The sequence below is a fragment of the Curtobacterium sp. RM9 genome, assembly GCF_054956955.1.
In genome coordinates, this window is sequence record NZ_CM143271.1 from 1866975 (window position 1) to 1982317 (window position 115343).

Here is a 115343-nt window from a genome sequence, read left to right on the forward strand (position 1 = left end):
TCTCCTCGAGCGAGGCGCTCGTGATCGGCTCGATGTACGTCGCGTCGGCGAAGTCCGGGTCGGTCATGATCGTCGCCGGGTTCGGGTTGACGAGGATGACGCGGACGCCCTCGGAGCGGAGGACGCGGCACGCCTGGGTGCCGGAGTAGTCGAACTCGGCGGCCTGCCCGATGACGATCGGGCCGGAGCCGATGACGAGGACGGAGTTGATGTCTGCGCGCTTGGGCATCAGTTCGCTTCCTTGGTGATGTCTGCTGCGGGGGTCGTCGCGTCGGCGGTGGCCGCGTCGAGCGGCTCCCCGTCACGGCGCGACCGGACCAGGTCCGCGAACCGGTCGAACAGGTACATGGAGTCGTGCGGACCGGCGGCGGCCTCGGGGTGGTACTGCACGCTGAACGCGGGGACGTCGAGCGCGCGGAGGCCCTCGACGACCTGGTCGTTGAGTGAGTAGTGCGACACCTCGACCCGGCCGAAGCCGGCGGGCGACTCGAGGACCTCGCCGAGGGGCGCGTCGACCGCGAAGCCGTGGTTCTGGCTCGTGATCTCCACCTTGCCGGTCGTGGTGTCGAGCACCGGCTGGTTGATGCCGCGGTGGCCGAACGGCAGCTTGTACGTGCCGAAGCCGAGCGCACGGCCGAGCAGCTGGTTGCCGAAGCAGATGCCGAAGAACGGCCGGCCGGTCCTGAGCGACTCCTGCAGCAGCGACACCTGGTCGTCGCTCGCGGCCGGGTCACCGGGTCCGTTCGAGTAGAAGAGCGCGTCCGGGTCCAGCGCGGCCAGCTCGGCGGCGGTGATGTCCTGCGGCACGACGTGCACCTCGAACCCGCGCTCGGCGAGGTAGCGGGTGGTCGACGCCTTCACACCGAGGTCGAGCACGGCGAGCCGGCCGATCTGCTCGCCGACGGCCGGCACCACGTAGGTCTCCGGCGTCGACACGATCGACGAGAAGCTCGCGCCCGCCATCGCCGACTGCTCGCGGACGAGCAGCAGCTGCTCCTCGGGGTCGAGCGCCGCGTCCTCGCCGCTGAACACACCGCCCTTCATCGCACCCGCGTCGCGGATCCGACGGGTCAGCGCGCGGGTGTCGATGCCCGAGATGCCGACGATGCCGTCGCGCACCAGGTGGTCGTCGAGGGTCGCGTTCGCCCGGTGGTTCGACACCACGCGGCTGGGGTCGCGCACGACGTAGCCGGCGACCCAGATGCGACGGGACTCCGGGTCCTCGTCGTTCACCCCGGTGTTGCCGATGTGCGGCGCGGTCTGCACCACGATCTGCCCGGCGTAGGACGGGTCGGTGAGCGTCTCCTGGTACCCGGTCATGCCGGTGGCGAAGACGACCTCTCCCAGGGTGCGGCCTCGGGCGCCGTACGCCCGTCCGTCGTAGCGGGTGCCGTCCTCGAGGACCAGTACGGCCCGTTCGCGTGTCATCAGTTCGTCCCTTCGCCCGCTCGGTGCGGGTGCTCGTGCGTCGTCATCAGTCCCTGCAGGGCGTCGAGCGCTGCTCGGTCGCCCTCCGGGAACCGGAAGTAGGTGTCGAGGTCCGTCGCACCTGCGGCGCCGGTCGCCGTCCATCGCAGACGGACCAGTCCCCCGGGTTCGACCACCCGGTCGATGGCCGCGGTCGCCCGGTCGGCGCCGCGGACCTCGGTCGCGGCGATCCACCGGTCGGCGGCACCGGCGTGGTGCAGGACCACCCCGGCGTCGTACACGGTCACGCCGCCGCGGCCCCGGAAGCCGAGTCCACCCGCCGTGATCCGTTCGAGGGGCTCGTCGGCCCGGGTCGTCGCGACGGTGAAGCCGTCCCACGACCCGGCCGGCGGTCCCGGGTCGGCGGGCACCGGCACGGGAGGCACGGATTCCGCCTGGCGCCTGGCCCGCGTCCGCCAGGTGCGCGCCATCGCGACGAACAGCGCAGCCACCAGGACGAGGACCACTCCCCCGGTCAGCCAGCGCAGCACGTCACCGCTCATGCGGTCGCCGCCGTCCGTGCCGCGGCCGCGACCGTCTCGGCGTCGACGAGGGCGCCGTCCTGGAGCGTCGGGTACCCGTGGTGGAAGGTCGCGACGACCCGGCCGGGCAGCCGCATGCCGAGGTACGGCGAGTTCTGCGACTGGCCGTGGAGGTCGTCGACCGAGAACTCGCGCACCGCCGCCGGGTCGTACAGCGTGAGCTCGGCCGGGGCCCCCTCGACGACGCCCCGCCCGTGGCCCTCGACCTGCCCGATCCGCGCCGGCGCCTCGGACAGCACCCGGGCGACGTCAGCCCAGCCGAGCTGCCCGCTCTCGACCACGGCCGCGTGCACGACGCTCAGCGCGGACTCGAGCCCGACCATGCCGTTCGCGGCGGCGGGCCACTCGCAGCACTTCGCCTCGGCGGTGTGCGGCGCGTGGTCGGTGGCGACGATGTCGATCGTGCCGTCGGCGAGGGCGGCGCGCAGGGCGTCGACGTCCTCGCGGGAGCGCAGCGGCGGGTTCACCTTGTACCGGGCGTCGTACCCGGGCGCACCGTCGACCCCGGCGATGAGGTCCTCGGTCAGCACCAGGTGGTGCGGCGTGACCTCGGCGGTGACGTCGATGCCGCGGGACTTCGCCCACCGGATCACCTCGACGCTGCCGGCGGTCGAGACGTGGCAGACGTGCAGCCGGGCACCGACGTGGTCGGCGAGCAGGACGTCGCGGGCGATGATCGCCTCTTCCGCGACGGCGGGCCAGCCCGCGAGCCCGAGCTCCGACGACAGCCGGCCCTCGTTCATCTGCGCGCCGATCGTCAGGCGGGGCTCCTGCGCGTGCTGTGCGAGCACCCCGCCGAAGCCCTTGATGTACTCGAGCGCCCGTCGCATGAGCAGCGGGTCTGCGACGCACGAGCCGTCGTCCGAGAAGACCCGGACCTTCGCGCGGCTCGTCGCCATCGCCCCGATCTCGGAGAGGTGCGTGCCCTGCAGACCCTGCGAGACGGCGCCGATCGGCCGCACCGTGACGTACCCGGCGTCGTCCCCGAGCGCCTGGACCTGCTCGACCACGCCAGCGGTGTCGGCGACCGGTGACGAGTTCGCCATCGCGTTCACGGCGGTGAACCCGCCTGCGGCCGCGGCACGCGAGCCGGTGAGCACCGTCTCCGACTCCTCGGCGCCCGGCTCGCGCAGGTGGGTGTGGAGGTCCACGAGACCGGGGAGGGCGATGAGACCGTCCGCGTCGACGACCGTGGCGCCGGCCGCGTCGAGACCGGACCCGACCGCGGCGATGCGCCGTCCCTCCAGGCGGATGTCGGCACGCGTGCCGTCGACCAGCTGCGCGCCGCGGATGAGGTGGGCGGTCATGCGACGGACTCCTTCGGTTCGTGGTCACCGGTCAGGGCGAGGTAGAGGACGGCCATCCGGACGCTCACGCCGTTCGCGACCTGTTCGACGACCGTCGAGCGGGGGTCGTCGGCGGCGACGCCGGCGATCTCGAGCCCACGGTTCATCGGGCCGGGGTGCATGATCAGCGTGCGCTCGGCCAGCGCCGCCGCACGGGACGCCGTGAGCCCGAAGTGCCGCGTGTACTCGCGGGGGTTCGGGAAGAAGGCGTCGTTCATCCGCTCCTGCTGGATGCGGAGGAGCATCACGACGTCCGGGTCCTCGGCGAGGGCGACGTCGAGGTCGTGGTGCACGGCGGCACCGAACGGACGCTCGACCGCGGGCAGCAGGGTCGGCGGTGCCGCGAACGTGACCTCGGCGCCGAGGGTGCGGAGCAACCAGGCGTTGCTCCGGGCGACCCGGCTGTGCAGGACGTCGCCGACGATCGTCACGCGGACGCCGTCGAGGGCCTTCCCGCGGCTCGCGCTGCCGTGCAGCCGGCGGCGCATCGTGAAGGCGTCGAGGAGGGCCTGCGTCGGGTGCTCGTGCGTCCCGTCGCCGGCGTTCACCACGGGGACGTCGATCCAGTCCGCCTCGGCGAGGACGCGCGGGGCGCCCGAAGCCGGGTGGCGCATCACGATGCCGTCGATGCCCATCGCGCCGAGGGTCTGCACGGTGTCCTTGAGGGACTCGCCCTTGGACACGCTCGACCCCTTCGCGGCGAAGTTGATGACGTCCGCGGAGAGGCGCTTGGCGGCGGCCTCGAAGGAGATCCGGGTGCGGGTCGAGTCCTCGAAGAACAGGTTCACGACGGTCTTGCCGCGGAGGGCGGGGAGCTTCCGGACCTCGCGGGTGGCGACCTCGGCCATCTCCTCGGCGACGTCGAGCACGTGGACGGCCTCGTCGCGGGAGAGGTCCGCGGTGGAGAGGAGGTGCTTCACGCGTCCACCCCCGGTGCGGGCTGCTCGGACCGCGCGGACTGTTCGGGCTGCCCGGACTGTCCGGACTGCCCGGAGTGCTCGGGCTGCTCGGGCTGCTCGGGCTGCTCGATGACGACCTCGTCGGTGCCGTCGGTCTCGGTCAGGCGCAGCGTGACCCGCTCGTCGGACGCCGTCGGCAGGTTCTTGCCGACGTGGTCCGCGCGGATCGGCAGCTCGCGGTGCCCGCGGTCGACCAGGACCGCGAGCCGGACCGCCCGGGGCCGCCCGATGCCCTGCAGGGCGTCGAGCGCTGCCCGGACGGTACGACCGGAGTAGAGGACGTCGTCGACGAGCACCACGACCTTGCCGTCGATGCCGCTCGCGGGGATCGTCGTCCGGTGCGGAGCGCGACCGATGCCGTGCCCGAGGTCGTCCCGGTGCATCGTGACGTCGAGCGTGCCGACGCGTTCGCCGCCGGCCGTCCACCCGGGTTCGATGTCGGCCAGGACGCGGTCGAGCCGCTCCGCCAGGACGGCGCCACGTGTCGGGATGCCCAGGAGCACGAGGTCCGAGGCGCCGTGGTTGGCCTCGAGGATCTCGTGCGCGATGCGTGTCAGAGCACGCGTGATGTCGGTGTGTTGCAGGACCGTTCTGGTGCCCACGCCGACCTCCTTCCCCGCCTCACCGGACGGACTTAAAGGATGCTGACGTGGTCAACCCTACCGGGACTCCTGGTCTCCTGCGACCGTCCGACCGGACGGTGCACGGCCGCCCGCGACCGCGCCCAGGACGCCGTTCACGAAGCTCGCCGAGTCGTCGGTGGACAGCGACTGCGCCAGCTCGACGGCCTCGGCGATCGCCACGGCGTCGGGCACCTCCGGGTTGTACCGGAGCTCCCAGATCGCCATCCGCAGGATGCAGCGGTCGAGCACCGGCATGCGGGCGATGGACCACCCCTGCGCGTGCTCGACGATCGCCTCGTCGATGTCAGCGCGGTCGTCCTCCACGCCCGTGACGATCTGGCGCGCGTAGTCCCAGCTCGAGGCGCGCTCGGGCTGGTCGAGGTGACGGACGGTCTCGGTGGCGAGGACGTCCGCGATCGGCAGCTCGCGGACCTCCGCCACGTACAGCATGTCGAGGGCGCGCTTGCGGGCCTTCGATCGGGCACTCATACAGCGGCGCCCTAGGAGTTGACGCGGCCGAGGAAGCTGCCGTCACGCGTGTCGATCTTCACCGTGGTGCCGCTCTCGAGGTACAGCGGGACCTGGATCCGGTGACCGGTCGCGATGATGGTCGCGTCCTTGGTGCCGCCGGAGGAGCGGTCGCCCTGCAGGCCGGGCTCGGTCTCGACCTCGGTCACGATCGACGTCGGAAGCTCGATGTAGAGCGGGTTGCCCTCGTTCATGGCGATGGTGACCATGGCCGACTCGAGCAGGTAGTTCTTGGCGTCGCCGACGACGGTCTCGGAGACCGGGACCTGGTCGTAGGTGTCGGTGTCCATGAACACGTAGGACTCGCCGTCCTGGTACAGGTACTGGTAGTCACGACGGTCCACGGTCGCGGTGTCGATCTTCGCGCCGGCGTTGAAGGTGCGGTCGACGACCTTGCCCGAGACGACGTTCTTGAGCTTGGTGCGGACGAACGCGCCGCCCTTGCCCGGCTTGACGTGCTGGAACTCGACGACCGACCAGAGCTGCCCGTCGATGATGAGGACGGCGCCGTTCTTGATGTCCGTGGTACTGGCCATGAGGTTCGATGTCCCGTTCGTGTTGATGTGTGAAGGTCTCGCGGGGCGCTGGACCCCGGACGAGTGTAGCCGACGGGCTACTCCCGCCGTCGCGCAGCGGCCGCGTCGATCGCCGCCCAGACCAGCAGCACCACCGCCGTCCCGCCGAGCAGCCCGCCGGCCACCGCGGTCGAGATGACCGCGGTGGGTCGGGCCGGCATCGCCAGGTACACGACCGCGAGCACCCCGGCACCCGCCCCGAGCAACACGAGCAGCACGCGGCGGATCACGCCCGCGAGCGTCCGGCGGTCGCGCCGGTCCGAGAACAGCCGGATGTTGACCGTCAGCTTGCCGGTCTCCACGGCCTCGCCGATACGGTCCACCCGGCGCGGCAGACGACGGACCGTCGAGACGAGCCCGAACAGCTCACGCACCGCGAGGTCGCGCACAGCCCGTGGTCGGAGCTGGTCACGGATCTGCTGCCGGGCGAGCCCGCGGGACTCCTCGAGCAGGTCGAACGACGGTGCCAGCGTGCGCAGCGTCCCCTCGAAGATCGCGAGGGCCCGCGCAGCGGCGACGAAGTCCGGCGGCGGCTTCAGGCGGTACCGGCCGAACACCGCGACCGCGTCGTCGACGGTCTCCACGCCGATCCGCGCCCCCGGTCCGAGTTCGTCCGCGACGAACGCGGCGATGTCCCGGCGGAAGTCCGGCTCGTCCTCCGGAGCCCGCACCGGTGCCATCCGCAGCACGGCGTCCGCGATCCGTGCCGTGTCGTCCTGGATGTACCCGGCGAGGAGCTCCTGCACGAGCTCGCGCAGGCCGGGGTCGAGCCGGCCGACCGAACCGAAGTCGATGAGCGCCGGCCGGCCGTCGGCGAGGAGCACGACGTTCCCCGGATGCAGGTCCGCGTGGTAGATCCCGTCGAAGACGACCTGCCGGAGGAAGGCGTTCAGGACCGCCCGCATCGGGGTGTCGAGGTCGCGGTCGCTCCGGGCGGCGCGGAGCGCGCTGAGCGTGTCGCCCTCCAGGTACTCCATCACGAGCACGCGGCGTCCGGACAGGTCGCGGTACGGCTCCGGGAACACGACCTCGTCGGGCCGGGCGCTGCGGGCCTGCGCCGACCGGAGGGCCGCGAGGTTCCGCATCTCGGAGGTGAAGTCGACCTGCCGCACGAGGTCGTCGGCGTACTGCTGCGCGACGTCCGAGACGCCGACCTGCCGCGCCTCGAGGCTCGTCCGTGCCAGGAACCGCACGACGCGGAGCGCGATGTCCACGTCCCGACGGACGGCCGCGTCGATGCCCGGACGCTGCACCTTCACCGCGACGGACGTCCCGTCCTGCAGTGTCGCGCGGTGCACCTGGGCGATCGAGGCCGCGGCGACCGGCACCGGGTCGAAGGTCCGGAACACCTGGTCGACGGGTGCCCCGAGCTCCTCCTCGAGCATGACCGCGACGGCGTCGGCCGGAGCCGGGGCCACGCTGCGCTGCAGGTGTGCGAGCTGTTCGGTCCACTCCTCGGGGAGCAGGTCGTCCCGCGTCGAGAGCAGCTGCCCCATCTTCACGAACCCGCCGCCGGCCTCCTCGAGTGCCAGCCGGAGGTGATCGGCCTGGCGTGCACGGAGCGCCGAGGTGGCCGGGTCGTGCGTGAAGTCGAGCCGACGGAACGGCAGCAGCTCGTGCCGGCGGGCGATGCGGAGCAGTTCGGCGAAGCGGCGACCGCGGGAGCGGAGGGTCCCGGCGTCCGTCGGCGCGGAGCCGGCGAGGTCGCTCAGACGAGGCGGGGTGGGCACCGGGTCAGTCTGCTCCCCCGCCCTGGGACCCTGCGGGCGCCGGTACTCCTGCACCGACCGGGAGGCACGGCGCACCATCCACAGGTCGGGACGCGCACCGCCTCCGCTCGCCTCCACCGCGTCACGCTCGTGCCATGGAGACAGCAGTGATCGACGCCCTCATCGCCGCCCTCGCCGCGGTGTTCGCCGCGGTCATGAGCTGGACCGCCGCGCGTCGGGCGCGGCAGTCGAGCGACCGGACGCACGCCTGGACCCGGATCACCTGGGCCGTGGGTGTCGCGATTCAGGACCCTGCATACGACATCTCGAGAGCTGTGCTGCAGACGATGCGCGACCTACGGTGGGCGCCGGAGGACGATCGGGAGCTCGCCGGTCTGATCGCGCAGAACGACGCACGGGGAACGGAGGCACGATCGTGTTGAGACGCGGGCCCATCGAGGTTCCGGACGATCCGGATGCTCGGGTCGCGTTCCGGAACGGCGCGACGCTGACGGAGTGGTCGGAGTTCCGCCGCACCAACATCATCACGGTGTCGATGCACGTGAAGTGGTGGTGGCGCCGGACCTGGCGCGTCCTGCGCTGACCGGCGTCAGGCGGAGAGCAGATCGGCGAGCAACCTCCGGACGCGCGCCCGCACGTCGTCCCGGATCGCCCGGACCTCGTCGATCGGCTGCCCGGCCGGGTCCCGCAGCGCCCAGTCCTCGTACCGCTTCCCGGGGAACACCGGGCAGGCGTCCCCGCACCCCATCGTGACGACGGCGTCCGACGCACGGACGTCCTCGGTCAGCAGGAGCTGCGGGGTGGCGCCCGTGATGTCGATCCCGTCCTCGGCCATCACCGCGACCGCCGCCGGGTTGATCGCATCGCCGGGCTCGCTGCCGCCGGACAGCACCCGCACCCGGTCGCCGCCGATCGCCCGCGCGTAACCGGCAGCCATCTGCGACCGCCCGGCGTTGTGCACGCAGACGAACAGGATCGTCGTGACCTCAGACATCGGTTGGACCACCTAGACGCCGACCTCCTGGTAGGCGGTGAACAGCAGGTGGTCCTCCGGCCCCTCCAACGTGACCGGCTTGCCGACCCCGTCGAGGATGATGAACCGGAGCATGCCGGCGCGGGCCTTCTTGTCGCGCCGCATCGTCGCGAGCAGCCCCTCCCAGCGACCGATGCCGTAGGTCGTCGGCAACTCGAGTGAATCGAGGATCGACCGGTGCCGGTCGACCGTGGCGTCGTCGAGGTGTCCGGTCAGGCGAGCGAGTTCGGCGGCGAACACCATGCCGACCGCGACCGCCGCCCCGTGCCGCCACTGGTACCGCTCGGCGTGCTCGATGGCGTGCCCGAGCGTGTGGCCGTAGTTCAGGATCTCGCGACGGCCCTGCTCGGTGAAGTCGTCCGACACGACCTGGGCCTTGAGCTCGATCGCGAGTTCGACGACCCGGCGGAACTCCGGCGTCGTCGGGTCGGTCACGCGGGCGACGTCCGCCTCGACGATGTCCAGGATCTCGGGCACGGCGATGAAGCCGGCCTTCACGATCTCGGCGAAGCCGGTGAGGATCTCGTTGCGCGGGAGCGTCCGGACGAGGTCGAGGTCGGCGACCACGGCGCGGGGCGGGTAGAACGCCCCGACGAGGTTCTTGCCCTCGTTCGTGTTGATCCCGGTCTTCCCGCCGACGCTCGCGTCGACCATGCCGAGCACGCTCGTCGGGATCGCGAGGTACGGCACGCCGCGCAGCCACGTCGCGGCGACGAACCCGGCGAGGTCGGTCACGGCACCCCCGCCGAGGCCGATGACGGCGTCGGTGCGGGTGAAGTCGGACTGGCCCATGATCTGCCAGCAGAACGCGGCGACCTCGACGCGCTTGGCCCCCTCGGCGTCGGGGACCTCCGCGATGAGGGCCTCGAGCCCAGCGTCGACGAGCAGGGCGCGCAGCTCGTTCGCCCGCGCGCCGAGGGTCGGGGCGTGCACGACGAGCACCTTCGCGACGCGCGGTCCGAGCAACCCGGGCACGGCGCCGAGCAGGTCGTTGCCGACGGCCACGACGTACCCGTCGTCGCCGCCCACGCGGATCTCGGTGGTGCCGGCGGGCAGGGTCGTCTCGGTCACGGTGCTCCTTCAGTGGGGGTGTCCTGCTCGCCGCGGACCCAGGCGACGACCTCGTCGACGACGCGGGACATCGGACGGCGGGACGTGTCGAAGACGGCGTGCGCGAGTTCCGCGTAGGTGGCGGCACGCTCGTCGAGGATGGTCTGCCAGGCGTCGATCCCGCCGTCCGCGAGCAGGGGTCGGTCGCTCCCGGCGATGCGGTCGGCGACGGCCTCGGGCGAGACGGTCAGCAGGACGATCCGCGCCCCGGTCAGCGCGTCGCGGGTGTCCGCGTGCGTGACGGCGCCGCCGCCGACCGCGACGACGCCCCCGGTGGCCACGGCATCGCGGACCGCGCGAGCTTCGAGTGCACGGAAGGCGGGCTCGCCGCGCTCGGCGAAGATGCCGGGGATCGGACCGTGCTCGCGCGCGATCACCCGGTCGGTGTCGGTGAACGGCACGCCGAGGGCCTTGGCCACGCGCTTGCCGACGCTCGACTTGCCGGCACCCATCGGCCCGATGACGACGACTGGCGCGCTCACCACGCGGTGGAGTGCTCGGCGGCCTCGGTGCGGCGGGTGCGCAGGGTCTCCGGGATGGACGCGAGGTAGGCGTCGAGGTTGCGCTTCGTCTCGACGACGTTGTCGCCGCCGAACTTCTCGAGCACCGCGTCGGCGAGCACGAGCGCGACCATCGCCTCGGCGACGACGCCGGCAGCCGGCACCGCGCAGACGTCGGAGCGCTGGTGGTGCGCCGAGGCGTCCTCGCCCGTCGTCACGTCGATGGTGTGCAGCGCGTGCGGGACGGTCGCGATGGGCTTCATGCCCGCCCGGACGCGCAGCACGGTGCCGGTGGACATGCCGCCCTCGGTACCGCCGGCGCGGTCCGTCGAACGGACGATCTCGCCGTCCTCGCGGAACAGCTCGTCGTGCGCCTCGGAGCCCCGGCGAGCTGCAGTGGCGAAGCCGTCGCCGACCTCGACGCCCTTGATCGCCTGGATGCCCATGATCGCCGCCGCGAGACGGGCGTCGAGACGGCGGTCCCACTGCACGTGGGAGCCGAGCCCCGGCGGGACGCCGTAGAAGAGGACCTCGACGACGCCGCCGAGCGTGTCGCCGTCCTTCTTCGCGGCCTCGACCTCGGTGACCATGCGGGCGGAGGTCTCGGCGTCGAAGCAGCGGAGCTGGTCGTCGTCGAGGCGGTCGACGTCCTCGGGCACCGGCAGCGCGGTGCCGTCCGGCACGCGCACGGTGCCGACCTGCAGCGTGTGGGCGACCGAGCGGATGCCGAGTTCGGCGAGGAACGACTTCGCGACGGCGCCGAGCGCGACGCGGGCCGCGGTCTCGCGTGCGGATGCACGCTCGAGGATCGGACGCGCCTCGTCGAAGCCGTACTTCTGCATGCCGACCAGGTCGGCGTGCCCCGGACGCGGACGGGTGAGCGGCGCCGAACGGCCGCGGGACATCTCGGTCGCCTCGACGGGCTCCGGGCTCATCACCTCGACCCACTTCGGCCACTCCGTGTTGCCGATGCGGATCGCGATCGGGCTGCCGAGCGAGTACCCGTGCCGGACTCCGCCGGACACGTGCAGCTCGTCCTGCTCGAACTTCATCCGGGAACCCCGGCCGTAGCCGAGCTTGCGGCGGGCGAGGTCGGCGCGGATGGCCTCGAACGACACCGGCACGCCCGCGGGCAGACCCTCGAGCATCGCGATCAGTTCGGGGCCGTGGGACTCACCAGCGGTCAACCAACGAAGCATGGGCCCATCCTCCCACAGCCCCACGGCGTGCGACGTCTACTGGTAGTCGGGGTGCGCCCGCAGCCACGCCTGGAACTGGTCGACCGCGACGAGGTGCTGCTGGTACGTGTCGGAGAACACCGTCTCCCCCGTCTCCAGGTCCACGGTCACGAAGTACAGCCACTTGCCCGTCGCCTCGTGCGTGACCGCGTTGATCGCGATGTCGCCCGGGTTCGAGATCGGTGCCGGGGGCAGGCCCTTGTGCACGTAGGTGTTGTACTTGTTCCCCGCGTCGTTGCGTTCGGAGTCGGTGGTCGTCACCCGGTGGGTGTTGCCCGTCCCGTACGCCACGGTCGCGTCGGACTGCAGCGGCATGCCGATGTCGAGCCGGTTCTGGAACACCCGTGCGACCTTCGGGTAGTCGGCAGCGAGACCGGCCTCCTTCTGCACGAGCGAGGCGAACACGATGACCCGCTCCTGGTCGGCCTCGGCGACGCCGGCGGCCTGCAGGTGCTGCTTCATGGTGTCGACCATCGACTGGAAGTACTGCTTCGCGGTCCAGTCCGGGTTGATCGGGTACGTCGCCGGGAACAACCAGCCCTCGAGCGTCGTGACGCCGGCCGGCAGCCCGTACGCCGACACGTCCTGAGCGGCAGCCGACACCTCGGCCTGGGTGAGTCCGGCCTTCGAGACCATCCCGGCCTCGATGTCCTGCAGCGCCGTGCCCTCGGGAATCACGATCGACGCCTGCACACGGTTCGCCGGGTCCTGCAGCGCCTCGAGGGCCGCCTTCGACGACATCTTCTTCTTCAGGGCGTACGACCCGGGCTGGAACTGCAGGTCCGGCGACGCGAGCAGCAGCTTGTAGAAGACCTTCGAGTCCTTGACCACGCCGCTGCGCTGCATCGTCTTGGCGACGTCCTCGCCGATGTCCCCCTGCTTGATCGTGATGGTCACCTTCGAGGTGCCGTCGCCGGTGTAGTCGTCCGGCTCCTTCGCCCCGCTGAACATCCCGACGAGCTGCTGGACCTTCGGCGCCGCGAAGGCGTAGGCCGAGACACCGCCGACGAGCACGAGCGCCACGATGACGATCCCCGCGATCAGCGGTCCGCGACGTCGCTTCGGTCGCGGCTCGCGTGGCGGCCTGGAGGAACGCCCACCGCCGCCGCGACCCCCGCGTCCGTCGCCTCCCGCCCCCGCGGCACCGTCGTCGCCCCCGCCGGTCGTGGTCGCCGCCGCCTCGCCGGGCTGCTCGCGCAGCCCGGCACGGTCGGCGTCGTTGAGCTGGACCTCGCCGGTGAGGAGCGCGCGGACCTCGGGGTGGAGTTCGTCGGCGCTCGTCGCGACCGGGGCGTCAGCCGGAGAGACCGGGCGGGCACCGTCGTCCGACACGGGCCGGGGCTGTTCCCGATCCTGTTCCTGTCCACGAGCGGCGGCGGCGTCACGGGCCTGGCGTGCTTCGCGCCGCGACATCGGCCGCTCCGGCTCGGGGACGCGCTCCGTCGGGGCATCACCGTCGCGGTCCCCCGGAGGGTCCACAGGGTCGGTGGTCCGCCGGCGCTCGGCGTCGTTGCCGGGCGCGATGATCGCGTTCCAGTCCAGGTCGTCTGCCAACGGGTCCTCTGGTCTCTCAGATGGGACTCCGCCTGCGGCCGTCGCGTGGGCGACGGTGCCGGGCGGCCGCTCGGGGGCGGGCCGGTTCAGGGGAGCGTGGCCCCGGGAGGGGCACTGGACGCACGCTCGTGGTCGAGCGCGTGTTGCAGAATGATAACAGCGGCCGCTTGGTCGATCACGGCCCGGGACTTCTTCGTGTTCCGGCCGGCCTGGTGGAGCCCGCGCTGGGCCGTCACCGTGGACAGCCGCTCGTCGACCATCCGGACCGGGCGGTGCTCGGCGATCCGTGCCGCGAACGTCCGGGCGTCCTCGGTCGACGGGGTGTCCCCGCCGGACATCGACAGCGGGAGCCCGACGACGACCTCGAGTGCGTCGTACTCGTCCGCGAGCTCGACGATGCGTCGCAGGTCGGTGTCGTCGTCACGGCGGACGGTCTCGACCGGGGTGGCCAGCAGGCCGTCACGGTCGGAGACCGCGACGCCGATCCGAGCGCGCCCGACATCGATGCCGAGCCGGCGCCCGGACCGCATCCCCACGGTCAGCCCGCGAGCCGGTCGGTCACGGCGCGCAGTGCGGCCGGGAGCGCCGAGGCGTCCGTGCCACCGCCCTGGGCGAGGTCCGGCTTGCCGCCACCCCCACCACCGAGGACCGCTGCGGCCTCCTTCGCCAGCGGACCCGCCTGCACGCCGGCGGCCCGCGCGGCGTCGTTGGTCGCGACGATGACGACCGGCTTGTCCGCCACGACCGCGCCGAGGACGACCACGGCAGCGTCGTCACCGAGCTGGCCGCGGACGCCGGTCGCGAGCGCGCGGAGGTCGTCGCCGGACTGCAGCCCCTGGACGGTCTCCGCGACCACGGTCGTCGAACCGACGGTCCGCGCCTGGCGCGCGATCGTCGGGACGCGCTGCTGCAGGTTCGCGGACTCGAACTCGGCGATGCGCTTCTGCGCCGTGCGGAGGTCCTCCATCAGGGACTGCACGCGCGTCGGGAGGTCCTGGCGCGGGGCCTTCAGGGCGCTGGAGAGCTGCGACACGATCGTCCGCTCGACGGCGAGGTCACGGAAGCCCTCGAGTCCGACGAGTGCCTCGACGCGGCGGTTGGTCGAACCGACGCTCGACTCCCCCACCAGGTTGACGAGGCCGACCTGCGCGCTGGAGGCGACGTGGGTGCCACCGCAGAGCTCGCGGGACCACGGGCCGCCGATGTCGACCATGCGGACCTCGGCGCCGTACTTCTCGCCGAACAGCGCCTGCGCCCCGAGCGACTTCGCCTCGTCGAGCGGGAGCACGCGGGTCGAGACCTCGAGGTCGGAGCGGATCGCGGTGTTCACGACCTCCTCGATCTCGGAGCGGGTCTCGACGGACACGGGCTGCGACCACGAGAAGTCGAGTCGCATGTAGCCCGACTTGTTGTACGAACCGGCCTGCAGCGCCTCGGGGCCGAGGATGTCGCGGAGGGCGGCGTTCACGAGGTGCGTCGCCGAGTGCGCCTGGGTCGCGCCGCGCCGGTACTCGGCGTCGACGACGGTGGTCGCGGGTGCGCCGACCCCGACCTCGCCGCTGCGCACCTGCACGGTGTGGCTCCAGAGACCGGCGACCGGACGCTGGACGTCGAGCACCTCGAGGTCGAAGCCGTTGCCGACGATCGAGCCCTGGTCGGCGTCCTGGCCGCCGGACTCCGCGTACAGCGAGGTCTCGCCGAGGATCACCTCGGCGATGTCGCCGGCCACTGCCCGGTCGACGCTCACGCCGCCGACGATGATCCCGAGCACGTCGGTCTCGGCCTCGAGCGCGTCGTAGCCGAGGAAGACCGTCTCGCCCTTCGCGCGGAAGGCGCTGTAGACGCTGAGGTCGGCGAGGGCCGTCTTCTTGCTCTTGGCGTCCGCCTTCGCACGCGCACGCTGCTCGGACATGAGCGTCTCGAACGCGGAGCGGTCGACGTGCACGCCGGCCTCCTCCGCCATCTCCATCGTCAGGTCGATCGGGAAGCCGAACGTGTCGTGCAGGAGGAACGCGGTGTCGCCGCCGATGGCCGCGGCACCGTCCTGCTTGGCGCGCTCGACGGCGACGTCGAGGATCGTCGTGCCCTGCGCGAGCGTGCGGAGGAAGGTCTCCTCCTCCGCGTAGGCGATGCGCGCGATGCGGTCGTAGTCGCTCGCCACCTCCGGGTAGGCCTCGCGCATGGCGTCACGGGACGCCGGGAAGAGCTGCGGGAAGGTCGCGCCCTCGACGCCGAGCAGGCGCATCGCCCGGACGGTGCGGCGGAGCAGACGACGCAGGATGTAGCCGCGGCCCTCGTTCGACGGGCTGACACCGTCGGCGATGAGCATCAGCGAGGAGCGCACGTGGTCCGCGATGACACGCATCCGGACGTCGTCCTCGTGCACCGCGCCGTACTGCCGGCCCGAGATCACAGCGGCCTGGTCGAGGACGGGGCGCACCTGGTCGATCTCGTACATGTTGTCGACGCCCTGCTTGATGAAGGCGACGCGCTCGAGCCCCATGCCGGTGTCGATGTTCTTGTTCGGCAGCTCGCCGGTGATCTCGAAGTCGTACTTCGAGCGGACGTCGGCGATCTGGTACTGCATGAACACGAGGTTCCAGATCTCGACGTAGCGGTCGTCGTCGGTGGCGGGTCCGCCGTCGATGCCGTACTCCGGACCGCGGTCGAAGAAGATCTCCGAGCAGGGGCCGGCCGGACCGGGCTGGCCGGTCGACCAGTAGTTCGTGTCCTTGCCGAGCCGCTGGATGCGCTCGTCCGGCAGCGAGGAGTGCTGCTTCCAATAGGCGATCGCCTCGTCGTCGTCCTCGTAGACGGTCACCCAGAGGTCGTCCGCGGCGAAGCCGAGGCCGCCGTCGGCCTCGTCGCTCGTCAGGAACTCCCAGGCGTACCGGATCGCCTGCTCCTTGAAGTAGTCGCCGAACGAGAAGTTGCCGTTCATCTGGAAGAACGTGCCGTGTCGAGGGGTCTTGCCGACCTCCTCGATGTCGTTCGTGCGGATGCACTTCTGCACACTCGTCGCCCGGGGGTACGGCGCGGGGATCAGCCCCGTGAGGTACGGGATGAACGGCACCATGCCGGCCACCGTGAACAGGAGCGACGGGTCGTCCGAGACGAGCGAGGCGGACGGGACGACGGTGTGTCCACGGTCGCCGAAGAACTGGAGCCAACGGCGGCGGATCTCTGCGGTCTGCATGGTGCTTCCTGGTTTCGGTGTTCGGCGGGAGGGACGGGTCCGACCGACGTCAGGCGTCGGTGCGGAGCTCGGCCTCGCGGGAGCGGTAACCGTCGGCGACGGCACCGGTGAAGGCCTTCGTGCGGGCGTCCACGTCGGCGAAGAAGCGTGCTCCGCCGGGGGTGTCTGCGACCCGGTGCGCCACGGCGAACCCGATGACGACGCCGACGGCGACGAAGAACAGCTGCTTCACGGTGCCCCTCCCTCTGCGCACGCGAGCGGTGCGTGCCGGGACGATCTTACCGACGGCGCTGGGCGGGAACGCCGAACGGCGGGCCGTCCCTGAGAGGACGACCCGCCGTTCGTGGTGATCGCTGGATCAGCGAGCTGCGTAGTACTCGACGACGAGCTGCACTTCACAGGTCACGGGGACCTCGGCGCGCTTCGGGCGACGGACCAGGCGGGCCTGGAGCTTCTCGATCTCGACCTCGAGGTAGCCCGGGACCTTCGGCAGCACCTCGAGGTGACCACCGGCGGCGGCGACCTGGAGGGGCTCGAGCGACTCGGAGCGCTGCTTGACGTGGATCATCTGGCCCTCCTTGACGCGGAAGGAGGGGCGGTCGACGAGCTTGCCGTCGACGAGGATGTGGCGGTGCACGATCAGCTGACGCGCCTGCGCCGTGGTGCGGGCGAAGCCGGCACGGAGCACGAGGGCGTCGAGGCGCTGCTCGAGGAGCTCGACCAGGTTCTCACCGGTCAGGCCCTTCGTCTTGCGGGCCTCTTCGAAGACGATGCGGAGCTGCTTCTCGCGGATGCCGTACTGGGCGCGCAGACGCTGCTTCTCACGGAGGCGGACGGCGTAGTCGCTGTCCGCGCGACGGCGGGTGCGGCCGTGCTCACCGGGGCCGTAGGGGCGCTTCTCGAGGTAGCGGGCCGCCTTCGGCGTCAGCGGGATGCCGAGCGCGCGCGAGAGGCGGGTCTTGCTGCGGGTGCGTGACTTGGTAGACACAGGGTCCTTTTCTCTGTCTGAACTGAATGACTCGACGGGCACCGTTCGTCCGCGGGCACGAGGCACACGGGCGGGATCGGACCCGTCGACGGGATCCAGAGGGATGAGCCTGTGGGATCGGACGGCTACAGTCCGAACCTCTGTCCCCGTCCCGCCGGAGCGGGACTCTGTCCTCGGCGCAGCCGCACGCGAGGACCAGGACGTAGGCTCGGCAATGTTAGCAGGATCCGTGGCCCGGGTGAAGCACTACTCGCCGCGTGTGATCTTCCGGAGTCGCTCGAGCCGCGGCCCGACCTCGCGCTCGTACCCGTTGCCGGTCGGCGTGTAGTACTCGGTGCCCTCGAGGGCGTCCGGCAGGTACTGCTGCTGGGCGACCCCGTGCTCGGCGTCGTGCGAGTAGACGTAGCCCTTGCCGTGCCCGAGCCGCTTCGCCCCCGGGTAGTGCGCGTCACGCAGGTGCATCGGCACGACGCCCATCCGCCCGGCCTTGACGTCCGCCATCGCCGCGTTCACGCCGTTGTACGCCGCGTTCGACTTCGGCGCCGTGGCGAGGTAGACGACGGCCTCGGCCAGCGGGATGCGCCCCTCCGGCATGCCGATGAGCTGCACGGCCTGTGCCGCCGCGACCGCGATCGGCAGTGCCTGCGGATCGGCCATGCCGATGTCCTCGGACGCGGAGATGATGACGCGTCGTGCGATGAAGCGAGGGTCCTCACCGGCCTCGATCATGCGCGCCAGGTAGTGCAGCGCGGCGTCGACGTCGCTCCCCCGCACGGACTTGATGAAGGCACTGATGACGTCGTAGTGCTCGTCGCCCTGCCGGTCGTACCGGAGCAGGGCCCGGTCGACGGCCGCGGCGACGACGTCGGCGTCGACGAGCGGGACGGTGTCGACGCCGTCCAGCGGCGCGTCCTCGTCGGCGGCGTCGTCGCCCCGGGCGGCGATGGCGGAGGCGGCAGCCGCCTCGAGCGCGGTGAGGGCGCGACGTGCATCGCCCGAGGACAGCCGGACGATGGCGGAGCGGGCGTCGTCGCCGAGCACGACCGAGCCGCCGAGCCCGCGCGGGTCCTCGACCGCACGGTCGACGAGCATGCCGAGGTCCTCGTCGGTGAGGGGCTTGAGCGTCAGGAGGAGGGAGCGGGACAGCAGCGGCGAGATGACCGAGAACGAGGGGTTCTCGGTGGTCGCTGCGATGAGGATCACCCAGCCGTTCTCGACACCGGGGAGCAGGGCGTCCTGCTGCGCCTTGCTGAAGCGGTGGATCTCGTCGAGGAACAGGACGGTGGTGGAGCCGTAGAGGTCGCGGTGCGTGAGCGCCTTCTCCATGACCTCGCGCACGTCCTTGACGCCCGCCGTCACCGCGGAGAGCTCGACGAACTCGCGGCCGGACTGGCGGGCGATGGCCTGCGCGAGGGTGGTCTTGCCGGTGCCGGGCGGACCCCAGAGGATGACCGAGACCCCGCCCGGGTTCTCGCGTGTGCCGGTGGCGAGCTGCACGAGCGGGCTGCCCCGGCCGAGCAGGTGCTGCTGACCGGCGACCTCGTCGAGGCTGGTGGGCCGCATCCGGACCGCCAGCGGGACGGAGCCCTGCGCGAGCCCGGCGCGACCACCCGTGGTGGGTGCGCGCATGCCCGAACGGTCCGCTGCCATGCACCCAACTGTAGGCCGCTCCACCGACGTCGCCGCGCCTCCAGGCTGGACACCGCACCCCGTCGGATACGCTCGTCGCACACTCGACGAGAGGTCCGACCAGCACCGTGGCACCGAAGAACCAGGCCCGCGACAACCGCGAGGCACGTGAGCGTCTCCGTCTCTACCAGGCCCGCCAGGGCCTGCACGACCGGCAACGACGTCGGCGCGTGCGTGACAACGTGGTCGGTGTCGGCGTGCTCGTGGTGGTCGCCGCGCTGGCGACCGGCTCGCAGCTCGCGTTCGCGGGGGCCCACCGTGCAGCGGACCCGGATCCGAGCTCCACTGCGTCGCCGTCGACGAGCGCGACGCCGACCGCGGAAGCGACCGGCAACACGGGGAAGGTGCCGAGCAGGTCCATCGCCGACGGCGCGACGTGGACGGGCACGCTGACCCTGAACAAGGACGTCGACCTCGGCATCGAGCTCGACGGGGCGAAGGCGCCGCAGGCGGCCAGCGTCGAGATCCAGCTCATCCGCGACCAGTTCTACAACGGCACGACCTGCCACCGCCTCGCCGACAGCGACGGCTTCCGCTTCCTGCAGTGCGGGTCGGCGAACGGCGACGGCACCGGCGACGCCGGGTTCGAGTACGGCCCGCTCGAGAACGTGCCGAGCGACGGCGAGTACGAGGAGGGCACGATCGCGATCGCCCGCGGGTCGTCTCCGTCGTCGCAGAGCACGCAGTTCTTCATCGTCTACGGCGACACCACCCTCGACGGCTCGACGGGCGGCTACACGGTCGTCGGCAAGGTGACGAGCGGGCTCGACCGACTCGAGTCGCAGATCACCTCGAAGGGCATCGCCTCCCCCGGCTCCGACGGCACCGGGGAGCCCAAGGTGGCGACGACCATCACCGGCGCGACGATCGCGAGGGCGCAGTAGTCCACAGCGCGTCCGGTCAGACTGACCCGGGGCGCTCCCGTGCAATAGGCTGACGACCTGACCATGCCGACGGTGACGTCGGCGATGCACGACCACGATCGAGGCGAGACCTGTGGGATCTGACGAAGCAACGACCTGGGGGCGGGTCGACGAGAACGGGACGGTCTACGTCCGGTACGAGGACACCGAGCGGACCGTCGGTGAGTACCCGGACGCGACGCCGGACGAGGCACTCGCCTACTTCGCGCGGAAGTACGCCGACCTCGAGGGCCAGGTGAAGATCGCCGAGCAGCGCGTCCAGCGCGGGGCCTCGGCGAACGACGTCGCCCGGACCGTCGAGCACCTCCGCGCCCAGGTGACCGAGGCGCGGGTCGTCGGCGACCTCAAGTCGCTCGAGACCCGGGTGGACGCGCTCTCCGAGCAGGTCGGCTCGCTCACCAAGGAACAGGCGGAGCAGGCACAGCAGGCGTTGCAGGACGCGCTCGCGCACCGCACCGCCCTGGTCGAGGAGGCCGAGGCACTGGCCGCCGTCGACCCGGCGCGCGCGCAGTGGAAGCAGATCACCGCGCAGCTCGACGACGTCTTCGCCCGTTGGCAGCAGCACCAGCACGACGGCCCCCGCATCCCGAAGAACGACGCGAACGACCTCTGGAAGCGGTTCCGTGCGGCCCGCTCCACGGTCGACCAGCACCGTCGGGCCTTCTACTCGGAGCTCGACGCCCAGCACCGCGACGCCCGCACCCGCAAGCAGGAGCTCGTGCAGCGCGCCGAGGCCCTGGCGTCCCGCGGCTCCGACGCGATCCCGGCCTACCGCGAGCTCCTCGACGACTGGAAGCAGGCCGGTCGCGCCGGCAAGCGCCACGACGACGCACTCTGGGCACGGTTCAAGGCCGCCGGTGACGTGCTGTTCGAGCAGCGGCACGCCGACATGGCCGCCGAGAACGAGGAGTACGTCGGCAACCTCGAGGCGAAGCAGGCGCTCCTCACCGAGGCCGAGCCGCTGCTGCAGGCGACCGACCGGGTCTCGGCCCGCAGGACCCTGACCGGCATCCAGCGCCGCTGGGACGAGATCGGCAAGGTCCCCCGCGGTGACGTCCGTCGCATCGAGGACCGTCTCCGCGCGATCGAGGACCACGTCCGCAGCCTCGAGGACCAGCACTGGAAGGCGTCCGACCCGGAGCGCAAGGCGCGGCAGACCGGTCTCGCGAGCCAGCTCGAGGACGCCATCGGCAAGCTCGAGGCCGAGCTGACCGAGGCGCAGGCCTCCGGCGACGCCCGGAAGATCAAGGACGCGCAGGAAGCGCTCGACGCACGGCGCATCTGGCTCGACGCCCTCGGCAGCTGACCCGGGCGGTCCGGCAGCGGCGGCGACCGCTGCGGCACCGCCACCACGACGACGCCCCCCGGACCTGGTCCAGGGGGCGTCGTCGTGCACGGAGGTCGTCAGGAGCGGGCGTCGTCGTGCGCGAGGGCAGCGGGTCAGACCGGCGCGGGCAGCCCGAGCAGCAGTCGGATGTCGAGGTCGTCCTGCCGCATCTGGGTGGCGAGGTCGTCCATCGACGAGAACTTCACCATCCCCCGCACGTACGACACGAAGAGCACCGAGATGGTGTCACCGTAGAGGTCGATGTCGACGTCGAGCAGGTGCGCCTCGATCTGCTTCGCCGGCACGCCCTCGAAGGTCGGGTTGTTCCCCACCGACACGGCGGCTGGGTAGACCGTTCCCTCGTGCAGGACCCGCGCTGCGTACACGCCGTCGGCCGGGACGAAGCCCTCGCAGGACGGATCGAGGTTCGCCGTGGGGTACCCCATCGCCCGACCGCGCTGGTTACCGTGGACGACGGTGCTGCGCACCGCGTGCTCGCGACCGAGCAGTCGTGCCGCCTCGGCCACCCGGCCGACGCCGAGGAGCTCACGGATCCAGGTCGAAGAAACGCGTCGTTCGCCGTCGGGACGCACGTCGTCGATCAGGTCGACGTCGTCGATGAGCTCGACGGTGAAGCCGTGCTGCTCCCCCAGGGCGCGGAGCAGCGTCACGTCGCCCGCGCCCTTGGCGCCGAACCGGAAGTCACTGCCGACGAACACGAGCCGGGCGTGCAACGTGTCGACGAGGATCTCGGACACGAAGGCCTCGGGTGCCTTGGACTGCAGGTCCTGGTCGAACCGGAGCAGCAGCGTGGCGTCGACCCCCGCTGCGTCGAGGAGTTCCCGACGCTGCGCGGTGCTCGTCAGCGCCGGCGGGACGCGTTCGGGGTCGATGACGCTGAGCGGGTGCCGGTCGAACGTGACGACGGTCGACACGAGGCCCTGCTCACGCGCGGCGCGTTCGAGGTGCGCGATGACCGCGCGGTGGCCGACGTGCACGCCGTCGAACTTGCCGATCGTGACCGCGCTCGGGCCGAAGCCCTGCGCGACGTCGGCGACGTCGTCGTAGAACTGCACGGCTACGCCCCCTGGTCGGTCGCGGTGACGGACCGTGCGGGAGCGGCACCGGCGGCGACGCGGTGGTGCTTGCGGAGCCACCAGAGGCCGGCGATCGGCAGCACGAGCGGCGCGAAGGCGTACCCGAGGCCGTAGTACGACCAGATGGTGTCGTCTGGGAAGAGCTGGCGGTCGACGAGGGAGAGCGTGCCGATGACGAGCACGCCGGCCGTCTCGAAGCCGATGGTCACGCAGGCGACGCGGTACCAGGCACGGCCGGGGACGATCAGCGCGATCATCGCGACGATGTAGACGACGGCGGCGACGGCGCTCAGCGTGTAGGCGAACGGCGCGAAGGAGAACTTCTCGATGATCTGCACCACGCTGCGACCGGTCGCCGCCAGGGCGAGGATGCCGTAGACCGCGATGAGGACGCGGCCGATGCCGGTCGCGAGGGAGGATCTGTTCGCCATTGCAGAGAGTCTACCGACGCCCGGTGACGCCAGAGGACGGGTCAGTTCAGCGTGAACCAGATCTGGTACATGCGGTAGACCATCACCGCGACGGTGAACGCGCCGGTGCCGAGGACGACCGTGCTCCAGCGTGTGCGGTCGATGAGCGCCCAGACGATCGTCGCCGGGGGCACGAGCAACACCGACACCGCGTACACGCCGAACTCGAGCGCGTTGCCCTCGGGCGGGCTGCCCACTGCCGGCAGCACGAGCGAGACGACGCCCTGTGCGAGCAGGAGCACCTCGATGAGGGCGAGCGCCCCGACGGTGTAGTCGTTCGGCTTCCAGCCGATGAACCCGACGACCACGGCGAACAGCCCCACGAAGACGGCGAGGACCAGCTGCACCCACATGAACCACTCGATCACGAGCGCGCCCCCGTCTCGGCGGTCGGGAAGTTCGTGATCACCCGGAGCTGACCGCGTCGCACCGAGACGAGCCCGACCAACCGGTCGTCCGCGGCCGCGACGGCGGCGACGGGCCCGTCGGTGTCGGGGTGGTCGGCGGCGACGCGTTTGCCGTCCGAGAGGTCCTTCGCCGCGGCCGCATCGAGCGGGACCGACGGGAACAGCCGTCGGGCGACGTCCGCCGGTCGGAGCAGCGCCGCCCGGACGTCGACCGTGTCGTCCTCGAGGTCGATCGCATCGGCGACGTCGAAGGGGCCGACGTCGGTCCGGCGGAGCGCGGTGAGGTGCGCGCCGGTGCCCAGCGCGGCGCCGACGTCACGCGCGAGGGCACGGACGTAGGTGCCGGAGGAGCACGTCACGACGACGTCGAGGTCGACCACGGCGACGTCCGTGCCGTCGACCCCGACCGTGCGGTCGTTGCGGCCGGTGACGTCGAAGCGGGACACGGTCACCGTGCGGGACTTCAGGACGACCTCCTCGCCCTTGCGTGCGAGGTCGTAGGCGCGACGACCGTCGACCTTGATCGCGCTGACCGTCGAGGGCACCTGGTCGATCGTGCCGCGCTGTGCGGCGACGGCGGTCTCGACGGCGGCGTCGGACACGTCCGCTCCACCGGTCCCCGTCGCGGCGGTCGGTGTGCCGTCGGCGTCGTCGGAGTCGGTGGAGACCCCGAGACGGATGGTCGCGGTGTACGTCTTGCCGAGCCCGACGAGGTGTGTGAGCAGTCGCGTGGACGGGCCGACGCCGAGGAGCAGCAGCCCCGTCGCCATGGGATCGAGCGTACCGGCGTGCCCGACCTTCTTCAGGCCGAGGCGACGACGGGCGATCGAGACGACCCGGTGGCTGGAGATGCCCTGCGGCTTGTCGACGAGGAGGATGCCGTCGGGCGCGGTTTCGAGCACCAGAGGAGGCTACCAGCGCTCACCGTGGTCGGCGGGCACGAGTCGGCGGGCACGGGTCAGCAGGCGTCGTTCCACTCCCGGCGGGGGTGGTCGGGGTCGGTCACGTCCAGGATCGCCGACGCCGCGATCTTGACGTCAGCACGGCGCTCGAGCCGCCCGGCGTCCTGCTCCACCCACAGCGACCAGCGCCACAGGCCACGCGCTCCCGGCGCGAGGGTGCCGTGGCCGTGCACGACGAGCACGCCGTCGCCCGCCCCGGTCGTGCGGAACGGCGTCACGAGCCCGGAACGCAGCTCGTCCGCGTCCGCCGAGGGCGCTGCCGCGGCCATCGCCGAGACGCCGTGCTGTTCGAAGCCGGAGACCAGGCCCTGCGCGACGCGCTCGAGGTCGACGCCGTCCTGCCCGTCGACGCCCACGACCGTGCGGTTCGTCCCGACCTGGGCGATCACCTCCTGCGCGATCGCAGCCATCGTGTCGGTCTCCTGGGGTGCCCACCGTGTCATGCACCCACCGTAGGCTGTCGTGGTGAACGCGAGCGGAGCCTCCCGACCGTCTGTGGAGAACCCGACGGACGTGCGCCGTCCCGACATCGCGACCCCGCTGGTGGCCTGGTTCCGTTGCGAGGCACGCGACCTGCCGTGGCGCCGCCCCGGCTTCCCCGCCTGGGGCACGCTCGTCAGCGAGATCATGCTGCAGCAGACGCAGGTCGCGCGGGTGGTCCCCCGTCTGGAGGCATGGCTCACCCGGTGGCCGACCCCCGCGGACCTCGCCGCCTCGCCCCCGGCCGAGGCGGTGCGTGCCTGGGACCGGCTCGGCTACCCGAGACGCGCGCTCGCGCTGCACGCGGCGGCGACGGCCATCGCCGAGCAGCACGACAACGTCGTGCCGCGCGACGTCGACGCGCTGCTCGCCCTGCCCGGCATCGGCGACTACACGGCCCGGGCCGTCGCGGTGTTCGCGTACGGCGACCGCCACCCGGTCGTCGACGTCAACGTCCGCCGGGTCCTGGCGCGCGCGCTCCTCGGGCAGGGCGAGCCGGGACCGGCGAAGGCGAAGCAGGACCTCCCCCTGATGGAGTCCGTGCTCCCCGCGGACCGGACCGACGCCGCGGCGACGAACGCCGCGGTGATGGAGCTCGGCGCGCTCGTCTGCGTCGCGCGGGCACCGGCGTGCGACGCCTGCCCGATCGCGGACCGCTGCGCGTGGCGCGCCGCCGGGTACCCCGAGCACGACGGACCGCGTGCGCCGAAGCAGGCGCGGTTCGCGGGAAGCGACCGGCAGGTGCGCGGCCTGATCATGGCCGAGCTGCGGTCGAGCGACGTGCCGGTGCTGCAGAGCGAGATCGACCTCGTCTGGCCGGACGACGCACAGCGGGAGCGTGCCCTCGCCTCGCTCCTCCGCGACGGACTGGCCGTCGGCGACGAGGCGGGCGGGTACACGCTCCCGACCGCGTGACGACTACTCCTCGTCGTCCTCGTCGTCGTGCTTGTACGGGTCGGCCTCGCCCGCGTACTGGGCGCCGGCCGAGGCCGCACGCACCTGCGCGTCACGGACCTGCGCCTGGGCGAGCAGGTCCTCCATGTGGGCGGAGGTCTCCGGCAGGGCGTCGGCGATGAACTCGAGCGACGGGGTGAGCCGCGCCGTGATGTTCTTGCCGACCTCGCTGCGGAGCATGCCGGTCGCGGCCTTGAGCGCCGCAGCCGAGTCAGCGCGCTCCTCGTCGGAGCCGTAGACGGTGTAGAACACCGACGCGTGCTGCAGGTCGCCCGTGACACGGACGTCGGTGATCGTCACGAAGCCGAGACGGGGGTCGCGCAGACCCTTGTCGAGTCGACGGGCGACGACTTCCTTGATGCGGTCCGCCATCTTGCGCGCGCGCTGCGGATCGGCCATTGAGTGCCTCCTGGGGCAGGGGTTCTTCTGGTGGAACGGGACGGACCCCGCCCCTCCCGAGGGAGGAGCGGGGTCCAGACTAGCCGGGCGTCAGTCGCGCGGCTTCTCGACGAGCTCGGTGGTCTCGATCTCGTCACCGATCTGGATGTCGTTGTACTTGCCCAGACCGATACCGGCCTCGAAGTCCGTGCGGACCTCGGTGACGTCGTCCTTGAAGCGACGCAGCGACTCGATCGCCAGGCCGTCGGCGAGCACGACACCGTCACGGATGACGCGCGCCTTGGCGTTGCGCGTGATCGTGCCGGAGCGGACGATGACACCCGCGATGTTGCCGAACTTGGAGGATCGGAACACCTCGCGGATCTCGGCGACACCCGACTGGACCTCTTCGTACTCGGGCTTGAGCATGCCCTTGAGGGACTGCTCGATGTCCTCGAGTGCGTTGTAGATGACCGAGTAGAAGCGCACGTCGATGCCTTCGCGCGCCGCACGCTCACGGGCCTTGACGTCCGGACGGACGTTGAAGCCGATGACGATGGCGTTGTCGATCGTGGCCAGGTCGATGTCCGACTCCGTGATCGCACCCACACCGCGGTGCAGGATGCGGAGCTGGACGCTGTCGTCGACCTCGATGTCCAGGAGCGACTGCTCGAGTGCCTCGACGGCACCGGAGACGTCACCCTTGATGATGAGGTTGAGCGAGTCGACCTTGCCCTCTTCGAGCGCACGGGTGAAGTCCTCGAGCGAGATGCGCTTGCGGGCCTTGGCCAGCTGGGCGTTGCGCTCGGCGGCTTCACGCTTCTCGGCGATCTGACGGGCCGTACGGTCCTCCTCGGTGACGAGGAACGTGTCACCGGCGCGCGGCACCGACGACAGACCCTGCACCTGGACCGGACGGCTGGGCGTCGCCGCCTTGACCGCGACACCGTTCTCGTCCGTCATCGCACGGACGCGGCCGTAGGCCGTCCCCGCGACGATCGCGTCGCCGACGTGCAGCGTGCCGGACTGGATGAGCACGGTCGCGACCGCACCACGACCCTTGTCGAGTCGCGCTTCGATCGCCACGCCGCGGGCGTCCTTGTCGGGGTTCGCACGCAGGTCGAGCCCGGCGTCCGCCGTCAGCAGCACGGCGTCCAGGAGGTCCTGGATACCGATGTTCTGACGAGCCGACACGTCGACGAACATGACGTCGCCGCCGTACTCCTCGGCCACCAGGTTGTACTCGGTGAGCTGCTGGCGGACCTTGGCGGGGTTCGCGCCTTCCTTGTCGATCTTGTTCACCGCGACCACGATCGGCACACCGGCCGACTGGGCGTGGTTCAGCGCCTCGATCGTCTGGGGCATGATGCCGTCGTCCGCCGCGACCACGAGGATCGCGATGTCCGTCACCTGGGCACCACGGGCACGCATGGCGGTGAACGCCTCGTGACCCGGGGTGTCGATGAAGGTGATCGGGCGGTCGATGCCCTCGTGCTGCGCGACGATCTGGTACGCACCGATGTGCTGGGTGATGCCACCGGCCTCGCCCTCGACGACCTTCGAGTTGCGGATCGCGTCGAGGAGGCGGGTCTTGCCGTGGTCGACGTGACCCATGACGGTGACCACCGGGGGCCGCTGCTGCAGCACCGAGTCGTCCTCGTCCTCGAGCTCGGCATCGAGGTCGATGTCGAAGCCCTCGAGGAGCTCACGGTCCTCGTCCTCCGGCGAGACGATCTGGATCTTGTAGCCCAGCTCCTCGCCGAGGACCTCGAACGTGGCCTCGTCCAGCGACTCCGTCGCGGTCGCCATCTCACCGAGGTGGAACAGCACCGTCACGAGGTTGCCGGGGCTCGCGTCGATCTTGTCCGCGAAGTCCGAGATGCTCGCGCCACGACGCAGACGGACGACCGTGTTGCCGTCGCCGCGCGGGACCTGCACACCGCCGAGCGACGGCGCCTGCCGCATCTCGTACTCGGCGCGCTTCGTCCGCTTCGACTTGCGGGCACGGCTCTTGCCGCCGCCGCGACCGAACGCACCAGCGGTGCCACCACCGGGGCCACGACCGCGGCCACCGCCACCGGCGGGACGCGGGCCGCTGAAGGCCGGACGGGGGAAGCCGCCACCGGCACCCGGGGCACCGCCGGGACGACCACCGGGGCCACCACGACCGCCGCCCTGGCCCGGGCGCTGCCCGAAGCCGTTGGGTCGGTTCGCCTGACCGGGTCCACCCGGACGCGGCGCACCGGGACGCGGGACGCCCGGACGCGGCGGAGCCGGACGCGGGATCCCGTTGCCGCCACCGGCACCGCCGGCGGGGCGCTGACCCATGCCCTGGTTGGACGAGTACGGGTTGTTGCCCGGACGCGGCGGGCGCGAGCCCATGCCCTGGCTCGACGCGTAGGGGTTGTTGCCGGGACGTGCGCCCGGCTTCGGGCCACCCGGCTTCGGACCGGCAGCGGCACCCGGCTTCGGGGCGCCACCGGGCTTGACGGCGTCGCCCTTCGGCGCGGCGGACTCACCGGAGTCGCCGGTGGCCTTCTCGGCCTCGGCTGCCTTGCGAGCGGCCTCGGCCTCGGCCTGGCGCTGCGCGACGGACTTCGGGGCGGCCGGGGCCGGCACGTCGGCAGCGGGCGCTGCCTGGACCTCGGGCTCCGGCTGGGGTGCCGGTGCGGGACGCGCCGGACCCGGGCGGGGGCCGCCGGGCTTCGGGGCGCCCGACTTCGGGGCGCCGGTCTTGGCGGGCGCGCTGGGCGCCGCGCTCGCAGCGGGCTTCGCGGACGCCGAGGCGCCGTCAGCCTGCAGCGCAGCGCGGAGCTTGCGCGCGACGGGGGGTTCCACACTGGAACTCGGGCCCTTGACGAACTCGCCGAGCTCCTTGAGCTTCTCCATTGCGGTCTTGCTGTCGACACCGAGTTCGGATGCGATCTCGTGTACGCGTGGTTTTGCCACTGTTCTCCTTCACGGGTCCCACCCCGCGAAGGGGGCAGGACTCACTGGATGACGGGTCTCATTTCGAGCCGCTCATCAGTTGTCCATAAGCCGTTCAGCCTGTTCTGTCGTGTCCTGGTGTCCGCCCGACTGCTCGGCTGCGAGGCCGTGCAGGTGGTCGAGCACTGCGGACGTGTCGGGTTCGCGATCCAGCCGGAGCGCCCGGCGGAAGGCCCGGCGCTTGACGGCCAGTTCGTAGGCATCGACCGTCGGGGTGAGCCACGCTCCCCTGCCCGGCATGACTGCCTTCGGATCCGCCACGACACGGCCATCGCTCAGGGCGACGACACGGAGGAGGGAGGACCGGGGAGCACGGCGACGACTGCCGATGCACGTTCTGACGGGAACCACCTTACTCCTCACCTCCGACGACCGCGATCCGGCGCGCCCGTTCCGGCCACGCCACGGGCGAAAACATGCCGGGCGACGACGATCGCCCGGCTGCGACCACTACTCGTCGCCGTCGAGGATCGAGTCCGGCTGGATGTCGATGCGCGCCCCGGTCAGCTTCGCGGCGAGGCGGGCGTTCTGCCCCTCCTTGCCGATCGCGAGCGAGAGCTGGTAGTCCGGCACGAGTGCGCGGACGGCCTTCGTCGAGGCGTCGAGCACGAACGCGCTCGTCACCTTCGCGGGCGACAGCGCGCTCGCGACGAACGAGGCCAGGTCCGGCGACCAGTCGACGATGTCGACCTTCTCGGCGCCGAGCTCCGTCGTGACGGCCCGGACGCGCGCGCCCAGCTCGCCGATGCAGGCACCCTTGGCGTTCACGCCCGGCTCGTTGGCCTTCACCGCGAGCTTCGTGCGGTGCCCGGCCTCGCGGGCGATCGAGGTGATCTCGACGACGCCGGACGCGATCTCCGGGACCTCGAGCGCGAAGAGCTTCCGGACCAGGCCCGGATGCGTGCGCGAGACGGTGATCTGCGGGCCCTTGGCCCCGCGACCGACGCTCGTGACGTAGACGCGGATGCGGTTGCCGTGCTTGTACTCCTCGCCCGGCACCTGCTCCTCGGGCGGGAGGATCGCCTCGACGGCACCGAGGTCGACGTGCACCATCTTCGGGTTCGGACCCTGCTGGATCACGCCCGCGACGATGTCGCCCTCCTTGCCGCGGAACTGGCCGAGGATCTTGTCGTCGCCGATGTCGCGCAGGCGCTGGTTGATGACCTGCTTCGCGGCGAAGGCGGCGATGCGGCCGAAGTCGCTGGGCTGGTCGACGGACTCCCCCACGACGTTGTCGTCATCGTCGCGCTCCGGCACGTACACGGAGACCTCGCCCGACTTGCGGTCGAGCTCCACGCGCGCCTGCGGGTCGACGTGCTCCTCGTTCTCCGCGCGGTGCTTCTGGTACGCGGTCAGGATGGCCTGTTCGATGATCTGGACGAGTTCGTCGAACGGGATCTCCCGCTCGCGCTCCATGAGTCGCAGGACTGCGAGATCGATCTTCACCGAGGTGCCTCCGTATTCAGCTGAGTCGCTCCCGCGGATGGATCTGCGCGGAAGTCGGCGACCAGCGTACCCCAGAACGGACGGGAGGCACGTGGCGGGTCCGCCACGTGCCTCCCGTCCGGAAGAGGGTCGCGATCAGATCGCGCGGACCGCCTCGAGCAGCTCGGCGACCGGCACGTCGCGCCGCTCACCCGAGCGGCGGTCCCACAGCTCGACGATGCCGTCCGCGGCGTTCCGTCCGGCGACGACCACCACGGGCACACCGAGCAGCTCGGCGTCGCGCAGCTTCACGCCCGGCGAGACCTTCGGCCGGTCGTCGTAGACGACGTCGTACCGCTCGCCCTCGAGCGTGTCGATGAGCGACGACGCGAGGTCGTACGCGACCTGGTCCTTGCCGGTGGCGACCACGTGCACGTCGAACGGCGCGATCTCCTTCGGCCAGGCGAGGCCCTTCTCGTCGTTGTGGGCCTCGGCGAGGATGGCCATGATGCGCGTCACGCCGATGCCGTACGAACCCATCGTGACCGTGGCGAGCTTGCCGTTCTCGTCCTGCACCTTGAGGTCGAGGGCCTCGGCGTACTTGCGGCCGAGCTGGAACACGTGCCCGATCTCCATGCCGCGCGCGGTCTCCAGCGGGCCGGAGCCGTCCGGTGCGGGGTCGCCCGCGCGGACGTCGGCCACGTCGGCGACGCCGTCCGCGGTGAAGTCACGGCCCGCCACCAGACCGGAGACGTGCACGCCGCGCTCGTTCGCGCCGGTGACCCAGGCGGTGCCGTCGACGATCCGGGGGTCGACGAGGTAGCGGATGCCCGACGCGCTCTCCGCGCCGAGGACCTGCGGGCCGATGTAGCCCTTCACGAACACACCGGGGTGCTGCTTGAAGTCGTCGTCGCCGGCGGCCTCGACCTCGGCGGGAGCGAAGGCGACCTCCGCACGCTTGAGGTCGACGTCGCGGTCGCCGGGCAGTCCGACGACGACGACCTCGCGGGTGCCGTCGAGGTGCGTCAGTGCGAGCACCACGTTCTTGAGCGTGTCCGCTGCGGTCCACGCACGGTCGTCACGTGGGGCGGCCTCGTTCGCGTGGGCGACCAGCGTGTCAATGGTGGGGGTGTCCGCCGCGGGCAGGCGCACGGGCTCCGGCTGTCCGTCGATCGGCAGCGCGTCGGGGGCCGGCGTGACGTACGCCTCGACGTTCGCCGCGTAGCCGCCGGCGCTGCGGACGAAGGTGTCCTCGCCGACGCCGATGGGGTGCAGGAACTCCTCGGACTTCGACCCGCCCATCGCGCCGGCATCCGCCTTGACGATGACGTACTCGAGCCCGAGGCGCGTGAAGATCCGCTCGTAGGCGTCGCGCATCACCTGGTAGCTGCGCTCGAGCCCCTCGTCGGTGAGGTCGAACGAGTACGCGTCCTTCATGGTGAACTCGCGGCCGCGCAGGAGGCCGGCGCGCGGACGGGCCTCGTCGCGGTACTTGTCCTGGATCTGGAACAGCGTGACGGGGAGGTCCTTGTACGAGCCGTACAGGTCCTTCACGAGGAGCGCGAACATCTCCTCGTGCGTCGGCGCGAGCAGGTAGTCGGCGCCCTTGCGGTCCTGCAGGCGGAACATGCCGTCGCCGTACTCGGTCCACCGGTTCGTCGCCTCGTACGGGTCACGCGGCAGGAGCGCGGGCAGCAGGACCTCCTGTGCTCCGGCGGCGACCATCTCGGCGCGGACGATGTCCTCGATCTTCCGGCGGACGCGGAGGCCGAGCGGCAGCCACGCGAAGATCCCCGGGGACTGGCGACGGACGTACCCGGCGCGGACGAGCAGCTTGTGGCTCGTCACCTCGGCGTCGGAGGGGTCGTCGCGGAGCGTGCGGAGGAAGAGATGGGAGAGCCGTGTGACCACGGACGCAAGCCTAGCGGCGGTGGTCACGCGGCGACGACGAACGGGAGGCACGTGGCGGGACCGCCACGTGCCTGGCGTCCGGCAGGGGTCGGCCCCTAGGCCGTCGTGACGACCTGCGGGGAGCCGGTCGCGGCATCCGGGCCCATCTGGTCGGCGATCCGGTTCGCCTCGGCGATGAGGGTCTGCACGATCTCGTGCTCCGGGACGGTCTTGACGACCTCGCCCTTGACGAAGATCTGGCCCTTGCCGTTGCCGGACGCGACACCGAGGTCGGCCTCGCGGGCCTCACCGGGGCCGTTCACGACGCAGCCCATGACGGCGACGCGCAACGGGACGGTCATGCCCTCGAGCCCCTTCGTGACGTCGTTCGCGAGCTGGTAGACGTCGACCTGCGCCCGGCCGCAGCTCGGGCACGAGACGATCTCGAGCTTGCGCTCGCGGAGGTTCAGCGACTGCAGGATCTGCAGGCCGACCTTCACCTCTTGTGCCGGCGGCGCGGAGAGGGAGACGCGGATGGTGTCGCCGATGCCCTCGGCGAGCAGGATGCCGAACGCGGTCGCGCTCTTGATGGTGCCCTGGAACTCCGGGCCCGCCTCGGTCACGCCGAGGTGCAGCGGCCAGTCCCCCGCCGCGGCGAGCTGCCGGTAGGCCTTGACCATGACGATCGGGTCGTTGTGCTTGACCGAGATCTTGAAGTCGTGGAAGTCGTGCTCCTCGAACAGCGACGCCTCCCAGACGGCCGACTCGACGAGCGCCTCCGGCGTGGCCTTGCCGTACTTCTGCAGCAGGCTCGGCTCGAGCGACCCGGCGTTGACACCGATGCGCAGGCTCACGCCGGCGTCCTTCGCGGCCTTGGCGATCGCACCCACCTGGTCGTCGAACTTCCGGATGTTGCCCGGGTTCACGCGGACGGCGGCACACCCGGCGTCGATGGCCTGGAAGACGTACTTCGGCTGGAAGTGGATGTCGGCGATGACCGGGATCTGCGACTTCTTCGCGATGATCGGCAGCGCGTCGGCGTCGTCCTGGCTCGGCACGGCCACGCGCACGATGTCGCAGCCGGAGGCGGTGAGCTCGGCGATCTGCTGGAGGGTCGCGTTGATGTTCGTGGTCGGCGTCGTGGTCATCGACTGGACGGACACCGGAGCGTCACCGCCCACGAGGACCTTCCCCACCCGGATCTGCCGCGACCTGCGACGCGGGCTCAGGGTTTCGGGGACTTTCGGCAGACCGAGGTTCACTGCTGGCACGAGGTGCACTCTACGCGGTCGCCATGACGTCACACGGTGCTGGTCTCCAGGTCCGAGCCACGTTCCACGACCGTGATCAGCGGCGCGTACAGGCGCATCGCGTCGAGCGCTCGTCCGTGGTCGGCGTCGCTCGCACCGGCGCACGCGTCCGCGACGACCGTGACGGTCGCGCCGGCGTCGGCCGCGGCCAGCGCGGTGCTCAGCACGCAGCAGTCGGTGGAGACCCCGGCGAGCACGAGGTGCGGGTGGTCGCCGACGACGCTCCGGAGGCTCGTCCCCCACTTGCCGAAGGTCGTCTCGGTCACGACGGGGTCGCCACGATCCGCGGCCGCCGTCCGGAACGGCTCCGTCAGGTCCCAGAGCGGGTCCGTCTCGGGCGCGAGGGCGAACGGCCAGTCCCGGTAGTACGGCACCCAGGCACCCTGCGGCTCGGCGGGGGCGACGAAGCGGGTGAAGACCGTGCGGCCGGTGAACCGGGGCAGGAGCTGCTCGACCGCGTGCGCGGCGTGGTCGTAGCGCGGGGTCGACCAGGGGCTGTCGCCGGTGAAGACCTCCTGCATGTCGACGACGACGAGCCAGGCGTCGTCCGGCACAGCGACGGTCACGCCTCTCCCTTCCCGAGGGAGACGGACGGCGCGGCGGTGGCAGCCGGGTCGGCGGTCGTCGCTGCCGCGTCGGCGGACGTCGCTGCCGTGTCGGCGGGCAGCGGGATGCGCTCCTGACGCCGGACGCTCCGCCCCGCGGTGGCGAGCGTGCCGACGAAGCCGATGACGAGCGCGACGAGGACACCCAGGTTCGCGTAGGCCCACGCCCCCTCGCGGCCACCGAGACCGAGCGGCCCCAGCAGGTAGCCCTGCCAGTTCAGCCAGGCCGGCACACCAAGGGTGTTCGTGACGAGTCCCCAACCGAGCAGCGTCCCGAGCACGACCAGGCCGATCGCCGACCACCGCACGTCGCCGTAGCGCCCGCGGCGGTCGTGGAGCTCGGTCTCGGCGTAGGAGCGGCGTCGCAGGAGGACGTCGGCGACGAAGATGCCCGCCCAGGCCGCGATCGGGACGCCGAGCGTGATGAGGAACGCCTGGAACGGGGCGATGAAGCTCTGCGCGAAGAACGCGACGTAGACCGCGCCCGCCACCATGAAGACGCCGTCGACCCCGGCGGCGACCGGACGCGGGATGCGCACGCCGACGCTGAGGAGCGCCAGGCCCGACGAGTAGATGTCGAGGACGGCGCCGCCGACGAGGCCCAGGATCGCGACGATCGCGAACGGGATGAGGAACCACACCGGCAGGACCGAGGTCAACGCGCCGATCGGGTCGGCGGCGATGGCGGTGTTGAGGTCGGGCGAGGAGCCGGCGAGCAGCACTCCGACGACGACCAGGATCGCCGGCGCGAGGGCACCACCGAACGTCGTCCACCACACGACCCCACCAGTCGACGACGTCCGAGGCAGATACCGCGAGTAGTCGGCCGCTGCGTTCACCCAGCCGAGGCCGAACCCGGTCATCACGAGCACGAGCGCGCCGGTGACCTGCTGCGCGCTGCCGGAGGGCAGCGCGGTGACGGTGCCGAGGTCGATCGAGGGGGCCGCCAGGACGATGTACACGACGGTGAGCACGGCCGTGATGACGGTGATCCACGTCTGCAGCCGCATGATGACGTCGAACCCGGCCACTCCCTCGCCGATCACGAGGGCCGCGACGACGACGAGCGCGACGACCTTCGTCAGCACGCCACCGTCCCACCCGAGCTCGCGGAACACGGTCGAGGTCGCGAGCACGGCCGCTGCGGCGAGGGAGGTCTCCCAGCCGACGGTGAGCACCCAGCTGAGGAAGGACGGCACGCGGTTGCCGCGGATGCCGAACGCGGCGCGGCTCAGCACCATCGTCGGTGCCGACCCCCGCTTGCCGGCGATCGCGACGATCCCGCAGAGCAGGAAGGAGAACGCGACTCCGACGATCGAGACGACCGTCGCCTGCCAGAACGAGATGCCGAACCCGACGACGAAGGATCCGTAGGCCAGGCCGAGCACCGAGATGTTCGCGGCGAACCAGGGCCAGAAGAGCCCGCTCGGGCGCCCCTTCCGGTCCGACTCGGCGATGACGTCGAGGCCCTGCCGCTCGACCGTGCGGACCTCGGGCGCTGTGCTCATGCGCCGAGCGTAGCGCTACCCGAACAGGTTCACAGGACGGACCAGGTCCGCGTAGACGAGCAGGGCGCTCATGCCGGTCAGGAGCACCACGACGACCATCGTGAGCGGCATCGTCTTCGCGAGGTCGATCGGACCCGGGTCCGCCTTGCCGACGATCCGGAAGGCCCGACGCTTCACGGCCTCCCACAGCGCGCCCGCGATGTGCCCGCCGTCGAGCGGCAGCAGCGGCACCATGTTCAGCACGAACAGCCCGATGTTGAGCGAGGCGAGCAGCCCGAGGATCGTGTACGCCTTGTCGACCACGGGGACCCCGCTCATCGACGAGACCTCGCCGATGGCGCGGCCGACACCGACCACCGACACCGGGCTGTCCTGCGACCGTTCCTGCGAACCGAACGCCGCGTTCCACACCGCGACGAGCCGCTGCGGCAGGTCGATGATGAGGTGCGCCGACGCCGAGATCTGGGCGCCGGTCGCCGGGAGCACCGCGGCGGGCGACTGCCGGACGAGCGACTGCCCGATGCTGACACCGACCACGCCGACCTGCTGGGTCTTCGTCTGGCCGTCTGCGGTCTTGGCGACCGTGCCGTCGGCCGTGTAGACGTCGCGGGTCGCGAGCGCCGGCGTGACCTCGAGCGTCTTCCGCGCACCGCCCCGCTCCACGACGACCGAGACCGGCTCGCCGGCCGAACGCTGGAACGCCTCGGAGACCTGCGCGATGGTCGGGTCCTGTCGGCCGTCCACCGACAGCACGACGTCGCCGGAGCGGATGCCGGCCTGCTTCGCCGGCGACTCCGCGTCGCCCGGCGCGCAGGACGTGGCCTGGCTCGTCGGCAGGACGCAGTCGACGCTCGACGTGAAGGTGGTCGTCGGGGCGCCGAACCCGCAGAGCAGCACGCCGAACAGGAACACGCCGATCACGAGGTTCATCGCCGGGCCGGCGACCATCACGATGATGCGCTTCCACGGGGTCAGGCGGTAGAACGCCCGGGAGTCGTCACCGCCGGCGTCCGCGATCTGCTCGGCACTCGCCTGACGGGCGTCCTGCACGAACGCCCCGTACATGCCGGTGTTCGTGATCGCGCTCGGCTTCCCCGAGGCACGGGGCTTGAGCATGCCCACCATCGAGATGTAGCCCCCGAGCAGGATCGGGCGGATGCCGTACTCCGTCTCACCGCGACGGAAGGACCAGATCGCCTTGCCGAACCCGAGTGAGTACTGCGTGACCTTGACGCCGAAGAGCTTCGCGAAGGCGAGGTGCCCGAGTTCGTGGAGTCCGATCGAGACCAGCAGGCCGACGATGAAGACGACCACGCCGAGGACGAAGAGCAGGACGGATGCGACGGTCACCGGGAAAGGGTACGGGACCGTTGCCAGGACGGAGCCGAGCGCGCGCTGGGAGGTGATCCGCGCCTCCAGGCCGACCTGCGTCAGCAGGCTGCCACGACCCGGACGCGGCGTGGAGGCGCGGTGCCGGTCAGCGCGTCAGCGCGCGGTCCGCCGCGGCGCGGGCCCACCGCTCCGCCGCCAGCACGCCGTCCAGCGACTCCTCGCCGGGCGCGTGCTCCCCCACCACGCGCTCGACCGTGTCGACGATGTCGAGGAACCCGATCGCGCCGGCGTGGAACGCGGCGACCGCCTGCTCGTTGGCGGCGTTGAACACCGCCGGGTAGGTGCCGCCGAGCTCGCCGACGCGCTTCGCGAGCGCCACGGCACCGAACGCCTCGTCGTCGAGCGGCTCGAACGTCCACGTGCTCGCGGTCGTCCAATCGAGCGGGACGCCGACCTCGGGGACCCGGTCCGGCCACGCCAGCCCGAGCGCGATCGGCAGCCGCATGTCCGGCGGGGACGCCTGAGCGATCGTCGAGCCGTCGACGAACTCGACCATCGAGTGCACGATCGACTGCGCGTGCACCGTCACCGCGATGCGCTCGTACGGCACGTCGAAGAGCAGGTGCGCCTCGATCACCTCGAGGCCCTTGTTCACGAGCGTCGCGGAGTTCGTCGTCACGACGAGACCCATGTCCCACGTCGGGTGTGCGAGCGCCTGGGCCGGGGTCACGTCGCGCAGGCTCTCCCGGGAGCGACCGCGGAACGGGCCGCCACTCGCGGTGAGGACGAGCCGACGCACCTCGGTGTCGGCGCCCGCGCGGAGGGCCTGCGCGATCGCGGAGTGCTCGCTGTCCACCGGGACGATCTGCCCGGGTGCCGCGGCGGCCTGCACCAACGGACCGCCCACGATCAGGCTCTCCTTGTTCGCCAGCGCCAGCGACGCCCCGCTCTCGAGTGCGGCGAGCGTCGGGCCGAGGCCGACCGAGCCGGTGATGCCGTTCAGGACGACGTCGGCCTCGACCGTGCGGACGAGGCGCTCGGAGTCGGCGGCACCGAAGGCCGTGTCGCGGACGCCGTGGCGGGCGGCCTGCTCGGCGACGAGGGCGCGGTTGCTCCCGGCGGTGAGGCCGACGACCTCGAAGCGGTCCGGGTTGCGGGCGACGACGTCGAGGGCCTGGGTGCCGATGGAGCCGGTGCTGCCGAGGACGATGATGCGGCGCTTGGTGGTCGCCGCGGTCGTCGGCACGGGTCAGCCCTTGGCGAGGATGTCGACGACGAACACCAGGGTGGCGTTCTTCGGGATGCCGGAGCCCTCCGGCGGGTTCGCGCCGTAGCCGTCTTCCGGCGTCACCACGATGAGGACCTGCGAGCCGACCTTCTGCCCGACGAGCCCGGTGACGAAGCCCTTGATGAGCGATCCCTCGGAGATCGTGAACGTCGTGGGGACGCCCTTCTTCCAGGAGGAGTCGAACTCCTTGCCCGTGTCGTAGGCGACGCCCTTGTACTGCACGAGCGCGGTGTCACCCTCGACGATCGCGGCGCCGGTGCCCTGCTTGATGACCTCGGGCGTGGTCTTCGTCGGGGCGGTGACGCCCTTCGGGATCGTGATCTCCGGCTCGCCGTCCGACTTGTCGGTCACGGTCGGCAGTGCGGGGTCCTGCTGCTGGGCCTTGCCGGTGGCCTTGGTCGGCGTCTTGGCGACGATGTCCGCGAGGACCACGATCTCACCGCCGGTGTTGAAGCCGAGGGCGGACGACTGGCCGACCGCGACGACGCGGTCGCCGACGTTCGAGCATGCGAGGAGCTTGCCGAAGCCGGTCCCGCCGACGGAGAGCACCTGGGGGTTGCCCTGGTCGAAGCCCACCGTGCCGAGCTTCTTCGCGTCGGACGCCTGGTAGACGCTGTACGACACCTGGGCGTAGTCGCCGTCACCGAGCTTCGCGCCCGTGCCGTCGATCACGGTCGTCGCCTGCGGCTTCGACGCGGAGAGACCGGCGTCGAACGTCACCGTCGGCGCGGTCTTGCCGCCGAAGGCACCGGACGCCTCGACCGCATCGGACGACTTCCCCGGCTTCGGGCAGGTGGTGATCGCGGCCGCGCTGGCCGAGGCCGAGGCGCTCGGCGAGGACGAGGCTCCGCCCGACCCGGAACCGGAGCACGCGGCGAGTCCCAGCACGACGGCGGGGACGAGGGCGATCGGGAGGAGACGGAGACGCTTCACGAGGCCCTAGTCTGCCGCACGCACCTTGGTGACCGGCACGTGGTGGACGGGGAACGCCACCGAACGCACGATGAAGCACAGCTCGTTCGCCTTCGCGTGAGCGGCCTCGGCATCGGCGACCCGGTCGGCCTCGAGGATCGTCACCACCGGGTGCAGGGTCGTCTCGGTCAGTTCGCCGGTCCCGTCCGGGTGCGAGACGAGGGCGGCGACCGCGCGGTCCTCGTAGTCGACGACGGTGAAGCCCTGGGTCACCGCGACGTAGAGGTAGCTCATCATGTGGCACTGCGCGAGGGCGGCCACGACCATCTCCTCCGGGTTCCACCGGTCGCGGTCGCCGCGGAAGGTCGGGTCGGCCGATCCGGCGATCTCGTGCTTCCCGTCCGCGGACACGACGTGGTCGCGGCCGTAGTCGCGGTAGCCGCTCGTGCCGGTGCCGCGGTCGCCGGTCCAGCGGACGGAGACCTCGTAGGAGTGGTCGGTCACGTCGGGTCCTTCGGTCGTGGATGTGCCTGGATCCGTCGGCGCGCCGGGCGTCCTGTCGACCACCGGCTGCTCGCTACGATGGCGGCATGACGGTGAGCCCCGACGTCCGCACAGACCGCCATCCTCTCACCGCCGACGGGTCGGTCGAACTGGCGGTGCTCGACCGCAACGGCTTCGACGAGAGCCGGCACGTGGGTGCCGGGGTCGTCGTCTCGGCGGACGGCACCGTGCTCGACGCCGTCGGTGACGTCGGCGCGAGCATCTACCCGCGATCCACGATGAAGCCGTTCCAGGCCCTCGCCGTCCGCCGCGCCGGTGCGCGCTTCTCGGACGAGGAGCTCGTGCTCACGACGGCCAGCCACGCCGGCACCGCCGCGCACCAGGCGCTCGCGCTGCACATGCTCGAGTCCTTCGACCACGTCGAGGCCGACCTCGGTTGCCCGCCCGACCTGCCCTTCGACCGCGCCACCGCCCGGACGATGGACGGCCCCCGCCGCCTGGCGATGAACTGCTCCGGCAAGCACGCCGGCATGCTCGCCGCCTGCCGGGTGAACGGCTGGGACGAGGACACCTACCTCGAGATGGCGCACCCGATGCAGCAGCGGGTCGTGGCCACCGTCGAGGAGTTCACCCACGAGACGGTCGACGTGGTCGGCACGGACGGGTGCGGCGCCCCGGTCTTCCCCCTCACGCTGACGGGCCTCGCGCGCGGCTTCGCAGGTGTGGTCGCGCGAGCGGACACGGACTCCGCCGCCCTCGTCGACGCCGTGCTCGACCACCCGTGGGCGATCGACGGCATCGGCCGCGCGAACACCGTCACGATCGAGCGGCTCCGCGTGCTCGCGAAGTTCGGCGCCGAGGGCGTCATGGTGATGGGCCTGCCGAACGGTGCGGCCGTCGCGGTGAAGACGCTGGACGGAGCGCAGCGCGCGGGCACGCTCGCGGCGCTGACCCTGCTCGAACGGAACGGTCTCGTCGACGCGGCCGGGGTCGCGGACGTGATGGCGGCGACGGGCGAGCGGGTGCTCGGCGGCGGCGTGCCGGTCGGGTCGCTGCGAGCGGGGTCCGGCCTGCGCTGACGACGGCCACGACCGGTGGGCACGAGCGGCGGTCTCCCCGACCCGGTGCTCAGTGCTCAGCGCGCAGCGCTCAACGTTCGCGGAGCATCGGGAGGACCGGGTCGATCGGGACACAGATGCGCTCCCCCGGCAGGCTCACGGTGCAGCCGTAGCGGCTGACGTGGACCACGACGTCGGCACGGCGAGGTCGCTGTCCGTCGCCGGGCACGAGCACCGCACTCGCCCGGACGATCCCGTCCGTCCCGAGCGCGACCGCCACGGCCGTCCCTGCCGGAAGCGGAGGGACGGTGGACGGAGCGCAGACGTCGGCACCCGGCGCCTCGACGAGGTCCGGTGCGATGACCGAGCGGAGCTCGGCGCAGCCGTCGAGCGCGCCGAGTTGTGCGGCGACGGCGCGGTGGACCGCCAGAGCGAGGGCGCCGCTGCCGACGACGGCGACATGGGTACGGGCGAGCGTCGAGACGGCGACGCGCGCACCGTCGAGGGTCCGGCCGAGGTCGAGTTCGGTGCGCGCATCACCCGCGTCGGGCACGTCCGGTGGGTCGGATGGGTCGGGCGCCGGTCGCGACGGCACCGCGGCTTCGTCCCCGGTGGTCGGCGGTCCTTCCGGTGGCGGCACCACCACGACCGCGTCGGGGTCCGTCTCGAGGCGTGCGGATCGAGCCACGACGATGTCGAGCGCGGCGCAACAGGTGCCGGCTGCCAGCAGCGCGGCACGCCCGACCCCGGGCAGCGCGATGAGGGTCCCGCTCAGCACGAGGACGACCGCCGTGCCGACGAGGACCCAGCGCGCGACCGTCGTGCTCACGGAGCCAGGACACCAGCTGCCGGGACGCCGCAGACCCGGAGTCGCCGAGCCGTGGACGACCGCCCAGCCGCCCCCGCCTGTGCCGGACAGCTGCGGGCGCTGTCGCCGGCGCCGACTGAGGGTGCCCCTCCCGCTGCGGCGGGAGGGGCACCCTCTGAGCTCACTGCACGAGGAAGAACTGCTCCCCGATGTCGACCCGTGCGCCTCGTTCCACCCGGTAGCGTCGGCCGGGCTCGCATCGACGGATCGACCCGTCGATGTGCCGGACGACCGTGCCGTTGCCGGAGAACCGGTCGCTCACCCAGAGGTCCTCCCCGTCGCGTCCCAGTTCGAGGTGGGTCTTCGACACCGACTTGCCCGGGTCGTGGACGGTCACGAGGTCGTCGAAGCGCTCCCCCGGCTGCGGGCGCGGCAGACGCCCGAGCAGACCGGTGCCGTGCACGCCGAACCGCTCGCCGGTGCTGAAGTGCAGCACGAACGGCGCCTCGGTGGGCTGCTTGGCGACGATCCGGGTCTCGTCCACGTCCTCGTCCGAGTCGGCGTCGGCGCTGGTCGGCAGTTCGTCGGCGTCCGACGCAGGCAGGACCGGCCATGACGCACCGCCCGCACCGGGAGCCGTCGGAGCGGGGCGCGCGGCCGTACCGGGCAGCGGCGGCAGCGGAGCGACGAGCGGCACCGCAGCGGTGTCCGACGCGCGAGGCGCGGATGAGGGCACCGTCGCCGACCCGGGCATCGGCGGGATCACGAGGTCGCCGCCCGCGCTGGGGTGCTCGTCGGGGCCGGAGGGTGCGGCGTGCGCTCCCCGTGGTCGGATCGGCGTCCGCGGGGTCGCCTCCGTCGGGTGGTCGTCCCGCGTCTCCGCGTCGGTCATCGTCGTGCCCGCGCCGGCGCCGGCGGCGGCACCGGCGCCGGCGGCGGCACCGGCGTCGGCGGCGGCACCGGCGTCGGCGCCTGCATCGGAGCCGGCGGCGTCGGCCTCAGTCGACGCCGGGCCGCTCGTAGCCCGGTCGGTCGCATCGGCTCCGACCGTTGTCTCCTCTGCAGCAGCGGCGTTGGGCGCAGTGCGATCGGCTGGATCGCCTTCGCTCGCAGCCCCGTCGGCCACGGGGCCGTCCGATGCCGTCCCGTCGGTCCCTCGTCCGTCGCTCAGGGGGTCGCCCACCTCGTCGGACTCGTGCACCGCCGCCCAGTCGGGCCGGGCCATCGGCAGCGGCACGACCGGGCCCGTGAAGGCCGCGGTCACCGCGGGACGGACGGCGCCGCACTCGGCGCAGAAGATGTCGTCGGGTTCGAGCCGGTGCCCACACACGTGGCACGTCGTCGCCCCGGAGCCGGGCGTCACCAGCGGCGTCGGACGCGGCGGACGGCGGTCGACGAGCGGCTCCACGACCGCGGTGTCGCCGGGCTGCGGCGCGACCGGCGTCGCAGCCTGTGTCGGCCTGTCGCTGTCATCGGCCTGATCGTTCCCGACCGTGGCGTTGGCGCGTCCGATCCACCACGAGGGGCCGCTCGGTGTCGGCGGCTGCTGCTGCTCGGACGGCGGGCTCCACTGCGGCGCGGCGGCTGCGGCTGCTGGCGTCTCCTCGGTGACCGTCCGCTCGGCGACGCTGCGGTCGGCGACCCGCGTCACCTCCGGGTCGTCCTCGTCGTGGACGGCGGAGGCCGGGTAGGCGTTCGGGTCGAGCGGCGGCTCGGCGAGAGCATCGCGCTGATCGGCTTCCGGATGCCCGACAACGCGCTGGCCCGCGTCCGCCGGTCCGGCCTCGCCCTGGGCGGGTCCTGGTCGTGCGGAGTCCACCTGCAGGCGGTCGTGCTGCCGTCCACCCCCCTGTTCGGCGGGCCAGCCGTGCAGGCCGGAGTCCGAGCCGTGCACGTGGGACGGTGCACTGCGAGGGTCGAGCCCGTCCGGACCCTGGACGGGCACCGGGGCGGGTGACTCCTCGGTCCGGCGGTCGGCTCCGGTCAACCAGGCACGGGTCGCCGGGTCCAGCGTCGACTCGGGCAGCCATGCCTCGGCCGCGGGATCCGGACGCCGGCCGTGCGCGTCCGGCTGCTGCAGCGGCGGGGGCGGTGTCTGTTCGACGGGGGCGGCAGCTGCGGGACGCCGGTTCGCCGCGGCGGTCACCGCACGCCCGCACTCACCGCAGAAGATCGCCCCGTCCGGGAGCATCGATCCGCAGTGTTCGCATCTGATCACGGGGTCCTGTCCTCACTCGGCCGCCCACGGCGCTCGGCGGCCTGCAGGACATCGTAGTCACGCCGGGTCCCCGGACCCTGCGGACAGCGCCCGGTGCGACGCCCGCCGAGGGTCCGTACGGACTCGCCCGTCGACTGCGCGGCGTCCCGGAGGCGCAGGGAACGGAGCGACACCGCGGCACGGATGCGCTCCCGACGGTCACGGCCGATGCGGAGGCTCGCGACGGCCTCGTCGACCGCGGACCACATGCGGTCCGCAGCGGCGGGGTCCGCGTCGTCCGGGCCGAAGACCGAGCGATCGGCGAGGGCGGCCAGGCCGCTGCCGCCGTCGCCGGGCGCACCGGCGACGGCTTCGCGGCGGGTGGCGGAGCGGTCGACGTCGTGCCCGCGGTCGACGAGCGCGTCGCGGTACTCGTCCCACGCGCCGACGATCCGGGCGCGTGGCGTGCCGGCGCGGCGCCGACGACGGCGACGCACCCGCTTGACGAGCAGGATGCCGGCGAACGGAGCGAGCACGAGCGCGACGAAGCCGAGCGTCGCGATCACCCATGGCAGCGCCGCGAGGAGGATCTGGAGCCAGAGGGGCTGCACCGGCGGGGTCTCCCGGTCGCTCTGCGGCGGGGCCTGCTGGTCCTGGTCCTGCTGCTCGGCGGGGGGCGGCGGCACGACCGTCTCGGGCCGCGTCACCGGCTTCGGCGTCTGCAGCTGGTCGTCCGGGATCTCGCGGACCGTCGGGTTCGGGTCGATCATGACCCAGCCCCACTGCGCGGTGTCGACCTCGACCCGGGCCGTCGCGTCCGCGCCACGGAAGGTGGTCACGTCGCCGGTCGTGCGTCCGGCTCCGGCCGCACCACCCGCGTCGCCCCCGGCGGTGAACCCCATGACGACCCGTGCGGGGAAGCCCAGCTCGTCGGCCATCAGGGCGACCGCCGCCGCGTACTGCTCCTGGTCGCCGATCATCAGCGGGGCGGTGAGGAGCTCCTGGATCCGGTCGGCCCCGTGTCCGGAGCGGCTCACGCGGTCGTCGCCGACGCCGTGGCTGACGTAGCCGTCGCGCTTGATCGCCTGCACGACGGCGACGAGCTTCGCCCCGTCGGTGTCGGCGCCGCCGGACCAGCCCTCGACCCGCTCGCGGACGGCATCGGGCACGGACTGCGGCGTCGGCACCGTGGCGGTGCCCGGTCGTGCTGCGGCGAGCTGGTCGTCGCTCGGCTGGTCGGGCAGGACCGCGTCGAGGTCGTACCGCGATCCCTCGCCGACCCCGCCGACGACCGCGCCGGTCCCCGTGGAGGCGTTGTAGAAGAACGCGCCGCGCTCATCTTCGGCGTCGCGGCCGGTGAAGGCGACGCGTTCGAGGTCGCCGACCGTCGGCAGCCAGACCCCGCGGTAGCCCTCGACGGTCACGCCCACGTGGACGGACGTGCCGCGCACCCCGCGCACGTCGACCGACGTCGGCACCCGCTCGAACGTGCCCGATGCTGCGGAGCCGTCCGAGCCACCGACCCGGTAGACGACGCCGTCGTACGTGTCGAGCGTGGCCAGGCGCACGAAGCCGTCCTCGGGGAGCCCGGTGACACGGAGCTGCTCGGCGTCCGCCTGCGACTGCTCCTGGTACGCACGGAAGCCGCTGAGCGGGCTGACGTGGTCCCGCGGGTCGAAGGGCTTGACGACGTCCGTCCGTGCGACGGTCCGGGCCGTGTCCGGCGGGGCGACCAGCCCGAGCCCGGTCGCGACGACCGCGGCCGCCACGATCGTCCCGGTGCCGACCAGGGCCGGCCGGAGGACGGAGCGCCCGACGGCGACCGGTGCGCCGATGGTCGCGGCCACCGCCACCGCGCGTCGCGCGTGGCGGACGGTCAACGCCCACACGAGCGCGATGCCCGTGAGCACCACCGCGGTCGCCACCGACGTGTCGAGTCGCGTCGGCCCGACCACCACCCCGGCCGCGAACAGCACCAGTGCCGGGATGCTCGCGAGCTCCGGACGGGAGGCGCGGATCGCCGTGCTCACGGACGTCACGGTGGCGACGAGGAGCGTCACGAAGTACGGCACGAGCAGCGCCTCGTACGATCCGACCGGCAGGCTGATGGTCACCAGGCGCTTCCACCCCAGCGCCACGCCGGCGAAGAGGTCGACCAAGCCCGGCCCGGTCGGGAGGAGGCCGTTCGCCTCACCCGGCACCGCGGCCGGCACGCCGACGAGGGCGAACACCGCGACGGTCGCGACGGCGACCACCGGTGTCGGCAGTCGCGTCCACGCGCCGAGCAGCGCGACGACGGTCCCCGCGATCACGGCGGTGGCACCGGCGACGATCATCGCGTCGTCGCGGTGGACGGGCCACCAGGCGACGCTCGCGACCACGAGCAGGAGCCACACCACGAGGGTGCCGCCGACCAGACGTGACGGCGGCAGGCGTCGGGCCTGCCGCCGGGCGTCACGCCGGACGGTCCGACGCGCGCGGGTCTGCGGCGCCGCATCGACGCTCATGCGGCGGCCGATCGGTGGAGGGCGTGGCGGAGGTCGTCCAGGTAGCCGATGGTCATCACCGTCAGCCCGGCGACGCGCACGAAGCGCGGCTGGGCCTCGGGCTCGCAGATCACGGCGACCACCTCGACGCCGACCGGGAAGCGCGTGGCCGCGAGCCGCAGGGCGGGCAGTTCGACGGTCGACCCGACGACGAGGAAGGCCACCGAGATGCCGGCGGTGTCGTTCCCCGCGATGCGGGCCACCTCGGCGATCGGCAAGCAGGCGTCGGCGAGCCCGACGGAGGCGAACTCGTCGAGCAGCCGCGTCGGGGTCACCGTCGGCAGCGGGTGCACGGCGTACACCGGACGCTTGGCGAACTCCGGCGTCCGTTCCGACACGACGACGGTGACCTCGCGACCGTCGCGGATCGCCCGGGTGCCCAGTGATGCGGCGGCGCTCACCGCGAGCTCGAACTCCTCGTCGTCGGCGAACTCCGCACGCGCGACGCCGAGTGCGATCACGAGGTGCGACCGACGGGTGTCCTCGAACTGCCGCACCATGAGCGCTCCGGACTTCGCCGTCGACTTCCAGTGGATCGTGCGCGGGTCGTCGCCCGGCATGTACTCACGGATGGCGTGGAACGCGATGTCGGCGGGCGAGAGGTCGGTGGTGGCCTGCCCCTCGAGGTCGCGCACCAGGCCCGTGCTCGTGGACGGGATCGCGATGGTCCGCGGGTGCACGATGACCTGCTCGCGGGCCGTCCACACGATCTCGCGGCGCACGAGCCCGACCGGGTCCGCCCGCACGCCGGTGACCGGACCGACGTCGAGCACGCCGCGCCGTAGGGTCGGCACCGGGACCTCCTGCTCGAAGGTGCCGCGTGGCGCGACCGACGGCACCGCGACGTCGACGAGTCCGGAGCCGACCGGGACCTCGACCGTGACCGGCACCGAGGGCAGCCGGGCGGGGTTCTCGGCGGCGACCACGACACCGGCCGCGTCACCGACCGCGACGCGGTGCTGCGGCAACCGCATCCGGATCAGGAGCCGAGACCGACCGATCAGCGCGATCGCGGCGACCACAACGAGGAGGGCGCCGGCGAAGCCGACGACCACGATCTCGCGCAGGCCGAAGCGGTACCCCGCGACGAAGGCGACGAGCGTCAGGGCACCCACCGTCCAGCCCAGGCCGGTGACCACGGACGAGACCTCCGCCCACCCGCGCTTGACGAGCCTCCAGACCGTTGCCCAGCCACGCGCCAGGCCGACGAGCGCGTCGGCGGCGACCCCCTCGCGGTCCCCCACGAGCCGGGTGCGGACGTTCGTCAGGCCGGCGACCGTCCCGGTGCGCTCGTACGCCGTCGCACCGCGACGCGACCGCGTCGAGGTCGGGCGGCGTGAACGCGTCGAGACGGGCCGGCGGTCGGTCACGAGGCGGCCCGGTCCGCCGGCGGCGGCGTCTCGACGAGCAGCTGCGCGACGACGCTCGTCGCGGAGACGCCGTCGAACTCGGCCTCCGCGTCGAGGACGATCCGGTGGGCGAGGACCGGGACCGCGAGGGCCTTGACGTCGTCGGGCGTCACGTAGTGCCGGCCGCTGAGCGCCGCGAACACGCGCGATGCGCGCATCAGCCCCATCGCACCGCGCACGCTGACGCCGAGTCGGACCTCGCTCGCCGAGCGCGTGGCGTCCACCAGGCGGGCGACGTAGTCGGCGATGACGGCGTCGACGTGGACCGTACGGGCGAGCGCCGCCATCTCGGTGATCGTCGCGGCCGGCACGACGCTCGCGAGCGGCACCGAGGCCGAGGGCGCGGACGAGGTCTCGAGGATCTTGACCGTGGCGGCATGGTCCGGGTAGCCGATGGACGTCTTCATGAGGAAGCGGTCCAGCTGCGCCTCAGGGAGTCGGTACGTGCCGGCCTGCTCGACGGGGTTCTGGGTCGCGATGACCATGAAGGGCGGGGCCAGGCGGTGGTTGACGCCGTCGACGGTGATCGCGGCCTCCTCCATCGCCTCGAGCAGCGCCGACTGGGTCTTCGGACTCGCGCGGTTGATCTCGTCCGCGAGCACGATGTTGGCGAAGACCGGACCCCGGTGGAAGTCGAACTCCTGCGTGCGCTGGTCGTAGACGCTGATGCCGGTGATGTCGCCGGGGAGCAGGTCGGGCGTGAACTGGATGCGGTTCGTCGAGCCCTGCACGCTCTGCGCGAGCGCCCGGGCGAGACTCGTCTTGCCGGTGCCGGGGACGTCCTCGAGCAGGAGGTGGCCCTCGCTGAGCATCGCGGTGACCGCCAGGCGGATCACGAAGGTCTTCCCGAGGAGCACCTGCTCGACGTTGGTCACGATGCGGCCGGCGACGTCGGCGAACCAGGTGGCCTGCTCCGGGGTCATGCTCATGCGGGGTGTCTTCCTCGTGGTCGGGGACGGCGGTGTGGGCAGCGTACGGGCAGGGTCAGCCTGCGGGCGCCGGATCGGCGGGCGGGTCGGCGGGTGTGACCGTGAACGACGGCGAGCTGTCCCCGGTCGTCCGGAGGCTGCCGTTCGCCTTCGCGGTCACCGAGGCGCGGACCTCGACCGTCGCGGCGGCGTCCGGCGGCGTGGGCGGCGTGGTACCGGAGTCCCACGAGTCGGTGCCCCGGAACTGACCGGCGTCGTCGAACCAGAAGGCCGTGAACTGCACCGCGATGTCGTCCGACGCGGACGGGCCGGACACCGAGATGGCCTTGCCGTGCTGCGCGGTCTGGACCGTGGTCGTGGCGTCCAACGCGATCGCGGTCACCTGCTTCGACGCGCCGTCGTCCGTGCAGAACGAGCTGCCGGGGCCACCGCAAGCCCGCATGGTGACGCTGACCGGACGGTTGCGTCCTCCGTCGCCGGGCACGCCGCTCCAGGACTCGCCGGGCTGCAGGCTCACGACGTTCCCGTTGCCCAGTTCGAGCTGGTAGTGGTCGGCGGGCCAGCGCGACGCCGTGATCTCCGCGTTCGGCTGGTTGCCGGTCGTCGAGGTGAGTCCCACCGTCGGGTCGGCCGTCGCCCGCGGGGTCTCGTAGGCGACGGTCGAGGCGTACTGCACGTTGCAGAAGAGACCGTTGGAGACGACCACTGCGAAGGTCTGCTGGCCGCCTTCGACGCCGGTGACCGTCGTCGGGCTCGAGGTCCCGAGCGACGGGCCGTTGTCGGCCGCGCAGTCGAGGCCGCCGGACCGGTAGACGCGGTACGTGGGGCTCGCACCACCGGCGGGATCGGCCCCCCGCCAGCTGACGGTCACGACGGACCGGCCGTTGCCGTCCGACGTGGTGCTGGCGACCGCGGAGACGTTCACGGGTTTCCCCGGGGTGCCGACGGCCGAACCGGTGGCTGTGCCGGTGTTCCACTGCACGACGGTGCCGTTGCGGTCGGCGCCGTTCCGGGGCGAGACGGACACCGTGTACTTCGCGCCGCTGGCCGCGCCGGTGAACGACGTGCTCGTGGCCGTGCCGACGTTCCGGGTGGTGGAGAGCCCGGGTCCCTCGATCGAGACCACGTAGCTGTCCACCGGGGTGCCGTTGCTCGGCGCGGGGACGGCGGACCAGGCGACGTCGAGCTGGTTGGGCGTGGAGCCGCTCGGTGTGACCGTGATCGTCTTCGGCGGTGCCGGGACGAAGTCGGCGCTCACCGGGGTCGACTCCGGCGATGCCTTCGAGTCCCCCACGGTGTTCGAGGCGACGACCGAGAACCGGTACGACCCCTTCGGGTCGAGCCCGGTGATCGTGCAGACCGTCGCCGTGCCGCAGTCCTTCGCCACGCCGTTCGTGCCCTGCAGCCGGTAGCGGGTGATCGGCGAGTTGTTCGCCTGCGGAGTGGACCACGTCAGCGTCGCCTGGCCGCCCTCGTAGGAGCCGGTGCGGGTCGGTGCGCCCGGCGCGTCGGGGACGTCCTGGACCGAGATCGTGACGTCGCCCCAGACGGAGCGTTCGGGGTCGTCGGTGGCGTCCGCCACCTGGTACTGGAGGTGCGCGTCGACGGGCTTCGCGTTCGCCGCGACGCTCACCTGGAGGCGGGACCGGTCGGCGCTCGGGGTCACCGCGACGCCCGCGGGCAGGCCGCCGCCGAGACCGCGGATGGCCACGACGCGGAGCCGCTCCGACGGGAACGGGTTCGTCGGCTGGTCGTTCGCGAGCACGTCGATCGTGGTCGTGCCGCCACGCTTCGTCACTGCGGTGTCCGCACCCGGCTGCACGAGCGGTCTGGTGGAGGCGACGACGCTGACCTGCACCGTTCCGGAGCGTCCCGCGTTCGTGGCGTCCGCGACGCCGATCCCGATCGCTGCCGTGGTGTTCTTCCGCGCGGTGTCGGCCACGGCGATGGTGAGCTGCTGGCCGCTGATCGTCGCGGTCGTGCCCGCAGCAGGCTGGCTGACGACCGAGTACCGCAGCTCCGGGAGGTCGTCCGGGTACGGGTAGTCGGTGAGTCGGGCGAGGTCGATCTTGCGGGACTCACCCGGCTGCATGTCGACCGCCGAGCCCGTGAAGGCCGGCGGCTGGTTCGACCGCGGTGTGACCTTGATCGGCAGCACGAGCGTCGCGACGCGGCCCTTGCCCCCGTTCGCGCTGGACCCGTCGGTCACCTCGAAGGAGATCGAGGCGTTGCCGTAGTAGAGCTTGGAGGACGTGAACTGGAGCGTAGACCGGTCGACGACGAGGTCCTTGCCGTCGGCGTGGGTCGCCTTCACGGTGCCGTCGTCGGTGATCTGCGCGGTCTGCCCGTTCGCCGTCACCACGTAGTCCTCGAGCGGGATGCGGACCGTCGATTCACTCTTGACCGTGACGGCTCCGGCGGCCCGGTTGATCTGCGGCAGGGCGTCGTCGAAGCCCGGCACGTGGATGAACCCGTACGACACGATGTCCGGGTGGTCCTCCCGGGCGACCGAGAAGGGGATCACCTGGGACTCGTCGGTCAGTCGGACGACGATGCGCTGGTCCGTCGTCGTGCTGGCCGTGTCGCCGTACCCGTCCACCACACCGACCCGCAGGTCGGCCGCGGTGCCCTCGGCGAAGAAGACGTTCTCGAGGACGTCGACCGTGACGCTCTGCCGGTGCAGGATGTCCTGCAGGTCGAGCGTGGTGTCGTCGACCTCGGGTCGCAGGGGTCGGGCGTCCGGGTCCACCGTGACCGTGAGGAACGCCGTGCTCGAGCCTCCGTTGGTGTTCACGACGGTGTAGAGCACGGCGTAGTCGCCGGACTCCGCCGAGGCCGGCGGCGTGACCCGCACCTGCTGGCCACCGAGGACCTTCGCGCGCACGTCGGCTGCGGTCGGCTCGGCCTCCGTCACGGTGAGCTGACCGCCCTGCGGGTCGGAGTCGTTCTGCAGCACGCGGACGGTCACGGTGCCGCCGGGGCGGATCGTCACGTGGTCGGCCTCGGCGATCGGGTTCGACGCCTGTTCGGCCCGAGGGGCGATGCCCACCCGGACGGTGCCCGTCGCACGGGCGCCGAGGGCGTCGACGACCGTGTACGTGAACTCGTCCGTCCCCGCGGAGTAGTCCCCTGCCTCGTACGTCAGCGAGTCGGTGTCGATGTCGCTGACCGAGCCCTTGTCCGGGTTCGACGCGACGCCGACGAGCTGGACGGAGTCACCGTCCGGGTCGATGCCGTTCAGGGGGACGGACACCTGCACGGACTGCCCGGCGACGACCCGGGCCGTGACGGTCTGCGGCACCGGTGGGTTGTTCGTGGCGGCGTCGCGCTCGCGGACGGAGATGGACACCGCCGCGTCGGCGTACTGTCCGTCCGGGCCCGCGACGCGGTACACGGCCGTGTAGCTGCCGGGGGTCTCGGGCGCGAGGTAGCGCAGGTGGTCGCCCGACACGAAGAGCAGTCCGCCGTCGCCGGGGACGTTCTGCACCAGGTCCGGGAGCAGTGTCAGCGGCTCACCCTCGGGTTGCGTGTCGTTCGCGAGGACGTCGATGTTCGCCACGTCGCCGACGCGCACCGTGGCGCTGTCGGGCTGCGCGACCGGTGGCTGGATGCGGTCCGGCCGGGGGATCTCGACGACCGTGACCGTGCCGGTGGACGACGCGAGACCGTTCGTGACCGTGTAGCCGAACGAGACCGGGCCGTCGAGCGGAGCGGTCAGGGTGACGCGCACGGTGTGCTGGTCGAGCACGCTCGCCTGCACGCCGCTGCCGCGCCCTGGGCCGTCGAGCGCGGTCACGAGGAGCACGCCGCCCGCCGGGTCGATGTCGGTTGCGGTGACGTCGGTGTCCTTCGTCGACAGCGTCGTCACGAACACCGTCTTCGGCGTGGTGATCGGCGCCGTCGAGGCGTCCGGCGGCGCGAGGATCGTCACCCGGACGATGCCACTCGCAGTCTTCACGCCGTCGGTGACCGTGTACTCGAGCTGGTGGTCGCCCACGCTGGCTCCCTGCACCCGGAAGGTGCCGGCGTCGTAGCTCGGGGTGACGGTGAGCCCGGTCGCCGACGAGACGCTCGTGAGCGTCACCGTGCCGTTCCCGCCGCGGACGTGGTCCAGCGGGTCGACGGTGAACGCCTTGCCGGCGTAGCCCTGGACGGGGAACGGGTCGGCGTCGAGCGGGACCGCGCCTGGTCTGGCCACCCGGACCGTGACCGCGCCGCGGCCGTCGTCGCGGCCGTCGCTCACGACGAGCTGGACGGAGCGCTCCCCCGCCCGTCCACTCGCGTTGCGGAAGTCGAGCAGGCCGTCCGGCGTGGTCGACACCCGGTCGCCGTCGGAAGCGCTCGCGGACTTCAGGTACACCGGGTCGCCGTCCGGGTCCACCCAGTCCCCGAGCACGTTCGTCACGACGTGCCCGTTCTGCACGACGTCGGCCGAGGTGTCGCGCACCTGCCGGGGCGGCTCGTTCTCGGAGTCCGGCCGCACCGTGACCCGCACCGTGGCGGTGTCCGATCCGCCGTTGCCGTCCGTGATCGTGTACGGGAACGAGACCGTCCCGCTGGCCCGGCCGGACAGGGTGACCTGCAGCCGCTGGCCGTCGCCGACGATCGCGACCGACCCGAGGGCGCGGTCGATGGTCCCGACCTCGCTGATCACGAGCGGGTCGCCGTTCGGGTCGTAGTCGTTGAGCAGGACCGGGAGGCTCGTGGTGCGTCCGGGACGCGCGCCCAGCTGGTCGTCGACCGCCACCGGCGGTTTCTGGTCCTTGTCGATCTCGGGGTCGTCGTCGGAGACCTGCTCCTGCTGCTGGTCGTCGTCCTTCTTGACCAGGTCGGCCCAGTTGTCGATGAGCTGCCCACTGCGGTCGATCGCCCACGACCGACCGCTCTGCGGGTCGTTCGCCACGACCGTGCGGCCGTTGTGCACGATCTGCAGGTCGCCGGCGCCTCCGGTGCCGGCGAGGCGCTGCACCGCTCGGCCCCGGCAGGAGTCGACCGCCTGGCCACCGGCCCACGCGGCGTACGTGCAGCTCCCGACGACCGCGGGCCGCGCAGCCCGTCCGCCGACCTCGAGCGCGGTGGCCCGGACCGCACCCGACGCCGAGACGTGCACGAGCCCGGCGGTGCCGGCGACCACGAGGTCGTCGACGCCGTCGGCGGAGTGCTGCAGCGCTGGCGCCGACCCGACGCGGTCACCGAGCTCGACGGAGTCGCCGTCGACCGACAGCGCACCGGACGTCCGGTCGAGGACGGCGACGTGGTCTCCGAACGCCGCGACCTGCAGGTCGTCGGTACGATCCATCCGGACGGTCCAGCGCTTCGCGACGGACAGGGTCGTGCCGACGTCGACGAGCGACGCGGTCGAGGTCTTCGGTGAGTAGACGGCCACGTGCTGGTCGGAGGCGTCGAACACCGCGTCGGCGCCGAGCGTCAGGTCTGCCTTCGCGGACGAGTCGAAGTCGGCGAGGTCCTTCGCCGGGGTCCCCCAGAGTTCACCGGTGTCCGCGTTGCCGATCACGGCGGTCGACCCGGCGAAGAACACCTGCGGTGACCCCGCCGGCAGCGTGACGGCGTCGCCGACGGTGGCGTCCGCGACGTCGACCTTCGCGACCGTGCCCTTGGTCTCGTCGACGCTGTAGACGGTGGATCCACGCTGCAGCACGGCGAGCGCGTCGCTCGAGGTCTCGACCGCGGTGTTCAGTTGGAGGACCTCGGTGTTCGCCCGGCCGACGGCACCGTACTCGGCCGACGGCACCCAGACGGTCCCGTCGCCGAGGTCGATGCGCTGCGTGTGGTAGCCGGACGAGGTGATCGCCGCCGACGCCACGACCGCACCGACGACGATCGACGCCCCGACCGTGACCGCAGCGGAGCGGTGCTTCGCGAGGAACGCCCGGATCACCCGGGACCGCCGATCGTGGCGCACTCCTGTGCGCTCGCGACGCCGGTCTTGCCGTCGCGGTTCACGGCGACGGCGATGCACTGCTCTTCGCCCTTCGCGCCCGAGACGACGAAGGTGGTGCCGGACTGCTGGCTCGACGCACCGTTCGACGACACCACGTAGGTGTCCCCGGATCGCAGGCCCGGGTCCGACCAGGTGAAGGTCACCGACGAGGCCGTCGTCCGTGCCCGCAGGTCCGACACCACCGGGATCGCTCCCGTGCCGACTCGGCTCACGACGAGGACCGTCGCGACGGCGAGGGCGGCGACCACCACGACGGCGAGCGAGGACGCCCAGAGCAACGTGGAACGGGTCCGGCGACGGGCGCGGGTGACCGACCCCGTCCGTTGTACGGTGCCGACGCTGCCGAACGCAGCCGAGGCGGTGCCGCCCTGCACCGCTCTCCGGGTGCGGCGTCGACTGCCGACCCGGGTCGGCGGCTGGAGCTCGCGGACCATCGTGCGGTCGCCGTCCGGCATCGGTGTGGCGACCGCCCAGGCCTCGACCGCGACGTCGGCCGCGGTCTGCGGGATCCCGAGCTCCGCCTCGACCTGCTGCAGGCCGCGGACGAGCTCCATCACGGTCGCGGGACGCCCCGCGACCTTGCGGGACATCGCGGCGGCGAGCAGCCGTTCCAGCGACGGCGGGACGTCCGAGCGTCCCGTCGGCTTGGGACCACCCTTGTCGATGCGGCTCATCAGGTCGGCGGCGCCGTTCTTGCCGCCCCGGACCTCGAAGGGGCTGCGTCCGGCGAGGAGCGAGAAGACGGTGGCAGCGAGCGAGTAGACCTCGGACTGGATCGTTCCGCGGGACTCGTCGATGAGGACCTCGGGGGCGGACCACGGGATCGACATGCCGACGGGCTCGTCGGGGTCGGTCCCCCCGATGGTCGCCGCGATGCCGAAGTCCGACAGGACGGGGTTGCCGTAGGCGGTGACGAGGATGTTCGACGGCTTGATGTCGCGGTGCAGGACGCCTTCGCGGTGCGCGGTCTCGAGCGCCGACCCGATCCGGATGCCGATGGTCAGGACCTCGGACACCGGGATCGGTTCACGCCGGTACCGCTCGCTGAGCGACGACGAACAGAGCTCCATGACCAGGTAGGGACGTCCGTCGGAGGCCACGCTCGCCTGGAACACCGTGAGGATCGAGGGGTGCGTGCTCAGCCGTGCCATGAGGTTCGCCTCGGCCTGGAACATCTGACGGACACGGTCGTCGACGACCTCGTCGAGGAGCACCTTGACGGCGACCTGACGCCGGGGCATGTCCTGCTCGTAGAGGAACACGTCGGCGAAGCCACCGGAACCGAGCACGTGGACGGGGCTGAACCCGGGGATGACGGGCGGGGACGACGGCAGACGTCGCGCCATGGTCCCTCCCTCCCCGGCCGGTGGCCGGCTCTCTCGTGACGGCGCTGCAAGTCTACGAAACCGCGAGCAACCGACATTCCGCCCGTCGATCACCCGTGCGGTCCGGTTCCCCCCAGTTCGGGGGCCGGTCAGTGCCTCGGCAGCGTGTCCTCGACGTCGCCGTCGTCCGGCGCACCGTCGACCTGGACGACGACCACGGTCACGTTGTCGCGTCCACCTGCGACGACCGCGTCGCCGACGAGCCGCACGGCGAGGTCCTGCGCCGACGGTACGAGCGCCGCGATACGGGCGATGCCGGCGTCTCCGAGTTCCTTCGTGAGACCATCCGAACACATCAGGTACCGGTCCCCGGCACGCAACGGGAGGGTCCACCAGTCGGGCTCCGGCGGCTCGCCGAACCCGACGGCGCGGGTGATGACGTTGCTGTCCGGGTGCCGCTCGGCGTCCTCGGCACGGAGGAGCCCCGCATCGACCATCTCCTGCACCACCGAGTGGTCGACGGTCACCCGCCGCATCGTGCCGCCCTCGATCCGGTAGGTGCGCGAGTCGCCGACGTTGAACACCAGTGCCGCAGGCTGCCCCTGCGAGGCGACGAGGGCCAGGCCCGTGACCGTGGTACCGGCACCGATCGCGTTGCCGCCCGCGGCCCGTTCGATGTCGGCGGTGGCGAGCAGGAGCGCACGCTGGATCTGCTGCCGTGTCGCGAACGGCCCGGTCGTCGACTCCTCGAGCCGTCGCACGACGGCGTCGCTGGCGCGGTCACCCGCGAGGTGACCGCCCATCCCGTCGGCGACCACGAAGAACGGGGCGCCGACGACGTAGCTGTCCTCGTTGTGGTCACGGCGACGACCGACGTCGGTCGCGGCTCCCCAGGAGAGCGTCAGGGGGGTGCCGTCAGCACCCGGGACGTGGATGGCGTGCGCAGTCGCTGCGCGGCCGATTTCGGTCACGTGTCAGGGTCGCTCTCTGGGGTGTCGTGTGCCGGTGGTCGGTGGACCGGGCGGCGGAGCCGTGAAGGGATCGAGGTCGTCCGCCGTCGGTGCGGCCCGGAGGTGCGGCGAGAGGACCTCGATGACGTTGCCGTCACCGATCTCGACAACCGTACCCGTCAGCACGACGTTGGAGGCACCCGATCGCATCCGGAACGGCGCTGCACCCGGCGGACGGACCACCGTGCCGTTCGTCGACCGGAGGTCCTCGACCACGGCGGCCTCTCCCTCGGCGTGCACGAGGACGTGCGACGACGACACCTGGCCGCTCGGCGAGGGCACGGTCACGAGGACCGGTTCCGGTCCACGCAGGACACGCGGCAGGCCTGGCCGCCGGCCGATGACGACGGGCTGGTCGAGCCGGACGACACGACCGGCGACCCGCACGGACGGGACGCGCCGCGTCGGGGGCGCTGCGGGGCCGGGAGCCGCGCGGTGGTCGCCGCCGTCGGCACGGCGCACCTCCGTCGGGGTGGTCACTCCGGAGGTGTCCGACCGGTGCCGGACCACCGTGTCCTCGGGATCGCCTGCGGGCGGACCGCTCCGGAGCGCTCGGACGGCCGGCAGGATGACGGTGTCGCCGAGCGGGTCGTCCTCCGGGACCGGGACGTGCGTCCTCGCGCGGACGACCGTCGCGTCGGACGGATCGTCGCGCACGTCGGCGGTCGCGGGCGATTCCGGACGCGATGTCGGAACCGGTGGGATCGGCCGGATCACCGTGTCGCCGAGCGGGTCGGTTCCGCCCGACTCCCGCGAGCCGTCCGAGGAGCGCGGTCGCCGCACGATCGTGTCGTCGATGTCGTCGTCGCGCACCCGAGCCCTCCCAGCGTGGTCGTGACCACCGTAGACGATCCGGTCCGCCCTGCCTCACCGACGCTCCCACACCGGCTCGCTGCCGGCGCGTACCGTCCGCAGCACCAGGCCCGCGAGCGGATCGTCCGCGCACAGGTCGATCGCGTACCGCGCACGGGTCTGGGCGCGGGCGGACGACCCGAGCGCCCAGGAACACCACGCCGCGACAGCCAGGGCACCGGCGGCGCCGCTCGCCGAGTCGGCGTCCGGGTCGTCGACGCGCCACGCTCGCCATGTCTCGGCACAGCGGTCGCCGGCCATGCGGACGCGGTCGCGGTCCGGCGACGGCCCGATCCCGAGCAGCCCGTCCGGGATCGGGTCGGAGAAGGGGTCGAAGGGCCGCAGCGCACGTGCTGACGGACGACCGGGGGCGGCGAGGAAGGCGACGAGCGCCAGGCGCGAGGCGAGAGCGGCGCACGCCGTCGTGACCGCGATGCGACCGGGCCGCGTGAGCGGCCCGGCGCCGGGGGCGACGAGCGCGGCCGCCGCGGTGGGGAGGGTGACGGCGGCCGCGATCTCGCGGGGGTGGCGCACCAGGTGGTCAGCGGGGGAACGTGTCGTGACGGGGATCATGCACGACATCGAAACGCGCCCAGCGCCTCCAGGCCGTGACCGGCGGTCCGTCTGTGGACGGACGGCCGTCCTGCTCCCCCGGTGCAGGACGATCCGTCAGACCGCCGCGGGCTCCAGGCTCTCCGCGACGAGGTCGAGGCCGGGCGCCCCGGCGGCGGTGAGCGCGTCCGTCGGTTCGAGCACGACGCCGTTGGCCGCCGCCCACGCGAGCAGGTCCGCGAGGGACCCGATGTCTGCGCCGGTGCGTCCGAGCATCGCGACGAGACGACCCTTCGCGGTCTTGTTCCAGTGGTTCAGTGCCTTCCGGCGCCCGGACCCGTCGACGCTCACCACCCGCGGGGCCAGCGCACCCGGCACCGGCCCGAGCACCCGGTAGCCCTCCGATCGGAGGTCGAGCACCAGACCGGCACCCGCACGTGCGAGGAGCGCACGGGTCGACGGAGCAGGCCAGTGCGCAGCGAGGCGGAGGGTGCCGAGACGCGAATCGTGCGACAGGCGGTACGCGGGGATCACGTCGCCGGCACCGATCGGACCGAACATCGCCGACTGCACGACGACGTGGTCGAACCACCAGGCGCGCGTCGCAGCGTCGGCACCCAGCGCGTCCAGCGGGTCGTAGAGCACGCCCGTGTACCGGTCGATCGCAGCCATCGTGCCGGAGGTGCCGAGCACCAGGTTGCGGTGCCGCTCCTCGATCGACCGCGGGCCGAGCTTCAGTGCCGTCCGTGCGGTGGACTCCTCGGAACTGACGGAGCGGGCCGCGGTGATCACCGCGGCCCGCTCGTCGGCCAGTTCCGGGAAGGACAGCGCACCCAGGTCGAGGGTGCGCGCCGTGTCCCCGCCCTCCCGCTTCGTCTCCGAAGGCGGGAGGAGGACGGTCAGTCCGGTCAGGAGGCCAGCGCGGCCTGCCGCGCCACGATCGTGACCGTGTCGTGCTCGACCGACAGGAAGCCGTCCTCGGCGTCCGCGGCCACCGTCGAGCCGTCGGCCCGGGTGATGCGGACCTGGCCCTGCGCGAGGGTGGCGAGCAACGGCTCGTGCCCCGCGAGGATGCCGATCTGGCCCTCTGTCGTGCGTGCGACGACCATGGTGGCGTCGCCCGACCAGACCTCGCGGTCGGCCGAGACGACGCTCACGGTGAGTGCCGCCATGTCAGCGGTTCTCCTTCTGGATCTGCGCCCACTTCTCTTCCACGTCGTTGATGCCACCGACGTTGAAGAACGCCTGGGTCGCGACGTGGTCGAACTCGCCGTCGGCGATCGCGCGGAACGACTCGATGGTGTCCTTCAGCGGGACGGTCGAACCCTCGACGCCCGTGAACTTCTTCGCCATGTACGTGTTCTGCGAGAGGAACTGCTGGATCCGACGAGCGCGCTCGACCGTGATCTTGTCCTCTTCGGAGAGCTCGTCGACACCGAGGATCGCGATGATCTCCTGCAGCTCCTTGTTCTTCTGGAGGATCTGCTTGACGCGCGTCGCGGTCTCGTAGTGGTCGGCACCCAGGTAGCGGGGGTCCATGATCCGCGACGTGGAGGTCAGCGGGTCGATGGCCGGGTACAGGCCCTGCGACGCGATCTCACGGGAGAGCTCGGTCGTGGCGTCGAGGTGCGCGAACGTGGTCGCCGGGGCCGGGTCGGTGTAGTCGTCGGCCGGCACGTAGATCGCCTGCAGCGAGGTGATCGAGTGACCACGGGTCGAGGTGATGCGCTCCTGGAGCACACCCATCTCGTCCGCGAGGTTCGGCTGGTAGCCCACCGCGGAGGGCATGCGCCCGAGCAGCGTCGAGACCTCGGAACCGGCCTGCGTGAAGCGGAAGATGTTGTCGATGAAGAGGAGCACGTCCTGCTTCTGGACATCGCGGAAGTACTCCGCCATCGTCAGCGCCGACAGGGCCACGCGCAGGCGCGTTCCCGGCGGCTCGTCCATCTGGCCGAACACGAGGGCGGTCTTGTCGAAGACACCCGCCTCTTCCATCTCACCGATGAGGTCGTTGCCCTCACGGGTGCGCTCACCGACACCGGCGAACACCGAGACACCACCGTGGTCCTGCGCGACGCGCTGGATCATCTCCTGGATGAGGACCGTCTTGCCGACGCCCGCACCACCGAAGAGGCCGATCTTGCCACCCTGCACGTACGGGGTGAGGAGGTCGATCGACTTGATGCCGGTCTCGAACATGGTGGTCTTCGACTCGAGCTGGTCGAAGGCCGGCGCCTTGCGGTGGATCGGCCAGCGCTCGGTGATCTCGAGCTTCTCGTCGGTGTTGAGCACGTTGCCCAGCACGTCGAAGACCTTGCCCTTGGTGACGTCGCCGACGGGGACCGAGATCGGGGCGCCCGAGTCACGGACCTCCTGACCGCGGACGAGACCATCGGTCGGCTTCAGCGAGATGGCACGGATCAGGTCGTCGCCGAGGTGCTGCGCGACCTCGAGGCCGATCTCCTGCACGGAGTCACCGATGGTGATCGTCGTGTACAGGAGGTTGTACATCTCCGGGATCGCGTCGTGCGGGAACTCGATGTCGACGACGGGACCCGTGACACGGGCGATCCGGCCGACACCGGGCGCCGACGACGTCTCGACCGCGGTGGTTGCGGTGTCGGTCATGGCGTGTGCCTTCCTGAGGGGTTCTGTCCGCGAGCTTCGCGGACCACTACTTCTTCTTCGACGAGAGGGCGTCGGCGCCGCCGACGATCTCGGAGATCTGCTGGGTGATCTCGGCCTGACGCGCGTTGTTCGCGAGCCGGGTGAACTCACTGATCAGCGAGTCGGCGTTGTCGCTCGCGGACTTCATGGCCTTCTGACGGGCGGCGTGCTCGGAAGCAGCCGACTGCAGCATGGCGTTGAAGATGCGGCTCTCGATGTACACCGGGAGCAGCGCGTCGAGCACCGCGTCGGCGTCCGGCTCGAACTCGTACAGCGGGAGGGGCTCGCCGCTCGTCGGCTCGTCCACACCCTCGACGACCTCGAGCGGGAGGAGGCGCACGACCTGGGGCTCCTGCGTCGCGAGGCTGAGGAAGCGGTTGAAGACGATGTGGATCTCGTCCACACCACCCTCGGCCGTGTCCTGGAGGAACTTCGACACGACCGCGTCGCCGATCTCCTTCGCCGTCGAGAACTCGGGCTGGTCGGTGCCGCCGATCCACTGGCGCTCGGAGTCGCGCTCACGGAACGTGAAGTACCCGACGGCCTTCCGACCGACCAGGTAGAACACGACGTCCTTGCCCTCGCTGCGGAGCAGGGAGGCGAGCTCCTCACCCTGCTTGAGGACGTTCGAGCTGAACGCGCCGTTCAGGCCGCGGTCCGAGGTGAACAGCACGACGGCCGCGCGGGTCGAGGACTCGGGCTCGGTGGTCAGCACGTGGTCGACGTTCGAGAACGTCGCCACGGCCGACACGGCCCGCGTCACGGCCCGCGAGTACGGACCGGACGCGGCCATGCGCGCCTGTGCCTTCTGGATCCGCGACGCCGAGATCAGCTCCATCGCGCGGGTGACCTTCTTCGTGGTCTTCGCCGACTTGATGCGCTGTCGGTAGACCCGGACCTGTGCCGCCATCTAGCGCCGACCCTTGACGATCTGCTCCTGGTCGACGTCCTCGGCGTCCGCCGCGTCGAACGACTCCGAGCCGAGCGTCTTGCCGTCGCTCGTCTGGAAGCCCTTCTTGAAGGCGTCGATCTCGCGGTCCATCGCGGCGACGGTGTCGTCGCTGAGCTGGTTGGTCTCACGCAGGGTGGTCAGCACGTCCGAGTTGCGGCGGAGGTGCTCGAGCAGCTCCGACTCGAAGCGGAGCACGTCGGAGACGGGCACCTCGTCGAGCTTGCCGTTCGTGCCGGCCCAGATCGAGACGACCTGCTCCTCGACCGGGTACGGCGAGTACTGCGGCTGCTTGAGGAGCTCGGTCAGACGCGCACCACGGTCGAGCTGACGACGCGACGCCTGGTCGAGGTCGGACGCGAACATCGCGAACGCCTCGAGCGAGCGGTACTGCGCGAGCTCGAGCTTGAGCGTGCCGGAGACCTTCTTGATCGACTTGACCTGCGCGTCACCGCCGACGCGGGACACCGAGATGCCGACGTCCACGGCGGGACGCTGGTTCGCGTTGAACAGGTCCGACTGCAGGAAGATCTGGCCGTCGGTGATCGAGATCACGTTGGTCGGGATGTACGCCGAGACGTCGTTCGCCTTGGTCTCGATGATCGGGAGACCCGTCATCGAACCGGCGCCGAGCTCGTCGGACAGCTTCGCGCAACGCTCCAGCAGACGGGAGTGCAGGTAGAAGACGTCACCCGGGTAGGCCTCGCGGCCCGGCGGACGACGCAGGAGGAGCGACACCGCACGGTAGGCCTCGGCCTGCTTCGACAGGTCGTCGAAGATGATCAGGACGTGCTTGCCGCCGTACATCCAGTGCTGGCCGATGGCCGAACCGGTGTACGGAGCGAGGTACTTGAAGCCGGCGGGGTCGGAAGCCGGGGCGGCGACGATGGTGGTGTACTCCATCGCGCCGGCGTCCTCGAGCGCACCCTTGACGGAGGCGATCGTGGAGCCCTTCTGGCCGATGGCGACGTAGATGCAGCGGACCTGCTTGTCGGTGTCGCCCGACTCCCAGTTGGCCTTCTGGTTGATGATCGTGTCGATCGCGATCGCCGTCTTGCCGGTCTGGCGGTCACCGATGATCAGCTGACGCTGACCACGGCCGACGGGGATCATGGCGTCGATGGCCTTGATGCCGGTCTGCAGCGGCTCGTGGACCGACTTGCGGGACATGACGCCCGGAGCCTGGAGCTCGAGGGCACGACGGCCCTCCGCTGCGATCTCGCCGAGACCGTCGATCGGGTTGCCGAGCGGGTCGACCACGCGGCCGAGGAAGCCGTCGCCGACCGGGGCCGAGAGGACCTCGCCGGTGCGGGTGACTTCCTGGCCCTCTTCGATGCCGGCGAACTCGCCGAGCACGATGGCGCCGATCTCGTCCTCGTCGAGGTTCTGCGCGAGACCGAGGGTCCCGTCCTCGAAGCGGATGAGCTCGTTCGCCATGACGCCGGGGAGGCCCTCGACGTGCGCGATGCCGTCGCCCGCGTCGGTGACGTGCCCGACCTCGGCCGTGGAGGCCTTCGTCGGCTCGTAGTTCGAGACGAAGTCCTTCAGGGCATCACGGATCTCATCGGGGCTGATGGTGATGTCTGCCATGGGATTTTCCTTGTGGTTTTCCGGGGCCCTTCGGCTCCGAGAGGGTGATGCTGCCTCGTGAGGGGCAGTTCCCGTTGTGGACTTGGTGGAGTCGGCTTCGACGGTACGCTCAGCCGGCGAGCTGGAGCCGGAGCTCCGACAGGCGTGTGGACACCGTGCCGTCGATGACGTCGCCACCGACCTGCACGCGGACCCCGCCGACGACCGCGGGGTCGACGACTCGGTTCACGCTGACGTCCTTGCCGTAACGCTCCGCGATGCTCCGGGCGACACGAGCCGCCTGGCCGTCCGAGAGCGGCGTGGCGGTGAAGACCGTCGCGACGACCTTCCCGGCCTGGTCGGCCACGATGCGCGAGGCATCGCGGACGATCTCACCGATGCGACGACCGCGCGGCTGCTGCACGAGGTGCTGCAGGATCGCGGTGGTCTGCGGCGAGACCTTCGCACCGACGAGGCGCTGCACGAGCGCGCCCTTCTCCGACGGGCTGCCGAGCTTGGTGCCCAGCGCCAGTTCGAGCGCCGCGTCCGAACGGACGGCGGTCTCGAAGGAGAACGACTCGGCTTCGATCGACGTCTCCCCCGACGCGGTGCGGGCGACGGCGCGGATACCCGCGTCCTCGATGCCCGCGAGCAGGTCGGACTGCGACGACCAGCGGGAGCCGGCCACCGCGGTCAGGACCGCACGCGTCTCGTTGGACTGTCCGGCGAAGACGCGGTCGAGGACCGCCTTCTTGCCGACGACGTCCGCCGTCGGGTCTGCGAGCAGACCGAGCAGCTGGGGCGCCCCGGCGATCGCACGCCCTGCGGCGAGGATCTCCACACCCGTGTCGAGCGTGACGGACTCGCCGAGGTCGGCGAGGACCGCACGCGTCGACGCGAGTGCTTCCCTGGTGGCGCTGCGCATGCTCAGCGCTCCCCGGCGGCCGACTGGCCCTGCGAGGCCTCGAGGTCGGCGAGGAAGCGGTCGACGACCGCAGCCGACTTCGCGTCGTCCTTCAGGGACTCCCCGATCACGCCGGAAGCGAGGTCGAGGGCGAGGGTGCCCACCTCGCTGCGGAGCGACTGGAGCGCGCTCTGACGCTCGGCCTCGATCTGCGCCTGGGCGTTGGCGGTGATGCGTGCTGCATCGGCCGACGCCTGCTCGCGGACCTCGTTGCCGATCGCAGTGGCGTCCGCACGGGCCTGCTCACGGATGCGCGACGCCTCGGCGCGCGCCTCGGCGAGCTGCTTGTTGTACTCGTCGAGCGCAGCGGCGGCCTGCTCTTGAGCAGCCTCCGCCTTCTTGATGCCACCTTCGATGGCCTCGGTGCGCTCGTCGAGCATCTTCGTGATCCGGGGGATGATGACCCGCCAGAAGACCAGCAGGATGACGATGAACGCCACCGCGGACCACACGATGTCGTACAGCGGCGGAACGAGGGGACTGTGCGTCTCCTCGGCCGCGATGATGAGTGCGTTCGGCATCGAGGACCCTTAGTTGCCGGTGAAGATGAAGTACGTGGCGATGCCGATGAAGGCCAGGGCCTCGGTGAAGGCGATACCGATGTACATGAGGGTCGTCAGACGGCCCTGGAGCTCCGGCTGGCGAGCGACGGACTCGATCGTCTTGCCGACGACGATGCCCACGCCGATGGCCGGACCGATCGCTGCGAGGCCGTAGCCCACCGTCGCGATGTTGCCGTTGATCTCCGCGAGAACGGTCGTTGCGTCCACGTGTTTTCCTTTCGAGTGCGGCCCGGCTGGTGCCGTGCCGTAATGGGGGTCAGTACAGGTCGTTGGTCAGTGCTCGTCAGCCAGCGCGAGCTGGATGTACACAGCGGTCAGCAGCATGAAGACGTAGGCCTGCAGCAGCGCGACCAGGATCTCGAAGAAGCTGAACGCGATGCCGAACGCGAGCGTCCCGACGCCGAAGAGCTTGAACAGGCCTTCGCTGTCGAAGAAGAAGAACTGCGTGGCAGCGAAGAACAGGACGAGCAGCAGGTGGCCGACGACCATGTTCATCAGGAGTCGCAGCGTCAGCGTCACCGGACGGAGCACGAAGGTCGAGACGAGCTCGATCGGCGTCACGATGATGTAGAGCGGCCACGGCACGCCGGGCGGGAAGAGGGCGTTCCGGAGGAAGGCGCCCGGGTGCTTCCGCAGACCGGCGTAGATGAACGCGACGTACGCGACGATCGCGAGGATCATCGGGTAGGCGATGCGGCTGGTGCCCTGCAGGTTGAACCCCGGGATGAGACCGGTGAGGTTCAGGAACAGCACGGAGAAGAAGATCGTGGCGAGGATCGGCAGGAACCGCTTGCCGTCCTTCTCCCCCAGGTTGTCGAAGGTGTTCCGGCGGACGACGTCGAAGGCGTACTCGACGAGCGCCTGGCCACGACCGGGGACGAGCTTGAGCGAACGGGTCCCGATGATGCCGATCAGCAGCAGGACCGCGACGGCGACGAACCGGATGATGACGAGTCGGTCGATCTCGATGGGCGTCCCCGCGAAGAAGATCGCGTCCGGGAAGAACTCGTTGATCGACGGACCATGGAACTCGGCGGCCTGGCTGCTCCCCGCCGCGACGGGGTTACCCGCAGCGGTGAGGGACAGGGGAAGAGCGTGGGATAGCAGCGCTGTCTCCTGTGTCGGCGCGCGCACGCATGGCACGCGATGGTGGACGTTGTGGAGGCTCGCCCGCTCCGAGCTGAGGCTCCGGACGCGGACGACCAGAAGCCTATCAGGTGCGAGAGGCTTCTCGGGCTCTCAGGGGCGGGGGGTGTCGTTCCCAGGGGCGCCGGAGCCGCCCGGCGCGGACGGGCCGCCGTCCCCGGGCAGTGAGACCCCGATCGGGATCCGCGCCTTGGCCACCGCGACGACGTCGATCACGAGCGAGCCGACGACCCCGACGATGATCACGATCGCCAGGACCGGGAAGTCGATCCAGGTGCGGTCGCGCAGGAGCAGGAGCACCACGAGGAACAGCACGAACTTCAGGATCCAGGTGCCCATCACGATGCCGAAGAAGGCCCCGGAGATCATCTGGCCCTTGGACACCCGGAGCGCGACGAGGACGGAGAGCGCGGTGAGCCCGAGGAAGACGACGCTCAGCACGGCCCCGAGCAGCCCTCCGGCGAGTCCGGGGGTGCCGGCGACGAGCAGCCCGACGACTCCCCCGACGACGGCGAGGGCCACGGCGAGGACACCGGCCCAGACGAGGATGCGGCGGAACACCGGCCGGACGTGGTCGAGCGCGTTCGGTGCGGTCACGAGGGGTCTCCAGGGATCGTTCGGTCGTTGGCCGCCCGGTCGAGCGGGTCGAGGCTGGCGTCGACGACGGTGGTCGAGCGGGTCGCGGTCTGCGCGGCGAACTCCGCGCGCTTGCGGCCCAGTGGGGCGAAGGTGGCCACCGCGCAGACGGCGAAGCCGACCGAGACGAAGGCGACGACCCACCACCAGTCCACGAAGAGGAACAGCAGGCAGCCGAACGCCACGGTGGCCGTCCAGGCGTAGAAGATGAGCACCGCGTGGAAGTGCGAGTGCCCCATGTCGAGCAGACGGTGGTGCAGGTGCTTGCGGTCGGCGGAGAACGGCGACTTGCCCGCGCTGAGACGACGGGTGACCGCCAGCCCGAAGTCCAGGATCGGCACGATGAGGATCGCGAACGGCAGCAGGATCGGGATGAAGGCCGGCAGCAGTGCCGTCCGGCTCTGCACGGCTGCCGGGTCGATGTTGCCCGTGACCGAGACGGCACTCGTGGCCATCAGGAAGCCGACGAGCAGCGCGCCGGCGTCGCCCATGAACAACTTCGCCGGGTGCCAGTTCAGGATGAGGAACCCGAAGCACGCGCCGACGAGCACCGCGGTGAGCAGGGACGGCAGGTTGAAGAAGAACTCGGTCTGCACGACCACGCGGTTGATGAAGAACGTGTAGAGGAAGAACACGCCGCCCGCGATGATCGCCACACCGGCGACGAGGCCGTCGAGCCCGTCGATGAAGTTGACCGCGTTCATCACGAGCACCACCGCCAGCACGGTGAAGATCAGGCTCATGTAGGAGGAGCCGACGCCGAGCGTGTTGCCGATCGGCAGCGAGACGATCGCCACCCCCTGCCACGCGAGGATGCCCGCCGCGATGATCTGCCCTGCGAGCTTCGTCATCCAGTCGAGGTCCCAGATGTCGTCCGCGACGCCGAGCACCACGATGATCGTCGCGCCGCCGAGCACCGCCAGCACTCGCCCGGGCTCGCTGAACACCAGGCGGAAGTAGTCGGTGCCGGCGATCGACGGGAAGAGGAACCACGCCGCGAGCAGCGACACGATGACACCGATGTACATGGCGATGCCGCCCAGGCGCGGCGTGGGCGTCCGGTGGACGTCGCGCTCACGGACCTTCGGGTACCAGCCGTACCGCAGGCCGGCCTTCCAGACGAGCCAGCTGCAGCAGAAGCTCACGACCGCGGCGATGGCGCCCGCGAGCAGGTAGTACTTCACGCGATCAGGTCGGCTCCGACGACCCGTGCGATCTCGTCGTCGGGGATCACACCGTGCCGGACGATCCGGAGCTTCCCGCCGTCGGACAACCCGGTCGCGTCGACGATGGTCGACCCGGTCGAGGCCGCGAAGCCGTCGTGCACGTCGATCGCGCCGCCGTCGAGGTAGACCGAGACGCTGTCCCCGAGCATGGCCTCGGCCTGGTCGGCGTCCATCGCGGCCGGGTCACCCGTGGTGTTGGCCGAGGACACCGCGAGCGGCCCGACCTCCTGCAGCAGTTCGAGCGCGATGCGCGAGTCCGGCATCCGGAGCGCCACGGTCCCCCGGGTCTCGCCGAGGTCCCAGTCGAGCGACGGCTGCGCGCGGAGGATCACGGTCAGCCCGCCGGGCCAGAACTCGGCGACCAGGTCGCGCACCGCCTGCGGCACGTCGCTCGCGAGCGCCTCGAGCGTCGGCGGACCGGGGATGAGGACCGGCGGCGGCGACTGGCGGGTGCGGCCCTTCGCGTCGAGGAGGCGCTGCACCGCGGCCGCGCTGAAGGCGTCCGCGGCGACGCCGTAGACGGTGTCGGTGGGGACGACGACGAGCTCCCCGCGTCCGAGTGCGGCACGTGCGAGCCGCATCCCGGTCAGGAGCCCGTCGGAGTCGGTGCAGTCGTATCGGGATGCCATGACTCGACGATGATAGTGCGACACAATGGTGGACATCGTGAACGAGACGCCTGCGCCCCGACTCCTCTTCCTCTTCGACATGGACGAGGTCCTGGTCCGGTACGACTGGCAGGTCCGCATGGCCGCGCTCGCCGACCTGACCGGACACGACTTCACCGAGCTCCGGCGCCGCTGGTGGGACTGCGGGCAGGAGCAGCGCGCCGAGGCCGGCCACTTCGCGGACGGGGACGCCTACCTCGCCGCCTTCGCGGAGGCGATGGGGTGCGAGGTGCCCGAGGACGACTGGGCCCGGATCCGCGGTGCGGCGATGACCGAACTGCCCGACCGGATCGACGCCGTGCGCGCCGCGGCCGAGCACGGCCGCGTCGGCCTGCTCACGAACAACGGCCCGCTCGCCGGCCGTTGGATCGCGCGGTGGGCCCCGTCACTGCCACCGCTGTTCGGCGAGCACCTCGACACGACGAGCAACTTCGGCGCGCGGAAGCCCGAGCCCGAGGTGTTCGAGCGCGCGGTCGCGCACCACGGCGTGCCGGCCGAGCGCACGTTCTTCGCGGACGACATGCCCGTCAACGTCGAGGGCGCGCGGAGCGTCGGCATCCACGCGGTGCTCGTCGAGGAGCACACGGACCTACGCGCCGAGGTGCTCGCCTTCGTCGCCGCGCAGACGGCCGCCGTCGTCTGAGGACGGCTGACCGGTCACCGGTCTGGAGGCGCGGGGCGCGTCCGCCTAGCGGGTCGCGGTGGTCGTGCGGTCGCGTCCGGTCAGGTCGACGTGCGTCTCCGGGGACCGGAACCCCCGCCGCGCGAGCACGTCGCGCACGCCGGCGCCCTGCTGCTCGGCGTGCTCGATGACGAGCAGCCCGCCCGGCACGAGCAGGCGCCAGGCCGTCTCCGTGAGGGCCCGCACGGCGTCGAGGCCGTCCGCTCCCCCGTACAGCGCGAGCGCCGGATCGTGGTCGCGGACCTCGGGGTCCACGGGCACCATGTCGTCCGGCACGTACGGCGGGTTCGACACGACGACCGACACGGTGCCGTCGAGCTCGGGCAGCGCGTCCGCGAGGTCGCCCTCGACGAGCCGGACCGTCCCGCCGTGGGCCTCGACGTTGCGCTGGGTCCACGGGAGCGCATCGGGCGACCGCTCGACGGCGTAGACCAGCGCGTTCGACACCTCGGTGTCCATCGCGATCGCGATCGCGCCGCTGCCCGATCCGAGGTCGACGGCGATCGGCTGCGGCACCGCCACCGCCCGGAGCGCGTCGATGCCGAACTGGACGACGCCCTCGGTCTCCGGTCGCGGGACGAACACGCCGGGTCCGACGGCCAGGGTCAGCATCCGGAAGTGCGCCTCCCCCGTGATGTGCTGCAGCGGCTCACGCGTGACGCGACGCGCGACGGCGTGCCGGAAGCGCTCGACGTGCTCGGCGGCGATCGCTCCCCCGGTCAGCGCACGGGCCTGCACGGCACCACGCGAGGTGTCGGTCGCCCAGGCGAGCAGCAGCTCGGCGTCCACCCGAGGGGTGGGGACGCCGCGCGCGACCAGCGCAGCGGTCGCCTCGTCGAGGAGGCGATCCGCTGCGGACGTGGGTCGACCGTCGGAGGTGATCCGTGCCTCCCGGGCGGTGATCAGGCGTCCTGGTCGCCGATGGCGGCCAGTCGGGCTTCTTCGTCGGCGCGGATGGCCGACTCGATGACCGGCTCGAGCGCCCCGTTCATCACGCGGTCCAGGTCGTACGCCTTGTACCCGGTGCGGTGGTCCGCGATGCGGTTCTCCGGGAAGTTGTACGTGCGGATGCGCTCGGAACGGTCCATGCCGCGGATCTGCGACTTGCGCGCGTCCGAGGCGATGGCGTCGAGCTCCTCCTGCTGGCGCGCGAGGATGCGGGCGCGGAGGACGCGCATGCCGGCCTCGCGGTTCTGCAGCTGCGACTTCTCGTTCTGCATCGCCACCGTGATGCCGGTGGGCAGGTGGGTGATGCGGACCGCGGAGTCCGTCGTGTTGACGGACTGCCCGCCGGGGCCGGACGACCGGTACACGTCGATCTTGAGGTCGTTCTGGTTGATCTGGACCTCTTCGGGCTCGTCGACCTCGGGGAAGACGAGGACACCCGTCGTCGACGTGTGGATGCGCCCCTGCGACTCGGTCTGCGGCACGCGCTGCACGCGGTGCACGCCGCCCTCGTACTTCAGGTGCGCCCAGACGCCCTGCGAGGGGTCGGTCGCGTTCGACTTGATCGCGACCTGCACGTCCTTGTAGCCGCCGAGGTCGCTCTCGGTGCGTTCGAGGAGCTCGACCTTCCAGCCCTTCGACTCGGCGTAGTGCGAGTACATGCGCAGGAGGTCGGCCGCGAACAGGGCCGACTCCTCACCGCCCTCGCCGCCCTTGATCTCCATGATGACGTCACGACCGTCGTCCGGGTCCCGCGGGATGAGGAGCCGACGGAGCCGCTCCTGGCGCTCCGCGAGCTGCTCCTCGAGCCCGGGGACCTCGTCCGCGAACGCCTCGTCCTCGCGCGCGAGTTCCTGGGCGGCGGCGAGGTCGTCCCCCGCCGCCTGCCAGGACTCGTACGCGGCCTTGATCTGGCTGAGCTCGGCGTAGCGCCGGTTGACCTTCTTCGCACGGGCCGGATCGGCGTGCAGCGCGGGGTCCGACAGCTGGTGCGTCAGGTCCTCGTGCTCCGCCAGCAGCCCCGCCACCGACTCGAACACGCGTTACTCCTGGTGGCCGTTGTGGTGCCCGCCGGTCGTCGGGACCGACTTCTGCACCTGGACCAGGAACTCGACGTTCGACTGCGTCTCCTTGAGGTTCCGCAGCACGATCTCGAGCGCCTGCTGCGGGTCGAGCCCGGCGAGGGCACGACGCAGACGCCACGTGATCTTGACCTCGTCGGCGGAGAGCAGCTGCTCCTCGCGACGGGTGCCGGAGGCGTTGACGTCGACGGCCGGGAAGATCCGCTTGTCCGCCAGGTGGCGGTTGAGGCGGAGCTCCATGTTGCCGGTGCCCTTGAACTCCTCGAAGATCACCTCGTCCATCTTCGAACCGGTCTCGACGAGCGCGGTCGCGAGGATGGTCAGCGAGCCGCCGTCCTCGATGTTGCGCGCCGCGCCGAAGAAGCGCTTCGGCGGGTAGAGCGCCGCCGAGTCCACGCCGCCGGAGAGCACGCGGCCCGAGGCCGGCGTCGCCAGGTTGTAGGCGCGGCCGAGACGGGTGATCGAGTCGAGCAGCACGACGACGTCGTGGCCCAGCTCGACGAGGCGCTTCGCACGCTCGATGGCGAGCTCGGCGACCGTCGTGTGGTCCTCGGCGGGACGGTCGAAGGTCGAGGCGATGACCTCGCCCTTCACCGAGCGCTGCATGTCGGTGACCTCTTCGGGCCGCTCGTCGACGAGGACGACCATGAGGTGCGCCTCCGGGTTGTTCTTCGCGATCGCGTTCGCGATGGCCTGCAGCACGACGGTCTTGCCGGCCTTCGGCGGCGACACGATGAGGCCGCGCTGGCCCTTGCCGATCGGCGACACGAGGTCGATGATCCGCGTCGAGAGCTTCTGCGGCTCGGTCTCGAGGCGCAGGCGCTCGTTCGGGTACAGCGGCGTGAGGTCCTGGAAGTCGACGCGCGCGGCGGCCTCGTCGGCGGTCTGGCCGTTGACCGAGTCCACCTTGACGAGTGCGTTGTACTTCTGGCGGCTCTGCTGCTCGTTGTCGCGCGGCTGCTTGATCGCGCCGACGACGGCGTCTCCCTTGCGGAGGTGGTACTTCTTCACCTGACCGAGCGAGACGTAGACGTCGCTCGGGCCCGGGAGGTAGCCGGTGGTCCGGACGAAGGCGTAGTTGTCGAGGACGTCGAGGATGCCCGCGATCGGGATCAGGACGTCGTCCTCGGTGATCTCCGGCTCGAACTCGTCGTTCTGGCCGCCACGACCGCGCTTGCGGTCGCGCTGACGACGGCTGCGGCTGCCCTCGGCGTCGTCGGCGGGCTGCTGGCCGCCCTGCTGGACGTTCTGCTGCGCGTTCTGCTGCTGGCCGTTCTGCTGCTTCTGCTGGCCGTTCTGCTTCTGCTGCTGGCCGTTCTGCTGCTGGCCCTGCTTCTGGTCGGCGTCCTGCTTCTGCTGCGCGTTCTGCTGCTGGCCGTTCTGCTGCTGGCCCTGCTTCTGCTCGCCCTGCTCGGCCTGCTGCTCGCCGTTCTCGGCGTTCTGCCCACGACCGCGGCCACGACCACGGCTGCGACGACCGCGACGCGAACCGTTCTCGCCCTGCTGGTCGCCCTGGTCGCCGTTCTCGGCCTGCGCGTCCTGCCCGGACTGCTGCTCGGTCGCGTCGGACCGCTCCTGCTGCTCGTCCTGACCGCCGGCCTGCTGGGCCTCGTCCTGCTGCTGGCCGTTCTGCTGCTGGCCGTTCTGCTTCCCACGACCGCGGCGCTGACCGGACTGCGCGGCCTCCTGCGCGTCCTTCTCGGCGCGGACCTGGTCGAGCCCGGCGAGGAGGTCCTCGGTGCCGGTGTGCCCGTGGTTGGTGTGCTCGGCGGCCGAGGTCGGCGCCGCGCTGACGGTGCCGCCGGACGACGCACGGCGGGAACGACGGCCACGCGACGGCTGCTCCTGCTCGGGCTCGGCCTGCTCGGGCGCGGCGTCGGCGGCCGGGGACGTCGCCGGCGTGGCGAGCGTGGGCTGCTCGACCACCGGCGCCTCGGCGGTCGGTGCCTCGGCGGCGGGCGCCTCGGCGGCGGGCGCCTCGGCAGCCGGGGTCTCGTCGACGGCGGGACGCTTGTCCTCGATCGACGCGATGAGGTCGCCCTTGCGGAGCTTCGAGAGCCCGGTGATGCCGAGGGCGGAGGCGATGCGCTGGAGCTCCGGGAGACGGAGGGCGCGCAGGTCGCTGGGGATCTCCACCGGGGTGGAGTCGTTGACGTTCGTCAAGGTGGGTGATTCCTTTCGAACCGCAGAACGCGGAGATTTTCCACCGTCCCGGACGCATGGGAGTGCGACGACCGCCGTTCAGACGACGGACCGGGATCGGTGATCAGGAAGAGAGTGCCCCCGCGCACCGGACCCTGCGTGGCGAGGATCGTTCCTGGTGCCTACGCGGGTTCGGCTTGGAGCGCCGAGTGCGGCACCACTGTAGCACCACCGAGGTCGACGGCCAGCATGAGCGCCCGCCAGTCGGAGACACCGTGTCGCGACACCAGCTCCGCGGCGGTCAACCGCTGCGCCGGGTCGCTGCCGAGCACGAGGAGGCTCGGACCGGCACCGGACACGACGGCCGCGAGACCCTCCTGCCGCAGCAGCCCGATGAGCGCGTCCGTCTCCGGCATCGCACTCGCCCGGTACGCCTGGTGCAGTCGGTCCTCGGTCGCGGCGAGCAGCAGCTCCGGGCTCTGGATGAGCGCGGCGACCAGCAGGGCCGAACGGGAGACGTTGAACGCGGCGTCCTCGTGCGGGACGCTCGCCGGCTGCAGGGAGCGTGCGAGCTTGGTCGAGAGCGTCGACGTCGGCACGAACACCACGGGCGAGACGCCGCGGTGCACGAGGAGCCGCTTGTACGCCGGGCCGTCCGCGGTCATCCACGCGATCGTCAGGCCACCGAAGAGCGCCGGGGCGACGTTGTCCGGGTGCCCTTCCATCTCGGTCGCGAGCGCGAGCAGCGTCGTGGCGTCGAGGTCGACGACGCCGTCGAGGAGACCGCGGGCCGCCATCAGGCCGGCGACGATCGCCGCCGCGGAGGACCCCATGCCACGGCCGTGCGGGATGGCGTTCACGGCGTGCAGCTCGAGCCCGGGCTGGTCGGCGACGCCGGCGTGCTCGAGGCCGCGCCGCACCGCACGGACGACGAGGTTGTCGTCGTCGGTGGCGACCTCGCCCGCCCCGACACCCTCGACCGTGACGACGGCGCCGGGTTCTGGGCGGACGCGGACGACCACCTCGTCGTAGAGCGAGAGCGCGAGCCCCAGCGAGTCGAACCCCGGGCCGAGGTTCGCCGAGGTCGCCGGGACACGCACCCGGACCGCCCGTCCGGCCGGTACAGCGATGCGGGCGGGCGTGCCCTCCCCCGGTCCGGACGAGCGGTCGGCGCTCACTCGGCGCCGACCAGTCCGAGCACGTCGGCGACCGACTTCGTGTCGACCGGGACGCTCGTCGGCGCGACCTCGCCGCCGTCCGGCGTGCGGAGGGCCCACTGCGGGTCCTTCAGGCCGTGTCCGGTGACGGTGATGACGACCTTCGCACCCTTGGGCACGATGCCCGCGTCGGCACGCTCGAGCAGGCCGGCGACGCCGATCGCGGAGGCCGGCTCGACGAACACGCCGACCTCGGCCGACAGGATGCGGTGCGCGGCGAGGATCGCGTCGTCGGAGATCGCGCCGAAGTAGCCGTCGGTCTCGTCGCGGGCCTCGAGGGCGTACTGCCACGACGCGGGGTTGCCGATGCGGATCGCGGAGGCGATGGTGTCCGGGTTCGGGACGACCTCGCCGCGCACGATCGGGGCCGATCCGGCGGCCTGGAACCCGAACATGCGGGGCATCCGGGTCGAGCGACCGGCGGCGACGTCCTCGCGGTAGCCACGGGAGTACGCCGTGTAGTTGCCGGCGTTGCCGACCGGCAGGAAGTGGAAGTCCGGGGCGTCGCCGAGCACGTCGACGACCTCGAAGGCGGCGGTCTTCTGACCCTCGATGCGGTCGTTGTTCACCGAGTTGACGAGGTGCACCGGGTAGTTCGCCGCCAGGTCGCGGGCGATGTCGAGGCAGTCGTCGAAGTTGCCCTGCACCTGCAGGAGCTGGGCGTCGTGGGCGACGGCCTGGCTCAGCTTGCCCATCGCGATCTTGCCCTCGGGCACCAGGACCGCGGCGGTGATGCCCGCGTGCGTGGCGTACGCCGCAGCCGAGGCGCTCGTGTTGCCCGTCGAGGCGCAGATGACGGCCTTCGCACCGTGCTCGACGGCCTTCGAGATCGCCATGGTCATGCCGCGGTCCTTGAAGGACCCCGTCGGGTTCATGCCCTCGTACTTGACGTAGACCTCGGCGCCGGTGCGCTCGGAGAGCCGCCTGGCCGGGATGAGCGGGGTGCCGCCCTCGCCGAGGGTGACGACGGGCGTCGCCTCGGTGACGTCGAGACGGTCGGCGTACTCGCGCAGGACTCCCTGCCACTGGTGGGCCATCAGGCTCCCCTTCTTGTTCGGTCTTGGGTCTCGTGGGGTCGGGCGCCTCAGGCGCCGACCATCCGGAGGACGCTGGTGATCTCGACGACGACGTCCTCGTTGCGGAGCGCCACCACCGTCGCGGCGAGGTCGCTCTCACGCGCGAGGTGCGTGCCGATGACGAGGTTCGCGGTGCCGGCCGCGCCGTCGCCCGGGTCGGTCGCGGCGGACTGCTCGACGGTCTCGACGCTCACGCCGTGCTTCGCGAGCACGCCCGCGACCGTCGAGAGCACACCGGGGGCGTCCGCCACGTGCAGGGTGATCTGGTAGCGGGTGCGGACCGTGCCGATCGGGAAGACGGGCAGGTCGGCCTGCGTCGACTCCGCGATGCCGGGGCCGCCGATCACGTGGCGGCGGGCGGCGGACACGAGGTCGCCGAGCACGGCCGACGCGGTCTCGACCCCGCCGGCGCCGGCGCCGTAGAACATGAGGTCACCGGCTGCCTCGGCCTCCACGAACACGGCGTTCTTCGCGCCGTGCACGCTGGCGAGCGGGTGCGACTCGGGCACGAGCGCCGGGTACACACGGGCGCTGACGCCCTCGACACCGTCTGCGTCGGTCAGGCGCTCGGCCGTCGCGAGGATCTTCACGACGTACCCGGCCTTCCGGGCGGCGCGCACCTGCTCGATCGTGACCGAGGTGATGCCCTCGCGGTGCACGGCGGCCAGCGGCACCGAGGTGTGGAACGCGAGCGAGGCGAGGATCGCGGCCTTCTGCGCGGCGTCGTAGCCCTCGACGTCCGCGGTGGGGTCGGCCTCGGCGTACCCGAGGTCGGTCGCCGTGGCCAGGGCATCCTCGAAGGTCGCGCCCTCGCGGTCCATCAGGTCGAGGATGAAGTTCGTCGTGCCGTTGACGATGCCCATGATCCGCTCGATGCGGTCCCCCGCGAGCGAGTCGTGCAGCGGACGGATGATCGGGATCGCACCGGCGACCGCGGCCTCGTAGTAGAGCTGCGCGCCGACCTGCTCGGCGACCGCGAAGAGCTCGGGGCCGTGGGTCGCGAGGAGCGCCTTGTTGCCGGTGACGACGTCGGCGCCGGACTGCAGGGCCTGGAGGACGAGCGTGCGCGCGGGCTCGATGCCGCCGATCAGCTCGACGACGATGTCCGCGCCGAGGATGAGCGACGCCGCGTCCGTCGTGAAGAGCTCCTGCGGCAGGTCGACGTCACGCGACGCATCGACGTCCCGCACCGCGATGCCGACCAGCTCGAGTCCGGCCCCGGCGCGCGAGGCCAGCTCGTCGCCGTGTTCGAGGAGCAGGCGCGCGACCTGCGAGCCGACCGAGCCGGCTCCGAGCAGGGCGACGCGGACGTTGCGGTATTCGATCATCTGGTGCGGGTCCTGTCGGTCGGGGGTCAGCGGCCGGTGCCGGTGGCGGGCTCGGCTGCGACCCCGGTGTCGCGGGCGAGGAGGTCGTCGATCGACTCGCCTCGGACGAGGATACGGGCTGTGCCGTCCGCCACCGCGACGACCGGCGGGCGTCCGACGTGGTTGTAGTTGCTCGCGAGCGCCCAGCAGTAGGCACCGGTGGCCGCGACCGCGAGGAGGTCTCCGCGGTGCACGTCGCCGGGGAGGTACTCGTCGTGCACGACGACGTCACCGGACTCGCAGTGCTTGCCGACGACGCGGGTCAGCACCGCGTCGGCGTCCGAGCTCCGGGCGAGCCGCGCCGTGTACTCCGCGCCGTACAGGGCCGGACGGGCGTTGTCGCTCATGCCGCCGTCCACCGAGACGTACGTGCGGGTGGCCGACTCCCCCGTGGTGTCGTCCGCGATCACCACCGGCTTGATGGTGCCGACCCGGTACAGCGTGATGCCCGGCGGACCGACGATGTAGCGGCCGGGCTCGACCGCGATCTCGGGGACCGGGATGTCCCGCTCGGCGCAGGCCTCGGCGACGATGGTCGCGAGTGCGTCGGCGACGTCCTCGGGGGCGAAGGCGCTGTCCGCCTCGGTGTAGTCGATGCCCCAGCCGCCACCGAGGTTGAGCTCCGGCACGGGGCCGGTCGCCACGAGGGCGGCGTGGACGTCCATGAGCCGACGCGCGGCCTCGCGGAAGCCGCCCTCGTCGAAGATCTGCGAGCCGATGTGCGAGTGCAGCCCGACGAACGCGAGCGACGGCTCGGCACGCACCGCCTCGGCCGCGGCGACCGCCTCGGTCAGGGGGATGCCGAACTTCTGGTCCTCGCGCGCCGTCGCCAGGTACTCGTGCGTCGACGCGTGCACACCGCTGTTGATCCGGACGCGCACGCGCTGCACGACCCCGGCGTCGGCAGCGGCCCGGGCGACCCGGCCGATCTCCTCGTGGCTGTCGAGGACGATCGTGCCGAGGCCGACCTCGACCGCGCGGGCGATCTCGGCGTCGGACTTGTCGTTGCCGTGGAACCCGAGCATCGCCGGGTCGACCCCGCCCGCCAGCGCCACCGCCAGTTCACCCGCGGTGCAGACGTCGACCCGCAGCCCGGCCGCTGCCATCCACGCGGCGACCTGCGTCGTGAGGAACGCCTTGCCGGCGTAGTAGACGTGCGCCCGGCTGCCGATGCGCTCGAAGGCCTCGGCGAAGGCGTCGCGCACGCGGACGGCACGCGACTGCACGTCACGCTCGTCGACGACGTAGAGCGGGGAGCCGAAGCGGGCGACGAGGTCGTCCGCGGTGAGGCCGCCCACCGCGAGCTGCCCGTCGTCGGTGCGGGTCGCGGAGGCGGGCCAGATCCGCGGCTCGAGCGCGGAGGCGTCGGTCGGGAACCGCAGTCGCTCGGGGGCAAGGGGGTTGGCGCTCACGGGACCCGATCCTACCGAGCCGAGCAGCGCCTCCTGGCCGCGTTACGCAGGTCGTGGAGCACGCGACCAGCCAGTCGCGGAGCACGCGACCAGCCAGTCGCGGAGAACGCGACCGGGCAGTCGCGGAGAACGCGACCACGCGCCGCGCCGCCGGGCCTCAGCCGCAGCGCCCGACGGTCCGCAGCCCGGCCTCGTTGAGCGGCAGCGAGTCGGCCGTGACGCGCACCGAGGCCTTCGCCGAGGTGATGTCGAGCGAGCGGATCCGGAGTTGCTCCGGGAGGAACCGCGCGGTGCACACCTGCACCGGCACCTTCGTCACCCCGGGGATCGAGTCCACGTTCAGCCCGAGCGCGGTGTTGTCGATCTTCACCGTCTTCGGCGTGATCGTGATGCCCCGGCCGTCCGACTGCGCGACGACGGCGCCCTCGGCCGAGTAGGCGATCTCGTACCCGAGCACCGCCGTGGACCCGCGCAGCTCGACGCCGCCGTCCGCGAGCCGCACCCGGTCGAACAGCGGGCTGTACTTCGAGAGGTCCTTGACCGCCCCCGAGGCGAGGGTGACCGTGCCGTCGACGTCCTGCACCTCGCCCGTGCCGTCGACCGGCACGTCGTGCGCGGTGACGTCGGCGGCGAGGGGGACGCCCTCGACGGTGATCCGGTCGGACGCGATGTCGACCCGGTCGAGGGTGCCCCGGAGCAGCTGCGGGATCACGATCCCCTCGGCGTGCGCCTGCACCTCACCGGTGGTGCCGGCGGGCAGCGCCTCGTCGACCTGCTCGGCGATGATGCGGTCGACGACGCCGCGCAGCACGAACTCCGCGACGACGACGAGCGCGGCCAGCACGACCAGGACGACGAGGAGCACGATCGGCCAACGGCGGCGCCTGCGGTTCGGGGCGGGGGCGACGGACATGCGTCCCACCCTGCCAGGCTCCCCCGGCAGCCAGCCTGGAGGCGCGGTGGGCGTCCGCCCCGCGGGTCCGGTCGTGCGCGTGACCTGGTCCGGTGCCCACGCACGGAACCAGGTTCCGGACACAGCACCGGGGAAGAGCGCGGTGTGGTGTCCGGAACCTGGTTCCTGGAGGAAGGCAGCGACGTGTACCGCGAGGCGCTCGGCGCGAGGGGCAGCGCTACATGCGCTCGGGAGCGCTGACGCCGAGCAGGCCCAGGCCGTTGCGGACGACCTGGCCGGTGGCGTCGTTCAGCCAGAGGCGCGTGCGGTGCAGGTCGGTCACGGCCTCGTCGCCGAGCGGCGTCACGCGGCAGGCGTCGTACCAGCGGTGGTACAGCCCGGCGAGCTGCTCGATGTAGCGCGCGATGCGGTGCGGCTCGCGGAGCTCGGCGGCCTGCCGCACCACCCGCGGGTACTCGGCGAGGGCCCCGAGGAGCGCGCCCTCGGTGTCGTGGGTGAGCAGCGACGCGTCGAACGCCGAGCGGTCCACCCCGGAGGCGGCGGCGTTGCGCGCCACCGACTGCGTGCGGGCGTGGGCGTACTGCACGTAGAAGACCGGGTTGTCGTTGGTCCGCTTGGTGAGCAGGTCGAGGTCGATGTCGATCGCGGTGTCGCTGGCGAACCGGACGAGGGCGTACCGGCCGGCGTCCACGCCGACGGCCTCGACGAGGTCCTCCATCGACACGATCGTGCCGTTGCGCTTCGACATCCGGAACGGCTGGCCGTCCTTGAGCAGGTTCACCATCTGGCCGATGAGGATCTCGAGGTTCGTGCCCGGCTCGTCGCCGAACGCCGCGCACATCGCCATCATCCGGCCGACGTAGCCGTGGTGGTCGGCGCCGAGCATGATGAGGTTCCGCTCGAAGCCGCGCTCGCGCTTGTCGAGGTAGTACGCCAGGTCGCCCGCGATGTACGCCGGCTGCCCGTCGGACTTGATCACCACGCGGTCGCGGTCGTCGCCGAAGTCGGTGGTGCGGAGCCAGAGCGCGCCCTCGGCCTCGTACATCTTGCCGAGGGACTGCAGCCGCTCGATGGCGCGCTCGACGGCCTTGGACTCGTGCAGCGAGTTCTCGTGGAAGTAGACGTCGAAGTCCACGCCGAAGTCGTGCAGCGAGCGCTTGATGTCGGCGAACATGAAGTCGACGCCCTCGCGGCGGAACAGTTCCTGCGCCTCGTCGCGCGGGAGGTCGGTGACGTCTGTGCCGGCGGGCAGCGTCGCGATCACGCGGGCCGCGATCTCGGCGATGTACGCGCCGCCGTAGCCGTCCTCCGGCGTGGGCTCGCCGAGGGCGGACGCGACGAGGGACCGGGCGAAGCGGTCGATCTGCGCGCCGTGGTCGTTGAAGTAGTACTCACGGGTGACGAGCCCGCCCTGCGCCTCGAACACGCGGGCGAGGCTGTCACCCACGGCCGCCCAGCGGACGCCGCCCATGTGGATCGGTCCGGTCGGGTTCGCGGAGACGAACTCGAGGTCGATGCGGACGCCGTCGTACAGGTCGCCGTGCCCGAACGCCGAGCCGGAGTCGACGATCGTGCGGGCGATCTCGCCGGCGGCGGCCGCCTCGAGCGTGATGTTGATGAAGCCCGGGCCGGCGACGTCGACGGAGGCCACACCGTCGAGCTCGGTCAGCTCGCCGGCGATCTCGGTCGCGAGCTCGCGCGGGTTCGTGCCGAGGCGCTTCGCGAGCTGCATCGCGGCGTTCGAGGCCCAGTCGCCGTGCGCGCGGTTCTTCGGACGCTCGAGGGCCACGTGGGACTCCTGGATCGTCACGGTGTCGGACGCGCCTCGTCGCTCGACGATCCCGGTCAGGATCGACAGGTACGCGGCGGAGAGTTCGGCAGGAGTCACGAGGGTCGAGTCTACCGGGACACCCAGGCGGTCCCCGGCCGATGCACCATCATGGGCGGATGACCACCCGCAGCCGCGTCCGGGCGATCAGCGTCGCCGTGCTCTCCGTGACCGTGTCCGTCGCGCTCGCCGCGTGCTCGGGCGGCTCCGTCGGCGCGGGTCCGAGCCGGAGCGCGAGTCCGGCGCCGATCGGCGTGCGGGTCACCCAGACCTGCGCGGACCTGCTGCCGGCGACGGCGCTGTCGGTCTACGGGAAGACGTTCGAGGCCGTCGACGACTACCGGCCGGCGAAGGGCACCCCGGCCGCCCGCATCGTCGAGCAGCGCGGTCGCGCGTGCGCCTTCCGGGCGACCGACGACGCGTCGACGGAGATCGCCTTCGCCGTCGCCGACCTGCCTGAGAAGTCGCTCACGACGCTGAAGGACGCCCTGTACGAACGGGGCGGTTCGGTGCCGACCTACCGGGTGGAGGGGTACTTCGCGCTCGCCGACGACGGGGTCGGACGAGCCGACGCCTTCGCCGACCCGTACTGGATCACCGCGACCTCGACCCTCTTCACGGAGCCGGGTGGCGCGCAGCCCGTCGTGGACGCGGTGCGGACCGCACTCCTGCCCTCGGCGTCAGCGACCCCGGCGGGCTGACGGGGCGCCCACCCTGGTGGGCCGACCGCCGTGGACACGGGTGGCGACGGTCTGGAGGCGCGGGGCGGGCCGACACCGCGCCTCCCGTCCGGCGGGCGGGAGCGTCAGCGGCGGGAGCGTCGCGGACCGGCGGTGGGAACGGAGAAGGCCCGCACTCCGTGCGGGCCTTGGTGGTGCCCCCAGGAGGATTCGAACCTCCGCCCCTGCCTCCGGAGGGCAGTGCTCTATCCCCTGAGCTATGGGGGCCCGGGGTGTCACCAACCGTAGCAGGTCACCGGCCCCGTTCCGGACACGGGCGGTGTTTCCCGGCGCGTCACCTCGCTCCCCTATGATCACCGGCCGGTCGTCCCGCACACGACCGGGAAGAGGACTCGATGCCCACCGTCACCGGGAACCCCCAGCCGGAGCTCGCCCGCGCCGCCGCCGCCCCCGAGCCCCGCACGCTGCTCGACGTGCTCGCGGCGACGGCCGACCGGACCCCGGACGCGATCGCGCTCGAGGACCCGGCCGGCACGATCGACGCCGCGACGCTCCTGGCGACCGTCCGTGCCCAGGCGGACGACCTCGCCCGACGTGGCGTGCGCCGCGGCGACCGGGTCGGCATCCGGATCCCCTCCGGCGGGCGTGACCTGTACTGCTCGATCCTCGCGGTGCTCGCCGCCGGGGCCGCCTACGTGCCCGTCGACGCGGACGACCCGGAGGAGCGCGCGGCCCTGGTGTTCGGCGAGGCACGGGTGGTCGGCGTGGTCGGGGCCGGCGGCGTCCTCCGCACCTCGGGCGCGCCCGACGCTCCCGCTGCCCCCGTCGTCGACCCTGCGGCGAGCGCCGAGCCCCCGACACCGGAGGACGACGCGTGGGTGATCTTCACGTCCGGGTCGACCGGGGTGCCGAAGGGCGTCGCGGTGACGCACCGGTCGGCTGCGGCGTTCGTCGACGCCGAGGCGCGGATGTTCCTGCAGCGGGCGCCGATCGGGCCCGGGGACCGGGTGCTCGCCGGGTTGAGCGTGGCGTTCGACGCCTCGTGCGAGGAGATGTGGCTGGCGTGGGCGCACGGGGCGTGCCTGGTGCCGGCACCGCGGTCGCTGGTGAAGACCGGTGTGGACCTGGGCCCCTGGCTCATCGCGCACGGCATCACGATCGTGTCGACGGTGCCGACGCTCGCGGCGCTGTGGCCGGACGACGCGCTCGAGCAGGTCCGGTTGGTGATCTTCGGGGGTGAGGCGTGTCCGCCGGAGCTCGCGGCCCGCATCGCGAGCCGGGACCGGGAACTGTGGAACACCTACGGGCCGACCGAGGCCACCGTGGTGGCGTGCGGCGCGTTGCTGGAAGGGTCGCAGCCGGTCCGGATCGGGTTGCCGTTGGACGGGTGGGACCTGGCGGTCGTGGACGGGTCCGGGCAGCGGGTCGCGCCGGGTGGGGTCGGTGAGCTGGTCATCGGCGGTGTCGGGCTCGGCCGGTACCTGGACCCGGCGAAGGACGCCGAGAAGTACGCGCCGTTCCCGGAGCTCGGGTGGGACCGCGCGTACCGGAGCGGCGACCTGGTGCGGTACGAACCCGAGGGCCTGGTGTTCCAGGGGCGGGCGGACGACCAGGTGAAGCTCGGCGGGCGGCGGATCGAGCTCGGCGAGGTCGACGCGGCGCTGCAGGCGCTCGACGGTGTCGCGGGCGGTGCCGCGGTGGTGCAGCGGACCCCGGCGGGCAACCAGGTGCTCGTGGGCTACGTCGCCCCGGCGGCCGGGGTGACGCTCGACACGGCGGCGGCGAGCGCCCGACTGCGGGACGCGCTGCCCGCCGCGCTCGTGCCGCTGGTCGCGGTGGTGGACGCCCTGCCGACGCGGACGTCCGGCAAGGTGGACCGGGCGGCGTTGCCCTGGCCGCTGCCGGAGTCAGCGGAGGCGACGCTCCTGCCGGACACCGTGGCCTGGATCGCCGAGCGGTGGTCGGCGATCCTGGGCGTGCCGGTGTCGAGCGTCGACGACGACTTCTTCGCGCACGGCGGCGGGTCGTTGACCGCAGCGCAGCTCGTGTCCGCGATCCGGGAGCGCTTCCCGACGACGACCGTCGCAGACGTCTACGACCACCCGCGCATCGGGGCCCTCGCGGCGGCGCTCGACGAGTCCGGACCGGTCCTGCAGGTCCCGCGTGACGTGCGGCCGGTCCCGCCGGCCACGGGGTTGCTGCTGACGCTGCTCGGGCTGCCGGTGCAGGTGCTGCGCGGGCTGCGGGTCCTCACCTGGACGGCGCTCGTGGCCGGGGTCCTGCACGCGACCACCCTGCCGTTCCTGCCGGTGCTGCCGGTACCGGTGCTGGTGGTGGCGCTCGTGCTCTTCGTGACCCCGCTCGGCAAGATGGCGCTCACGGTGGTGCTCGCGCGGCTGCTGCTCGTCGGGGTCCGGCCGGGCGACCACCCCCGGGGCGGCTCGGTGCACGTGCGGGTGTGGCTCGCGGAGCGGATCGCCGAGGCGGTGGACGGGCCGTCGACGGCGGGAGCGCCGTGGATCAGCTACTACGCGAGGGCGCTCGGGGCACGGATCGGTCGCGACGTCGACCTGCACGCGCTGCCGCCGGTGACCGGGATGCTGTCGATCGGTCGGCAGGCGTCGATCGAGCCCGAGGTGGACCTGGCGGGGCACTGGGTGGACGGTGACGTCTTCCGGCTCGGGCGGGTGCGGGTGGACGCGGACGCCGTCGTGCACAGCCGGACGACCCTGCTGCCGGGGGCGCACGTCGGCGAGGGCGCCGAGGTCGAGGCGGGGTCCGCCGTGACCGGCACGGTGCCCGACGGCGAGCGGTGGGCGGGGTCGCCGGCGGAGCGCGTCGGGTCGGCCCGGCACGGTCGCCAGGCTCGACCGCCGGCGCGTCGTCGCTGGCTGGTCGCGTACGGGGCCGGGTCGGTGGCGGTCGCCGGACTGCCGGTGGCGGGCGTCGCTGCCGGGGTGGCGGTCGCGGCGGTCCTGGTGGGGCGGGCGCCGACCCTGGGCGAGGCGGTGCTGCGCGGTCTCGCGTGGACGCCGGTGGCGACGCTCGTCGCGGGCGCGGTGTACGCGGTGCTCGTGGTCGCGTCGGTCCGGCTGCTCGGGCTGGGGCTCGTCGAGGGGCGGCACCCGGTGCGGTCGCGGATCGGGTGGCAGGCGTGGACGACCGAGCGGGTGCTCGACGCGGCACGCACCTTGCTGTTCCCCCTGTACGCGAGCCTCGTCACCCCGGTGTGGCTCCGGCTGCTCGGTGCCCGGGTCGGACGGAACACCGAGATCTCGACCGTGCTGCTGATCCCGGCGCTCACGCAGATCGCCTCGGGGGCGTTCCTCGCCGACGACACGATGGTCGCCACGTACGAGCTGGGCGGCGGCCATCTGCGGATCGGTCGGTCGAAGGTCGGGCGGCGGGCGTTCCTCGGCAACAGCGGCATGACGGGTGCCGGGCGCTCGGTCCCCCGCGAGGCCCTGGTCGCGGTGCTGTCCGCCGTCCCGAAGAAGGCCAAGCGCGGCTCGTCGTGGCTCGGCTCGCCTCCCGTCCGGCTGCGTCGGGCGACGGCGGCGTTCGACGAGGAGCGCACCTTCCGCCCGCCCGCGCGGCTCAAGGTCGCCCGTGGCTGCTGGGAGCTGCTGCGGCTGCTCGCCCCGATGGTGTCGGCGGTGATCGCGCTCGGCGTCGTCGGGACGCTCCTCGCGCTGTGGACCGAGATCGGGCTCGGCTGGACGATCCTGCTGGCCGGCCCGGTCCTGATCGTCGCGGGTGCCGTCGCCGCGGTGGTGTCGACGGCTGCGAAGTGGGGCTTCGTCGGACGGATCACCGCACGGGAGCACCCGCTGTGGTCGTCGTTCGTGTGGCGGAACGAGGTGCAGGACACCTTCGTGGAGACCGTCGCGCGGCCGTGGTTCGCCGAGCAGGCGACCGGCACGCCGGCGCTCGCCGCGTGGCTGCGGAGCCTGGGGGCGAGGATCGGTCGCGGGACCTGGCTGGAGACGTACTGGCTGCCCGAGGCCGACCTCGTGTCGATCGGCGACGGGGCGTCGGTCGCGCGGGGCACCGTCGTGCAGACGCACCTCTTCCACGACCGGGTGATGCAGCTCGACGCCGTCAGCCTGGACGCCGGGGCGACGCTCGGGCCGCACAGCGTCGTGCTCCCCGCGGCCGGGCTCGGCCCGGGGTCGACGGTCGGGCCGGCGTCGCTCGTGATGCGCGGCGAGCAGGTGCCCGGCGGGACCCACTGGGCCGGCAACCCGATCGCCCCGTGGACCTCCGCGCCGCCGGTGCCGGAGCGCGTGGCAGACTGACCGGCACCGTGAAGCCGATCAACGCCGTGCACCCGATGTCCGCCGACGCCGACCCGTACACCCCGCACAGCGGCGACCGGCGGTGGAGCGCGCGGCACTACGACCTGCGCCTCGGCTACCGCGTCGCCACGAACCGGCTCGACGCCACCGCGACGGTCACCGGGGTCGTCGAGGCCGGGCCGGCCGCCGGGCCGCTCGACCGCGTGGTGCTCGACCTGCACGGCCTGCACGTCGACCGGGTGGACGTCGACGGGCGCCGCGCGAAGAAGGTGTCCTCGTCGGCCCACAAGCTGACCGTCACCCCGATCGAGCCCCTCGCTCCCGGTGCCGAGTTCTCCGTGCACGTGCGGTACCACGGCACCCCGCACCCGGTCCGGTCCCCGTGGGGACAGGTCGGCTGGGAGGAACTCACCGACGGCGTCATCGTCGCGGCGCAGCCGACCGGCGCCCCGTCCTGGTTCCCGTGCAACGACCGCCCGGACGACAAGGCGACGTACCGGTTCGAGGTGACGGCGGAGACGGGGTACGACGTCCTCGCGAACGGCGAGCTGCTCGGGCAGGAGCGGGCGCGGGGCGGCACCGCGTGGACCTACGCGACCACGGAACCGATGGCGACGTACCTCGCAACGGTGCAGATCGGCCGGTACCGCACCACGCGCCTCCGTGGCGGTGCAGTCCCGGTCACCCTGCACCACCCGGCGGACCTCACCGCGGCCGCGAAGACCGACTTCGGCCGGGTGCCGGACATGCTCGCCCTGTTCGCGGACCGGTTCGGGCCGTACCCGTTCACCGCGTACGGCGTCGTGGTGACGGACGACGAGCTGGAGATCCCGCTCGAGGCGCACGGCCTCGCGGTCTTCGGACGGAACCACGTCGACGGCGAGCACGGCACCGACCGGCTGATCGCGCACGAACTCGCGCACCAGTGGTTCGGCAACTCGGTGACCGTCGGCCGCTGGCGGGACATCTGGCTGCACGAGGGGTTCGCCTGCCACGCCGAGTGGCTGTGGTCGGAACACCGCGGCGGGGAGTCGGCGGACGTGCTGGCGGCGCGGTACCGCGCCGGGTTGCTCGCGCAGCCGCAGGACCTCGTCGTCGCGGACCCGGGTGCCGCGGACATGTTCGACGACCGGGTCTACAAGCGCGGAGCCCTGGCGCTGCACGCGGTCAGACGGACCTTCGGGGACGACGCGTTCTTCCGCGGGCTCCGGACGATCACCGCGGAACACCGGTACGGAACGGTCGCGCCGGAGGACGTGCTGGGCGCGTTCGCGGGCGCTGCGGGGGTCGTGGTGGAGCGGGTGCGGGCGGTCACCGGGCCGTGGATCGACGAACCGGGCGTCCCCGCGCTCCCCTGACACCGGGCGCGCCGCGTCGCCGGGCGCGGGCCGTGCGGCCGCGTCAGCCTGCGGCGTCGAGCTCGGCGGGTCCGGCGCTGACCTCTGCCCAGACAGCGTCGAGCGACAGGCCGACGACCCCGGCGACGGCGGCGATGGTCGAGAACGCCGGCGTCGCGATCCGCCCGGTCTCGATCTTGCGCAGGGTCTCGGGTGAGATCCCGGCGTCGAGCGCGGTGTCGACGATCGAGCGCGGACCCCGGGCCTGCCGCAGGAGCGCACCGAGCCGACGGCCCCGGTCGACCTCGTCGGGGCGGAGTGGGAGACGGACCATGCAGCCGATTGTAATACCGGTATGATCATCCCGTGATCGAGATCCTGACCCCTGCCGAGGTCGAGAAGGCCCGCGCGACCGGCGCCCTCGTCGGCACGATCCTGCAGACCCTCCGCGAGCGCACCCGCGTCGGCACGAACCTGCTCGAGATCGACCGGTGGGCGAAGGCGATGATCGAGGACGCCGGCGCCGAGTCGTGCTACGTCGACTACGCCCCCTCGTTCGGCCGCGGCCCCTTCGGGCACCACGTCTGCACCGCCGTGAACGACGCCGTGCTGCACGGCCTGCCGCACGACCGCGTGCTCGCCGACGGGGACCTCCTGACGCTCGACCTCGCGGTGTCGCTCGACGGGATCGCCGCCGACGCCGCGATCAGCTTCAGCGTCGGGACGCCCGACGCCGCGGACACCGCGCTCATCACCGCGACCGAGCGGGCACTCGCGGCGGCGATCGCCGTCGCTCGGCCCGGCGCGAAGACCGGCGACCTGTCGCACGCCATCGGCACCGTCCTCGAAGGGGCCGGGTACCCGGTCAACCTCGAGTTCGGCGGACACGGGATCGGCTCGACCATGCACCAGGACCCGCACGTGTCGAACGCCGGGCGCCCGGGCCGGGGCTACACGCTCCGACCGGGCCTGCTGCTCGCCCTGGAACCGTGGGTCATGGCGGACACCGACGTGCTCGTGACGGATGCGGACGGCTGGACGCTCCGCAGCGCCACGGGCGCGCGGACGGCCCACACCGAGCACACCGTCGCGATCACCGAGAGCGGGGCCGAGGTCCTGACGCTCCCCCGCTGAGCAGCACGAGGTCGTCGGCGACCGCGACGTGGACGACCGCCCCGCCCGCCGCGACCGCGAGGACCAGGTCCGGCGCCGGCCACCGGACCGTGACGTACTGGGCGACGCCGTCGAGCCGGGCGGTTCCCAGGGCGAGGTCGACGTCCACCGTCGCCGGGTCGACACGGAGCCCGCGGCCGTCCCGCTTGAGGACCGCCTCCTTCACGGCCCAGCACGCCGCGAGTGCGTCGTGGTCGCCACCGGCGCGCGCCAGCTCGCCGGGGGTGAAGGCGTCGAGGGGTGCCGCTGCGACCCGTGACGGTCGTTCGACGTCCACGCCCAACGACGCCGCCCCGACCGCGAGCGCGAGCACCCCGGTGGTGCGCGCCAGGCTGACGCCGACGGCCGTGCCGTGCGCGGCGACCCACGGGCGGCCGTGCGCCGTGCTGCCGCAGTGGTCACAGACGCGCCCCGCGCGCAGACGGGCCGCGTCGACGCCGGATGCCGCCGCGGCGGCGGCGACCAGCGCCTCCCGGTCGGACGCTCGGTCCGGAAGCGGGGCACGGAGCGTCACCGTCACGTCCCGGAGGCGCGCATCACCCATCCGGGCAGCCTACGGCCGGCGGACGGCCGGCTGGGTCTTCCGGCGTGCGCACACGCCTCGCGCGTGCGTGCCGCTCGGGCGTGCGTGCCGCTCGGGCGTACGTGCCGTTCAGGCGTGCGTGAGCGCGATGAGCGCGACGTTCATGGTGCTGTAGAGACCCTCGGAACGGGTCGCCTGGCGGACGCGTCCGCGGAGCACCTCGTAGCGGCCGTCGTGCTCGCGCACGAAGCCGATCACGCCGCTCGCGGGCGTCGACACCCGGTGGTAGCCGTCCTCGAGCGGGACGACCTCGGTACTCGTTGTTCGCTCCATCGCAGTTCCCCTTGCCTCGTTCGTCGTCGAACGGATACCGCGAGCATACCCCGGGTCGGGGGACAACTCGTCCACAGACCTCACGTTCCACAACGGTTCCCCAGGACTGGGTCCGTCGTACGCGTGCCCTGGATAGACTCCGGGCGACAGCGCTCCCGGAGGCGTGGTTCCGGGTATCTCGGACCCCGCCCCGATGACGGACGGAGGACGGATGCGAGCGGTCCACGACGGATCGAGCACGGACGGAACGGGCACGAGCAGGGGGACAGCAGGGCTCCTCGCACGGCTCGTGGTGGCCCTGCTCGCCGCACTGCTCGTCGTCGCTCCGGCCACCGGCGCACGGGCTGAGGCGCCGGTCGACCTCGGCGGCGCGTACGTCGTCGACCGTGCCGACGTCCTCACCGCCGCACAGCGATCCCGTGTCGAGCGAGCCGTGCAGGACCTCTACTCGTCCACGCAGACGCAGCTCTTCGTGGTGTTCGTGCCGACCTTCAGCGGCCCGGCGGACCACACCGCGTGGGGCGCCGAGACGATGCGTGCGAACCAGATCGACCGCGACAGCATCCTGCTCTCCGTCGCGGTGCAGGAACGCAACTACGACGTCCAGCAGACGAACGAGACCTCGTTGTCGAAGAGCGACGTCGAACAGGCCGTCGATGCGGACCTCCTGCCGGCGCTCAAGCGATCGGACTGGTCCGGTGCGGCCGTCGCCTTCGCGGACGGCCTCGCGCAGACGCAGGCGCCCGCCGACCTCACGTGGCTCTGGGTGGCCCTCGGGATCGCCGTGCTCGCCGCCCTCGTCGCGGTCCTCGTCATCCGCACACGGAACCGCCGCCGCACGGCGGCGGCCACCCGTGCGCAGGAGGCGTCGCTCGCCGAGCTCGAACGGCGGGCCGGCGGTGCCCTGGTCACCATCGACGACGAGCTCCGCACCGCGGAACAGGAGGTCGGGTTCGCCACCGCGCAGTTCGGCGAGGACGCGGCCGAGCCGTTCGCCGACGCCGTGGCCGCGGCGAAGCAGCACGTCCGCGAGGCCTTCACGCTCCAGCAGCAGCTCGACGACGAGGTCCCCGACGAGCCCGCACAGCGTGCCGACTGGGCGAACCGCATCGTCGCGATCTGCGAGCAGGCGCACGCCTCGATCGAGGAGCAGACCGACGCGTTCGACCGACTCCGGGCGCTCGAGGACGGCGTCGAGGACGCCGCAGCCACGCTCGCGACCACGGTCGCCGACGCGCCGACGGCGATCGCCGTGGCCGACGCTGCACTGGGCCGGGTGCGCAGCACCTACACGGGCCGCACCCTGGCGACCGTCTCCGACAACGTGGAGCAGGCACGGAAGGTCCTCGACTACGCGACCGAACGCTCCCGCGCCGCCACCGCAGCAGTCGCCGCCGGCGACAAGGGCGAGGCCGTCGTCGCCGTGCGGGACGCCCAGCACGCGCTCGCGCAGGTCCAGCAGCTCACCACGGGTGCGCAGCAGGCGGAAGCGTCCTTCCAGCAGGCGGCCGCCCGGGTCGAGGCCCTCCGCGCCGAGGTCGAGGGCGACGTCGCCGCGGCACGGACCCTGCCCGCCGGCCCCGACCTCGCAGCCGCGGTCACCCGCGCCGAGACCGTCCTCCGTCAGGCGACCGACCCGGCCGACCCGCTCACCGCGCTCGACGGTCTCACCGCCGCGAACACCGCGATCGACCAGGCGATCGCGGCTGCCCGCGGTGCCGAGGAGCAGCGGCAGCGCGCGGCGGCGGTGCTCGACGACGCCCTCCGCGACGCGCGGAACCGGATCAGCCAGGCGCGGGAGTACATCTCGCTGCACCGCGGCGGGGTCGGGCCGGCAGCGCGCACCCGGCTCTCGGAAGCCGAGCGAGCCCTCGACGACGCCGTCCAGCTCGCGACGACCGACCCCGGGCAGGCCGTCCGTGCCGCTCGGGCGGCCGAGCAGTACGCGGCGGCGGCGATGGACGCCGCGAACGACGACATGGGCGGGTGGCCCGGCTCGGGCGGCGGCGGGAACGGCGCGCAGCTCGGCGGACTCGTCACCGGTCTCGTCCTCGGCGGACTCCTCGGTGGGCGCGGCGGCAGCTACGGCGGCGGCTCGTTCGGCGGCGGCGGCTTCGGGGGCGGCGGCTTCGGTGGCGGCGGCGGGGGCGGCTTCGGCGGCGGGGGCGGCGGGGGCGGCGGCGGCTTCTCCGGCGGCGGCCGGTTCTGACCGCTCCCTCCTCCTCGGGCGCACCGCACACCACGACACGACCACCACGGACCACGACCTCCACGAAAGGGAACAGCAATGGCAAAGCAGACGATCTTCGGCCGGATCTCCACGCTCGTCCGAGCGAACATCAACCAGCTCATCGACAACGCCGAAGACCCGCAGAAGATGCTCGACCAGCTCGTGCGGGACTACACCAACAACATCGCGGACGCGAAGACCGCGATCGCGCAGACCATCGGCAACCTCCGCCTCCTCGAGCAGGACCACGAGGAGGACAAGCAGGCCGCCGTCGAGTGGGGCCAGAAGGCAGCGAACGCCTCCGCCGCCGCCGACAAGTACCGCGCCGAGGGCAAGTCCGCCGACGCCGACAAGTTCGACAACCTCGCCAAGATCGCCATCGGCAAGCAGATCGCTGCGGAGCAGGAAGTGAAGGACGCCGAGCCGTCGCTCGCGTCGCAGAACGAGGCGGTCGAGAAGCTCAAGACCGGACTCGCCGGCATGGAGCAGAAGCTCGAGGAGCTCCGGGCGAAGCGCGACAACCTCGTCGCACGCGCGAAGACCGCCGAGGCGCAGTCGAAGGTCAACGACGCGCTCGGCAACATCGACATCATGGACCCGACGAGCGACCTCGGCCGCTTCGAGGAGAAGGTCCGCCGCGAAGAGGCGAAGGTCCTCGGGCAGCAGGAGCTCCAGTCGTCCAGCCTCGACGCACAGTTCGAGAGCCTCGACGACGTCGGCCGTGACGCCGAGGTCGAGGCCCGGCTCGCCGCACTGAAGTCGGGCGGTTCGCCGAGCATCTGACCTCCGACGCACGGACGACGCCGGACCCGGCCTGACAGACTGGCACGATGCACTTCATCGTGGTCGGTCAGTGGCAGGGTTCGGCGTCGTCCCGTGCGATGCGGCTGGGCGACGGCGCTGCGGCGATCGCAGCCGACCTGCCCCGGGCGTCCACCACCGTGGTCGACGTACCGGCCGGTGCGGGCGACCGACTCGAGACCGCGGTCGCGCGGTACACCTCGGTGCTCGCCGTGGCCGACCGGGTCGCGGAGGAGACCGCCGTCGCGGCCGAGCCCGTGCTCGTGGTCGGCGGGGACGGGGCGAGCGTGCTCGGGGCCACCGTCGGCCTCGGTCCGGACACCGCCTTCGTCCGCATCTCCGGGTCGAGCGGCTTCCGCGCGTTGAACCGTGCGCAGCCCGTCGCCGCCGAGACCGCCGCCCTGCGCCTGCTCGTCGACCGCCCGGACGACCTGTTCCCGGCGCTCCCCCGACTCGCGGCCTCGTCGGTCGTCGTCGCGGGCGTGCGCGGCATCGAGGACGCCGAGGCGAACGCCCTCGCCCGCGCGGGCATCGTGCACCTGGACGTCGACGCCGCCACCCCGGAAGCGGTCGGCGCAGCCGTGGCCGCCACGGGAGCGGCGTCGGTGTTCGTGCACGTCGACCTCGACGTCCTCGACCCGTCCGAGATCGACGGGCTGCTCGAACCCGTGCCGTTCGGCCTCGACGGTGCCGCCCTCGTCGCACGCATCCAGGCGGCCACGCGTGGCCGTCGTCTCGCGGGAGCCGCACTGACCGGCTTCGCACCGGTCGACCCCGACCGGGCCGTCGACGACCTCGGCGTGATCCTCCGCGCAGTCGGGGCGCTGACGAGCGCCGCTCGCGAGGGCTGAACCGCATCGGTGCCGACGACGGCGTCGCAGGAGCCGTCGGCGTCACCGGCGGCGCTGCGGAGGACACGCGCGCACGGCGGGCGGGCGGCCGCGCCGAGTAGGTTCGGGAGCATGACGGACCATGACCTCATCGTGATCGGCGCCGGCGCAGTCGGCGAGAACGTGGCGGACTACGCCCGGAAGCGCGGCCTCTCGGTCGCGATCGTGGAGGCCGAGCTCGTCGGCGGCGAGTGCTCGTACTGGGCGTGCATGCCCTCGAAGGCCCTGCTCCGCAGCGGCCACGCCGTCGCCGCGGCGAAGCGTCTCGACGGTGCGGCGCAGGCCGTCACCGGGTCGCTCGACGCCGCGCACGTCCTGGCCCGGCGCAACTCGTTCACCTCGAACTGGACGGACGACAGCCAGGTGTCGTGGCTGGAGTCCGCCGACATCGCGCTCATCCGCGGCCACGCGCGCATCACCGGCCCGAAGACCATCGAGGTCGACGGCGAGACACACACCGCTCGCGCGGCGATCGCCGTCGTCACCGGATCCCTGCACACCCTCCCCGACGTGCCCGGGCTGGCCGACGCGAAGCCCTGGGGCACGCGCGAGGCGACGAGCGCGCAGGAGGTGCCCGAGAGCCTCCTGGTCATCGGTGGCGGCGTCTCCGGTTCCGAGCTCGCGACCGCCTGGGCGTCGCTCGGTGCGAAGGTGACCCTCGTCGCCCGTCACGGGCTGCTCGGCGGCATGGAGCCGTTCGCGGGAGAGCTCGTCGCCGATGCGATGCGCGACCTCGGCATCGACGTCCGGACCGGGGTGAGCCCCACCCGCGTCGACCGCGACGAGCACGGCCTCGTGACCACGACGCTCGACGACGGGACGACGGTCGTGACGAGCGAGGTGCTCGCCGCGACCGGCCGTGCCGCGCACACGAAGGACCTCGGTCTGGAGTCGGTCGGGCTGACCCCGGGCGACTGGCTCGACGTCGACGACACCATGCTCGTGCACGGCACCGACTGGCTGTACGCCGTGGGCGACGTCAACCACCGCGTCCTGCTCACCCACCAGGGCAAGTACCAGGCACGTGCCGCCGGCGAGGCCATCGCCGCCCGCTTCCAGGGAACCCCGCTGCACGCCGAGCCGTGGGGCGCGCACGTCGCGACGGCCGACCACGCCGCGGTGCCGCAGGTCACGTTCACCGACCCCGAGGTCGCGAGCGTCGGCCTGACCGAGGAGAAGGCGCGGCAGCAGGGGCTGAACGTGCGCGCGGTCGAGTACGACCTCGGCGCCGTCGCCGGCTCCGCGTTGCAGGCAGACGGCTACACCGGCCGGGCGAAGATGGTCGTCGACGAGGACCGGAAGGTCGTCGTCGGGGTGACCTTCGTCGGGCAGGACGTCGCCGAGATGCTGCACGCGGCGACGGTGGCCGTCGTCGGCGAGGTCCCGGTCGACCGGCTCTGGCACGCGGTCCCCGCGTACCCGACCATGAACGAGATCTGGCTCCGGCTGCTCGAGACCTACGGCCGGCCGGAGTAGGGGTGCGCAACCCGCTCCTCGACTCCCCGGTGTCACGGGCCGGCTGGTTGTTCGCGACGGCGGTCGGCCTCGCGGTCGGACTCCCGCTGTCGACCGGACCGGTCCGCGTGGTCGACGGGCTCGTGGTGTGCTCCGGACTCCCCCGCTGGGCGTTCCGTCGGGGCGGCACGTGCGTCGGCTCGGTCTACCTGACGCGGGACAACGACGGCGACCGGGTGCTCCGGCACGAGCGGGTGCACGTCGGGCAATGGCGGCGGTACGGCATGCTCATGCCGCTGCTCTACGCGTTCGCCGGGCGGGATCCCCTGCGCAACCGCTTCGAGGTCGAGGCCGGCCTGGAGGACGGCGGCTACCGCTGACCTGCCGCCAGCCGGCGGCGCCGGGGCGGCGTCGGCGCGGACGCCGCGAGCGGGCAACATCGGGCACGCTCGGCGCCGCCCGGCGACGACTTCTGCCCGCACGGCGGAACCGAGCGGCATGTCCTGCCCGCTCGCGACGAGCAGCTGTCGAGGTCGGCACGCGCGAGGTCCGTCACCGCGCGGGCAGGATCGGGCACGCTCGGTGCCACCCGGCGACGACTTCTGCCCGCACGGCGGAACTGAGCGGCAAGTCCTGCCCGCTCGCGACGAGCAGCTGCCGACGCCGGCACGCGCGAGGTTCCTCACCGACCGGGCAACATCGGGCACGCTCGGCGCCACCCGGCGACGACTTCTGCCCGCACGGCGGAACTGAGCGGCAAGTCCTGCCCGCTCGCGAAACCTGGCCGCCCGCCAGCCTGCCGGCAGCCGGACTCCGGCCGCCGCCAGCCCGCCGACCGCCGGCAGCCGGGCTACGCCGCGGCGCGGCGCCGCGGGACGACGAGGGGCGTCCCGGTCTCCGGGTCGGCGACGACCACGCACGGCAGGCCGAACACGTCCTCCACGAGGTCGGCCGTCAACACCGACTCCGGCGTCCCGGCAGCGACGATGGCCCCGTCCCGCATGGCGACCAGGTGCGTGGCGTACCGCGCCGCCTGGTTCAGGTCGTGCAGGACCGCGACGACGGTCCTCCCGGCGGCGTGCAGTGCGGCGGCGAGTTCGAGCACGTCGTACTGGTGCGCGATGTCGAGGAACGTGGTCGGTTCGTCGAGCAGGACGATGTCGGTCTCCTGCGCGAGCACCATCGCGATCCACACCCGCTGCCGCTGCCCGCCGGAGAGCTCGTCGACGCTGCGGTCCGCGAGCTCGACGGTCGACGTCTGCTCGAGCGCCGCCTGCACCGCCGCCCGGTCGGTGCCGGAGGTCGGGTGCAGCAGGTCCTGGTGCGGGAAGCGCCCGCGGGACACGAGGTCGCGCACGGTGATGCCGTCGGGCGCGATCGGCGTCTGCGGGAGCATGCCGACCCGGCGCGCGACGGCCTTCGGGCGGAGCGAGTCGATCGGCACCCCGTCGAGGTACACGATGCCCGCGGTGGGCTTGAGCGTCCGGGCGAACGACTTCAGCAGGGTCGACTTGCCGCAGGCGTTCGGGCCGACGATCACGGTGAGTTCACCGTCGGGGACGTCCACGTCGAGCGCGGACACCACGACGCGGTCGTCGTAGGCGAGGGTCAGCCCGCGTGCGCCGAGTGCGGTCGCCGGCGGCGTCGAGGGGGCGAGGACGTTCAGTGCTCGGCCTTGCCGTGTCGCCAGTACCCCATGAACGCGACCTGCTCGCGGTCGATGCCGACACCGCGGACGAGGTGCCGGCGGAGTTCCTTGACGCAGCCGGCCTCGCCCGCGATCCAGGCGTAGACGGGGCGCGAGTCGGCCGCGGCCGGGACGTCCCAGAGGACCTGGTGGTCGACGTCGACGTCCGCCAGCGCCACGTCGGCCGCCGCACCCACGGAACGAGCGCCCGCGCCACCGGCAGCACCCGCGCCACCGGCAGCGCCAGCACCGGCACCGGCAGCACCGGCACCACCGGCAGCACCGGCAGCACCGGCAGCACCGGCAGCACCGGCAGCACCGGCAGCACCGGTAGCACCGACCACCGTCGACGCCCACTGGTGCACGTGCGACGTCATGCGCTCCCCGTGCGAGGCGCCGTTCCGGGCGATCCACCGCACCTCGACCCCGGCGGGCGCCGAGACGGGCAGCCGGTCGGCGTCGGTCGGCACCTCGATGAACACGTGCCCGACCGTCGCGACGTCGAGCGCCTCGAGGATCGCGCAGATCGCGGGAGCCGCCGTCTCGTCGCCGGCGAGCAGGATGCGGTGGGCGTCCCCCGGGGCGAACTCGGCAGCCCCGGACGGCAGTTCCGCGGGCGACGACGGCACGGCCGGTCCGACGATCCGCAGCTCGTCGCCGACGCGGCACGACGAGACCCAGCGCGAGGCGGGCCCGGTGTCCCCGTGTGCGACGAAGTCGACGTCGAGCTCGCGGGCGTCGGGCCGGAACGACCGCACCGTGTAGGTCCGCAGCGGGTTCCGCGTCGCGTCGGGCAGCGCACGCCAGGCGGCGTACCAGTCCTCACCGTCGGGCAGGTCGGTGAAGCCGTGCCCGGGGATCGGCAGCACGAGCTTGATCCGCTGGTCGAGGCCGACGGCGGAGAACTCGGCGAGGGCGTCGCCGGTGAGGGTCACCCGGACGAAGTGCGGGGTGAGCGAGGACACGGCGGCGACGCGGACGGAGAAGACACGGTACCGGGCTGCCACGACTCGAAGTATGGCATGCCTTACCTAACGGTTCCAGGCACATCGGGCGATGGGATGATCGTCTCCGTGTCCGAAGCACCCCACGACGAGTTCGCCGACCTGGCCGACCTAGCCCATGCGAGTGGCCTGACGGAGCCGCTGCGCGCCTCCAGACAGGTGGTCCGCACCGACGACGGACAGGAGACCGCGGCGATCCGGTGGACCACGGCGGACGGCCGGGAGGCGCGGATCACCTACCTGCACGGGCTCGGCATCGACGCGCACAGCTTCGACCACACCGCGCTCGCCGTCGGTGAGCCGGCGGTCGCCCTCGACCTGCCCGGCCACGGCCGGTCCGGCTGGCGCGAGGACGCGGACTACGCCGCGTCCGCGACGGCGCCGAGCGTGCTGGCCGCGCTCGACGCCCTCGGCGTTCCGCCGGGCATCCTGGTGGGGCACTCGCTCGGGGCGATCCTCGCGGCACGCCTCGCCGCGACCGCTCCCGAGCGCGTCACCGGACTCGTGCTCGTCGACATGTCGCCGGACTTCGCGCAACGCGCGGTGGAGCGGATCGCCCGCGCCCTGGAGGCCGAGGAGCCGTTCACCGACCTCGAGCAGGTCGTCGACCGGGCCGTCGAGGCGCGCGTCGGCGACGACCGCGAGGTCCTCCGTCGGGAAGCGCGGCACACGACGGTGCTCGGCGCGGACGGCCGACTCGTGCGCCGGCACCACTTCCCGCACCTCCCCGCCGGCCGGACCTCGTCGGTGGGGCGGTTCGCGGACGCCTGGCCCGACCTCGATGCGCTCGACGTGCCGATCCTCCTCGTCCGCGGCGACCGGGGCTACGTCTCGCCGAAGCTCCTCGCGCAGTTCACCGAACGGCTGCCGGCGGCCGAGGTGGTCACGGTCGAGGCCCGCCACGCGGTGCAGAACCAGGCACCCCGCGAACTCGCTGCCGCGATCCGGGCATGGGCGGAGCGGCACGCGTTGTTGCACCCGATCGAAGAACCGTCGTCCGGAACCCCAGACGGCCGGTACCCTCGTGCGAGCACGCGAGCAGAACCCGCCTCGCGCCCGGAAGGAACCCACACCCCATGAGTCCGCTCCTCCCCCGCCGAACCACCCTCCGTCGGGCCGTGCTCGGCGCCACGGCCGTCGCCGTCGCGTCGGCCCTCGCGCTGACCGGGTGCTCCGGCTCGTCCGACCGCGAGGGTGGCGACGACGCCACCGTGCGCGTCGGCCTCGTGCTCGAACCGACGAGCCTCGACATCCGCACCCAGTCCGGCGCCGCGCTCGACCAGGTGCTGATCGACAACGTGTACCAGGGCCTGGTCGGGCGCACGCAGGACGGCGACGTCCGCGACGTCCTCGCCGCGTCGCACGAGGTCTCCGCGGACGGCAGGACGGTCACCTTCACGCTCCGCAATGGCATCACGTTCCAGGACGGCAAGCCGGTGACCGCGGACGACGTCGTGTGGTCACTACAGCAGGCGAAGGCGAACGACTCCTACGTCGACTCCGCCAAGCTCGCGACCGTGTCGGACATCTCGTCGCCGTCGGCCGGGGTCGTCCGACTCCAGCTGCCGAAGCCCGACTCCGATCTGCTCTGGAACCTGACGGGCCGCGCCGGCCTCGTGTTCGAGCGCGCGGCGAAGAACGACCTCGCCGACTCCGCGAACGGCACCGGTCCGTTCGAGGTCTCGTCGTGGAAGCAGGGCGACTCGCTGACGTTCAGCCGGAACCCCGACTACTGGGGCACGAAGCCGAAGGTCGGCAAGATCGTCTTCCGCTACATCACCGACCCGTCGACCGCGGTGAACGCGATGGCGGACGGCGACCTCGACGTCCTCAACCCCGTCGACGGCACGCTGAAGAGCCAGCTCGAGGGCAACGCCGACATCGCGCTGCACTCCGGCAAGACGACGGACAAGTACACGCTCGCGTTCAACGACGCCCAGGCGCCGATCACGGACAAGCGGGTGCGGCAGGCGATCCGGCAGGCGATCGACCCGAAGGCGCTCATCAAGGCGATCGGCGGGACCGGCGTCGAGCAGGGCGGCCCGATCCCGGAGCTCGACCCCGGGTACGAAGACCTGACGTCCATCGACGCGTACGACCCGGCGAACGCGAAGCAGCTGCTCGCTGCAGCGAACGCGAAGGACCTCGAGCTGACGCTGACCTACGCGAACGTCTACCCGGCGACGATCGGCGACGTGCTCAAGTCGCAGCTCGCCGACGTCGGCATCACGCTGCGCGTCGAGCGCGTCGACTTCACCACGTGGCTGGATCAGGTCTTCAAGAAGAAGGACTTCCAGCTCTCGATGGTCGACCACGTCGAGGCGCGCGACTTCGGCAACTGGGCGAACCCCGCTTACTACTTCGGGTACGACAACCCCGAGGTGCAGGCGCTGTACGCCGAGTCCATCGCCACGACCTCCGAGTCGGAGAAGGAGGCGGCGCTCCGCAAGGCCGCGAGGATCGTCAGCGAGGACGCCGCCGGCGAGTGGCTGTACACCGCGACCGAGATCACCGCGGTGCGGAAGGGCGTCACGGGCTTCCCGGTCGACGGCGGCAACTCCCGCCTCGACCTGGCGGGGCTCGCGGTCAAGTGATCCGCGGCGGGCGGACGCCGAGCCACGCTCCCGTAGCATCGGTGGCGTGACCCGGTTCCTGATCGGCCGCGTGCTGCTGCTCGCGGTCGGCCTGCTCGGCGCGAGCGTGATCATCTTCGCGACCCTGCGGGTCCTGCCCGGCGACGTCGCACAGGTCGTCGCCGGTACCCAGTCCACGCCCGCGCAGGTCGCCGAACTCCGACAGCAGCTCGGCCTCGACCGACCGGTGGTCGCCCAGTACCTCGACTGGATCGGCGGGCTCTTCCGCGGCGACCTCGGGACCTCGCTCGTGACCGGCGGACGGGTCGCCCCCGAGATCGCGCAGAAGCTCGCCGTGACGCTGCCGCTCGCGGGGCTCTCGCTCCTCGCGGCGCTGGTGCTCGGCGTCCCGCTCGGGGTGCTCGCCGCGGTGCTCCGGAAGCGTCCGGGCGGCGTCGTCATCACGTTCGTCGCCCAGGCCGTCGCCGCGGTGCCGGTCGTCTGGGCGGGCATGCTCCTGGTCGCCCTGTTCGCGGTGACGCTGCACTGGCTGCCGACCCAGGGCTTCCCGCTCGACGGGTGGGGCGAGCCGGGTCGGGCCTTCGCGGCGCTCGTGCTCCCGGCGCTGACGATCGGCGCGGTCGAGGGTGCGGTGATCCTCCGCTTCACCCGGTCCGCGACACTGTCCGTGCTCGACGCCGACCACGTCCGGACCGCCGCGGCCGTCGGGCTCACCCGGACGCAGGCGCTGCTCCGACACGGACTGCCCTCGGTGGCACTGACGGTGCTCGCCGTGCTCGGCGTGCAGATCGCCGGACTCCTCGTCGGGGCCGTCGTCGTCGAGCAGCTCTTCTCGCTGCCCGGCGTCGGTCGGATGCTCGTCACCGACGTCGGTCGCCGCGACGTCACGAAGGTGCAGTCCGAGCTGTTCGTGCTCACCGGCCTCGTGCTGCTCGTCGGCTTCGCGGTCGACGTGGTGCACCGAGTGCTCGACCCCCGACAGCGGGAGGCCGCCGCATGATCCGCCGTCTCCTCGCCCGTCCGACGGGGGTGTTCGCCGTGGTGGTCCTCGGCCTGCTCGTCGTCCTCGCCGCGGTGTCGCTCGTCTGGACACCGCAGGACCCCTTCCGCACCGACCCGTACCAGCAGTGGGCGACGCCGAGCCCCGCACACTGGTTCGGCACCGACGCCGCCGGCCGGGACATCGCGAGCTACCTGCTCGCCGGCACCCGGACGACCGTGCTCGTGGCGGTCGGCTCGGGTGTGATCGCGAGCGCGGTCGGCATCGTCCTCACCGCGATCGGCTCGCTCAGCGTCCGGTGGGTCCGCGAGGGCACCGCCGTGCTGCTCGACATCCTCGTGGCGTTCCCGACGCTGCTCACCGCGATGCTCCTCACCGCGATCGCCGGCGGGTCGCTCGGCGTGGTGGTCGTCAGCGTCGGCCTGTCCTTCGGCGTGACGATCGCCCGCGTCGCACGGGGTGAGATCCGTCGCATCGCCCGGAGCGACTACGTGACGGCAGCGCGGGCGTCCGGCGTCGGCGGGGCCGGCGTGCTGTTCCGCCACCTCGTGCCGAACGCTGCGCCGCTGTTCACCGTGCAGCTCTCGCTCGCGATGGCGACCGCGGTCCTGGCCGAGGCGGGTCTGTCCTACCTCGGGTACGGCGCCGGGTCGGACACGGCGTCGTGGGGCAGTCTGCTGAGCGACCTGCAGACGTACATCGGGGTGCACCCGTGGAGCGCGGCGTGGCCCGGTGCGGCGATCGCGCTCGTGGTGGCGGCGCTGTCGCTGCTCGGCGACGCGGTGCGGGACGCGACGGACCCGCGACTGACGACCGGCGACCGGACGGCATGCGGCCGCGCCGACGGCGACGACCGCGGCGCCGGCGGACCCGCCGCGCCGGGTGCCGGCGTCACCAGCACCAGCACCAGCACCAGCGGCGGCACCAGCACCGACCGCGCAGCAGCCGGACCCGGGGTGACCGCATGACGGACGCGACGGGCGGGCTCGAGGTCCGCGGTCTGACGGTCCGCACCACCCGCCGGACGATCCTCGACGACGTGACGTTCACCGTGCCTCCCGGCCGACGCCTCGGCGTCATCGGTGCCTCCGGCTCCGGCAAGTCGATGACCTCGCTCGCGCTCATGGGCCTCGAGCCGACCGGCACGACCGTCACGGGCAGCATCCGGCTCGACGGCACCCAGCTCGTCGGCCTGCCCGACCGCGAGCGCGCGCGGCACCGCGGGAGCGGCATCGCGATGGTCTTCCAGGAGCCCGCGACCGCCCTCGACCCGCTCCGGAGGGTGGGCGCGCAGATCGCCGAGCCGCTCCGGCTGCACCGCGCACTCGACCGCCGGGCCGCCAGGAGCGCCGCGATCGACCTTGCGACCTCGGTCGGGCTGCCCGATCCGGCGTCGCTGCTGCGGCAGTACCCGCACCAGCTCTCCGGCGGCCAGCGGCAGCGCATCTGCATCGCGATGGCGCTGGCCGGCGACCCGGCGTTCATCGTGGCGGACGAACCCACCACCGCGCTCGACGTCACCACCGAGGCGCGCGTGCTCGACCTGTTCGCCGGGCTCACCGCGGGCATGGTGTTCGTCACGCACGACCTCGCCGTGCTCGCCCGGATCGCCGACACCGCCGTCGTGCTCGACGCCGGCCGGGTCGTCGAGGAGGGCCCGGTCAGCGCGCTCCTCGCCGCCCCGCAGCACGCCGCCACGCGGGCCCTCGTCGAGGCCGCCCGCGCCACCGCCCGTCGTACCGGAGGCCACGCATGACCGACGCACTGCGCGCCAGCGGTCTCCACCGCACGTACCGCCTCCCGCGCCGCGGCCCCTTCGAGCCGGGCCCACTCCGCACGGCGGTCGACGGGGTCGACCTGACGGTCGCCGCCGGGTCACGGCTCGGCATCGTCGGCGAGTCCGGTTCCGGCAAGTCGACCCTGGTGCGGCTGCTCGCCGGACTGGAGGCGCCCAGCGCCGGGTCCGTGTCGGCCGGCGGTCGTCCCGTGGTCGCCACCACCTCCGCGCGCGCGATGCGGTGGTTCCGTCGCGAGACCGGGGTGGTGTTCCAGGACCCGTACGCCTCGCTCGACCCCCGGATGCGCGTGGGTGCGATCGTCGCCGAGCCGCTCCGCGCGCTCCGGGCGCCGGGGTCGCATCCCGACCTGGTCCGCGAGGTGCTGGCGCGGGTCGACCTCCCGGCGGACGCTGCCGAGCGGTACCCGCACGAGTTCTCCGGCGGGCAGCGGCAGCGCATCGCGATCGCACGAGCGGTGGTGCACTCGCCGCGGATCCTGTTCGGGGACGAGCCGATGAGCGCCCTCGACGTCGTGGTCCGCGCCCGCGTGATCGACCTGTTCCGCTCGCTCGCCGACGACCTCGGGCTGACACTCGTGCTCGTGTCGCACGACATCGGCGTGGTGCAGCGGCTGTGTGACACCGTCGCGGTGATGTCGGCGGGGCGGATCGTCGAACACGGGCCCGTGCGGCTGCTCGACGCGCCGCAGCACCCCGTCACGCAGGCGCTCGTCGCGGCGGCGCCGACGCTGCCGTAGGGGCGCGCGCCGCGGGGCCGCGGCTCGGCCTCGGCCTCCGCCTCGGCCTCGGCCTCGGCCTCGGCCGCACCCTCACCACATCGCGGGGTGCCGCCGCTGCCACCGCAGCCGCCGCTCGAGCTGCGCCCCGATGGCGAGCAGCACGCGCTCCCCGCCCGGTCGCCCGATCAGCTGCACCCCCATCGGCAGCCCCGCACCGTCGGGGTGCCCCTCGTCCGTGACCCCGACGGGCAGCGTGATCGCGGGCAGCCCCGCCACGTTCGCCATCGAGGTCCACGGCGAGTACGCGCACTGGCGCCGGAAGTCCTCCTCCGGGTCGTCGCCGTACCAGCCGAGCGGACGCGGGGTCAGCGCGAGCGTCGGCGTGAGCACGGCGTCGAACCGGCCGAACGCGCCGATGAGCGCCGCCGAGAACGTGTCGAGCGCCGTCATCGCGTCGAGGACCTGCGTGCCGCTGAGCGCCCGACCGCGCGACACGAGCCAGGCCACGAGCGGAGTCGCCCGGGTCAGGTCGATCCCGGGCACGAGGGGCAGCCGCGCGGCGCTCGACTCCCACGCGACCCGGAAGGCGTCGGCGTACGGCACCCGCGGCATCGCGAGCTCCTCGACGCCGTGGCCGACCTCGCCGAGCACCCGCACGGCGGTCTCGACGGCGGCACGGGCGGCCGGGTCGACCACGACGTCGACGGTGTCGTCCCACGGCGACCCGTCGAGCAGTCCGACGACGAAGCGTCCCTCGCCCCGGACGGCCGCCGCGGTGAAGGGTCCCTCGCCGACCTCGGGCGTGACGAGCGCGTACGGCTGCGGTTCGGCCAGCCCGGTCGGTGCGACGAGCGCGTCGAGGAGCATGCCGGCGTCGGCGACGTTCCGCGTGATCGGCCCGGCGACGCTCAGCCCGCCGACGCCGGAACGCCCGGGCATCGACGGCACACGGCCCCGACTCGGCTTCAGCCCGACGAGGCCGGTGGCCGCCGCGGGGATCCGCACCGATCCCCCGCCGTCCGTCCCGACCGCGGCGGGCACGAGTCCGGCCGCGACGGCCACCGCGGTACCGCTCGACGACCCGCCGGGTGCCCGCGAGGTGTCGTACGGGTTCCGGGTCACGCCGAAGCGGGTCTCGGACGACGAGGACATGCCGAACTCGGGCGTCGTCGTCTTGCCGAGGCTCACCGCGCCAGCCGCGTCGAGCGCGGCCACCAGGGGCGCGTCCGCCGTCGCGGGCGTCACCGGGAGCGTGGCGCTGCCGCTGCGCGTGGGGACGCCGGCGCGGTCGTACAGGTCCTTGTCGGCGGACGGGAGGCCCCACAGCGGTCGCGACGTCGGCACGCGGTCGCCGAGGTGGTCCGCTCGGTCGCGCGCGGACTCCGCGGTCACGGTCACGAAGGCGCCGAGGTCCGGGTCGAGCCGGGCGATCCGGTCGAGGTAGTGGTCGGTCGCCTCGCGCGCGGTCGCCTCACCGCGGCGGATCCAGTCCCAGAGTTCCTGTGCGGCGAGGTGGTGGAGTTCGAACACGACCCGAGCCTAACCACGCCCCGGTGGCAGCCCCGGGTCGTGATGCCGCCGTCGCGTCCTCCGGTCGAGCAGGGTGGTCACCGCCGCGGCGCCGAGCACGAACCCGACCGCCGCGGCGAGCAGCCGAGCCTCCGGGTACCCGTGCGCGACCAGGAAGCCGACCGTGGCGACGCCACCCCCGGCGAGCACCGCGGACGCGAGTCCGCGCAGCGCCGAGCGCTGCCAGCCGAGCCGGAGTGCCGCGACGACGACCACCACGCCCGCGACCGCCGAGACGGGCGCCGCGCCGAACCCGATGCCGTACCGGAGCGGCAGCGCCGGCACCGCGAAGCACGCGAGGAACCAGCCGAGCGACGCCATCGCCGACGCGGTCAGCGGTCCGGCCACACCGCCGTGAGCACGAGCAGCCGCCCAGCGGGCCACGGCGAGCGCCACGGCCGCGCAGCCCACCACCGGCAGCCAGCGGAGCAGGTGCGCGGTGTTGTAGAGCGTGGCCACGTCGTAGACGGCGAGCACGAGGCAGCCCAGCGCCGCCGTCGACACCGTCGCGCTGACCGGACCGGGCGCGAGGCGGTCCCCGGTGCCGAGCAGGGGCAGTGCGAGCGCCGTGCCGACGCCCGACACGATGCGGAGCACCACGTCCACGGTGGTCCAGGGGTTGTGCAGGTCGAGTTCGACGAGACAGAACACCGCGGTCCACGAGGCCGTGAGCCACCACCGCGCGGCGATCACCCGCGCGGCGGTCTCGGCGCTCCACCACCGGCAGACGAGCAGGTACGCGAGCACGACGAAGGGCAGCTCGAGCACGGCCTGCACGTGCAGCACGGTCCACGGCCAGGCGGGCAGGTGCTCGGCGAGGGGTCCGAGGTCGGCGAGGTCGAACCAGCCGGGTGGCAGCCAGCGGGTGACCCGCGAGGGGTCGCCGCCCCACCGCTGTGCGACGAACGCGGTGACGAGGACCTGGTTCACGCCGAACAGCGCGACGACGACCGCGAGCCACGTGCCCGGGTGGCGCAACGCGCCGCTGTGGCCCGGGACGACCGTCGGACGCAGGCGGGGCACGACGACCACGGCGACGATCGTCGTCGCGACGATGAGTGCTGCGAGCACGCGCGCCCCCTCCCCGGTGCCGGACCACCGTAGCGCGCGCCGCCCGGACCACCCACCGACGCCGCGGGTGGACCACCTGGGCCGTCGCCCCGGTCAGCCGCCGAGGTGCGCCGCGAGCACGTCCGCCACGGTGGTCCACTGCTGCTCGCCGTAGCGGTCGTTCCGGACGTGGTGTAGCTCGGCCTCGCCGCTGAACATGCTCACGAAGTACTGCATCCCCTGCCACGCCGGGAACGGCTCGCGGTCGTCCGCCTCGGACAGGGTCCGTCCGACGCGGGCCATCGCCGACAGGGTGCCCGCGGTCCCCGCCCACTGCAGCCGGAAGGCCGTGCCGGTGAGTCGCGACATGGTGTCCGCGATGCTCCGCGAGGTCACCCGGTCGCCGGCGACCTCGACGACCCGTGGGGCCGCCGGGTCGAGCGCCACGAGGGCGGTCGTCCGGGCGACGTCGTCCTTCGTGGTGAAGTCGAGGGTCTGGTCGGGCGACGACCAGTAGAGCACCCGTCGTCGGTCGAAGAGCACGAGCGGCGCCTGGCCGGTGAGCATGTCGGTGAAGGCGCCGTTCAGGACGCTCGTGGCCCGGACGGGTGCGGCGTCGAGGGTGGCCGCGAACTCGCGGCGCAGCTCGAAGTTCCGGTTCGTGCCCGGGGTGATGCTGCGGTAGTCGGCCGAGTAGTCGGAGGGGACGAACCTGGGGACGCCGGCCTCCACGGCGGCGGCGAGCAGCGCCTCCTGGGCGTCCACGATGACGGGACGGGTCCCGCTGACGGCGGAGACGACCACGTCGACGCCCGTCAGGGCGGCGACGAGCGCCCGTCGGTCCGTGTACGCGGCGGCGACCACCTCGACGCGGTCGTCGGTGGCGAGGCGCGCTGCGGCGGGTGACCCGGAGGAGCGGGTGAGGACGCGGATGCGGACGTCGTGGTCGAGGAGGGCACGGACGATGCGCGTGCCGAGGTCGCCGGTCGCGCCGGCGACGAGGACGGTGGTGGTCATGTCGTCCACGCTACGGACGGCGGTCGGGTGGTGACCGGGCGTCGGACGGGAGGCACGGTGCGGGTCGTGCGCCGCGCCTCCGGTCCGACCCGGCGCGGGTCCGGTGCCCGGGCCGGTCCCGCGGTCAGCGTGCGTCGAGTCGGCCGCGGCCGACCGGCAGCCACGGCGAGCGGTACGTGAGCCGGTCGGCGTCACCGACCGCGAGGGTGGCGTCGCCGGACCGCCAGACACGGTTGAAGCGGTAGACGCCGAGCACGGTGGCGCCGTCGGCCGGGACGGCCCACGTACCGGTCCCCCACTGTGCCGGGTGCCCGACCCCGTCGATCGTGACGGTGGGACGGGCGAACCACGTGCACGCGGGACGTTCGATGGTCAGCTCGATGCGTCGCTGGGTCGTGCCGGACGGCCGTGTCGGTTCCACGGTCGCAGCCTACGGGGCCGTGTCGGGCGCACCGGTCGCAGCGGCGTCGGCGTCAGGCCCGGTCGTGCAGCGTGATCCGGTACCCGTCCGGGTCGGCGAACGTGAAGGTGCGACCGAAGGGCCCGTCGAACGGATCGGTGACGATGGTGTGGCCGTCGGCGGCGAGGGCGTCGTGGATCGCCTGCACGTCGGTGGCGTGCAGCCAGACCGCGGTGCCGAGGCCGGGCTGCTCGACGCCGTCGAGGTCCGTGTCCGGTGCGAGGTCGCGCAGCGCGAAGGCGATCGGGGTGGTGGTGAACACGACGGCGTGCGGCGGGCCGGCGGGCGAGCGGACGAGGCCGAGGTAGCGCTCGTAGAACGCCTGCGAGGCGGCGAGGTCACGGGTCTGCAGGGAGACGAAGTCGGGGCCGGTGACGGGCATGGGGAGCTCCTTCGGTTGATGTCAGGTTCCTGACATGACGAGCGTATGTCAGACTGCTGACATGCGTCAAGACGACGGCATCGACCTCGACACCTCGCTCGGCTACCTCCTCAAGGAGGCCTCGAGCGCGCTCCGCACCGCGATGGAGGAGGTGCTCCGGCCCCTCGGCATGACCGTCACGCACTACTCCTGCCTCGAGCTCCTCGCGCAGCGCCCCGGCCTGTCGAACTCCGAGCTCGCCCGCGGCGCGTTCGTCACCCGGCAGACGATGAACGTGCTCCTGCAGGCGCTCGAGCGCGACGGCACGGTGACCCGCACGTCCGAGGCCGCCGTCGGTCGGGCGATCCCGACGCAGCTCACCGAGCAGGGGCGGCGGGACCTCGCCCGGGCGACGGCCGCGGTGCGGGGCGTCGAGGTGCGGATGCTCTCCGGCATGACGAGCACCGAGCAGACCGCGGCGTTCCGGAGCCTGCGGAGCATGATCGACGCCCTGCGGGGCTGACGCGGCGCGGTGCGGCTCACGGGGCTGACGCAGCGCGCCACCGCTCAGTCGAACATCTCGGCGAGGGCCGCGTGCGGGTCCCCCTCGACGACGTGCGCCGAGGGCGGTTCCGGCCAGTGCACCGTGCCGTCGTCCGGCCAGCACGGCAGGACGTGGAGGTGCAGGTGTCGCACGCTCTGCCCGGCGTCCGCGCCGGAGGCCTGGAGCACGACCACCCCGGTCGCACCGAGCGCCGCGCGCATCGCCCGCCCCACCCGTCGGGCGAGCGCCGTCGTCGCCGCGAGGGCGACCGGCCCGGCCTCGAGGAGGTCGTCGCTGTGCTCCACCGGCACGACGAGCGTGTGCCCGGGGGCGAGCGCCGACCCGGGCAGCGGGGCGAAGGCGACGGCGTGCTCCTCGCGCTCGACCCAGACGGCGGGCTCGTCGCCGGCGACGATGCGGCAGAAGACACAGGCGTCCATCCGACCAGTCTGCCCGGCCACAGGTGTCGGGCGGTCTGCTCGACACCTGCGGACGGACCGCTCTGCGCCCCGGCCGCGTCCGGCACGCGGTTCGGCGCATGGGACGATGGGCGGATGACCGCCACGCTCGTCGCCAAGGGCCTCGCCGGCGGGTACGCCGCCCGCACGCTGTTCGAGGGGCTCGACCTCACCGTCGCCCCCGGGGACGTCATCGGCCTCGTCGGCGTGAACGGTGCGGGCAAGTCGACCCTGCTCCGCCTGCTCGCCGGCGTCGACGAGCCCCTCGCGGGCACCGTCTCGCTCGCCCCGACCGACGCGTTCGTGGGCTGGCTGCCGCAGGAGCACGACCGCGTGCCGGGTGAGACCGTCGCGGGCTACGTCGGACGACGTACCGGGTGCGCCGAGGCCACCCGGGCGATGGACGAGGCCGCCGCGGCCCTCGGTGACCCCGACGCGGGCGACGCCGCCGCGGACCGGTACTCGGCGGCGCTCGAACGGTGGCTCGCGGCCGGGGCGGCGGACCTCGAGGAGCGGCTGCCCGCCGTGCTCGCCGACCTCGGCCTCGACAGCTCCGACGCTGTCGACGGATCGACGACGGTGGGGCCGGAGTCGCTCATGACGGGGCTCTCCGGTGGCCAGGCGGCCCGGGTCGGGCTCGCCGCCCTCCTGCTCTCCCGGTTCGACGTCGTGCTGCTCGACGAGCCGACGAACGACCTCGACCTCGACGGCCTGGAACGCCTCGAGGCCTTCGTGCGGAGCCTCCGCGGCGGTGCCGTGCTCGTCAGCCACGACCGCGAGTTCCTCGCCCGCTCCGTCACCGCCGTGCTCGAACTCGACCTCGCGCAGTCGTCCCACCGCCTGTTCGGCGGTGGCTACGACGCCTACCTCGAAGAGCGCGAGATCGCCCGGCAGCACAAGCGCGATGCGTACGACGAGTACGCGGCGACCAAGGCCGACCTGACCGCGCGTGCCCGCACGCAGCGGGAGTGGTCGAGCCAGGGCGTCCGGAACGCGATGAAGAAGAACCCGGACAACGACAAGATCCGCCGCCGCGCCGCCAGCGAGTCGAGCGAGAAGCAGGCGCAGAAGGTCCGGCAGATGGAGTCCCGGATCGCCCGGCTCGACGAGGTCGAGGAACCGCGCAAGGAGTGGCAGCTCGAGTTCACGATCGGGAGCGCCCCGCGGTCCTCCGCGGTCGTCGCCACCCTGGCGAACGCCGTCTTCACCCAGGGCGACTTCACCCTCGGCCCGGTGTCCCTGCAGGTCACCGGCGGGGACCGCATCGGCATCACCGGCCCGAACGGCGCCGGCAAGTCGACGCTGCTGCGCGCCCTGCTCGGTCGGCAGGAGCCCACGTCGGGCACGGCCTCCCTCGGGTCGAGCGTCGCGATCGGCGAGATCGACCAGGCTCGGGCGGCGTTCACGGGCGAGCAGCCCCTCGCGGCGGCCTTCGAGGACCTCGTGCCGGAGTACGCGACCGCCGACGTCCGGACCCTGCTCGCCAAGTTCGGGCTCAAGGCCGACCACGTGAACCGCCCCGCGAGCGCGCTCTCGCCGGGCGAGCGCACCCGAGCGGGGCTCGCGCTGCTGCAGGCCCGCGGGGTGAACGTGCTCGTGCTCGACGAGCCGACGAACCACCTCGACCTCGCCGCGATCACGCAGCTCGAACAGGCGCTGGACTCCTACGACGGCACGCTGCTGCTCGTGACGCACGACCGCCGGATGCTCGAGACGGTGCGCCTCGACCGGCAGTGGTCCGTCGAGGCGGGGCACGTCACCGAGCGCTGAGCCGGGCGGTCGGGCCGCTGCTCAGTGGAACGGGCAGCGGCGGACCTCCCCGCCCGACGCCGGCTTCGTCGGCAGGCGTCGGCGGTCGACCTCGAGCCCCTCGTCGGCGATCCGCACGCGCGGGTCGCTGAGTGCTGCGACCGCTGCCGCCAACGCAGCGATCGCGACCTTCTCGCCCGGGCACCGGTGGCCGGTCGCGACGTCCGCGCCGCCGTGCGGGACGAACGCGGTGATCGCCTCGTAGTCGTCGACGCCCACGAACCGGGAGGGGTCGAACGTGCCGGCGTCCGACCACGAGCGGTCGTCGGTGTCCGTCCCGAGCACGTCGAGCACCACCCGGCCCCCGGCGGGCAGCCGTTCGCCGTCGAGCTCGACGTCCCGCGTCGCCCACGCCGGGAGCATCGGCACGAACGGCGCCGTGCGGCGGATCTCCTGCGCGAAGGCCACGGCGAGCGGCCCGTCGACCAGGGTCCCGCGGGCCGCGGTCTCCTCGGCGATCCGCTCCCGCCACTCCGGGTGGTCGTGCAGCTCCTTCGCGGCGAACGCGACGAACCGGGCGACGGCGACCGCGGGACGGAAGCTGTTCTGCAGCTCGATGCCGGCGAGCCGAGGAGGGAGCAGCGCCCCCTCCGGGTCCCGGTGCCACGCCCACTCGTACAACGCGGTGTGCGGTGCCGGGGTGAGCCGCCCGGCACGGACCGCCTGCACGAGCCGTGCCGCGTGCCGGTCCGACCAGTGCCGGTTCAGCACCGCGAGCAGGTACTCCGGTGAGTACGGCACGCCGAAGCCGTCGACGATCTGGGCGAGCCGCGCCGCCCAGCAGGTCCGGGCATCCGCGGTGCCGGGCAACCCCGCCCAGCGCATGACGGCGCGGCCGATCGCGCCCACGCCGGCGTCGTACGCGGACCGCTCCCCGCCGGCGAGCCAGGCGTCGAGCTCGGCGCGCCACTCCGCGTCGAGGAGCGGCGTCAGGAGCCGGACCTGCTCGTCCTCATAGGCGACGTCGACGAAGGTGGCCTTGCGGTGGTGGTGCTCCGCGCCGTCCAGGCTGTGCACCGAGCCGACGCCGAACAGCGTCCGCTGCACGATGGACGGCATCGCCCCGTGCCGCGCGGTGCGGTCACCGTCGTAGAACAGCTCGACGCCGTCGCTCCCCCGGACGAGGAGTGCCCGGCGCCCGAGCAGCCGGAACGGGACCGCGCGCGCACCGGGCCGCGTCCGGCGCCAGAGGTGTGCGCCGAACCCGTAGCCGCGGGTCAGGAGCGAGAGGGAGTCGTCGATCGCCATGCGTCCATGCTGCCGACCGTCCCCCGATCAGGCTCTCGGGGTCGCCCGGAGCGCGAGACGCTCCACGACCTCGGCGCCCTCCTCGGCCGGTGACCGGTCGGCGGCGACCGTGATGTGCGCCTCGTCGTCCTGCGGCGGCTCGAGCGTGGCGAGCTGGGACGCGAGCAACGACGTCGGCATGAAGTGCCCCGACCGTGCGGCCATCCGACCGGCGATGAGCTCGCCGTCCCCCGCGACGTGGACGAAGACCACGCCGGGGGCCCGGAGGACGTCCCGGTAGGAGCGCGTCAGCGCCGAGCAGGTCACCACCCCGGGCACACCGCCGTCGAGGTGCTCGCGGATCCACCCCGCGACGACGTCGAGCCACGGCCAGCGGTCCTCGTCGGTGAGCGGGGTGCCAGCGTGCATCTTGTCGACGTTCGCCTGTGGGTGCATGGCGTCGCCCTCGGCGAAGTCCCACCCGAGCTCGTCGGCCACGAGCTCGGCGACGGTGGACTTCCCCGAGCCGGAGACGCCCATCACGACGAGCACGCGGGCGTCGAGCCCCGCGTCGTCGGCAGCTGCCGTGCTCATCGGATGAACACCCCGGCGAGCAGCACGCCGGCCAGCCCGAACACCGAGATGAGGCACTCGAGCACCGTCCACGTCTTGAAGGTCTGCCCGACGGTGGTGTTGAGGTAGCCCTTCACCAGCCAGAAGCCCGCGTCGTTGACGTGCGACAGGAAGACCGAGCCGGCACCGATCGCGAGCACGAGCAGCGAGGTCATCGGCGAGGACAGGTCGTGCGCGATCGGGGCCATGATGCCCGCGGCCGTCACGGTCGCGACCGTCGCGGAGCCGGTCGCCACACGGACGAGCGCCGAGACGACCCAGGCCACCAGCAGCACGGATATCCCGGAGTCCTTCACGGCGTCCGCGATCACCCCGCCGATGCCGGTGTCGATGAGGACCTGCTTGAACCCGCCGCCCGCGCCGACGATGAGCAGCACGCCGGCGACCGGCGGCAGGGCGCTCTCGAGCGACCTCGACACCGCGGCACGGTCCATGCCGCCGCCGATCGCGAAGAAGACCATCGCGTAGACGGCCGCGATCCCGATGGCGATCATCGGCGACCCGAGGAAGTCGAGCAGGCTGACCCAGGCACCCGCGGCGTCGGGGGCGGTGGCCTCGCGGATCGCCTGGGCGAGCATGAGCACGACGGGCAGCAGGATGCCGACGAGCGCGACGGCGAAGGTCGGGGTGCGCGGCTCGCTGATCACGCGCGTGAAGTCGCTCTTGCCGTTCGGCAGCGAGGCGGTGTCCTGCGTCGCGGGGCCGCGCCGCGCCTCCCGGCCGTCGTGGGCGGGGTCCTGCGGACCGGAGCCGCCGCGCGAGCCGAAGATGTCGGGTGCGGGGATGTCGACCCAGCGCGCGGCGAAGCGGGCGAACACCGGGCCGGCGAGGACGATGACCGGGATCGCCAGGACGATGCCGAAGGCGAGCGTCGTGCCGAGGTTCGCGCCGACCGTCGAGATCGCGACGAGCGGGCCGGGGTGCGGCGGGACGAAGGCGTGCATCGTCGACAGCCCGACGAGCGCCGGCACCGCGATCTTCATGATCGGCACCTGGCTGCGCTTGGCGACGAGGACGATGATCGGGATGAGCAGGACGAGGCCGACCTCGAAGAACATCGGCAGGCCGATCAGCGCGCCGATGAGCGCCATCGTCCACGGCAGGGCAGCCGCCGAGGAGCGCCGGACGAGCGTGTCGACGACGCGGTCCGCAGCGCCGGAGTCGACGAGCATCTTGCCGAACATCGAGCCGAGGCCGACGAGGATGCCGACGCTCGTCATGGTCGCGCCGAAGCCGTTGCCGAAGCTCGTGACCGCCTGCGGCGGGGCGAGTCCGGCGCCGATCCCGACCCCGAGCGCACCGATCGTCAGCGCGATGAAGGGGTGCACCTTCAGCCAGGTGATGAGCACGATGATGACGACGATGCCGAGCAGCGCCGCGGTGATGAGCTGCCCGACCGGACCGGACGGGTCGACCGTGTCGGTCCCGCCGCCGTCGGCCGCGAGGACCGCCCCGAGGTGCGGGTCCGTGGGTCCGGGGAACGTGGAGAGCGCGTGAGGCATCGGTGCCCCTTCCTGGAGCCGCTGCCGCGCGGCTCCGTCGCCTTCTGCTGGTGCGGTCGGTGCGTGTACACGGCGACCGCAATAATCTGATTAATCAGACTACACGTCCGATCGCCGCGCGTCGCGCACTCCCGAGGGCAGTCTGCCGATTCGATGGGTCCTGCGTCACGACCACGCGTGACACGTACTGCACGGAGGAACGATGCCGATCGGACGCGGACTGCACTCGCAGCTGCTCGACGCCCTCGGGCAGCGCATCGTCGACGGCGACGTGGAACCCGGTTCGGTGCTGCGCCCCGAGGTCGTCGCGGACGAGTTCGGCGTGTCCCGGTCGGTCGTCCGCGAGGCCCTCCGCGTCCTCCAGTCGCTCGGCCTCGTCGAACCCCGGCAGCGGGTCGGCACGCAGGTGCTCGGCATCGGCTCGTGGGAACTGCTCGCGCCGACGGTGATCCGGTGGCGGGGCGCCTCCCCCGCGTACTTCGTGCAGCAGCGGGAGCTCCTCGAACTCCGGCTCGGCGTCGAGCCCGTCGCGGCGACCCTCGGCGCCGGCACCCCGGCAGCGCAGACCGTGCTCGACGCGGCGCTGGACATGACGGCGGCGTGCGGGCGGGACGACAGCCGGGCGTACCTGGAGGCGGACGTGCGGTTCCACC

General features: G+C 72.5%; 106 protein-coding genes and 1 tRNA gene (2 of these 107 cut by a window edge). 25 read left to right on the forward strand and 82 right to left on the reverse strand.

The genetic code is table 11. From position 1 onward, the window contains the following. The 9 genes from carB to ACY3FI_RS08895 all read right to left on the reverse strand — a co-directional run. Positions 1-229, reverse strand: the start of a protein-coding gene (gene carB / locus ACY3FI_RS08855; protein ID WP_462547163.1) for a carbamoyl-phosphate synthase large subunit. The gene continues 3050 nt to the left of window position 1, outside the view; 229 of the gene's 3279 nt are visible here — the first part of the coding sequence; its start codon is at positions 227-229; its stop codon lies off the left edge, out of view. After that, on the reverse strand, positions 229-1428 hold the full coding sequence (gene carA, locus ACY3FI_RS08860; RefSeq protein WP_462547164.1) for a glutamine-hydrolyzing carbamoyl-phosphate synthase small subunit: 1200 nt from the start codon (positions 1426-1428) through the stop codon (positions 229-231). Before carA ends, carB begins: the two co-directional genes overlap by 1 nt. Then, positions 1428-1970, reverse strand: coding sequence for a PH-like domain-containing protein (locus ACY3FI_RS08865; RefSeq protein WP_462547165.1), 543 nt, complete (start codon positions 1968-1970; stop codon positions 1428-1430). The genes carA and ACY3FI_RS08865 overlap by 1 nt, the downstream gene beginning before the upstream one ends. Then, positions 1967-3316, reverse strand: a complete 1350-nt coding sequence (locus ACY3FI_RS08870) for a dihydroorotase (RefSeq protein ID WP_462547166.1) — start codon at positions 3314-3316, stop codon at positions 1967-1969. The genes ACY3FI_RS08865 and ACY3FI_RS08870 overlap by 4 nt, the downstream gene beginning before the upstream one ends. Continuing rightward, positions 3313-4275 carry an aspartate carbamoyltransferase catalytic subunit gene (locus tag ACY3FI_RS08875; RefSeq protein ID WP_462547167.1) on the reverse strand — a complete coding sequence of 321 codons (963 nt, stop codon included), beginning with the start codon at positions 4273-4275 and terminating at the stop codon, positions 3313-3315. The genes ACY3FI_RS08870 and ACY3FI_RS08875 overlap by 4 nt, the downstream gene beginning before the upstream one ends. Continuing rightward, positions 4272-4916: a bifunctional pyr operon transcriptional regulator/uracil phosphoribosyltransferase PyrR gene (pyrR, locus tag ACY3FI_RS08880; RefSeq protein ID WP_462547168.1), complete on the reverse strand. Its 645-nt coding sequence runs from the start codon at positions 4914-4916 to the stop codon at positions 4272-4274. Before pyrR ends, ACY3FI_RS08875 begins: the two co-directional genes overlap by 4 nt. 57 nt (positions 4917-4973) lie before the next feature. Beyond that, positions 4974-5426, reverse strand: a complete 453-nt coding sequence (gene nusB / locus ACY3FI_RS08885) for a transcription antitermination factor NusB (protein ID WP_462547169.1) — start codon at positions 5424-5426, stop codon at positions 4974-4976. Positions 5427-5437: 11 nt separating this feature from the next. Beyond that, on the reverse strand, positions 5438-6001 hold the full coding sequence (gene efp, locus ACY3FI_RS08890; protein ID WP_462547170.1) for an elongation factor P: 564 nt from the start codon (positions 5999-6001) through the stop codon (positions 5438-5440). 77 nt (positions 6002-6078) lie between these two features. Next, the gene (locus ACY3FI_RS08895; RefSeq protein WP_462547171.1) at positions 6079-7770 is read right to left on the reverse strand and encodes an ABC1 kinase family protein; all 1692 of its coding nucleotides are present in this window, start codon (positions 7768-7770) and stop codon (positions 6079-6081) included. Between the two features lie 134 nt (positions 7771-7904). Between ACY3FI_RS08895 and ACY3FI_RS08900 the strand changes: the two genes are divergently transcribed. Continuing rightward, positions 7905-8192 (forward strand): hypothetical protein, encoded by a 288-nt coding sequence (locus ACY3FI_RS08900; protein WP_462547172.1) that lies wholly within the window; start codon positions 7905-7907, stop codon positions 8190-8192. Then, entirely contained in the window at positions 8189-8353 is a 165-nt protein-coding gene (locus ACY3FI_RS08905; protein ID WP_462547173.1) for a hypothetical protein, read from the forward strand. Before ACY3FI_RS08900 ends, ACY3FI_RS08905 begins: the two co-directional genes overlap by 4 nt. A gap of 6 nt (positions 8354-8359) precedes the next feature. Here the strand turns inward: ACY3FI_RS08905 and ACY3FI_RS08910 are convergent, their stop codons facing one another. The 10 genes from ACY3FI_RS08910 to ACY3FI_RS08955 all read right to left on the reverse strand — a co-directional run bounded on the left by ACY3FI_RS08910 (position 8360) and on the right by ACY3FI_RS08955 (position 19039). Then, the gene (locus tag ACY3FI_RS08910; RefSeq protein WP_462547174.1) at positions 8360-8764 is read right to left on the reverse strand and encodes an arsenate reductase ArsC; all 405 of its coding nucleotides are present in this window, start codon (positions 8762-8764) and stop codon (positions 8360-8362) included. A 12-nt stretch (positions 8765-8776) separates the two neighbouring features. Next, positions 8777-9874, reverse strand: a complete 1098-nt coding sequence (aroB, locus tag ACY3FI_RS08915) for a 3-dehydroquinate synthase (RefSeq protein ID WP_462547175.1) — start codon at positions 9872-9874, stop codon at positions 8777-8779. Then, positions 9871-10398, reverse strand: coding sequence for a shikimate kinase (locus ACY3FI_RS08920; RefSeq protein WP_462547176.1), 528 nt, complete (start codon positions 10396-10398; stop codon positions 9871-9873). Before ACY3FI_RS08920 ends, aroB begins: the two co-directional genes overlap by 4 nt. Further along, complete coding sequence (gene aroC / locus ACY3FI_RS08925) at positions 10392-11612, reverse strand: chorismate synthase (RefSeq protein WP_462547177.1); 1221 nt, start codon at positions 11610-11612, stop codon at positions 10392-10394. The genes ACY3FI_RS08920 and aroC overlap by 7 nt, the downstream gene beginning before the upstream one ends. A 36-nt stretch (positions 11613-11648) precedes the next feature. Next, positions 11649-13205 (reverse strand): endolytic transglycosylase MltG, encoded by a 1557-nt coding sequence (mltG, locus tag ACY3FI_RS08930; RefSeq protein WP_462547178.1) that lies wholly within the window; start codon positions 13203-13205, stop codon positions 11649-11651. Positions 13206-13291: 86 nt separating this feature from the next. Then, positions 13292-13735, reverse strand: coding sequence for a Holliday junction resolvase RuvX (gene ruvX / locus ACY3FI_RS08935; RefSeq protein WP_462547179.1), 444 nt, complete (start codon positions 13733-13735; stop codon positions 13292-13294). Positions 13736-13743: 8 nt separating this feature from the next. Beyond that, positions 13744-16401 carry an alanine--tRNA ligase gene (gene alaS, locus ACY3FI_RS08940; RefSeq protein WP_462547180.1) on the reverse strand — a complete coding sequence of 886 codons (2658 nt, stop codon included), beginning with the start codon at positions 16399-16401 and terminating at the stop codon, positions 13744-13746. 49 nt (positions 16402-16450) lie between these two features. Continuing rightward, the gene (locus ACY3FI_RS08945) at positions 16451-16633 is read right to left on the reverse strand and encodes a hypothetical protein (RefSeq protein ID WP_462547181.1); all 183 of its coding nucleotides are present in this window, start codon (positions 16631-16633) and stop codon (positions 16451-16453) included. A 126-nt stretch (positions 16634-16759) separates the two neighbouring features. Next, positions 16760-17389: a 30S ribosomal protein S4 gene (rpsD, locus tag ACY3FI_RS08950; protein ID WP_066654559.1), complete on the reverse strand. Its 630-nt coding sequence runs from the start codon at positions 17387-17389 to the stop codon at positions 16760-16762. A gap of 246 nt (positions 17390-17635) precedes the next feature. After that, complete coding sequence (locus ACY3FI_RS08955; RefSeq protein ID WP_462547182.1) at positions 17636-19039, reverse strand: replication-associated recombination protein A; 1404 nt, start codon at positions 19037-19039, stop codon at positions 17636-17638. A gap of 107 nt (positions 19040-19146) precedes the next feature. On the opposite strand from ACY3FI_RS08955, the gene ACY3FI_RS08960 reads away from it, so the two are divergent. Then, positions 19147-19962: a peptidylprolyl isomerase gene (locus tag ACY3FI_RS08960; protein ID WP_462547183.1), complete on the forward strand. Its 816-nt coding sequence runs from the start codon at positions 19147-19149 to the stop codon at positions 19960-19962. A 112-nt stretch (positions 19963-20074) separates the two neighbouring features. Beyond that, positions 20075-21307, forward strand: coding sequence for a DUF349 domain-containing protein (locus tag ACY3FI_RS08965; RefSeq protein WP_462547184.1), 1233 nt, complete (start codon positions 20075-20077; stop codon positions 21305-21307). A gap of 134 nt (positions 21308-21441) precedes the next feature. Here ACY3FI_RS08965 and ACY3FI_RS08970 read toward each other — a convergent pair whose 3' ends face one another. Genes ACY3FI_RS08970 through ACY3FI_RS08990 form a run of 5 tightly spaced genes read right to left on the reverse strand, consistent with a single transcriptional unit; the run spans position 21442 to position 24707 of the window. After that, positions 21442-22404 carry a bifunctional riboflavin kinase/FAD synthetase gene (locus ACY3FI_RS08970; protein WP_462547185.1) on the reverse strand — a complete coding sequence of 321 codons (963 nt, stop codon included), beginning with the start codon at positions 22402-22404 and terminating at the stop codon, positions 21442-21444. Positions 22405-22406: 2 nt separating this feature from the next. Then, positions 22407-22856, reverse strand: coding sequence for a hypothetical protein (locus ACY3FI_RS08975; protein ID WP_462547186.1), 450 nt, complete (start codon positions 22854-22856; stop codon positions 22407-22409). Between the two features lie 41 nt (positions 22857-22897). Beyond that, positions 22898-23263 (reverse strand): hypothetical protein, encoded by a 366-nt coding sequence (locus tag ACY3FI_RS08980; RefSeq protein ID WP_462547187.1) that lies wholly within the window; start codon positions 23261-23263, stop codon positions 22898-22900. Next, the gene (gene truB / locus ACY3FI_RS08985) at positions 23260-24204 is read right to left on the reverse strand and encodes a tRNA pseudouridine(55) synthase TruB (RefSeq protein ID WP_462547188.1); all 945 of its coding nucleotides are present in this window, start codon (positions 24202-24204) and stop codon (positions 23260-23262) included. Before truB ends, ACY3FI_RS08980 begins: the two co-directional genes overlap by 4 nt. 56 nt (positions 24205-24260) lie before the next feature. Further along, on the reverse strand, positions 24261-24707 hold the full coding sequence (locus ACY3FI_RS08990; RefSeq protein WP_462547189.1) for a hypothetical protein: 447 nt from the start codon (positions 24705-24707) through the stop codon (positions 24261-24263). 70 nt (positions 24708-24777) lie between these two features. On the opposite strand from ACY3FI_RS08990, the gene ACY3FI_RS08995 reads away from it, so the two are divergent. Beyond that, positions 24778-25659: an iron-sulfur binding domain-containing protein gene (locus tag ACY3FI_RS08995; protein WP_462550336.1), complete on the forward strand. Its 882-nt coding sequence runs from the start codon at positions 24778-24780 to the stop codon at positions 25657-25659. Between the two features lie 3 nt (positions 25660-25662). Here the strand turns inward: ACY3FI_RS08995 and rbfA are convergent, their stop codons facing one another. The 12 genes from rbfA to ACY3FI_RS09055 all read right to left on the reverse strand — a co-directional run bounded on the left by rbfA (position 25663) and on the right by ACY3FI_RS09055 (position 39838). Beyond that, positions 25663-26097 carry a 30S ribosome-binding factor RbfA gene (gene rbfA / locus ACY3FI_RS09000; protein ID WP_462547190.1) on the reverse strand — a complete coding sequence of 145 codons (435 nt, stop codon included), beginning with the start codon at positions 26095-26097 and terminating at the stop codon, positions 25663-25665. A gap of 90 nt (positions 26098-26187) precedes the next feature. Beyond that, positions 26188-29025 carry a translation initiation factor IF-2 gene (gene infB / locus ACY3FI_RS09005; RefSeq protein WP_462547191.1) on the reverse strand — a complete coding sequence of 946 codons (2838 nt, stop codon included), beginning with the start codon at positions 29023-29025 and terminating at the stop codon, positions 26188-26190. A gap of 75 nt (positions 29026-29100) precedes the next feature. Beyond that, positions 29101-29427 carry a YlxR family protein gene (locus ACY3FI_RS09010; protein ID WP_462547192.1) on the reverse strand — a complete coding sequence of 109 codons (327 nt, stop codon included), beginning with the start codon at positions 29425-29427 and terminating at the stop codon, positions 29101-29103. A gap of 87 nt (positions 29428-29514) precedes the next feature. Further along, a complete protein-coding gene (gene nusA, locus ACY3FI_RS09015; RefSeq protein WP_462547193.1) occupies positions 29515-30510 on the reverse strand; it encodes a transcription termination factor NusA in 996 nt (331 codons plus the stop codon). Between the two features lie 135 nt (positions 30511-30645). Beyond that, the gene (locus tag ACY3FI_RS09020; RefSeq protein ID WP_462547194.1) at positions 30646-32400 is read right to left on the reverse strand and encodes a proline--tRNA ligase; all 1755 of its coding nucleotides are present in this window, start codon (positions 32398-32400) and stop codon (positions 30646-30648) included. Positions 32401-32495: 95 nt separating this feature from the next. After that, positions 32496-33629 carry a flavodoxin-dependent (E)-4-hydroxy-3-methylbut-2-enyl-diphosphate synthase gene (ispG, locus tag ACY3FI_RS09025; RefSeq protein WP_462550337.1) on the reverse strand — a complete coding sequence of 378 codons (1134 nt, stop codon included), beginning with the start codon at positions 33627-33629 and terminating at the stop codon, positions 32496-32498. Positions 33630-33679: 50 nt separating this feature from the next. Further along, positions 33680-34255 (reverse strand): cysteine hydrolase family protein, encoded by a 576-nt coding sequence (locus ACY3FI_RS09030; protein WP_462547195.1) that lies wholly within the window; start codon positions 34253-34255, stop codon positions 33680-33682. Further along, the gene (locus tag ACY3FI_RS09035) at positions 34252-35802 is read right to left on the reverse strand and encodes a purine-cytosine permease family protein (RefSeq protein WP_462547196.1); all 1551 of its coding nucleotides are present in this window, start codon (positions 35800-35802) and stop codon (positions 34252-34254) included. The genes ACY3FI_RS09030 and ACY3FI_RS09035 overlap by 4 nt, the downstream gene beginning before the upstream one ends. Positions 35803-35817: 15 nt before the next feature. Next, the gene (locus tag ACY3FI_RS09040) at positions 35818-37152 is read right to left on the reverse strand and encodes a M50 family metallopeptidase (RefSeq protein WP_462547197.1); all 1335 of its coding nucleotides are present in this window, start codon (positions 37150-37152) and stop codon (positions 35818-35820) included. Between the two features lie 127 nt (positions 37153-37279). Next, on the reverse strand, positions 37280-38380 hold the full coding sequence (locus ACY3FI_RS09045; protein WP_462547198.1) for a 1-deoxy-D-xylulose-5-phosphate reductoisomerase: 1101 nt from the start codon (positions 38378-38380) through the stop codon (positions 37280-37282). A gap of 3 nt (positions 38381-38383) precedes the next feature. Continuing rightward, on the reverse strand, positions 38384-39355 hold the full coding sequence (locus tag ACY3FI_RS09050; RefSeq protein ID WP_462547199.1) for an FKBP-type peptidyl-prolyl cis-trans isomerase: 972 nt from the start codon (positions 39353-39355) through the stop codon (positions 38384-38386). Between the two features lie 6 nt (positions 39356-39361). Then, positions 39362-39838, reverse strand: coding sequence for an OsmC family protein (locus ACY3FI_RS09055; RefSeq protein ID WP_462547200.1), 477 nt, complete (start codon positions 39836-39838; stop codon positions 39362-39364). 86 nt (positions 39839-39924) lie between these two features. Between ACY3FI_RS09055 and ACY3FI_RS09060 the strand changes: the two genes are divergently transcribed. Continuing rightward, positions 39925-40917, forward strand: coding sequence for an asparaginase (locus ACY3FI_RS09060; protein ID WP_462547201.1), 993 nt, complete (start codon positions 39925-39927; stop codon positions 40915-40917). 70 nt (positions 40918-40987) lie between these two features. Here ACY3FI_RS09060 and ACY3FI_RS09065 read toward each other — a convergent pair whose 3' ends face one another. The 22 genes from ACY3FI_RS09065 to ACY3FI_RS09170 form a co-directional block, all read right to left on the reverse strand. After that, a complete protein-coding gene (locus ACY3FI_RS09065; protein ID WP_462547202.1) occupies positions 40988-41725 on the reverse strand; it encodes a hypothetical protein in 738 nt (245 codons plus the stop codon). A gap of 160 nt (positions 41726-41885) precedes the next feature. Continuing rightward, the gene (locus ACY3FI_RS09070; protein WP_462547203.1) at positions 41886-43922 is read right to left on the reverse strand and encodes a zinc-ribbon domain-containing protein; all 2037 of its coding nucleotides are present in this window, start codon (positions 43920-43922) and stop codon (positions 41886-41888) included. Continuing rightward, entirely contained in the window at positions 43919-46408 is a 2490-nt protein-coding gene (locus tag ACY3FI_RS09075) for a transglutaminase TgpA family protein (RefSeq protein WP_462547204.1), read from the reverse strand. Before ACY3FI_RS09075 ends, ACY3FI_RS09070 begins: the two co-directional genes overlap by 4 nt. Further along, positions 46405-47817: a DUF58 domain-containing protein gene (locus tag ACY3FI_RS09080; protein WP_462547205.1), complete on the reverse strand. Its 1413-nt coding sequence runs from the start codon at positions 47815-47817 to the stop codon at positions 46405-46407. Before ACY3FI_RS09080 ends, ACY3FI_RS09075 begins: the two co-directional genes overlap by 4 nt. Further along, positions 47814-48785, reverse strand: a complete 972-nt coding sequence (locus tag ACY3FI_RS09085) for an AAA family ATPase (protein ID WP_462547206.1) — start codon at positions 48783-48785, stop codon at positions 47814-47816. Before ACY3FI_RS09085 ends, ACY3FI_RS09080 begins: the two co-directional genes overlap by 4 nt. Positions 48786-48840: 55 nt before the next feature. Further along, on the reverse strand, positions 48841-54684 hold the full coding sequence (locus ACY3FI_RS09090) for an Ig-like domain-containing protein (RefSeq protein WP_462547207.1): 5844 nt from the start codon (positions 54682-54684) through the stop codon (positions 48841-48843). After that, positions 54681-56093 (reverse strand): serine/threonine-protein kinase, encoded by a 1413-nt coding sequence (locus tag ACY3FI_RS09095; RefSeq protein WP_462547208.1) that lies wholly within the window; start codon positions 56091-56093, stop codon positions 54681-54683. The genes ACY3FI_RS09090 and ACY3FI_RS09095 overlap by 4 nt, the downstream gene beginning before the upstream one ends. 128 nt (positions 56094-56221) lie before the next feature. Next, positions 56222-57043 carry a PP2C family protein-serine/threonine phosphatase gene (locus ACY3FI_RS09100; protein WP_462547209.1) on the reverse strand — a complete coding sequence of 274 codons (822 nt, stop codon included), beginning with the start codon at positions 57041-57043 and terminating at the stop codon, positions 56222-56224. A 3-nt stretch (positions 57044-57046) separates the two neighbouring features. After that, positions 57047-57895 carry an FHA domain-containing protein gene (locus ACY3FI_RS09105; RefSeq protein ID WP_462547210.1) on the reverse strand — a complete coding sequence of 283 codons (849 nt, stop codon included), beginning with the start codon at positions 57893-57895 and terminating at the stop codon, positions 57047-57049. Between the two features lie 54 nt (positions 57896-57949). Continuing rightward, a complete protein-coding gene (locus ACY3FI_RS09110; RefSeq protein ID WP_462547211.1) occupies positions 57950-58507 on the reverse strand; it encodes a hypothetical protein in 558 nt (185 codons plus the stop codon). A gap of 96 nt (positions 58508-58603) precedes the next feature. Continuing rightward, positions 58604-59398, reverse strand: a complete 795-nt coding sequence (locus tag ACY3FI_RS09115; protein ID WP_462550338.1) for a YaaA family protein — start codon at positions 59396-59398, stop codon at positions 58604-58606. Beyond that, positions 59395-59658: a F0F1 ATP synthase subunit epsilon gene (locus tag ACY3FI_RS09120; RefSeq protein ID WP_022905458.1), complete on the reverse strand. Its 264-nt coding sequence runs from the start codon at positions 59656-59658 to the stop codon at positions 59395-59397. The genes ACY3FI_RS09115 and ACY3FI_RS09120 overlap by 4 nt, the downstream gene beginning before the upstream one ends. A gap of 1 nt (position 59659) precedes the next feature. After that, positions 59660-61114, reverse strand: a complete 1455-nt coding sequence (atpD, locus tag ACY3FI_RS09125; protein ID WP_462547212.1) for a F0F1 ATP synthase subunit beta — start codon at positions 61112-61114, stop codon at positions 59660-59662. Between the two features lie 46 nt (positions 61115-61160). Further along, positions 61161-62063, reverse strand: a complete 903-nt coding sequence (locus tag ACY3FI_RS09130; RefSeq protein ID WP_462547213.1) for a F0F1 ATP synthase subunit gamma — start codon at positions 62061-62063, stop codon at positions 61161-61163. Next, a complete protein-coding gene (atpA, locus tag ACY3FI_RS09135) occupies positions 62064-63692 on the reverse strand; it encodes a F0F1 ATP synthase subunit alpha (protein WP_462547214.1) in 1629 nt (542 codons plus the stop codon). Between the two features lie 109 nt (positions 63693-63801). Further along, positions 63802-64596 carry a F0F1 ATP synthase subunit delta gene (locus ACY3FI_RS09140; protein WP_462547215.1) on the reverse strand — a complete coding sequence of 265 codons (795 nt, stop codon included), beginning with the start codon at positions 64594-64596 and terminating at the stop codon, positions 63802-63804. A gap of 2 nt (positions 64597-64598) precedes the next feature. Further along, positions 64599-65156, reverse strand: a complete 558-nt coding sequence (locus ACY3FI_RS09145; RefSeq protein WP_462547216.1) for a F0F1 ATP synthase subunit B — start codon at positions 65154-65156, stop codon at positions 64599-64601. Between the two features lie 9 nt (positions 65157-65165). Then, positions 65166-65405 carry an ATP synthase F0 subunit C gene (gene atpE / locus ACY3FI_RS09150; protein WP_462547217.1) on the reverse strand — a complete coding sequence of 80 codons (240 nt, stop codon included), beginning with the start codon at positions 65403-65405 and terminating at the stop codon, positions 65166-65168. 66 nt (positions 65406-65471) lie between these two features. Beyond that, positions 65472-66332: a F0F1 ATP synthase subunit A gene (atpB, locus tag ACY3FI_RS09155; RefSeq protein ID WP_462547218.1), complete on the reverse strand. Its 861-nt coding sequence runs from the start codon at positions 66330-66332 to the stop codon at positions 65472-65474. A 105-nt stretch (positions 66333-66437) separates the two neighbouring features. Further along, entirely contained in the window at positions 66438-66941 is a 504-nt protein-coding gene (locus tag ACY3FI_RS09160; RefSeq protein ID WP_462547219.1) for a Cg1360 family ATP-synthase-associated protein, read from the reverse strand. Next, on the reverse strand, positions 66938-68164 hold the full coding sequence (locus tag ACY3FI_RS09165) for an MraY family glycosyltransferase (protein WP_462547220.1): 1227 nt from the start codon (positions 68162-68164) through the stop codon (positions 66938-66940). Before ACY3FI_RS09165 ends, ACY3FI_RS09160 begins: the two co-directional genes overlap by 4 nt. Then, positions 68161-68835 carry an L-threonylcarbamoyladenylate synthase gene (locus ACY3FI_RS09170; protein WP_462547221.1) on the reverse strand — a complete coding sequence of 225 codons (675 nt, stop codon included), beginning with the start codon at positions 68833-68835 and terminating at the stop codon, positions 68161-68163. Before ACY3FI_RS09170 ends, ACY3FI_RS09165 begins: the two co-directional genes overlap by 4 nt. 37 nt (positions 68836-68872) lie before the next feature. Here ACY3FI_RS09170 and ACY3FI_RS09175 point away from each other — a divergent pair, with 37 nt between their 5' ends. Further along, positions 68873-69517: an HAD family hydrolase gene (locus ACY3FI_RS09175; protein ID WP_462547222.1), complete on the forward strand. Its 645-nt coding sequence runs from the start codon at positions 68873-68875 to the stop codon at positions 69515-69517. 45 nt (positions 69518-69562) lie between these two features. On the opposite strand, the gene prmC is transcribed toward ACY3FI_RS09175, so the two are convergent. The 9 genes from prmC to argS all read right to left on the reverse strand — a co-directional run bounded on the left by prmC (position 69563) and on the right by argS (position 81598). Next, positions 69563-70438 carry a peptide chain release factor N(5)-glutamine methyltransferase gene (gene prmC / locus ACY3FI_RS09180; protein WP_462550339.1) on the reverse strand — a complete coding sequence of 292 codons (876 nt, stop codon included), beginning with the start codon at positions 70436-70438 and terminating at the stop codon, positions 69563-69565. A gap of 20 nt (positions 70439-70458) precedes the next feature. Beyond that, the gene (gene prfA, locus ACY3FI_RS09185) at positions 70459-71541 is read right to left on the reverse strand and encodes a peptide chain release factor 1 (protein ID WP_462547223.1); all 1083 of its coding nucleotides are present in this window, start codon (positions 71539-71541) and stop codon (positions 70459-70461) included. Positions 71542-71544: 3 nt separating this feature from the next. Continuing rightward, the gene (gene rho, locus ACY3FI_RS09190) at positions 71545-73746 is read right to left on the reverse strand and encodes a transcription termination factor Rho (protein WP_462547224.1); all 2202 of its coding nucleotides are present in this window, start codon (positions 73744-73746) and stop codon (positions 71545-71547) included. Positions 73747-73907: 161 nt separating this feature from the next. Further along, positions 73908-74855, reverse strand: a complete 948-nt coding sequence (gene thrB, locus ACY3FI_RS09195; RefSeq protein ID WP_462550340.1) for a homoserine kinase — start codon at positions 74853-74855, stop codon at positions 73908-73910. Between the two features lie 44 nt (positions 74856-74899). After that, positions 74900-75979: a threonine synthase gene (thrC, locus tag ACY3FI_RS09200; protein WP_462547225.1), complete on the reverse strand. Its 1080-nt coding sequence runs from the start codon at positions 75977-75979 to the stop codon at positions 74900-74902. A gap of 47 nt (positions 75980-76026) precedes the next feature. Then, positions 76027-77346 (reverse strand): homoserine dehydrogenase, encoded by a 1320-nt coding sequence (locus tag ACY3FI_RS09205; protein ID WP_462547226.1) that lies wholly within the window; start codon positions 77344-77346, stop codon positions 76027-76029. A gap of 26 nt (positions 77347-77372) precedes the next feature. Beyond that, positions 77373-78797, reverse strand: coding sequence for a diaminopimelate decarboxylase (gene lysA / locus ACY3FI_RS09210; RefSeq protein ID WP_462547227.1), 1425 nt, complete (start codon positions 78795-78797; stop codon positions 77373-77375). A 157-nt stretch (positions 78798-78954) separates the two neighbouring features. Further along, the gene (locus ACY3FI_RS09215; RefSeq protein ID WP_462547228.1) at positions 78955-79710 is read right to left on the reverse strand and encodes a hypothetical protein; all 756 of its coding nucleotides are present in this window, start codon (positions 79708-79710) and stop codon (positions 78955-78957) included. 217 nt (positions 79711-79927) lie between these two features. Continuing rightward, positions 79928-81598 carry an arginine--tRNA ligase gene (gene argS / locus ACY3FI_RS09220; protein WP_462547229.1) on the reverse strand — a complete coding sequence of 557 codons (1671 nt, stop codon included), beginning with the start codon at positions 81596-81598 and terminating at the stop codon, positions 79928-79930. A gap of 59 nt (positions 81599-81657) precedes the next feature. On the opposite strand from argS, the gene ACY3FI_RS09225 reads away from it, so the two are divergent. Next, entirely contained in the window at positions 81658-82239 is a 582-nt protein-coding gene (locus ACY3FI_RS09225) for a hypothetical protein (RefSeq protein WP_462547230.1), read from the forward strand. Between the two features lie 171 nt (positions 82240-82410). Here ACY3FI_RS09225 and ACY3FI_RS09230 read toward each other — a convergent pair. Further along, positions 82411-82485 (reverse strand) — tRNA-Arg (locus tag ACY3FI_RS09230). 128 nt (positions 82486-82613) lie between these two features. Here ACY3FI_RS09230 and ACY3FI_RS09235 point away from each other — a divergent pair. Next, positions 82614-86516 (forward strand): Pls/PosA family non-ribosomal peptide synthetase, encoded by a 3903-nt coding sequence (locus ACY3FI_RS09235; RefSeq protein WP_462547231.1) that lies wholly within the window; start codon positions 82614-82616, stop codon positions 86514-86516. An 8-nt stretch (positions 86517-86524) separates the two neighbouring features. Further along, positions 86525-87874: a M1 family metallopeptidase gene (locus ACY3FI_RS09240; RefSeq protein WP_462547232.1), complete on the forward strand. Its 1350-nt coding sequence runs from the start codon at positions 86525-86527 to the stop codon at positions 87872-87874. A 43-nt stretch (positions 87875-87917) separates the two neighbouring features. Here ACY3FI_RS09240 and ACY3FI_RS09245 read toward each other — a convergent pair whose 3' ends face one another. Further along, positions 87918-88187 (reverse strand): helix-turn-helix domain-containing protein, encoded by a 270-nt coding sequence (locus ACY3FI_RS09245; RefSeq protein ID WP_462547233.1) that lies wholly within the window; start codon positions 88185-88187, stop codon positions 87918-87920. Positions 88188-88219: 32 nt separating this feature from the next. On the opposite strand from ACY3FI_RS09245, the gene map reads away from it, so the two are divergent. Further along, positions 88220-88987 carry a type I methionyl aminopeptidase gene (map, locus tag ACY3FI_RS09250; protein ID WP_462547234.1) on the forward strand — a complete coding sequence of 256 codons (768 nt, stop codon included), beginning with the start codon at positions 88220-88222 and terminating at the stop codon, positions 88985-88987. On the opposite strand, the gene ACY3FI_RS09255 is transcribed toward map, so the two are convergent. Both ACY3FI_RS09255 and ACY3FI_RS09260 read right to left on the reverse strand, forming a co-directional pair. Further along, positions 88947-89570, reverse strand: coding sequence for a 4'-phosphopantetheinyl transferase family protein (locus tag ACY3FI_RS09255; protein ID WP_462547235.1), 624 nt, complete (start codon positions 89568-89570; stop codon positions 88947-88949). The genes map and ACY3FI_RS09255 overlap by 41 nt on opposite strands. A gap of 108 nt (positions 89571-89678) precedes the next feature. Beyond that, positions 89679-89882: a hypothetical protein gene (locus ACY3FI_RS09260; protein ID WP_022905704.1), complete on the reverse strand. Its 204-nt coding sequence runs from the start codon at positions 89880-89882 to the stop codon at positions 89679-89681. A 211-nt stretch (positions 89883-90093) separates the two neighbouring features. Between ACY3FI_RS09260 and ACY3FI_RS09265 the strand changes: the two genes are divergently transcribed. The 5 genes from ACY3FI_RS09265 (at position 90094) to ACY3FI_RS09285 (ending at position 95638) form a co-directional block, all read left to right on the forward strand. Next, the gene (locus ACY3FI_RS09265; protein ID WP_462547236.1) at positions 90094-92091 is read left to right on the forward strand and encodes a TPM domain-containing protein; all 1998 of its coding nucleotides are present in this window, start codon (positions 90094-90096) and stop codon (positions 92089-92091) included. Positions 92092-92169: 78 nt separating this feature from the next. After that, complete coding sequence (locus tag ACY3FI_RS09270) at positions 92170-92895, forward strand: PspA/IM30 family protein (protein WP_462547237.1); 726 nt, start codon at positions 92170-92172, stop codon at positions 92893-92895. Between the two features lie 47 nt (positions 92896-92942). Further along, positions 92943-93764: an arginase family protein gene (locus tag ACY3FI_RS09275; protein WP_462547238.1), complete on the forward strand. Its 822-nt coding sequence runs from the start codon at positions 92943-92945 to the stop codon at positions 93762-93764. Between the two features lie 111 nt (positions 93765-93875). Continuing rightward, the gene (locus ACY3FI_RS09280; RefSeq protein WP_462547239.1) at positions 93876-95279 is read left to right on the forward strand and encodes a dihydrolipoyl dehydrogenase family protein; all 1404 of its coding nucleotides are present in this window, start codon (positions 93876-93878) and stop codon (positions 95277-95279) included. 2 nt (positions 95280-95281) lie between these two features. Continuing rightward, complete coding sequence (locus ACY3FI_RS09285) at positions 95282-95638, forward strand: Fe-S oxidoreductase (RefSeq protein ID WP_462547240.1); 357 nt, start codon at positions 95282-95284, stop codon at positions 95636-95638. Positions 95639-96108: 470 nt separating this feature from the next. Here ACY3FI_RS09285 and ACY3FI_RS09290 read toward each other — a convergent pair whose 3' ends face one another. Next, a complete protein-coding gene (locus tag ACY3FI_RS09290) occupies positions 96109-96924 on the reverse strand; it encodes an ABC transporter ATP-binding protein (protein ID WP_462550341.1) in 816 nt (271 codons plus the stop codon). Further along, positions 96921-97952 carry a siderophore-interacting protein gene (locus tag ACY3FI_RS09295; protein ID WP_462547241.1) on the reverse strand — a complete coding sequence of 344 codons (1032 nt, stop codon included), beginning with the start codon at positions 97950-97952 and terminating at the stop codon, positions 96921-96923. The genes ACY3FI_RS09290 and ACY3FI_RS09295 overlap by 4 nt, the downstream gene beginning before the upstream one ends. Before the next feature lie 66 nt (positions 97953-98018). Here ACY3FI_RS09295 and ACY3FI_RS09300 point away from each other — a divergent pair, with 66 nt between their 5' ends. Genes ACY3FI_RS09300 through ACY3FI_RS09325 form a run of 6 tightly spaced genes read left to right on the forward strand, consistent with a single transcriptional unit; the run spans position 98019 to position 104078 of the window. Beyond that, the gene (locus ACY3FI_RS09300) at positions 98019-99029 is read left to right on the forward strand and encodes an alpha/beta fold hydrolase (protein WP_462547242.1); all 1011 of its coding nucleotides are present in this window, start codon (positions 98019-98021) and stop codon (positions 99027-99029) included. Next, positions 99026-100543 (forward strand): ABC transporter substrate-binding protein, encoded by a 1518-nt coding sequence (locus ACY3FI_RS09305; protein ID WP_462547243.1) that lies wholly within the window; start codon positions 99026-99028, stop codon positions 100541-100543. Before ACY3FI_RS09300 ends, ACY3FI_RS09305 begins: the two co-directional genes overlap by 4 nt. 46 nt (positions 100544-100589) lie before the next feature. Beyond that, positions 100590-101543 carry an ABC transporter permease gene (locus ACY3FI_RS09310; RefSeq protein WP_462547244.1) on the forward strand — a complete coding sequence of 318 codons (954 nt, stop codon included), beginning with the start codon at positions 100590-100592 and terminating at the stop codon, positions 101541-101543. Next, positions 101540-102511: an ABC transporter permease gene (locus ACY3FI_RS09315; RefSeq protein ID WP_462547245.1), complete on the forward strand. Its 972-nt coding sequence runs from the start codon at positions 101540-101542 to the stop codon at positions 102509-102511. Before ACY3FI_RS09310 ends, ACY3FI_RS09315 begins: the two co-directional genes overlap by 4 nt. After that, positions 102508-103299, forward strand: coding sequence for an ABC transporter ATP-binding protein (locus tag ACY3FI_RS09320; RefSeq protein ID WP_462547246.1), 792 nt, complete (start codon positions 102508-102510; stop codon positions 103297-103299). The genes ACY3FI_RS09315 and ACY3FI_RS09320 overlap by 4 nt, the downstream gene beginning before the upstream one ends. Beyond that, positions 103296-104078 carry an ABC transporter ATP-binding protein gene (locus ACY3FI_RS09325; RefSeq protein WP_462547247.1) on the forward strand — a complete coding sequence of 261 codons (783 nt, stop codon included), beginning with the start codon at positions 103296-103298 and terminating at the stop codon, positions 104076-104078. Before ACY3FI_RS09320 ends, ACY3FI_RS09325 begins: the two co-directional genes overlap by 4 nt. A gap of 72 nt (positions 104079-104150) precedes the next feature. On the opposite strand, the gene ACY3FI_RS09330 is transcribed toward ACY3FI_RS09325, so the two are convergent. The 5 genes from ACY3FI_RS09330 to ACY3FI_RS09350 all read right to left on the reverse strand — a co-directional run bounded on the left by ACY3FI_RS09330 (position 104151) and on the right by ACY3FI_RS09350 (position 108538). Next, complete coding sequence (locus ACY3FI_RS09330) at positions 104151-105590, reverse strand: amidase (RefSeq protein WP_462547248.1); 1440 nt, start codon at positions 105588-105590, stop codon at positions 104151-104153. A gap of 9 nt (positions 105591-105599) precedes the next feature. Next, positions 105600-106700, reverse strand: coding sequence for a hypothetical protein (locus ACY3FI_RS09335; RefSeq protein ID WP_462547249.1), 1101 nt, complete (start codon positions 106698-106700; stop codon positions 105600-105602). A gap of 93 nt (positions 106701-106793) precedes the next feature. Further along, positions 106794-107696 (reverse strand): NmrA family NAD(P)-binding protein, encoded by a 903-nt coding sequence (locus tag ACY3FI_RS09340; RefSeq protein ID WP_462547250.1) that lies wholly within the window; start codon positions 107694-107696, stop codon positions 106794-106796. A gap of 124 nt (positions 107697-107820) precedes the next feature. After that, positions 107821-108117, reverse strand: a complete 297-nt coding sequence (locus tag ACY3FI_RS09345) for a hypothetical protein (RefSeq protein ID WP_462547251.1) — start codon at positions 108115-108117, stop codon at positions 107821-107823. A 52-nt stretch (positions 108118-108169) separates the two neighbouring features. Next, positions 108170-108538: a VOC family protein gene (locus tag ACY3FI_RS09350; RefSeq protein ID WP_462547252.1), complete on the reverse strand. Its 369-nt coding sequence runs from the start codon at positions 108536-108538 to the stop codon at positions 108170-108172. 61 nt (positions 108539-108599) lie between these two features. On the opposite strand from ACY3FI_RS09350, the gene ACY3FI_RS09355 reads away from it, so the two are divergent. Continuing rightward, positions 108600-109040 carry a MarR family winged helix-turn-helix transcriptional regulator gene (locus tag ACY3FI_RS09355; RefSeq protein WP_462547253.1) on the forward strand — a complete coding sequence of 147 codons (441 nt, stop codon included), beginning with the start codon at positions 108600-108602 and terminating at the stop codon, positions 109038-109040. 44 nt (positions 109041-109084) lie between these two features. Here ACY3FI_RS09355 and ACY3FI_RS09360 read toward each other — a convergent pair whose 3' ends face one another. Next, positions 109085-109501 (reverse strand): HIT family protein, encoded by a 417-nt coding sequence (locus ACY3FI_RS09360; protein ID WP_462547254.1) that lies wholly within the window; start codon positions 109499-109501, stop codon positions 109085-109087. Positions 109502-109615: 114 nt separating this feature from the next. Here ACY3FI_RS09360 and ACY3FI_RS09365 point away from each other — a divergent pair, with 114 nt between their 5' ends. Next, complete coding sequence (locus ACY3FI_RS09365; RefSeq protein WP_462547255.1) at positions 109616-111289, forward strand: ABC-F family ATP-binding cassette domain-containing protein; 1674 nt, start codon at positions 109616-109618, stop codon at positions 111287-111289. Positions 111290-111310: 21 nt separating this feature from the next. Here ACY3FI_RS09365 and ACY3FI_RS09370 read toward each other — a convergent pair whose 3' ends face one another. Genes ACY3FI_RS09370 through ACY3FI_RS09380 form a run of 3 tightly spaced genes read right to left on the reverse strand, consistent with a single transcriptional unit; the run spans position 111311 to position 114690 of the window. After that, a complete protein-coding gene (locus tag ACY3FI_RS09370; protein WP_462547256.1) occupies positions 111311-112576 on the reverse strand; it encodes a cytochrome P450 in 1266 nt (421 codons plus the stop codon). Positions 112577-112603: 27 nt separating this feature from the next. Next, on the reverse strand, positions 112604-113149 hold the full coding sequence (locus tag ACY3FI_RS09375) for a gluconokinase (RefSeq protein WP_462547257.1): 546 nt from the start codon (positions 113147-113149) through the stop codon (positions 112604-112606). Beyond that, positions 113146-114690 (reverse strand): GntP family permease, encoded by a 1545-nt coding sequence (locus tag ACY3FI_RS09380; RefSeq protein ID WP_462547258.1) that lies wholly within the window; start codon positions 114688-114690, stop codon positions 113146-113148. Before ACY3FI_RS09380 ends, ACY3FI_RS09375 begins: the two co-directional genes overlap by 4 nt. 202 nt (positions 114691-114892) lie before the next feature. Between ACY3FI_RS09380 and ACY3FI_RS09385 the strand changes: the two genes are divergently transcribed. Then, positions 114893-115343, forward strand: partial view of a FadR/GntR family transcriptional regulator gene (locus tag ACY3FI_RS09385; RefSeq protein WP_462547259.1) — the 5' portion only. It continues 248 nt past the right edge of the window; the window shows 451 of its 699 coding nt (coding positions 1-451); its start codon is at positions 114893-114895; the stop codon falls past the right edge of the window.

Excerpts from the sequence above, each read along its gene's own strand:
- ACY3FI_RS08975 (WP_462547186.1), bottom strand. The coding sequence starts at position 22,856 with ATGGCGAACAGATCCTCCCTCGCGACCGGCATCGGCCGCGTCCTCATC.
- ACY3FI_RS09315 (WP_462547245.1), top strand. The coding sequence starts at position 101,540 with ATGATCCGCCGTCTCCTCGCCCGTCCGACGGGGGTGTTCGCCGTGGTG.
- ACY3FI_RS09215 (WP_462547228.1), bottom strand. The coding sequence starts at position 79,710 with ATGTCCGTCGCCCCCGCCCCGAACCGCAGGCGCCGCCGTTGGCCGATC.
- ACY3FI_RS09265 (WP_462547236.1), top strand. The coding sequence starts at position 90,094 with ATGCGAGCGGTCCACGACGGATCGAGCACGGACGGAACGGGCACGAGC.
- rbfA (WP_462547190.1), bottom strand. The coding sequence starts at position 26,097 with ATGGCCGATCCGCAGCGCGCGCGCAAGATGGCGGACCGCATCAAGGAA.
- ACY3FI_RS09375 (WP_462547257.1), bottom strand. The coding sequence starts at position 113,149 with ATGAGCACGGCAGCTGCCGACGACGCGGGGCTCGACGCCCGCGTGCTC.
- ACY3FI_RS09085 (WP_462547206.1), bottom strand. The coding sequence starts at position 48,785 with ATGAGCATGACCCCGGAGCAGGCCACCTGGTTCGCCGACGTCGCCGGC.
- ACY3FI_RS09305 (WP_462547243.1), top strand. The coding sequence starts at position 99,026 with ATGAGTCCGCTCCTCCCCCGCCGAACCACCCTCCGTCGGGCCGTGCTC.
- ACY3FI_RS09340 (WP_462547250.1), bottom strand. The coding sequence starts at position 107,696 with ATGACCACCACCGTCCTCGTCGCCGGCGCGACCGGCGACCTCGGCACG.
- ACY3FI_RS09075 (WP_462547204.1), bottom strand. The coding sequence starts at position 46,408 with ATGAGCGTCGATGCGGCGCCGCAGACCCGCGCGCGTCGGACCGTCCGG.
- ACY3FI_RS08865 (WP_462547165.1), bottom strand. The coding sequence starts at position 1,970 with ATGAGCGGTGACGTGCTGCGCTGGCTGACCGGGGGAGTGGTCCTCGTC.
- ACY3FI_RS09110 (WP_462547211.1), bottom strand. The coding sequence starts at position 58,507 with ATGATCCCCGTCACGACACGTTCCCCCGCTGACCACCTGGTGCGCCAC.
- ACY3FI_RS09325 (WP_462547247.1), top strand. The coding sequence starts at position 103,296 with ATGACCGACGCACTGCGCGCCAGCGGTCTCCACCGCACGTACCGCCTC.
- ACY3FI_RS09145 (WP_462547216.1), bottom strand. The coding sequence starts at position 65,156 with ATGCCGAACGCACTCATCATCGCGGCCGAGGAGACGCACAGTCCCCTC.
- ACY3FI_RS09280 (WP_462547239.1), top strand. The coding sequence starts at position 93,876 with ATGACGGACCATGACCTCATCGTGATCGGCGCCGGCGCAGTCGGCGAG.
- aroC (WP_462547177.1), bottom strand. The coding sequence starts at position 11,612 with ATGCTTCGTTGGTTGACCGCTGGTGAGTCCCACGGCCCCGAACTGATC.
- ACY3FI_RS09140 (WP_462547215.1), bottom strand. The coding sequence starts at position 64,596 with ATGCGCAGCGCCACCAGGGAAGCACTCGCGTCGACGCGTGCGGTCCTC.
- ACY3FI_RS09245 (WP_462547233.1), bottom strand. The coding sequence starts at position 88,187 with ATGGTCCGTCTCCCACTCCGCCCCGACGAGGTCGACCGGGGCCGTCGG.
- ACY3FI_RS09120 (WP_022905458.1), bottom strand. The coding sequence starts at position 59,658 with ATGGCGGCACTCACCGTGAGCGTCGTCTCGGCCGACCGCGAGGTCTGG.
- ruvX (WP_462547179.1), bottom strand. The coding sequence starts at position 13,735 with ATGCGGTCCGGGCGCCGGCTCGGCATCGATGTCGGGCGCGCTCGGATC.
- ACY3FI_RS09270 (WP_462547237.1), top strand. The coding sequence starts at position 92,170 with ATGGCAAAGCAGACGATCTTCGGCCGGATCTCCACGCTCGTCCGAGCG.
- carA (WP_462547164.1), bottom strand. The coding sequence starts at position 1,428 with ATGACACGCGAACGGGCCGTACTGGTCCTCGAGGACGGCACCCGCTAC.
- ACY3FI_RS09350 (WP_462547252.1), bottom strand. The coding sequence starts at position 108,538 with ATGCCCGTCACCGGCCCCGACTTCGTCTCCCTGCAGACCCGTGACCTC.
- nusB (WP_462547169.1), bottom strand. The coding sequence starts at position 5,426 with ATGAGTGCCCGATCGAAGGCCCGCAAGCGCGCCCTCGACATGCTGTAC.
- atpD (WP_462547212.1), bottom strand. The coding sequence starts at position 61,114 with ATGACCGACACCGCAACCACCGCGGTCGAGACGTCGTCGGCGCCCGGT.
- ACY3FI_RS09170 (WP_462547221.1), bottom strand. The coding sequence starts at position 68,835 with ATGGCATCCCGATACGACTGCACCGACTCCGACGGGCTCCTGACCGGG.
- ACY3FI_RS09225 (WP_462547230.1), top strand. The coding sequence starts at position 81,658 with ATGACCACCCGCAGCCGCGTCCGGGCGATCAGCGTCGCCGTGCTCTCC.
- ACY3FI_RS08870 (WP_462547166.1), bottom strand. The coding sequence starts at position 3,316 with ATGACCGCCCACCTCATCCGCGGCGCGCAGCTGGTCGACGGCACGCGT.
- ACY3FI_RS09130 (WP_462547213.1), bottom strand. The coding sequence starts at position 62,063 with ATGGCGGCACAGGTCCGGGTCTACCGACAGCGCATCAAGTCGGCGAAG.
- alaS (WP_462547180.1), bottom strand. The coding sequence starts at position 16,401 with ATGCAGACCGCAGAGATCCGCCGCCGTTGGCTCCAGTTCTTCGGCGAC.
- ACY3FI_RS08900 (WP_462547172.1), top strand. The coding sequence starts at position 7,905 with ATGGAGACAGCAGTGATCGACGCCCTCATCGCCGCCCTCGCCGCGGTG.
- ACY3FI_RS09320 (WP_462547246.1), top strand. The coding sequence starts at position 102,508 with ATGACGGACGCGACGGGCGGGCTCGAGGTCCGCGGTCTGACGGTCCGC.
- ACY3FI_RS09360 (WP_462547254.1), bottom strand. The coding sequence starts at position 109,501 with ATGGACGCCTGTGTCTTCTGCCGCATCGTCGCCGGCGACGAGCCCGCC.
- ACY3FI_RS09095 (WP_462547208.1), bottom strand. The coding sequence starts at position 56,093 with ATGGCGCGACGTCTGCCGTCGTCCCCGCCCGTCATCCCCGGGTTCAGC.
- ACY3FI_RS09255 (WP_462547235.1), bottom strand. The coding sequence starts at position 89,570 with ATGGGTGATGCGCGCCTCCGGGACGTGACGGTGACGCTCCGTGCCCCG.
- ACY3FI_RS09380 (WP_462547258.1), bottom strand. The coding sequence starts at position 114,690 with ATGCCTCACGCGCTCTCCACGTTCCCCGGACCCACGGACCCGCACCTC.
- ACY3FI_RS09260 (WP_022905704.1), bottom strand. The coding sequence starts at position 89,882 with ATGGAGCGAACAACGAGTACCGAGGTCGTCCCGCTCGAGGACGGCTAC.
- ACY3FI_RS09365 (WP_462547255.1), top strand. The coding sequence starts at position 109,616 with ATGACCGCCACGCTCGTCGCCAAGGGCCTCGCCGGCGGGTACGCCGCC.
- atpA (WP_462547214.1), bottom strand. The coding sequence starts at position 63,692 with ATGGCAGACATCACCATCAGCCCCGATGAGATCCGTGATGCCCTGAAG.
- efp (WP_462547170.1), bottom strand. The coding sequence starts at position 6,001 with ATGGCCAGTACCACGGACATCAAGAACGGCGCCGTCCTCATCATCGAC.
- ACY3FI_RS09355 (WP_462547253.1), top strand. The coding sequence starts at position 108,600 with ATGCGTCAAGACGACGGCATCGACCTCGACACCTCGCTCGGCTACCTC.
- thrC (WP_462547225.1), bottom strand. The coding sequence starts at position 75,979 with ATGGCCCACCAGTGGCAGGGAGTCCTGCGCGAGTACGCCGACCGTCTC.
- ACY3FI_RS09235 (WP_462547231.1), top strand. The coding sequence starts at position 82,614 with ATGCCCACCGTCACCGGGAACCCCCAGCCGGAGCTCGCCCGCGCCGCC.
- ACY3FI_RS08990 (WP_462547189.1), bottom strand. The coding sequence starts at position 24,707 with ATGACACGGTGGGCACCCCAGGAGACCGACACGATGGCTGCGATCGCG.
- ACY3FI_RS09205 (WP_462547226.1), bottom strand. The coding sequence starts at position 77,346 with ATGATCGAATACCGCAACGTCCGCGTCGCCCTGCTCGGAGCCGGCTCG.
- ACY3FI_RS08910 (WP_462547174.1), bottom strand. The coding sequence starts at position 8,764 with ATGTCTGAGGTCACGACGATCCTGTTCGTCTGCGTGCACAACGCCGGG.
- ACY3FI_RS09275 (WP_462547238.1), top strand. The coding sequence starts at position 92,943 with ATGCACTTCATCGTGGTCGGTCAGTGGCAGGGTTCGGCGTCGTCCCGT.
- ACY3FI_RS09035 (WP_462547196.1), bottom strand. The coding sequence starts at position 35,802 with ATGAGCACAGCGCCCGAGGTCCGCACGGTCGAGCGGCAGGGCCTCGAC.
- ACY3FI_RS09060 (WP_462547201.1), top strand. The coding sequence starts at position 39,925 with ATGACGGTGAGCCCCGACGTCCGCACAGACCGCCATCCTCTCACCGCC.
- ACY3FI_RS08955 (WP_462547182.1), bottom strand. The coding sequence starts at position 19,039 with ATGGCAGCGGACCGTTCGGGCATGCGCGCACCCACCACGGGTGGTCGC.
- ACY3FI_RS09370 (WP_462547256.1), bottom strand. The coding sequence starts at position 112,576 with ATGGCGATCGACGACTCCCTCTCGCTCCTGACCCGCGGCTACGGGTTC.